Origin of the sequence: Dactylosporangium roseum (genome assembly GCF_025264685.1) — a bacterium.
Classification (GTDB): domain Bacteria; phylum Actinomycetota; class Actinomycetes; order Mycobacteriales; family Micromonosporaceae; genus Dactylosporangium; species Dactylosporangium roseum.
Window position 1 is genome coordinate 5907501 of record NZ_CP073721.1, and the last position, 115343, is coordinate 6022843.

A 115343-nucleotide genomic window follows, 5' to 3' on the forward strand; every position below is an offset into this window, starting at 1 on the left:
GCGACAGACACTCTGACGGGGAGGGTGGTTCTGGTGGATCCGCTTGCACTGCAACGGATTCCGGCGCGGATGACGACCGACGCCGGTTGGACGCCGCCGACGCTGACACTGCTGTGCGCATCGACGGCAGGCGTTGTCGCGCAGGGCGGTTTCTACCTGCCGGGTCGCATCCTGGTCGCCGTCCTTGCGCTGACCGCATCGGTTCTGGCGGTCCGGTCGGGTGCACCGGCCGCCCTCAAGGAGGACCGCTGGCTGATCGGCAGCGCTGCCGCGGTGGCGCTGTGGGCGGTGTTCCGCGCGGCGACGGCGGGCGGGGCGGCCGTCGCGGCCGGCATCTGCCTGAGCCTGGCGACGCTGCTGGCGGGGGTCGTGGCCGCCCGGCGCGCCCGCCCTGTGGATCTGGCCACCGGCCTGGTGGGGATCGGTGTCCTGGTGGCGGTGACAGGCTGGGCCGGGGTCGCGTGGCGGATCGAGCGCTGGAGCGTGCTGGTCGAGGCGACGCTGTGGCGGGCGTCGTCCACGCTGACCTATCCGAACGCCGCGGCGGCGATCCTCGCGGTGGCCGCGCTGCTGGCGTTCGCGCTCCTGCTGGCCGAGCCCGGCTCGGTGTGGCGGGCCTGCGCGTTCTACCTGCTCCTGACGGGCCTGGCCGCGACGCTGAGCCGCGCTGGGGCGCTGGCCTTCGCCGCAGGAGTGCTCGTGTTCGCGTTTTTCGCGGCAGTACGGGCTGTGCTCCGCCACCTCGCCCCGGCCCTGCTGGGCGCGGCCGTGGCCCTGGCCGGGCTCGTCCCGTCGTTCCCCGCCACGTCGGCGCCGCGGCCCCTGCTCGCGGGCGGCGGCCTGCTGCTCGGCGGCCTCATCGCGGTACTGCCGGCGAAACTGCGGGGCGGGAAGCTCGCGGTGGCGTGGGGCCTGCTCCTCGCGGCGGCGGCCGGGGCCCTCGCGCCGCTCGCGACACGCCCCCGGTCCGCGCAGCTCGACACGCTGCTGCACCGCCGGTTCACCGTCGCCTCGCAGGGCCGCACGGGGGCATTGCGCTCGGCGCTCGACCAGATCGCCGCACACCCGTTGCTCGGCAGCGGTCCCGGTCGGGCCCGGTACTTCTGGTTCGACTTCGAGGGCCAGCTCGTGGTCAGCCGGTGGGTGCACAACGAGTACCTGCAATGGCTGGTCGACCTGGGCGCGATCGGTCTCATCCCGCTGGCCGCCCTCGGCGCCGCCGTCGTGGTCGCGCTGCGGCGCGGCCGGGCGGCCGGGGCGCCCCAACCGCTGTGGGCCGGGGTCGTGGCGACCGTCGCCGCCCTGGCCGTGCACAGCGCCTTTGACTTCCTGTGGCAACTGTCGGTCGTCCCGCTGGTCTTCGGCGTGCTCGTGGGCATGGCCGGCCCGCACCACAGCGAAGGTCGCACACCATCACCCAATGGGGAGGAACGTCAGTGAAACTCAACAAATCGCACCTCGGCGCAGGTGCGCTGGCCCTCGGCGCGGTGCTCGCCTTCGCCGTTCCGGCGGGCGCGGCCGTCAACCTCCAATCGGAGTCCGGCGGCACTCCGACGATCAAGATTGCCAAGACGGCGCGGCTCAAGGCGAACGGCGCGGCGACCGTCGCCACGGTCAACGTCACCTGCCCGGCCAACAACTGGTATTCGGTGTACGTCGAGGTGGTCCAGACGGTCAGCCCGACCAGCACCACGCACGGCAACGGCTCCATCGCCAACCAGCCCTGCTCGGGCCTCACCGAGAAGGTGAAGGTTCCGGTGACCGCCTCGGGCGCGCCGTTCCAGGCCGGCGTCGCCTACGCGGTGGGCCGGCTCGAGGTGAACGGCCCGATCGGATACATCAACGTGAACACCGGACGCGAGATCGTAAACGTCGACCGCTGACGGGCGACGACGGGCATCCCGGGGCCTGGCGCCGGTCCCGGGGTGTTGTCGTACCGGCCCCGTTAGGGTTGAGGCATGGCGGTTGTGAAGATCAACGCGATCGAGGTCCCCGAGGGCGCGGGACCCGAGTTGGAGCGGCGTTTCGGCGCCCGGCACGGCGCGGTGGAGGAGGCGCCCGGCTTCCTGGGCTTCGAGCTGCTGCGCCCGACGGCCGGGGAGACCCGGTACTTCGTCTACACCAAGTGGGAATCCGAGGAGCATTTCCAGGCGTGGGCCACCGGTCCCGCCAAGGAGGCGCACTCGGGTCAGCGGGGCCAGCCGGTGGCGACCGGATCGAGCCTGCTGGAGTTCGAGGTCGTGCAGCAGACCGGACCGCGTCCCGCCGAGAGCTGACCGTGGAGCGCTTCGTCCTGTTCCCCGGGCGCCACCATCTGCTGACCCGGTTCCAGGCTGAATACCTGCGGGGCCTCGGCGGCACGGTCGTCTGGGCGGTGACGAGCGCGAACCATCAGAACACCAAGCGCAACCCGGTGCCGTACGACCGGCGCGAGGCGGCGATCGAGCGGTTCAGCGTGTCCGAAGGGCTGCGGTCGCTGGTCGTGCCGGTGTTCGACACCGCGCACACCGACCGGTTCGCCGGGGTCACGCTCAAGAGCGTCGAGTCGGGGCTGGGGCTGCGGCTGACGCCGGCGGACACGGTGGTCGCCTGTTCGACGCCGGAGGTCGCGGCGATGTACGAGGCCCTCGGCTTCGAGATCGCGGGCGTGGAGACCGGCCGTGACCCGGCCCCGGCCCGGCCGTGGGACGTGCTGCTGATGCTGGCGGCGGGCGACCCGGCGTGGCGCGAGCTCGCACACCCGGCGACGCTGGACGTCTTCGACCGGTACCGGCTGGACGAGCAGGTTCGCCTCGTCGTCAACGACCCGGTCGTGGGCGAGGAGGGCGGCCTCACCACCACCCGCGACTACCGCACCTATGCGGAGGCGTTCGAGGCGAGCGCCGAGCGGAAGTGGGACCTGGTCCGCCGGCACGTGCGCCCGGGCCGGATCGTCGACGTCGGGTGCGGCGCGGGCGCGGTGCTCGGCCTGGCCGACCGCGAGCCGGCGTTGCGGGAGAGCGACCTCATCGGCGTCGAGGTGGCCCGGCACCTCTACGAGGAGTGTGTGCACCGCAAGGCGCAGGGCTGGTTCACCAATCCCAACGTGTACTTCTACTGCCGCAACGTCCTCGGCGGTGCCGTCTTCCCGGCCCGGTCGATCGACACGACACTGACGTTCGCGCTGACGCACGAGATCTGGTCGTACGGGCAGCGCATGGCCTCCCTCAGGACGTTCGCGGCAGCCATCTACGAGCACACCGTCCCCGGCGGCGTGTGGATCAACTCCGACGTGTGCGGACCGGACGGCCGTGATCTGCCCGTACGACTCCTGCTGCAGGGTGCTCCGAAGGAGCCGGTGTCCCTGGACGGGCTCACCCGGGACGAGATCGCCGCGCACGTCGAGGGGCTGTCGCCGCGGGCACGGCTGGACCGGTTCGCCGCCGACTTCCACTTCCCGCTGCCGTTCGCGGAGCGCGGTGACTCGGTCGAGCTCGCGCTCGGCGACGCCATGGAGTTTCTCACCCACAAGGACTATCCCGACAACTGGCTGTCCGAGGCGCACGAGCAGTTCTGCGGCCTGGAGTTCGCGGACTGGAAGGCGCTGCTGACCGACGTCGGGTTCGAGGTCGACGGGGCCTCGCACGTGTGGCGCAACGACTGGATCGTCGACAACCGCATCGCGCCGGTCGCCACCCTGTCCACGGCGGACGGCGCCCCGATGGACTGGCCGGTGACGCACGTGCTGCTGGTCGCCCGCCGGCCGCTCAACACCTAGCGAGGATCGTCATGCGAGCGTTGCGGTACTCCGAATACGGCCCGTCCGGCGTCCTGCACGTCACCGAGCTGCCCGAGCCGCACGCCGGCCCGGGCCAGGTGCGCGTCGCGGTGCGCGCGGTCGGCGTCAACCCCTACGACTGGAAGGTCCGCAGCGGCGCCTTCGGCGACACGACGCCGAGCCGCCTGCCGGTGATTCCGCACTCCGACGTGGCGGGGGTGGTCGACGAGGTCGGCGAGGCCGTGACCGGCGTCCGAGGAGGCGACGAGGTGTTCGGCGTCGCGGTCGGCGGCGGCGCGGCCGAGTTCGCGGTGCTGAGGGTGTGGCGGGCCAAGCCGGCCGGCATGTCGTTCGAGGAGGCCGCCGGGCTGCCCAACGTGGTCGAGACCGCGGGCCGCGCGCTGGGCCTACTCGGCGTCGAGAAGGGCCACACGCTGGTCGTCAACGGCGCCGCCGGCGGCGTCGGCATCGCCGCGACCCAGTTGGCCGTCGCCCGGGGCGCGACGGTCGTCGGCACGGCGAGCGAGCGCAACCACGAGCTGCTGCGCACGTTCGGCGCGATTCCGGTGACGTACGGCCAGGGCCTGCCGGACCGCGTCCGCGCCGTCGCCCCGCAGGGTGTCGACCTGGCGCTGGACACGGCGGGCCACGGCGCGGTAGCCGACCTGATCGAGCTGACGGGCGCGCCGTCCGACGTGGTGAGCATCGCGGACTTCGACGCCCCGAGGCTCGGCGCCCGTGTGACGGACGGCTCCGAGGGCCGGTCGTGGGACACGCTGCGCGAGGCCGCCGCCCTCTCCGAGCAGGGCCGCTTCCGGATGCCGGTCGAGCGCGTGTTCACATTGTCCGAGGCGGCGCGGGCCCACGACCTGAGCGAGTCCAGCCACGCCCGAGGCAAGATCGTCCTCACCCCCTGAGGCGTGGAGTGTCGTGGCTGCCCAGGCGACCACAACACGCCACACTACGGCCGCCACCCGCCCGCGACGAGCGCCGCTCGCAACTGGGCGATCACATCGCCGGGGCGGTGGCGCACCTGCCACGCCGCGAACCGCAGCAGCCGGCCGCCGGCGATCGCGATCTCGTTGTGTTGCAGCATGTCGGCGTTCCACGCACGAGACTCCATGTGCTGACTGCCGTCGATCTCGACGTGCACCTGGTACTCCTCGAACAGCGCGTCCCGATAGCGTTTTCGACCCCGCGCGTCCAGCCGGACGACCTGCCGACTCGGCTCGGGCAGGCCGTTGCGGCGGCACAGCCGGAGAAACTCCACCTCGGAGATCGATGCCGACCCACCGGCGGCCGCAGCCGCGACCTCGGCGATGAGCGTCCCGCGCCGCATCGGCGCTGCCCGGCGCAGCGCCTGCCGGACGTCGTCGCCGCCGACAAGCCGCTGCTGGAAACCGGCGGCGACAACGGCGACCGCCTCGTCGTCGCTGTGTGCCCACTGCGCCGCGTCGATGATCGAGCGGGCCGCCGCGGTGGCCGGCGGCGCCCGGTTGGCCAGCACATCCACGTCGTGGAGCCGCCGGGTGCGGCGGACCTGGACGTTCGACGGCGCTCGGATCCGCCGTTCGGCGGTGATCAGGATCTGGGTGAAGGGCTTGCGGTATCCCTGTAGGCCGAGTGCCTCCAGCGCGCTGAATCCGGCCAGCACGCCACCGGTCGCGAGCACCGCGACCCAGCGTTGCTGCGGCAGGCTCAGATCTCCTGGCCGGGCCACGTACACCGACCGGAGCGGCCGCTGCCACCGCCCGGAGTCGACGCGGTGGCGGAGTGTGGCACGGCTGAGGTGACGGACCGCCTGCCGGTACGACACCACGTCGTGCTGCCGGAAGAGCAGGTGGTCCAGCGGGCTCGCGTCATCGGGCGGCGGGATCCGTTCGGCGTCGTTCCACGTCACGCGCCGATGATGGCCCGGTCAACCGTGGTCGGGCTGCCCCTCCGGCGGCTCTGTGGACAACACGGTTGATCGTGGAGTCTTGTGGTCGCCAGGGCCGCCGGAAAACTCCACGGCCAGGAGGGTCGGGCGTCGCCGGACGAGCGGCCCAGCATGTGGCGGGCCAGCCAGGGACGGCGGATCAGCCGTTGGCGAACTCCTCGAACTGCTGCGCGACGCCGGACAGGTCCTCCCGCAGCGACGCCCACCGCTGCTCGCCGACCGTGGTCTCGACCTGCCAGCGGCGCTGCGACGGCACGTACGACACCCGGATCGACGCCCCGTCCTCGCGCCAGAGGACGGCCGAGGTGTTGTCCTCGTCGAGCCGGCCGATGAAGTCACGGATGTCGTCGCCGGTCGGGTGGTGCGCCAGCGACCCGTCCTCGGTGGTCATGCGCGGCACCGGCACACGCAACAACCGGCGCGGCTGCCACAGCGCGGCCGGCTGGTGGCGGCCGGGCCGCTGGAAGCACAGCAGCTCGCACTCGTCGGCGAGCTTGCGCACGAAGGTCAGCGTCTCCGCGGGCGCGCTGCCGTGCAGGCTCAGCAGCACGAAACTCTCCGTGCCGACGACCGGGCCGGCCAGCAGCTTCGGATCGACACCCGCCAGCACCTCACGGTGAAACCGCCCGATGCCCGGGTCGATCACGGCCCACGCCGAATCACCGCGCCGCAGCGCCTCGAACCGGTCGACACCCTGGTCAACCGTGATCGGTCGGGCCTCGTACCAGACACCGACCTCGATCAACTCCGCCATGGAAGACCACCGTACGGAACCGTAGAAAACCGACGCAACTCAGCCACGCATCGTGCCCGGTCCATCACCCGGATCGGGCCTCTACCAATTCGACGAGTCCGGCCGCGTCGTGGGTTGTCATCACGAAGGCCGCACCGTGGACCAGGTGGACGGTGACGGTCGTCAACGGCAGCAGTGCCACGCGGCCCCACTCGGTGGCGCGGCCGGCCGGACCGGCCCGCACCCCGGCGATGTCGGACCACTGGACGGTCACGGGCGCATGCCGCGGGCCGCCGAACGGGCCGCGGATCGCCAGGGTGAGGCCGGTGGGCCGCGCCGTGAGCCGGACGGGGACCCCGCCGCCGAAGAGGAACGCGGCGCCGACGCCGAGGTCCCACAGGCCGACGGCGCGCTCCAGCGGGAGGTGCCCGATCCAGCGCCGCACACCCCTGGCGTGGGCGGCCCGCTGCCGCCGGCGGCTCCACCACTGGACCGCGAGGACCGGCCCGACGAGGACCACGACCAGCCCGGAGAACGCCGCGGCGGCCTGCCACTGGGCGAGCAGGGGCAGCCCCACCGGGAGTGCGACGGCGAGGACGAGCCACCCCCGACGTCCCCGCTCCCCCACCAGCCCATCGTGTCGCATCGCAGGTCAGGCCGGGGCGGCGTCCGCCGTTACGTCGGCCGGCACACCGGCGGGCGCCGCCGGTGAGGCGCCCGCGGACGCGGCGCGGCTCGTTCGCACACCTGTGCTGGCACAACGCACGTGGTGCAGGTGACCGGCCTCCGCGACGGGCACCGCCGCGCGCCTGAGCGGTGGCCGCGCTGGACCGCCGGTGACGCGCAGGTCAGGATGGGGCCATGCCCTCAGCGCGCCAAGCAGGTGCCGCCGCCGTGTCGCTGGCCGTCCTGGCCGTCCTGGCCGTCCTGGCCGGCTGTGGCAGGGACCCGGCGGCGTCCACACCGCAGGCCGCCGCGTCGCCGGCCGCCTCCTCCCCGGCGGCGCCGTCCCTGTCACCCGCACCCGCGGGCGGCTCCTCGGCACCGGCGACCTCCGCGGCGCCGATCACGGTGCCGGCCGGGGTGACCGCCGGCATCGTGATCTACGACCGGCATACCGCCACGTTCGTCGCGCAGCAGAACGCGAGCTGGCGGTTCCGGTCGGCGTCGCTGGTCAAGCTGCTGATCGCGCTCGACTACTTCTGGGACAAGGGCCCCGGCTACACGGTGCCCGCCGCCGACAGGCCGAAGCTCGACGTGATGCTGCGCAGCAGCGACGACGCGGCGGCGACCGCGCTGTGGAAGGCGCACGGGTCCCGCGACGTGGTGATCCGGATGGTGCGGCGCCTCGACCTGCGGGACACCGCGCCGCCGCCGGTGAGCCAGCCGGGCTACTGGGGCTACACCGCGGTCAGCGCCGGCGACCTGGTCCGCGTGTACCGCTACATCCTGGAGCAGGCGCCGGCCCCGGTCCGCGACTACATCATGGGCAACCTGCACGCCTCCACGAAGTGCGGCACCGACCGGTACGATCAGTCGTTCGGCATCCCCAGCGCCTTCCGCCGGCCGTGGTCGGCGAAGCAGGGCTGGTCCGGCTTCGGCGACGTCCCGGCGACCCCGTGCGTCGCCGATGCCGCGCTCGACGGCGGCGACGGGGCGGTGTTCGTGCCGGCCGCCGCGCCGAACGACCCGGACATGGACGGCGAGGTCCTGCACACGACCGGCACGGTCGGCGAGAGCGACCGGTATGTCGTGGCGGTGCTGACCGTCCATCCCGACCGCACGCCGTTCGCGAAGGCCGCCGCGGCCCTCACCGGCCTCACGAGGTCGCTGCCGCTGCCACCGGTGACGAAGTCATGACCCGGGCAGTACCGCCGGAAGCCCGAACCGACCGAAGAGTGTCGCGTCGAACGTGGTGAACTCGGCGACCTTGCCGCCCGTCAGCCGCAGGACGTCGAGCTTGAACGCCCGGCTCGAAGCCGTCCCGGTGCCGCCACGCCCGCAGGAACGTCTCCTGCACCGCGTCGTCGGCCTCCTCGAACGAGGCGAGCATCCGGTAGCAGTGCACGTGCAGCTCACGGCGGTGTCGTTCGAACAGTTCGCGGAAGTCCACGCCCTCGAAAATACGTGTAGATCCGCGGGCGGCGGCTCCGACCTGATGGTGAACTGACCGAAACGAGCATGAGGAGCGCACCGTGAAGTACCTGCTGTTGATCCACATGAACCCCGACGTCTGGAGCACCCTCACCCAGGCCGACATCGACGAGGTCATGGAAGGGCACGAACGGTTCATCAAGACCATCACCGAATCCGGCGAGATGCTCGCGACGCATGCTCTCGGCGACCCGAAGGAGAGCGCGGTCGTGCGGATCCGGGCCGGCGCCGAGACCGTGACCGACGGCCCGTACGTCGAGGCCAAGGAGTTCCTCGCCGGGTTCTACCTGGTGGAGTGCGAGTCCAAGGAGCGCGCCACACAGCTCGCCGCGATGATTCCGGACGCGAAGTGGAACGCGATCGAGGTCCGCCCGATCGTGTTCTCCAACCCGGCGTGACGCTGTGCAACGGATCCCGGCCGGTCCGTAGTGGCGCGGATCGGCCGGGGCGGTTCTTGTCGGTCCGGGTTCGTAGAATCGCCGCGTGGGAAGCGATGAGGCTCTTGAGGTTCTGCGGCGCGTGTTCGGCTATGACGCCTTCCGGGGCCCACAACAGGAGATCATCGAGCACGTCATCGGCGGCGGCGACGCCCTTGTGCTCATGCCGACCGGCGGCGGCAAGTCGCTGTGCTATCAGATCCCCGCGCTCGTCCGCGACGGCACCGCGGTCGTCGTCTCCCCGCTGATCGCCCTGATGCAGGACCAGGTCGACGCGCTGACCGCCCTCGGGGTGCGGGCCGGTTTCGTCAACTCGACGCTGGACTACGACAGCCGTCGCACGGTCGAGGCGCAGTTCGTCGGTGGCGACCTGGACCTGCTCTATCTGGCGCCGGAGGCCCTGGCGTCGCAGTCGACGCTGCGGCTGCTGGAGCGCGGCCGGATCGGGCTGTTCGCGATCGACGAGGCGCACTGTGTGTCGCAGTGGGGCCACGACTTCCGGCCCGACTACCTCAACCTGTCGATGCTGCACGAGCGCTGGCCCGGCGTGCCGCGGATCGCGCTCACCGCGACAGCCACGACGGCGACGCACAAGGAGATCGCCACGCGGCTCGGGCTCACCGACGCCCGCCACTTCGTGTCGAGCTTCGACCGGCCCAACATCCAGTATCGGATCGCGCCGAAGCAGGACCCGCGCCGGCAGTTGCTCGATCTGCTGCGCACCGAGCACCGCGACGACGCCGGCATCGTCTACTGCCTGTCCCGCGCCTCGGTGGAGAAGATCGCGGATTTCCTCAAGGACAACGGGGTCGCTGCGTTGCCGTACCACGCCGGGCTCGACGCGCGGACCCGCGCCGACAACCAGTCCCGGTTCCTGCGCGAGGACGGGCTCGTCATGGTCGCCACGATCGCGTTCGGCATGGGCATCGACAAGCCCGACGTGCGGTTCGTCGCGCACCTCGACCTGCCGAAGTCGGTCGAGGGCTATTACCAGGAGACCGGCCGGGCCGGGCGCGACGGGCTGCCGTCGACGGCCTGGCTGGCCTATGGGCTGCAGGACGTGGTCCAGCAGCGCAAGCTCATCGACGGCTCCGAGGGCGACGCGGCCCACCGGCGCGGGCTCGCCCAGCACCTCGACGCGATGCTCGCCCTCTGCGAGACGGTCGAGTGCCGGCGGGTGCGGCTCCTCGCGTATTTCGGCGAGCGGAGCGGCCCGTGCGGCAACTGCGACACCTGCCTCAACCCGCCCGAGTCATGGGACGGCACGGTCGCGGCGCAGAAGCTGCTGTCGACGGTGTACCGGCTGCACAAGGAGCGCAACCAGAAGTTCGGCGCCGGCCAGTGCATCGACATCCTGCTGGGCAAGAAGACCGACAAGGTCGTGCAGTGGCACCACGACGAGCTGACCGTCTTCGGTGTCGGCGCCGACCTGCGCGAGGCCGACTGGCGGGCGGTGATCCGGCAACTGCTCGCGCAGGGCCTGCTCGCCGTCGAGGGCGACTACGGCACGCTCGTGCTGACGGAGGCCAGCGGCGAGGTCCTGGGCCGGCGCCACCAGGTCATGCTGCGCCGCGAGCCGGAGCGTCCGGCCGCCACGGCCAAGGCGGCCAAGGTCGCCAAGCAACGCAGTGCCGCGGCCGCATCGGCCGAGCTCTCCCCCGAGGCCACCGAGCTGTTCGAGCGCCTGCGGGCCTGGCGGGCCGCGACGGCCAAGGAGCTGAGCGTCCCCGCCTACGTCATCTTCCACGACGCCACCCTGCGCCAGATCGCGTCGGAAAACCCGGCGACGCTGTCCCAGTTGTCCACGGTCAACGGCGTCGGCGAAAACAAACTGGCCAAGTTCGGCCAGCAGGTCCTCGACACCCTGTCCACCCCGGCCTGAGCGACGCGTCGAAGGTGCTCGCCGGTGGCTGACCGGGCACCCCGACGGTTCCCACGATCTGCGAACGATCTCGTCAAGCGGCGCCGGCCGCACACCCCAGCCACGCCCTCGCGATGCCGGACCACGGTGGCTGTGGCCGCGTCGCGCGGTGGACCGTGCTCCGCGCTCGGCCCGACGCCGGTTCCTTGATCGTGGGAAACCCCGGGTTGCCCGGGCACAAGGCGGCGACGTTGAGCCGGGCGGTCGTCTGTCAACCCCGGTGCTGCGCTACGGGATGGTGTCCGTCGCTCATGATCGCCGCTGGACCCGGGACGGCGCGTTCCGGGCCGGGTGACTCCAGATCATGGGAAAGATCTGGCTATCGGGGCAGCCACATCTTTCCCATGATCATAAACCCGTCCGGGCCGGACGACCGCGCAGCTCACGCCGCGGCCTTGGTCGATCGGCGGCGGTCGGTGGCTGACGGATCCGGCGATCTTGCGTCGGCCCTCTACGTTGGACCCATGGCGCAGCAGGTGAAGTACGACCGGCGGGAACAGTACGAGCAGATCGCCTCCGGCCTGTTGCCGGGCGAGAACGTCATCGCCGTCTACGACGCCGTCGGCGTGGGCACCGGGTTCATCGGGCTCACCGACCGGCGGGTCATCCTCCAGGACCGATCGTTCGTGGGCAAACGGGTCGCGATCACCTCGATCCCGTACGGGAAGGTCACCGCCGTCTCGGTGGTCAGCAACAAGTCGTGGGCGGGCAGCTTCTTCAGCAGCGGCTCGATCGCCGTCCACGTCGGCACCCACACCTACGAGATCGAGCTGCGCGGCGTCGAGAAGACGCAGCACGTGCACAACGTGATCCTGCACTACGCCGGCCGCTGACGGCCGGGCTCACGCCGGACCGGCGGCTGGTGGCGGTGCACCGCGCCGGTGCCGCGAAAGCTACGGTTGGCGTATGAGCGCGATGGAGAAACTGCGGGCCGCCGCGCCGGTGATGCTCGAGGACCTGGCGGAACTGGTCGGCACCGAGTCGCCCTCGGCCGACGTCGACGCCATCGCCAGATGCGCCGACGTCGTCGCCGAGCTGGGGCGCCGCTGCACCGGGCAGGCACCGGAGCGGATCGTCGTCGCCGACCGGCCACATCTTCGATGGCGGTTCGGCTCGGCGCCGCCCCGGGTCGTGCTGATCGGCCACTTCGACACAGTCTGGCCGCTGGGCACCCTGACGCGCTGGCCGTTCGCCGTCGACGGCGACCGGGCGACCGGCCCGGGCGTGGTCGACATGAAGGCCGGCCTCGTCATGCTGTTCCACGCCCTCGCCCAGCTCGACGACCTCGACGGCGTGGCCGTGGTGGCCAACTCCGACGAGGAGATCGGCTCGCCGACCTCGACGAAACTCATCGAGGACACCGCACGCGGCGCCGCCGGTGCGCTGGTCCTGGAGGGCAGCGCCGAGGGGCGGCTCAAGGTGGCCCGCAAGGGCATCGCCCACTACTCGGTGCGGGTCGTCGGCCGCGCCGCGCACGCCGGCGTTGCGCCCCACCTCGGCATCAACGCCGGCGTGGAGCTCGCCCACCAGATCCTGCGGATCACGGAGCTCGGCGACGCGGAGCGGACGACGACCGTCACGCCCACCGACGCGGTCGTCGGCACCACGAGCAACACCGTGCCGGCCGAGGCCCGGCTGAGCATCGACGCGCGCTCGTTCGACCCCGCCGAACTGGCCCGGGTCGACGCCGCGCTGCGCGACCTGCGGCCGGTGCTGCCCGGCGCGCAGGTCCGCGTCGAGCCCGGCCCGTCCCGCCCCGCGATGCCGGAGGCGGCGGCGACCGAGTTGTTCGCGCTCGCGCAGCGGCTCGGCGCCGAGCTCGGGCTGCCGCCCTTCACCGCGGAGGCCGTCGGGGGCGGCTCCGACGGCAACCTCACCGCCGGTGTCGGTGTGCGGACCCTCGACGGGCTCGGCGCGGTCGGCGGCAAGGCGCACGCCGAGGGGGAGTGGATCGACCTGACCAGCCTGCCCGACCGGGCCGCGCTGGTGTGCGCCCTGGCCGGCGCCATCGGCCGGGACGCCTGATGGACCTGGTCCAGGACGCGTGGGCCTGCGCGGACGAGGCGGCCGGCCGGGTCGACGTCTGCGTGGCCGAGCTCTCCCGGCCCGCGGACCTGGAGGACGCGTCCGTCCTGCTGCAGCGGGTCTGGCGCGCCGGCCACCCGGCGGAGGTCGCCGCGGCGTCGCTGCTGCGCACCTACGCGCACTCCGGCAACTACGTCGCCGGTGCTTACCGCGACGGGCACCTGATCGGCGTGGCCGCCGGGTTTTTCGGGCTCCCGCACGGCCATCCGCATCTGCACTCGTACGTCGCGGGCGTGTCGCCGGGACGGCTGGGCAAGGGTGTCGGGTTCGCCCTCAAGCAGCACCAGCGCGCGTGGACGCTGGCGCGGGGCGTGCCGGAGGTGCATTGGACGTACGACCCCCTGATCCTGCGTAACGCGTACTTCAACCTGCAGAAGCTCGGCGCCGCGGTCACCGGCTACCTGCCGGAGTTCTACGGCGCGATGGCCGACGGCATCAACAGCGGCGACCTCAGCGACCGGCTCTACGTGGTGTGGCGGCTCGACGCGCCCCGCGTGGCCGCCGCCGCGCACGGCTCGCCCGCCGAGGTCAGCACCGAGGGTGCGGTGCCGCTCGTCGCGGCCGGCCCGGACGGCGCCCCGGTGGAGTCCACTGTGGACGCCGACCGGGTCTGCGTCGCGGTGCCGGAGGACGCCGAGGCGGTGCGGCAGCGGGATCCGGCGACGGCGCTGCGGTGGCGGCACGCGGTGCGCACCGCGCTGTCCGGGCGGCTCGCGGCCGGATGGCGGATCGACGGCATCACGCGCGACGGGCGTTACGTGCTGGAACGGAGCGGCGGATGAAGCTGACCGGGTTGGAACTGCGGCGCGTCGCGATGCCGCTGGTGGCGCCGTTCCGCACGTCGTTCGGCACCGAACTGCGGCGCGACGTGCTGCTCGTGCGGGCCGTCGCCGGCGACGTCGAGGGCTGGGGCGAGTGTGTGGCCATGTCCGCGCCGCTGTACTCCGCCGAATACGTCGACGACGCCGCGACCACCATTCAGCGGCATCTCGCGCCCGTGCTGGCCGACGCCGACGTCGAGGCCCACACGCTCGAGCCGCTGTTCGCGCGGTTCAAGGGGCACCCGATGGCGAAGGCCGCGGTCCAGACGGCGGTGCTCGACGCGCAGTTGCGCGCCGCCGGCACGCCGCTCGGCTCGTACCTCGGCGCGGTCAAGGACCGGGTGCCGGCCGGGGTGTCGGTCGGCATCATGGACTCGATCCCGGCCCTGCTCGACGCCGTCGCCGGTTACCTCGACGCCGGCTACCTGCGGATCAAACTCAAGATCGAGCCCGGCTGGGACGTCGAGCCGGTGCGTGCCGTCCGGGAGCGGTTCGGCGACGGCGTGCTGCTGCAGGTCGACGCCAACACCGCGTACAGCCTCGCCGACGCCCGGCACCTGGCCCGGCTCGACCCGTTCGACCTGCTGCTCATCGAGCAGCCGCTGCCGGAGGACGACCTGCGCGGCCATGCGGCGCTGGCCCGGCTGATCCGCACGCCGATCTGCCTCGACGAGTCGATCGTCAGCGCCCGTGCCGCGGCGGACGCGATCGCGCTCGGCGCCTGCGAGATCGTCAACATCAAGCCCGGCCGGGTCGGCGGCTATCTGGAGGCGCGGCGCATCCACGACGTGTGCGTCGCCAACGGGGTGCCGGTCTGGGCGGGCGGGATGCTCGAGACCGGCCTCGGCCGGGCCGCCAACGTCATCCTGGCCGCGCTGCCCGGCTTCACGCTGCCCGGTGACACGTCCGCCTCCGACCGGTACTACGCCCGCGACATCACCGCGCCCTTCGTGCTGGAGGACGGGCACGTCGCGGTGCCGGGCGGTCCGGGCATCGGGGTCTCGCCGGTGCCGGAGCTGCTGGACGAGGTGACGACGGACACGCTCCGGATCGACTTCACGGCCCGCGGTCCCCGCCCCGGTGGGTAGGACGGCGGTCCTCGCCGCGGTCCCGGCATGATGAAGCGATGACAGCGGACTCGTCAGGTGCGACCACCACCGGTGGCCGCACCCGCAACCGGCGTGGTGCGGGCGGCCTCCTGCGCGACAGAACGATCGGCTCGACCGTGCCGCGCCTGGCGCGGATCAGCGAGTGAACGCGTTGCTGCCGCTGCTGGAGGGGCCCGTCGAGGAGGCGGCCCGCGCACTGCTGGGCTGCCACCTGACCGCCAACGGCGTCACCGTGCGGCTCACCGAGGTGGAGGCGTACTCGGGCACCGGCGAGGACCCGGCCTCCCACGCCCACCGGGGCCGCACCCCACGCAACGCCGTGATGTTCGGGCCGGCCGGCTACGCGTACGTCTACTTCACCTACGGCATGCACTACTGCCTCAACGTCGTCACCGGCGTCGACGGGGTGGCGTCCGCGGCGCTGCTGCGTGCCGGGGCGGTGGTCGACGGCCTGGACGTCGCCCGGTCCCGGCGGCCGGCCGCCCGCGGCGACGAGGAACTGGCACGCGGACCGGCCCGGCTGTGCAGCGCGCTCGCGATCGACAAGTCGCTCTACGGCGCGTATCTGCTCGACCCGGCCGGGCCGGCGGTCCTGACGCCTTCCGCCGAGCCGGTGGGCAAGGTGTCGGCGGGGCCGCGGGTCGGAGTGACGGGTGCCCACGACGTGCCGTGGCGGTTCTGGCTGACCGGGGATCCGACGGTGAGCACGTACCGCCGCCATGTTCCGAGGACGTGAACCCATGCGGTTTCTGGTCCGCTCGACGGCCTGCCGCCGCCGCACGGCCACAGCCACGCGGTGACCTTCACCGTCGGGCGCGGGGCTCGGAGGTGTCGGCCCCCAGGCTCGCGTTCGGGCTCGATCCCGCCGGAAGCCGCGGCCCCTCGGGTCATCGAGTGGCGGGCATGCGTCATCCTGGTGCGTGGACACCACCCGAGGAGGGAACGCCTTGCCGATCCTGTTCCGAAAAGCGATGCGCATCGGCCCGCTGGTGCTCAACTTCACCCCGAAGGGGTTCTCCTCCTGGGGGCTGAAGATCGGCCGCTGGTCGTGGAACTCGCGCACCCGTGCCCACCGCTACGACCTGCCCGGGCCGTTCTCCTGGCGCAGCAAGGGCAAGCGGAGCTGAGGGCAATGGGGTGGCCGGCCGGGCCACCCCATTGCGGCTCGTCAGAGCCGGTAGAAGTCGGTGTAGTGGTTCGGGGAGTACCACGTCACTCCGGTGTCGCGGTTCACGACGATGCGCTCGGCGTCACGGGGGGCGCCCTCTTCGCGCGGGATGACGTCGTACTCGTAGTAGGTCGCGCCGGACGGGAGTTGCCCCTCCCGGTTGTAGAACCGGCCGCCCGCGAAGTTGTACTCGCCGGCCGGCCACACGTACCAGTCCCGCGAGGTCGGGAAGCCCAGGCTGCTCCAGCCGGAACGGGCGGCGCGGGCGTCGGCGCAGCCGGAGATGTCGCACGAGGAGTAGACCGACGCGTGTGCGGCGTCGACGGTTGCGGGGGCCACCACGGCCGGGCCGGCGATCAGGCCGGCGATCAGCACGACGGCGAGGCTGAGCCGGGACAGCAGACGGGTCACGAATGCCTCCAAGAGGATCGGGAACCCCCATCCTCCTGGAAGTACATCGACGCATGGAAGATTACGCGTTACCAGGTACCGCAGCGATATGTAACGTCCCGACCGGCAACCGCCGCGGGTCGACGCTCCACTGCGCCGCCGTCCGGAAGACGTCCCGCTCGTCGACGAGATCGTCGTCCTCCTCGTCGCCGCTGCGGAACACGTCGAACAGGTCCCCCTCGACCGCCCGTTCCCAGCGGTGTGTCAGCAGTCCGCGGTGCGTCGCGAAGTACTGCACCTCGGTGCCGAGCGTGACGGAGGGCCCCGCGGCCGACGGCAGCCCGAACAGCCACTTGCCGGCGACGAGCACCCACCCGCCGATCGGCGGCGTCACGACCACCCGGTCGTCGGTGAAGTACGCCATGTCCAGGCCCGAGCGGACGTCGGTCAGGCCCAGGTCACGCAGGTCGAGCGCGGTGAGGACCGCGACCGGGTCGTCGTGCCGCACCGCCAGCCAGGCCATCTTCGGGCCGAAGCCCACCGCTCCCATCAGTCGACCATAGCGCTTGACACCGGGGTTCACTGGTTGCATGGTTAGTTACATGGGTAATGGACTGATGAACCAGGGCGAATGATGGACGAGGGGCGGCCGATCTTCCTCCAGATCGCGGAGCAGATCGAAAACTCGGTCATCGACGGCAGCCTGCCCGAAGAGGCCCAGGTGCCGTCGACGAACGAGCTCGCCGCCTTCCACCGGATCAACCCGGCCACCGCCGCGAAAGGCGTCAACCAGCTCGTCGACGACGGCGTGCTCTACAAGAAGCGAGGCATCGGCATGTTCGTCTCCCCCGGCGCCCGGGCCAAGCTCCGGCAACGGCGCCGGGATCAGTTCTCCGAGCAGTACCTGCTGCCCCTGCTGGCCGAGGCGGCGAAGCTCGGCATCCACCCGGCGGAGCTGAAGTCGATGATCGACCGTTACGAGGAGAAGCGATGAACAGCCCCATCGTCACCGTGCGCGACGTCTCGAAGCGGTTCCGCACCATGACAGCGCTCGACGGTGTCAGCTTCGAGCTGCGGCGCAACGGCATCTACGGACTGCTCGGCCGCAACGGCGCCGGCAAGACCACCCTCATGCGGATCCTGACCGGACAGCAGTTCGCGAGCGCCGGCACGGTCACGGTGTTCGGCGCCGCCCCGCACGAGAACGAGCGCGTCCTGCGGCAGGTCACCTTCATCAAGGAGAGCCAGCGGTACCCCGACACGTTCCGGGTGCGCGACGTGCTCTTCGCCGGGCGGCTGCTGTTCCCCCAGTGGGACGAGCGGTTCGCGCGGGACCTCGTCCACGACTTCCAGCTTCCGGTCAAGCGGCAGGTGAAGAAGCTGTCCCGCGGCATGCTCTCCGCGCTCGGCGTCGTCGTCGGGCTCGCCTCCCGCGCGCCGCTGACGCTGTTCGACGAGCCGTACCTCGGGCTCGACGCGGTCTCCCGGCAGCTCTTCTACGACCGGCTGCTCGCCGACTACGCCGAGTTCCCGCGCACGGTCGTGCTCTCCACCCATCTCATCGACGAGGTCAGCGACCTGATCGAGCACGTGCTGCTCATCGAGCGCGGCCGGCTCGTCCTCGACGAGGACGCCGAGGCGTTGCGGGGCCAGGTCGTCACGCTCACCGGGCCGGCAAGCGCGGTCGACGCGCTGGCCGCCAACGCCGACGAACTGCACCGCGAGCATCTCGGCTCGCTCACCCGCGCGACGGTGCGCGGCCGCGTCGAGGCAGGGCAGGCCCGGGCCGCCGGGGTCGAACTGGCGCCGGTGTCGTTGCAGCAGTTGGTCGTACGCATCACGACAGCCGACCTGAAGGAGCACGTGTCATGACCCGGATCCTCGCCATCGCCCGCCTCCAGGCGCTCGGCCGTCGTGACGGGCTCATGTGGCCGCTCGTGATCATCGGGATCGCGTTCACCGTCAACCTGGCCGTCTTCGCCGCCGCGGGCAACGCGATCGAGGAGCAGCCGGTGACGGGTGGCCTGGCCAGCATCTACATCGCGGCACTGGCCTTCGGCGCGATCGCGGTCACGCAGCAGTTCCCGTTCGCGCTGGGGATGAGCGTGACCCGGCGGGAGTTCGCGATCTCCCTCGGTCTGTTCGTCCTCGCGCAGAGCCTGGTGTTCTCGGTGCTGCTCGTGATCTGCCAGGCCGTCGAGGACGCGACGGACGGCTGGGGCATGCGGCTGCGGTTCTTCGGGATGGGCTTCGTGAACCACCACGGCGTGTTCGCGCAGTTGCTCATCTACGCGGCGCCGATGCTGCTGATGAGCCTGATCGGCATCTCGTTCGGCGCGGTGTACATCCGGTGGAACGTCAACGGCGTGTTCGCCACGGTTGCCGCGCTGATCCTGGTGCCGGGTGGCGTGGCGGCGCTGGTCACGTACCTGGAGCAATGGTCGGCGATCGGGTCCTGGCTGATCGACCGGAGCGCACTGACGCTGTACGCGGCGCTCCCGGCAGCGGTGGTGGCCCTCCTGGCCCTGGCGGCGTGGACCACGCTGCGCCGCGCGACGACCTGACCCTGTTCCGCGCCGTTCAGGCCCGGGCCGTGTGTCGGCGGCCCGGGCCGTTCGGTCCGGCTGATCAGGGCGTGCGGATGAGCTTCCCGGTCGTGCGACCGGTCTCACCGGCCAGGTGGGCCTCGGCGGCCTGCGAGAGCGGGAATACGAGGAAGACACCCGACCGGCTACGACGGGATCACGGACTCCGCGGACCAGTCGCGCCAGCGGTCGAGCTTGTCGGAGGCCACCGCGAGCTGGTCGGACACCGGGCCCGGGCCGGTCGAACCGGGGGTGGTTCGGGCCGCCAGCGCGCCGCGCACCGAGAACACCTCGCGGACCGCCGGGGTCAGGTGCGGGCTGACGGCCGCCAGATCGTCGTCCGAGACCTCGTCCAGGCCGGCGTCGCGGGCCGCGCAGATCACCACCAGTTTGCCGGTGATCTCGTGCGCGTCGCGGAACGCGACGCCCTGGCGGACCAGCCACTCGGCCACCTCGGTCGCCAGCGTGTAGCCGACCGGGGCCTGAGCGGCCAGGCGGTCGACACGGACCGTCATCGTGGAGATCATGCCGGCCAGCGCGGGCAGCACGAGCTCCAGCGTGTCGACCGCGTCGAAGACGGGCTCCTTGTCCTCCTGGAGGTCCCGGTCGTACGCGAGCGCGAGACCCTTCAACATCGTCAGCACGCCGGTGAGGTGGCCCACCAGCCGGCCCGACTTGCCGCGGGCGAGCTCGGCGATGTCCGGGTTCTTCTTCTGCGGCATGATCGACGAGCCGGTCGCGAACGCGTCGTCGAGCTGGACCCAGCCGAACGCCGGGGTCGTCCACAACACGACCTCCTCGCCCAACCGGGACAGGTGCACGCCGGTGAGGGCCGCCACGAACAGGAACTCGGCGACGAAGTCGCGGTCGGCGACGGCGTCGATCGAGTTCGGCGCGGCGGAGGCGAACCCGAGCTCCCGCGCCACCTGTGCCGGGTCGAGCGGCAGCGACGAGCCGGCGAGCGCGCCGGCGCCGAGCGGGCTCACCGCGGCCCGGGCGTCCCAGTCGCGCAGCCGCTCCAGGTCGCGCAGCAGCGCCTGCACGTGGGCGAGCAACTGGTGACCGAACGCGATCGGCTGCGCCGGCTGGAGGTGGGTGAAGCCGGGCGCGGGCGTGTCGAGGTGCCGCGCGGCCTGCTCCACGAGGGCGTCGGCGAGCTCGACGATGCGGGCGGCGACGCCGCGGGCGTGGTCGCGCAGGTACAGCCGCAGGTCCGTGGCCACCTGGTCGTTGCGGGACCGGCCGGCGCGCAGCTTGCCGCCGAGGGCGCCGAGGCGCTCCAGCAGCCCGCGCTCCAGGGCGGTGTGCACGTCCTCGTCGTCGACCGTGGGCCGGAACTCGCCGGTCGCGCACGCCGTCTCGAGGTCGTCGAGGGCGGCCAGCATCCGGCCCAGCTCCTCGGCGTCGAGCAGCCCGGCGCGGGCCAGCACACGGGCGTGGGCGCGGGATCCGGCGATGTCGTACGGCGCGAGCCGCCAGTCGAACTGCACGCTGACGGACAGGCGGGCGAGGGCCTCGGCGGGCCCGCCGGCGAACCGTCCGCCCCACAGCCGCGTCGGCGTTTCGGACGAAGATGCGTTAACCACGAAGGTCATCCTTCCACACACACGAGATGCGTCGATCTTGCAGTTGTGGTGCCCGTGAACCCGGACAAGGAGGGGTGATCGAGGCACCACAACTGCAAGATCAACGCGGGGGTCGACTCTCCGCGGGGTCCTCGCCGGACTGGCCCCAGGCGGTGAGCTTCGCGGCCAGCAACTCACCGGCCGCGGGAGGGCGGTCCTCGTCGGGACGCTCGCGGGCGACGACGAGGATCGTGTCGTCACCGGCGATGGTCCCGACGATGTCCGGCAGGCCGGTGCGGTCGATCGCGCTCGCCAGGAACTGCGCCGCCCCCGGCGGGGTCCGCAGCACGACGAGGTTGCCGGAGCAGTCGACGGAGGTGAGCAGCTCGCGCAGCAGCCGGATCAGCCGCGTCGGCGGCTCCTCCGCGGGACGCAGGACACGCTCGCCGTCCTCCGGGATGAGATACGCCCCGCGTACCTTCACCGCACGCAGCTCCTCCAGGTCCCGCGACAGCGTCGCCTGCGTGACCTGGATGCCGTCCGCGGCCAGCAGCTCCGCCAGCTCGGTCTGCGAGCGCACCGCCGAGCCGCGGATCAGCGCCGAGATCCGGTCGTGCCGCGCGGCCTTGGTCGACGGGGCGTTCATGAGTGCTCCAGCAGCCACGCCAGCAGCGCCTTCTGGGCGTGCAGCCGGTTCTCGGCCTCGTCCCAGACCGCGCTCTGCGGGCCGTCCATGATCTCGTCGGTGATCTCGTCGCCGCGGTGCGCCGGCAGGCAGTGCAGCACGACGGCATCCGGCTTCGCGTTCACGAGCAAGGAGCGGTTGATCTGGTACGGCCGGAAGGGCGTGACCCGATCCAGACCGTCCCCTTCCTGCCCCATCGACGTCCACGTGTCGGTCGCCACCACGTCGGCGTCCTTCACCGCCTCCGCCGGGTCGCCGACGACCTCGACGACTCCCAGCCTCCGCGCCTCCGCGAGGACCGCGGCGTCGGGCTCGAACCCGGCCGGGCCGCTCAACCGGACCCGCATCCCGGCGATGACGCCCGCCAGCGCGTACGAGTTGGCCATGTTGTTGGCGGTGTCACCGAGGTACACCAGCGTCCGCCCCTCGGTGCCGCCGAGCCGCTCCCGGACCGTCTGCAGGTCGGCGAGCAACTGGCAGGGGTGGAAGCCGTCGGTGAGCGCGTTGACGACCGGGACCGTCGCGTGCGCGGCGAGCTCGCGCAGCCGCTCGTCCTCGTGGGACCGCACGACGATCGCGTCGACGTACCGCGACAGCACCCGGGCCGCGTCGGCGAGCGTCTCGCCGCGGCCGAAGTGGGTCGTGAGCGCGTCGATGATGACCGGGGTCCCGCCGAGCTCGGCGATGCCGACCTCGAACGAGACCCGGGTCCGCAGGGACTGCTTCTCGAAGATGACCGCCACCGACCTGGGCCCGGCGAGCGGCTTGAAGCCGTGCCGGTCGGCCTTCATCGCCGCCGCCAGATCGAGCACCTCACGCTGTTCGGCCGGGGTCAGGTCGTCGTCGCGTAAGAGGTGACGGGTCATGTTCGTTCGGTTTCCTTCCTGGTGGTCATTGTGCCCGCACCGCCGTCAGGGCCGGGCCGAGGGCGGCCACGAAGGCGTCGGCCTGCTCGTCGGACAGGATCAGCGGCGGGGCGATCCGCAGCACGTCGGGCTGGGCCGCCTGGGCGAGGAAGCCCTTGTCCCGCAGGACCGCGGCCAGCGCGCCGGCGGCCGGACCGGCCAGCGTGACGCCGAGCAGCAGACCCGCGCCGCGCACGCCGGTGACGAGTGGGTGGCCGAGCGCCTCGACACCGCGCCGGATCCGCTCGCTGAGCTGCTTCACGTGGCCGAGCAGGTCCTCCGACTCGATGGTGTCGAGCACGGCGAGCCCGGCGGCGCAGCACACCGGGTTGCCGCCGAACGTCGAGGCGTGCATGCCCGGGCCGAGCAGCGTCGCCGCGCCGTCGAACGCGATCATCGCGCCGAGCGGCAGGCCGCCGCCGAGCCCCTTCGCCAGGGTCACGACGTCGGGGCGCACGCCTTCGGCCTGGTGCGCGAACCAGTACCCGGTGCGGCCGACGCCCGTCTGCACCTCGTCGAGGGCGAGCAGCGCGCCGTGCCGCGCCGTGATCGCACGCGCGGCCGTCAGGTACCCCGCCGGCGGTACGACCACACCCGACTCGCCCTGGATCGGCTCCAGCAGCACCATCGCGGTCGTGCCGTCGACGGCGCCCTCGAGGGCCGCCACGTCGCCGTAGGGCACGTGCACGACCTCACCCGGCAGCGGGCGGAACGGGTCGGCCTTCGCCGGCTGCCCCGTCAGCGCCAGGGCGCCCATCGTACGGCCGTGGAACCCGGCCAGCGCCGCCACGACCTTCGTCCGGCCGGTGCGGCGGGACAGCTTGAACGCGGCCTCGTTCGCCTCCGCGCCGGAGTTGCAGAAGAACACCGCGCCCTCGCGCCCCGCCAGCGACAGCAGCCGTTCGGCGAGCGCGACCGGCGGCGCCGACGCGTACAGGTTCGACACGTGGCCGAGTGTCGAGATCTGCGCGGTCACGGCCGCGACGACCGCCGGATGGGCGTGGCCGAGCAGGTTGACCGCGATGCCGCCGAGCAGGTCCACGTACGACCGCCCGGCCTCGTCGACGACCACCGCGCCGCTGCCGCTCACCAGACCCAGCGACGGCGACCCGTACGTGTTCATCACCGCCGCCTCGAACCGCTCCACGAGGCTCATTCGCCCACCACCATCGTCCCGAATCCTTCCGAGGTAAAGACTTCCAGCAGCAACGAGTGCGGCACCCGGCCGTCGACCACGTGCGCCGCGGGCACACCACCCTTGACCGCCCGCAGGCAGGCCTCCATCTTCGGCACCATGCCGGCCTCCAGGGTCGGCAGCAGCTCCGCCAACTGGTCGGTGGTGAGCTGCGAGACGAGCGAGTCCGGATCCGGGTATCGGGCGTAGAGCCCCTCCACATCCGTGAGCACCACCAGCTTGCGGGCCTTCAGCGCGATGGCGAGCGCCCCGGCCGCGGTGTCCGCGTTGAGGTTGTGCAGCACGCCGTCGGCGTCCGGCGCCACCGTCGACACGACCGGGATCCGGCCCGCCGCGATGAGGTCGGCCACCGCGCCGACGTTGACGTGCTCGACGTCGCCGACCTGCCCGATGTCCACCGGCGAGCCGTCCACGATCGCCGGCCGGCGCACCGCCGTGAACAGCCCGGCGTCCTCACCGGACATGCCCACGGCGTGCGGCCCGTGCTCGTTGATCAACCCGACCAGCTCGCGGCCCACCTGGCCGACGAGCACCATCCGCACCACGTCGGCCGTCTCCGGGGTGGTGACCCGCAGGCCGCCCTTGAACTCGCTGGCGATGCCGAGCCGTTTGAGCATGGCCGAGATCTGCGGCCCGCCGCCGTGCACGACGACAGGCTTGATGCCGACGTGCCGCAGGAACACCATGTCGGCCGCGAACGCGCGCTTCAGCTCGTTGTCGACCATGGCGTTGCCGCCGTACTTCACGACGATCGTCGCGCCGGAGAACCGCTCCAGCCACGGCAGCGCCTCGATGAGCGTGTTCGCCTTGCCCAGCGCGATCCCGAGGTTCCGCACGCTCGTGCTCACGACGAGTACGCCGAGTTCTCGTGCACATACCCCATCGACAGGTCATTGGTCCACACGGTCGCCTGCTCGTCACCGGCGTGCAGGTCGACCGTGACGGTCACCTCCCGCGCGCTGAGGTCCACCTTGGCCCGGTCCTCCCCCGCCGCCCCGTTCTTGCAGATCCACACGCCGTTGATGGCGACGTCGACGTGGTCGGGCTCGAAGGCGGCACGGGTCGTACCGATGGCGGCGAGGATCCTGCCCCAGTTGGGATCGTTGCCGAAGAACGCCGTCTTCACCAGGTTGTTGCGGGCGATCGACCGGCCGACCTCCACCGCGTCGTCCTCGCTCGCCGCACCGGCGACCTCGATCGCGATCTCCTTCGTCGCCCCCTCCGCGTCCGAGACGAGCTGCCTCGCCAGGTCCTCGCACACGGCGGTGACCGCCGCGGCCAGCTCCGCCGGCGTCGGCGCGATCCCCGCCGCGCCGCTGGCCATGAGCAGGACGGTGTCGTTCGTCGACATGCAGCCGTCGGAGTCGACCCGGTCGAACGTCCGCCGCGTCGCGCCGCGCAGCGCCGTGTCCAACGTGGACGCGTCGGCGACCGCGTCGGTCGTCAGGACCACGAGCATCGTCGCGAGGCCCGGCGCCAGCATTCCCGCGCCCTTGGCCATCCCGCCGACGGTGAACCCTTGTCCACTGTGGACCGCGGTCTTCGGCCTCGTGTCGGTCGTCATGATGGCGGTCGCCGCGTCCGCGCCGCCGTCGCGGGACAGCCCCCGCGCCGCCGCGTCGACGCCCGCGAGCAGCTTCCGCACCGGCAGCCGCTCGCCGATGAGGCCGGTCGAGCAGACCACCACGTCACCGGCCCCGACCGGGAACCGGGACGCCCGGCCGGACAGCGCCGCCGCGGTGTGCTCCGCGGTCGCGTGCGTGTCCTGGAACCCGGCCGGCCCGGTGCAGGCGTTGGCGCCGCCCGAGTTCAGCACGACGGCCCGCGCGATCCCGGCGCGCAGCACCTGCTGGCTCCACAGCACCGGCGCGGCCTTGATCCGGTTGCTGGTGAACACGGCGGCGGCCGTCGTGTCCGGTCCGTCGTTGACGACGAGCGCCACGTCGAGCGCGCCCTGCTTGATGCCGGCCGCGACGCCCGCGGCCCGGAAACCCTTCGGTGCGGTCACACTCATGGCGCGATCCCGTCTACGGCGAGCCCCGCGGTCTCCGGGAGCCCGAGCATGAGGTTGGCGTTCTGTACGGCCTGTGCCGCCGCACCCTTGCCGAGATTGTCGATGGCGGACACGACGACGATCCGCCCGCTGTCCACGTCCGTGGTCGCCTGGAGGTGGGCCGCGTTGGACCCGAACGTCGAGGCGGTGTGCGGCCACTGCCCCTCCGGCAGCACCTGCACGAAGGGCTCGCCCGAGTACGCCTCCTGGAGCACCGCCCTCGGGTCGGCGTCCGCCAGCGGCTTCGCGGTGACGGTCGCCAGGATGCCCCGCGGCATCGGCGCCAGCACCGGCGTCATCGACAGCGTCCGGGCCCCGCTCGCCTGCTTGATCTCCGGCACGTGCTGGTGCGCGCCCACCTTGTACGGCGACAGCGAGCCCATCACCTCCGACGCGAGCAGATGCTGCTTCGCCGACCGCCCCGCGCCGGAGGTCCCCGACGCGGCCACGACCACCACGTCATCGGGGTCGGCGACCCCGGCGGCGATGAGCGGCGCGAGCGCGAGCACGACCGTGACGGCGTAGCAGCCGGTGCTGGCGACCCGGGTGGCGCTCGCGATACGGTCGCGCTGGCCGGGCAGCTCGGGCAGCCCGTAGGTCCAGGTGCCGGCGTGTGCTCCCGGGTAGTATTTCGACCAGGCGGCCGGATCCCGGAGCCGGAAGTCGGCACCGAGGTCGACGACCTTCATAGTTTCCGGGAGCTGCGCGGCGATGGCCGCCGACTCGCCGTGCGGCAGCGCGAGGAAGACCAGGTCGGCGTCGCCGACGGCGGCGGCTTCGGTCTTGGCGAGCACCACGTCACGAAACGAGCGCACGTGCGGGTGGACGCTGCCGATCGTGGCCCCGGCCTGCGCGAATCCGGTGGCGACGGCAAGCTCGAGATGCGGATGTCCAGCGATCAGCCGGAGCAGCTCACCTCCGGCATACCCGGAGGCGCCAACCACGGCGACTCGTATTCCCATGCGCTCGACTGTATCTCTATGCAAATCCTTGTTTCAAGGAGATTGCGGCGAGGCTCACCACGGCGACCGCCACTTCCACCCCGCCCCACCTGACGGGGCCTGCCATTTCGTCTGTCGCTCCCGACCCGTGTCACCCCCACCTCTCCCCCTTCAGCATCCTAGGAACCTAGCCTGAAGATGGAGGGCGGCCGCATGCGGCATCCTTCGCCCCTTTCCGGTCCGGCGCCGGTTCATGCGCGGGACCGGAAAGGGCGCATGCGTGGGGCAGCCCGCGCAGGTCAGCCCAACAGCCCTGGACCAACCCGAACAAGGCCGACAATCCGGGCGCGGGGCGTCGCCGAGGTGCGCCGACCGGCGCGCGTTCCGCCGCCAGGCCGCTCGATCCCATGATCATGGGAGAGATCTGGAGATATGGCTGCCCCGATAGCCACATCTGTGACTGTTCAGGTGTGTGTCAGGTAGTGGGAAACTTGGCCTGGGACCCAAGTCTTCCTACCACCTGGCGCAGCGCCGGACCGCGGTCGACGTGCGCACTGCGCCTCGATCGTGCCGGAAGGCGGTATGCCGTTCGGGCGGTTCCTCGTGATCCTGGAGACTTTTTGCTGCTCTGAGTGCCAAAAGTCTCCAAGATCACGCAGATGCCAACGCATTCACAACCGCCGATGCATCAACATGTCCGGAATGTCGGCAACTCCGGTGAGCCGTCGAGAACGCACGGCGGCCACTCGACACCGGGCAGACCGGGTGGATCGGCCACCCCGGACCCCCGCCGCCGCGCCACCGCCGCCCGCCGACCTGGCCGCCGGCAGGGACGGGCGTCCCACCACAACACTCCCCCAGCAGACACATGTTCCTGGGCGGAATGTGGTGCGCCCAGGATGCCCCGTCCACAGATCCACCACGACGGAGGCGGCCACGCCAACCCGCAACGCCGACCGTCCCGGACCGCGCACCGTGACCGAGCCCCGCCACCACCGGGGCCGACGGCCCCGGTCAACCAGATCACGACACCGCTCCAACCCGAACAGTCACCCACATCTTTCCCATGATCATGGAGTCGCCCGGCCGGAACGCGCCGTCCCGGGTCCAGCGGCGATCATGAGCGACCAGACACCCCCGCACGACTGTGCGTCACTGTCACGGAGCGCGACACCGGAATCGGCGGACGCATGGCCCCCCGGCGCCACCGACACCGCGGCCCGGCGCCGCTTGACGGAGTCCCGCACGGATCACGGAGCTGTTCACGGCCCGGAGCACCGCCAACGCTCCACGATCATGAAACGGTGGGCGAACCGCGCACCGCACACGCCGGTCGAAGGTGATCGGTGACCGGCAGGGCAACCAGCGGTTACTCGGGATCCAGGAAGCGGGCCAACTGGGAGCGGTTGCGCACGTTCAGCCGGCGGTACAGGCGCGTGAGGTTGGCCTCCACGGCCTTGATCGACAGGAACAGGGCGCGGGCTATCTCGCGGTTCGTCGCGCCCGCGCGGACCAGCTCGACGATCCTGCGCTCCGTCTCCGACAGGCCCGCGCCGCGGCCGCCGTCCAGCCTGGCCAGGTCGGCCGAGGCCACCTCGCGCCACGGGTGGGCCTCCGCCAGCGCGTAACGGCGCACCGCCTCCGACAGCGCTGCCCGCGCGGCGCCGCGGCGGTGGGCCCGGCGCTCCAGGCCGCCCAGCGTGTAGTAGGCCCGGGCGACCTCGAGCGGATACGGGTGATCCTGCCACTCCTCGATCGCCCGGTGCAGGGCCTCGGCGCCCTCGCGGGCCTCGCCGGTCGCGGCGGTGAGCACCGCGCGGGCGCGGGCCAGGCCCAGGAAGACGACCCTGCGGTCGAGGTGGCGGGCGTGCTTCTCGACCTCGTCGAGGACCTCGGCCGCCTCGGCGCGGGCACCGGCACCCACGAGCGCCTCGATGAAGTCGGCGTGCCACGGCAGGATGCCCGGATCGAGCCGTCCGAGGCGCTGGTCCAGGGCATACGCCTCCCGCATGGCGTCGGCCGCGGCAACCGGGTCGCCGCGCAGGACGTGCACCAGGCCGCTGGTGGCGTAGGCCAGCTTGATCCAGTCCTCGTCGCCCGCGGCGAGGCACGCGGCCAGGCCGCGCTCGGCGTAGCCGGCCGCCGCCGTCGCGGTGCCGCCGCCGTACTCAGCCAGGGCCCCCACCAGGTAACCGGGGCCGGGAGTGGTCTCGACGTCGACGTACAGGCGCACGCAGGCGCGGCCGGCGGCGAGCGCGTCGGCGCAGCGGCCGGCCCGCCAGTAGATGCCGGCCACCGAGACGAGCACGGTGGCGAGGTCGCGAACGGTGCCGGCACGCTCGACGGCGATCCGCAGCGCCTCGATGCGGCGCACCGCCTCGGCGGTCTCACCCTTGAACAGCCGGCTCATCGCGGCGACCTGCCGTGCGGCGACCGTCGCCGGGGTGAGGGACAGGCCGCGGGCGAGCTTGCCGGCACGCTCGAGGTATTCGTCGCCCTCGGTGCCCAGCAGGATGTTGCCCCGCCAGCTCAGCACCTCGACCAGCCGCTCCATGTCACCGCACAGCTCGGCCGCCTCCTCGGCGCGCTTGAGCTCGGCGAGGGCGGCCTCGCTGTCGCCGTCGTAGTACGCCTTGACGGCCTTGTAGAGCCGGACATGGGCGAGCAGGTCGGGGGTGCCGATGGCCTCGACGAACGCGGCGTCGAGCAACGGGCCGGAGTTGGAGTGGTCCTCCCCCGACATCTCGACCAGCAGCAGTCGCGCGCCGACGCGCGTGCGGCGGTCGGCCGCGTCGCGCAGGGCCGCGGCGGCGTGGCGGCGGGCGTCGACGGGCGAGCCGGCCGAGTACGCGTGCTGGGCGGCGCTCAGCCGCCGTACCGCCGCCACCCCCGGCGTGTCCCGGGGCGTGCGTTCGGCGGCGAGCGCGGCCAGGTCGGCGGCCATCGCGGGGGCGCCGCGCAGCCGGGCGGCGGAGGCGGCGTCGGCGAGGCACTCGGCGAGCGCCTCGTCGGGGTCGGGCCGGGCAGCGGCGAGGTGCCGGGCCCGGTCGACGGGGTCGGAGACCGTGTCGGCGAGCCGCTCGTGGGTCTCGCGGCGGGCGGCGGCGGTCGCGTCGGCGTAGACCATCTCGCGCAGCAGCGGATGGCTGAACCGGAGCGCGCCGTCCGGCTCCACCCGCAGTACACCCGAGGCGGCAGCGGCCTCGAGATTGGCCTCGGCCAGCCCGCAACGGACCAGGAGGTCGAGGCTGGGCCGGGCGGCGGCGGCGACGGTAAGCAGCACCGGCCAGTCCTCGGCGGGCAGCGTGGCGAGCCGCGCCGCGAGCAGCTCCCGCAGCCGGTCGGGCACGGGCAGGGGGTCGATGGCCGGGTGCGGCGTGTTGCCCAGCGCGCGGCCGAGCTCCACCGCGTAGAGGGGGTTGCCGGCGCTGGCCTCGTAGATCCGCTGGACGTGGGCGCGGCCGGCCTCGGCGCCGAAGCGGGCGCGCAGCAGGTCGGCGACGTCGCTCTGCGGCAGCGGCGGTACGGGCAGCGTCACGCTCGGCGGCGGGCACAGGTCGAGCCGGGTCGGCGCACCGCCGTCGGGCAGCCGCTCGGCGGCGAGGACCCGCACCGGGACGTCGCCGAGCCGCCGGGCGACGAATCGCAGCACGCCGGCGCTGGGCTCGTCGATCCACTGCACGTCGTCGAGGACGAGCAGGACGGGCCGCTCGGCGGCCAGGCCGCGGAACAGCTCGAGCACCGCCAGCCGGACGGCGAGCTGGTCGTGCGGGGTGGCGGGCAGGGCGCTGCGCAGGAGAGCGCCGTCGAGCGCGGCACGCAGGTGGGGCGGCAGGTGCTCGGAGGCGTCGGGCACGCCGTCGAAGAGGTCGACCAGGGCGAGATACGGCAGGTCGGCCTCGGCCTCGGCGGCGGCCGCGCGCAGGACGAGCGCCTCGGTCTCGGACGCCGCGAGGGCGCTGAGGATCGTCGACTTGCCGATGCCGGCCGGTCCGCAGACCACGACGCCGCCGCCGGCCGCGAGCCGTTCCCGGGCGTGGGCCAGCAGATCAGCTCGGCCGATGGGCGCGGCCGATCCTGTGCTCACCACGACCGTCTCACCACGACGCCGAGTCTCTTACGAACGCCTCCTCATCGCAACGGCTGAGGACCGGCACGGGGCGGCCCGGTGACGGCCGGGCGACCGCTGTTCAGCGCAGCCGGTCGCAGGGCAGGACGGCCTGCCAGCCGATCGCGGGCCATTGGGCGATATGAACAGTTACCTGCGTCAAACGGTGCTGTGCATGGCATTCCGCCCGCGCCTGGGCCACCAGCCCGTCCCAGGCGGGGATGCCGTCGCGGGGGCTCGCGACCCGCAGGTTCGCCGCGCACACCACGCACAGCAGTGTCGTCAACACGACAAGTGGCGTTCTGCCGGAATTCACGGTCCGCGGTGAGACGAGACTCACCGCGGCCGCCATGTTCGGCAGCGTGACGAGGACGAGGTACCGGTCCTCGGGCGCCCCGTGGGCGGCGAGTTGGACGGCACCGGCGACGGCGGCGAACCCGGCGAGCGTGGCGGCGAGTTCCCAGTCCGGAGCGGTTCGCCGCAGTACGGCCAGGGCCAGCAGCCCGGCCGGGATGAGCAGCCCGGCGAGGACGAGGGCGCGGTGTGTCTGCGTGTCGAGGTGCGGCGGGGCGAGCCACGCCTGCCCGAGGAACGAACGCGGGACGCCCCACCGCAGGTACATGGCGGCGACCGAGACCGGGTTGTGGTCGGGCTGTTCGCCGAGGCCGCGCTCGGTGGTGCCGAGGAGCATCGGTACGACCTGCAGCACCGACCCGGGGACCAGCGCGAGCACCTTCGTGAGGCTGTCCCGGTCGCGCCGCCGGGCGAGCCGCAGCAGCGCGAACGGCACCAGCAGCACACCGAGCATCGAGTTGAGCACCGCGAGCGCCGGCACGACCGTGGCGACGATCCGCTGCCAGCGCACCGACGGCGCCCACAACAGCATCCAGAGGCCGGCGTGGACGAGCGGGAACTGCAACTGGGCGAGGGTGTTGGGGGTGAAGCCCATCGGTACCGCGGCGGCGACCCCGACGACGGCCGCCGACGTGCCCGGCAGGCGGGAGCGGGCTGCGGCGTGAACGGCGAGCGCGAGGGCCGCGGTCAGCACGGCGGCGAGGACAGCGCTGAGGGCGGCGGCCCACTCGAGCGGAAACAGCGCGACGACGGCCCAGCACACGCGGGCGACGATGTGGAAGTACCCGTTGAACGGGGTGGCGATCGCCTCGTACCACGGCCGGGTGAGGGCGTCGGTGAGGAAGTTCTGCCCGTCCTCGGCCCAGATCGAGTTGAGCGCGTCGGGGTCGCGGGTCCGCCACAGGCCGACGGCGGCGCCGCACAGGACGAGGAGGACGGCCCGGACCGGACCGGTCCACCGCCGCGGCGCCCGGGCGGGGGCCGCCGGTTCGAGCAGCCCGACATGCTCCGAAACGCCGGGGTGATGCTGCGCTACGGTCATACCGTACGAAACGACCGAGCGCCCCACCTTGAGGCGGGGCGCTCGGCAACGGTTCGTCCTAGAGCCGGCCTTCCTTGACCGCCTCGGTCACCCATGGGATGACCTCGTCGAGCATCTCGTCGAGGGAGGTGGTGGCCTCGTAGCCGAGGACCGCCTTGGCCTTCGACACATCCGGGACGCGCTTCTGCACGTCGTACTCGTACGGGTCGTCGGAGACCACGCTGAACGGCACGTCCGGACCCTTGATCTTGCGCCAGATCACCTCGGCCAGTTCGAGCACCGTGGTCGACTCGGCGGTGGAGATGTTGAAGTCCTCGTTGAAGGCCCGCTCGTGCTCCATCGCGGCGATGATGCCCTTGGCGAGATCACCACCATACGTGTAGTGGCGCACCTGCTCGCCCGTGCCCAGGATGTGCAGCGGGTCCTGCCCCTTCACAATCTTCTGCACCAGGTCGGGCACCACGTGCGACATCGCCAGCTTGACATTGCCGGAAAGCACCTCGACCTCGCCCAACGCGCGGCCCTCACCGACACCGACACAGTTGAACGGCCGCACGATCGTGTACGGCAGCTTGTACTGGTCCCAGGCAGCCTTCGCGTAATACTCGACCGCGAGCTTCTGAAACCCGTACGACGACAACGGCGGCGGCACCAGACGCTCGTCGCCCTCCCGCGACGGCCAGTGCGTGGTCGACTCGAACACCATCGACGACGACAGGTACGTCATCTTCTTGAGCGTGCCGGCCTGGTGCGCCTTGATCGCCGCGTCGCAGGACGAAGCCATGATCCGCTCGTTGGTGGCCAGCAGGTCGTAGGCATAGGCGTGGAAGTACGAGATACCACCGATCATCGCCGCGCCGGCGATGAAATGGTCACAGCCGTCCAGCAACTCGCCGACAAGATCGACATCACGCGCGTCGCCCTCGACGAAGCGGTAGTCCGGGTGAGCGTCGTAGCTACGGGTGACCGGACCGTACTTCGAGTAGTTGTCCAGGCCGACCACCTGGTAGCCGCGGGACAGCAACTCCTCGACGACGTATCCCCCGATGAAACCGGCCGAGCCGGTGACCAGGACCTTTGCCACAAACACTCCTTCTAGCTCTGACTAGCTCTGACTGGCTCGGACTAGCTCTGCACTGCTTCGTGATTGCCGGACAGGGACTCCACAACAGACTGCCGCGCGGGCGGGGGCTGCTGCGGGGGCTGCTGTGTGGCCGCACGAGCCGCCGCCGCGTCGTCGCGGGCCGCCGACGACGCCGGCCGCTTCGCCACCTGCTCCACCGTGAGCCGCCGACCGAACGAGAACCGCCACCACCGCAGATAACTGGGCATGAACCGGCCGACGTCGAACCGGGACTCACCGAGCTGCCGGTCGAGCCAGATCGTCGGGATCTCCGCCACCGGCAACCGCAACCGCGTCGCCTTCGCCGTCAACTCGATACCGATCTCAAAGCCGGTCTTCGACTCGATACCGACCTGCCGCACGAAACTCGTCGAATACGCCTTGAAACTGTTCGTCGCGTCCCGCGTACCGACCCGCGCCAGCAGATGCAGCGACCGACCCGCCGTCCGCGACAGGAACCGCTTGAACCGAGGCCCACCGACCTGCTGCCCACCAGGCATGTACCGCGAAGCGGCCGCGACCACCACACCACGCTCGACCAACCGGGCCAGATCCTCGATCTGACGCGGATCGTCCGAACCATCAGCCATCGTGACCACCGCGACCGGCGCCCGCGCCACGTCGATACCGAACCGGATCGCGTTGGCCGGACCCCGACCGTACGTGTTGAGCACGGGACGCACCCGCGGGTCACGCGCCTGAACCTCCAGCGCGTAGGGCACCGTCGTGTCCTCGGCCATGTCGTGCACGACGAGCACCTCGGCCGGCATCATGACCGCCCGCAGAATCCGCTCCAGGCACGGCACGATCGCCGCGCCCTCGTTGTACACCGGAATCACCACAGAGATCTGCGGCACCACGGTCATACGCCGCTCCAACTCAAACCCGCGGCAAGAACATCGCGCGGGCACGCCCGAAGCCTCCACCACGCTCCGGCTCCGGTCATACCCGCACACCCTTGCTCGTGACACCCCACATGTCCGCGACCGGGACATCGGTCTCCAGATCACGGTACTGCGGGTGGGGCGCGGCGACGATCAGCAGATCAGCACGCCGCAGCACCTCATCGAGCGGGACGAACCGGTCGTCCTTGACATACGGGTCGCTGCAGAGGGTCTCCTTCGCCCGCAGCATGACCACCTTGCGCAGCTTGTACGCCAGGGACTCACGGATGTCGTCGCTACCACCCTTGAACGCCATACCCAGGATGCCGACGGTCATCTCCGACAGATCGAAGCGCTCCTGCAACCTCGACACCACGTACAGCGGCAGGCCCTCGTTGATCAGCATCGCGCTGTGACCGAGGACGAAGTTGTTGTTGTTGAACGCCGCCAACTGCATCGTGTCCTTGAGCAGGCAGGGACCGGCCGCGAACCCGGCACCCGGCATGTCGGCCGCACGCGGATACTGGAACCGGATCGCATGCCGGATCCGCTCGAAGTCCAGGCCGAAGTCGTTGGACATCATCCAGAACTGGTTGGCCGCGGCGAACTTGATGTAGCGCCAGGTGTTCGTGAACAGCTTGGCGAGCTCCGCCTCCTCCGGCTCCAGCACGACGATCTGGCTCGCGAGGTTGCGGAACAGCTTCTCGGCACGCTCGGTGGCCTCGGGCGTGCGGGCCGCCACGATCTGCGGCAACTCGAAGAGCTCCGTCATCGCCTTGCCCTCAGCGATACGCTCCGGACAGAACGCGACATCGGCGTTCACCCCGAGCCGCTTGACGAGCTTTTCGGTCAACGCGGTCACACCCGGATGAACGGTGCTGCGCAACACGATGAGCTGACCATCACGCAGATAATCCGCACACCGCTCGATCGCCGCCGGCACCGCACCGATATTCGGGTTCAGATGCTCATCCACCGGAGTGCCCACGATAACGACAAGATGCTCCGCCGAGGCGACACTCGCCGGATCGGTGGTCGCCTTGAGCCGGCCCTCGCCGACACAGGTCGCGAGCGGCGCGGCGGCACCCTCCTCGTCGAAGGGCAGCCGCCCTTCGTTGACGACATCCACCGCCGCGGCGTTGATGTCGTAGAGCGTGACCTGCAGACCCCGGGACGCCAGGGCGATACCGAGCGGCAGCCCCACCCGGCCGCAACCACCGATCACCACAACATCAGTGGTGAATCCAGCCGATGCACTCACTTCTGACACGCGCAGCCCCTCCAGGAAGCCGAGATTCGATGCCGGCGCTTGGCGCGGGCCGAGCCCGCGAAGGCAGCACGCCGCAGGTACACGACGGAGAACGGCTCGGCGCCGTGACCGTACCATCTCCCGACCACGCCGATCGGACAGAGACGGCCGGCAACGGTCCGATATCTGACGCATAGCGACGATGGCCCCACCCGAGGGTGAGGCCATCGTCGATGAATATCACACCCCGCGCAGTACCGCACCGTGCCGTTCGGCGGCGACCGCCACGGCAGCGTCACGCGCCGCGATGGCCTCCTCACCGGTGAGCGTCCGGTCCGGGGCGCGGAACGTGAGCTTGTACGCAAGGGACTTGCGCCCCTCGCCGAGCTGCGCACCCGAGTACACGTCGAACAGCCGCACCGACTCCAGCAGCGGCCCGGCGCCCTCGGCGAGCGCCGCCTCGACGTCCGCGGCCGGGGTGGCCGCGGAGACGACGAGCGCCACGTCGATCAGCGCCGTCGGGAACGACGACAGCCGCGGCGCGACGGCCGCGCCCGGGATCGGCAGCGCGTCGAGATCGAGCTCCATCGCCACGGTCCGGCGGGGCAGGTCGAGATCCGCACAAACGGCCGGGTGGAGTTCACCCGCATGACCGACCACCGTGTCACCCACGAGGAGCGCGGCGCACCGGCCCGGGTGCCACGGCGCGACGGCCGCGGCGCGGACGGTGAGCTCGACCCCGGCGGCCGCGGCGACGATACGCGCCGCCTCCACCGCGTCGGCCCAGTCGGCCGGGCGGCCGCCGCCCCACCAGCCGCCGGGCCGCGCGTCACCGGCCACAACCGCGGCGGCGTGCCACGGCTGCCGCGGCAGCAGCGCGTCGGCGGCGGCGAGCTCCTCGGCCGGCGGCGGGCCGTCGACCCCGGCGGACGGTGCCACCTCGACCGGGCCGCCCGGCAGGAACACGAGGCCGATCTCGAACAGCGCCACGTCCCGCATGCCGCGACCGAGGTTGCGCCGCAGCGTGGCGAGCAGCGGCGGCAGCAGCGTGGTGCGCATGCCGGGCTCCTCGTCGGAGAGCGGGTTGCGCAGCAGGACGGCGTCGCGGCGCGGGTCGTCGGCCGGGACGCGCATCGCGTCGAGGGTCGCCGCCCCCACGAAGGGATAGTTCAGCGTCTCGACGTAGCCGGCGTCGGCCAGCGCCCGGCCGACCGTGCGCCGGCGTCGCTGCGGCGCGGTGAGCCCGTTGCCCGGCGGGGCGATCGGCAGCACGCTCGGGATCCGGTCGTAGCCGTCGAGCCGCAGCACCTCCTCGGCCAGGTCCGCCGGATCGTTGAGGTCGTGCCGCCAGCTCGGCGGGGTGACGATCACGGCCGGCGCCGAAGGCGTCGACGCGGTCGAGCCGGAGCTGATCGAGCCGCCGTCGACCTGCGTCTGCGCGCCGATCGTCGTCAGCACCTCGAGCACCCGCTCCGGGCCGTAGTCGATGCCGGCCAGCTCGGACGGGCGCGTCAGCGACATGCTGATCGGCGCCGGCGGCACCACCGCGTAGACGTCGGTGACCTGCGGGGAGATCGTGCCGCCGCCGTACTCGGCGAGCAGGGCGGCCGCACGGGCGCACGCCGCCGCCGTGATCTGCGGGTCGACGCCCCGCTCGTACCGCTTGCCGGCCTCGCTCGGCAGCTTGTGCCGGCGGATGGTCCGGGCCACCGACAACGGATCCCAGTGCGCCGCCTCGAACAGCACGTCGACGGTCGTCGGGGACACCTCCGTGGTGGTGCCGCCCATGACCGCGGCCAGCGACACCACGCCGGTGTCGTCGGCGATGACGATGTCCTCCGGGTGCAGCGTCCGCTTGACCCCGTCGAGCGTGGTCAGCGTCTCCCCCGCGGCGGCACGGCGGACGACCAGCGGGCCGGTGAGCTGGGCCAGGTCCCAGGCGTGCATCGGCTGGCCGAGCTCGATCATCACGTAGTTGGTGATGTCGACCGGCAGGGAGATCGACCGGATGCCGGCGACGGCGAGCCGCTGCCGCATCCACTCCGGCGTCGGTGCGAGCGGCGCGACGCCGCGGACGGCCACGGCGGTGAACCGGTCGCACGCCACGCTGTCGCGGACGTCGATCCGGTACGCCTCGGTGCCGTCGGCCTCCAGCGGGACGATCACGGCGACCGGGTCGCGGTAGGCGCCGCCGAGCGAGTGCGACAGCTCCCGCGCGATGCCACGGACCGAGAAGCAGTACCCGCGGTCGGGCGTGACGTTGATGTCGACCACGACGTCGTCGAGGCCGACGACCGGCCGGGCCTCTTGGCCGGGCTGCACAGGCGGATCGGTGTCCGGCGGCAGGACGATGATGCCGGCGTGCTCGTCGCTGATGCCGAGTTCCCTGGCCGAGCAGATCATGCCGTTGGACATGTGCCCGTAGGTCTTGCGGGCCGAGATCGCGAACCCGCCGGGCAGGACGGCGCCGGGCAGCGCGACCACGACGAGGTCGCCCTCGGCGAAGTTGCGGGCGCCGCAGATGATGCCCTGGGGCTGCTCCGCTCCGACGTCGACCAGGCAGTACCGGATCGGCTTCTTGAGCCCTTGCAGTTCCTCGATGTTCTCGACGCGGCCGACCACGAGCGGCCCCTCGACGGTGGCGCCGGTGTCGGTCATCTCCTCGACCTCGAGGCCGACCTTGACCAGCGCCTTCTCCAGCCCGTCGGCGTCGAGGTCCGCGGGCAGGTCGACGTGCTCGCGCAGCCAGGACAGCGTTACGCGCACCTCATGCCTCCCATCCGAACGCCCGCGCGTACCGCACGTCGCCCTCCACCATGTCGCGCATGTCGCTCGCCTCGTTGCGGAACATGAGCGTCCGCTCGATGCCCATGCCGAACGCGAACCCGGAATACTCGTCCGGGTCGATGCCGCAGGCACGCAGCACCCGCGGGTTGACCATGCCGCAGCCGCCCCACTCGACCCAGCGCGGGCCGTCGCGGTGCTGCGGGAACCACAGGTCCATCTCGGCGCCCGGCTCGACGAACGGGAAGTACGACGGGCGCAGGCGGGTCTTCGCCTCCGGGCCGAACATCATCCGGGCGAAGTGGTCCAGCGTCCCCTTGAGGTGCGCCATCGTGATGCCCTTGTCCACGACCAGGCCCTCGACCTGGTGGAACACCGGCGTGTGCGTGGCGTCGAGCTCGTCGGTGCGGTACACCCGGCCGGGGCAGACGATGTAGATCGGCGGCTTCCGGGTGGTCATCGTGCGCGCCTGCACCGGCGAGGTGTGGGTCCGCAGGACCAGCCGTGAGTCGTCCTCGACCCCGGTGGCGGCGACGAAGAACGTGTCCATCATCGACCGGGCCGGATGGTCCGGGTGCATGTTGAGGGCGTCGAAGTTGTACCACTCCCATTCGACCTCGGGTCCCTCGGCGACCTCGTAGCCCATGCCGACGAACAGGTCGGCGACCCGCTCCATGAGGCTGGTCAGGGGGTGCTGGGCACCCAACGGCCGGCGGTCGGCCGGCAGTGTGACGTCGACGGCCTCCTCGACCAGGACACGCTCCTCCCGCTCCGCGGTGAGGGTGGCGAGCCGGGCGTCGTAGGCGGCCTGGACGGCGACGCGGGCGAGGTTGACACGCTTGCCGGCGTCGGCCTTCGCAGCCGGCGGGAGGCTGCCGATCTCGCGGCGGGCCAAAGACACCGGGGCGCGGTCACCGAGGTGGTGGTGCTTCAGCGCGGCGAGCGCGTCGAGATCGGCCGCGCCGGCGAACGCCTTGTCGGCCGCGGCGACGGCGTCGTCGAGGGCGCTCTGGTCGAGCAGCGCGGCCTGTTTCGGATCATACGGATCATTGCGGTACGTCATCAGACTCTTCCCACAGCGAGATTGGCCTCGGACAGTGTAGTGAGGTGAGGTCCGCCCGCCGGCCGTGGGAGACGTCAGGAGCCGTGCCGTCCCGTCCGCCCACCGTCACCGGCGGGCCACCTAAACAGGACGCTCATTCCGACTCCCTCATCGCTTTCGCGGAACTGTACAAGCATACGGCGGCCGCCGCGGCGAGATTCAGGCTCTCGGCGCCGCCGAGGATCGGCACCCGCACACGCGCGTCGGCGAGCTCCTTGAGGGCGGCCGGGAGGCCGTGCGCCTCCGAACCGAACAGCCAGGCGGTCGGCCGGGCCGGCGCGGGCAGCTCGAACAGGTCGGTCTCGCCGTAGCCGTCGGCGGCCAGCACCCGCAGGCCGCTCTCCCGCAAGGCCGCCACGGCGGCCGCGGCGTCGCGGGCCCGGACCACGTCGACGTGGAACAGGCTGCCGGCCGAGGCACGGACGGCCTTGCCGTTGTACGGGTCGACGCTGTCACCGGCGAAGACGACGGCGGTCGCCCCGGCCGCGTCGGCGGTGCGCAGGACGGTCCCCGCGTTGCCGGGGTCGCGGATGTCGGCGCAGACGGCCACGAGTCGCGGCCGGCGGTCCAGCGCTTCGCGCAGCGGCACGTCCCGCTGCCGGCAGACCGCCACCAGGCCCTGCGGCTGGACGGTCTCGGTGAGCGCCTGGAGCGCGGCGTCGTCGACGAGGCTCGCGTCGTGCGTGAGCTCGGGGTGGCGGGCGTGCGCCTCGGCGGTGCAGAACACCTCCGCGACCACACCGGCCTTCAGCGCCTCGCGGACCGCCTGGGGCCCTTCGGCCAGGAAGCGGCCCGTCTCGTCCCGGTCCCGGCGGCGGCGCAGGCGCCGGGCAGCGACGACCCGGGGCGTCCGAACGGTGAACACCCCGGGTCGACGGGAACGGTCAGGCTGCGGCAACGGCCGTCTTCGCCACCTGGACCAGGCCGCTGAACGCCTTCGCGTCGCTGACGGCGAGCTCGGCGAGGATCTTGCGGTCCACCTCGACACCGGCCAGGCGCAGGCCCTGGATCAGCCGGTTGTAGGTGAGGCCGTTCTCGCGGGCCGCGGCGTTGATCCGGGTGATCCACAACTGGCGGAAGTCACCCTTCCGGTCACGCCGGTCGCGGTAGGCGTACTGCATCGAGTGCAGCATCTGCTCCTTGGCCTTGCGGTACAGCCGCGAGCGCTGCCCGCGGTAGCCGCTGGCGGTCTCCAGGACGGTGCGGCGCTTCTTCTGGGCGTTCACTGCCCGCTTCACGCGTGCCACGGTTCGTTACTCCTCATGCGAGACCGGCCCCAGGTACGGGCCGGTCGAAAAGTCGAAAGGGTCGGGGGGTTGTGGCGCCGCGTGTTACCGGCCGAGCAACTTGTTGACGCGCGCGGTCTCCGACTTGGCGAGCTCGACCGTGCCGCTGAGGCGGCGGGTCCGCTTGCTGGGCTTGACCTCCAGCAGGTGGCGCTTGCCGGCCGGCTCCGCGAGGATCTTGCCGCGTCCGGTGATCTTCACGCGCTTCTTCATCCCGGAGTGCGGTTTGAACTTCGGCATGCTTGTGCTGCCCTTCATCAGGTTGCGCCGGCACCCTGTCCTTACCTGAGCAGGGTGCCGTGGCGCTCCGGCGCGCAGCCGGGACTCCGCGCTGTGCGGGCCCGCCCGCACGTCGCGGTTGGTGGATATGACGGTGCGGTTATGCCTTGTCGGCGGTGACGACCTCGGGCAGCTCGGCGGGTGTTTCGCCCTCCGAGCTCGGGCCGCCGTCCGCCCTGGTCTCGCGGGACTGGGTCGCCGCGGCCTTCACGTTGCGATGCGGTGCCAAGACCATGATCATGTTGCGGCCGTCCTGCTTGGGCGCGGCCTCGACGAAGCCCAGCTCCGAGATCTCCTCCGAGAGCTTGCGCAGCAGCCGGAACCCCAGCTCCGGGCGGCTCTGCTCGCGGCCACGGAACATGATCGTTACCTTGACCTTGTCGCCCGCCTTCAGAAACCGCACCACGTGACCCTTCTTGGTCTCGTAGTCGTGCGGATCGATCTTCGGGCGGAGCTTCATCTCCTTGATGACGGTCTGCTGCTGGTTACGCCGGGCTTCCCGGGCCTTGAGCGCGCTCTCGTACTTGAACTTGCCGAAGTCCATGAGCTTGCAGACGGGCGGGCGTGCCATGGGCGCAACTTCGACCAGGTCCAGGTCCACGTCGGCGGCTAGCTGGAGGGCGCGCTCGAGCGGGACGATGCCCACCTGCTCACCCTCCGGGCCGACCAGCCGGACCTCACGTGCCCGGATCTGCTCGTTGACGCGTGGCTCGACGCTGATGTGGCCTCCTCGATCGGTGTTTCACTCTGGTGGTCGACGCGCATCCGCGGCTTCGGACGCCTGTCCATCCGGCGCCGGGGCACTCCACGCCTGGCGAACTGCCACGACGCTCAAAACGGAAAAGCCCCGCCGCGCTGCGCGCATGCGAGGGCCCACTCGACCAACCGCGGCCTGACGGCCTCGGCGGTCGGACCGGACCCGGCCGCCTGGAGCCACACGGGTGGGAGCTTCGCTCCGCTTCGAACACCCCGTCACGGACGGGATGCGGTCGACGACGACTACTCTACCACGCCTGCCGCGCGGCTCGCCGTGTGCAGGGCACGCAGCCGGCGAGCCGCCTGGACGGCGTGCTCCTTGTCGGTCATCTGCACCGCCATCACCGCGACCCGCTCGTCGTCGTTCAGGTCGAGCGTGAGCCACGGGGTGCCCCGGCCGAAGGTCACCGCCCGAACCACGTCCCACGGCAGGTCGTAGGAGCCGACGATGTTGCGCACCCGCACCCCGTGCTCGTCGGCGTCGACGCGCGGGCGGGTCATCAGCAGGATGCCCGCGGCGGCGCACAGGCCGAGGCCGATCATCGCCGCCTGGTCGCCGCGCTGGAAGTACCCCGGCCCGTCGCCGGTCGGGCCGTGCAGGCCGAGGGCGATCAGGGTGAAGACCACGACGACGATCGGTGCCAGGACATATGCCACGGCGCGCGCCTTGCGCGGCCGTGCGGTGACGGTGCCGGTGCTGCTCACAGCCTGCAGTCTGCCACTACAGCCGGCAGGCGTGGATGTCGGTCACCAGGATGGCCCGCGCGCCCACGTCGTAGAGCTCGTCCATGATCCGGTGCATCTCGGCGCGCTGGACCATCGCCTGCACCGCCACCCAGCCCTCGCGGTGCAGCGGGGAGATGGTCGGCGACTCCATGCCCGGGGTCAGCGCCACCGCGGCGTCGAGCGAGTCGGCGCGCACGTCGTAGGCGAGCATCACGTAGCGGCGCGCCACCAGGACACCCTGCAGGCGGCGCAGGAGCTGGTTGGCGGCGGCCGGCGGCGCACCCGAGCCGGCCCGGCGGATCAGCACCGCCGACGACTGGAGGATCGGCTCGCCGATCGTCTCCAGGCCGGCCTGGCGCAGCGTGGCACCGGTCTCCACCACGTCGGCGATGACGTCGGCGACGCCCAGGCGGATGGCGTTCTCGACCGCGCCGTCCAGCCGGATCACCTCGGCCCGGACGGCACGCTCGGCGAAGTACCGCCGCATGACCCCCGGATAGGCGGTGGCGACCCGCAGGCCGGCGAGATCCCCGGGCTCCGCCCCCTTCAGCGAGCCCGGCACGGCGGCGAACCGGAAGGTGGCCCGGGCGAAGCCCAGGTCGAGCAGTTCCTCGGCGTCGTTCTCGGCGTCGAGGAGCAGGTCACGACCGGTCACGCCGAGGTCGAGGTCGCCCGACCCGACGTACGTGGCGATGTCGCGGGGGCGCAGGTAGAAGAACTCGACGTCGTTGGCGACGTCGCGGCACAGCAGGTCCTTCGGGTCGGACCGCTGGCGATACCCGGCCTCCCGCAGCATCTCGGCGGCAGGTCCGGAGAGGGTTCCTTTGTTCGGGACGGCGATGCGCAGCACGGGACGGCTCCTCTGTCGATCGGCGGGGAACGGCGGGGTGTCCGACTACAGATGTCGGTACACGTCCTCCAGCTCCAGGCCGGTCGCCAGCATCAGGCACTGCACCTGGTAGAGCAGTTGCGACAGCTCCTCGGCGGTGCGCTCACGCCCCTCGTGCTCGGCCGCCATCCAGCTCTCGGCGGCCTCCTCGACGACCTTCTTGCCGATGAAGTGCACGCCCTTCTCCAGCGCCGCGACGGTGCCGGAGCCGGGGGTGCCCGCCGCGGCCTTGGCGGCCAGCTCGGCGAACAGCTCGTCGAAGGTCTTCACGGGCACGAATTGTCGCAGGAGCGGCCGCCGTGCCGGAAGCCGGATTACGACAGGCGTGTCCTGCCTCACCCGACCGTGACGTCGTGATCGTCGACACCCTGCACACTGCCGTCCTTCACCGACACGAAGAACGCCTCGACCGTGTACCTCCCCGGCGGCAGGTTCACCGGCACCCGCGCCTCCCCCAGGCTCGGCGCGCCCGCGCTCAGGTGGACGACCTGCTCGACGACGACCTTCCCGCCCGCCCCGCGGATCCGCAGGTTGACCGTACCCTCGAAGACGACCCCGGCGAGGTGCACCGTGAAGCGCTGACCGACCCGTTCGTCGTATCGCGGGTCGATCACCCACACGGGCCCCAGGACGTCGGCGTACGGCGCCTGGCGGGGGGTCTCGGCGGGCCCGCCGTCGACCACGATCCGGATCCGGGTGGCCTTCTTGACGGAGGTGTACGTCGAGGCCGCCGACACCGTGTACAGCAGTTGCTGGACGGCGAGCGGCCGGGTCTCCTCCCGTGGCCACGCACCGACGTCACCGAGTTCGACCGTGACCGTGCCGCCGTCGATCGACACCCCGCGCACCGTCACGCCGCCCGGCCAGAGCGTGTCGTAGTCCGGGTCGTAGGCGTCGCCGTGCAACGACTCGGCGACGGCGGCGGCGATCCGCCCCTCGTCGGTGTCCGCGGTCAGGCGCAGGGCGTGGAACTCGCGGTACAACTTCCCGTTGCGCGTGAAGTAGACCGGCAGCTCGACGGTGGCGGGGCCACCCCCCGCCGGCGGCGTGGCGGGCGGTGGCGGGCCGGGCTCCCGGGACAGGAGCGCCGGCGGATCCGCGCTCGACGACGCGGCCGGCGGCAGCGGCGGCGCCCCGCGGTCGGGGACGAACACGGCCACGCCCGCCGCCATCGCCGTGGCGGCGGCGGCCGCCGCGCCGATCGTCGCCCAGCCCCGGTGATGCCGCTCCGCGGTCCGCGTCCGGATCCGTGGCAGCGCGTCGGGCGACGGCTCCACCTCGAGCGCGCGGGCACGCAGCGCCTCGCTGAGTCGCTGTTCGGCTGTCTCGCCCGGCCTCATGGCGCGTGCTCCAGACTCTCCCGCAGGGCGGCCAGGCCCCGCGCGGCGTGGCTCTTCACCGCGCCCCGGCTGACCCTCATCGCGTCGGCGATCTCGGCCTCGGACAGCTCCGCGTAGTACCGCAGCACGATCGCCTCGCGCTGGCGCGCGGGCAGGCGCCGGACCGCATCCAGCACCTCCCGGTGCCGCAGCAGGCTCAGCGCGCCGGTCTCCGCGCTCGCGACGAGCTGCTCGCCGGCGAGGCCGCGGGCGACGTACCGGTCGGCGACGCCCCGGTGGCGCAGCGCCGAACGGGCCCCGTTGACGACGCTGGTGCGCAGGTAGGCCAGCGCCTTGTCCGTATCGCGCAGGCGCCACCAGCGCCGGTGCAGCGCCACGTACGCGTCCTGCACGACGTCCTCGGCGACCGATTCGTCGTGCAGCAGCAGGACCGCGAGCCGCACGAGGCCGCGGTAGTGCGCGGAGAACAGCATGGTGACGGCGCCGTCCGCGCTCCAGGCGCGCACGTGTTCCTCGGGGGCCTCTTCCCCGCGCTGGGACACCACCGCCCCACCGTCCCACGCCGTCGCGCCGGCATCCGCCATCACCACCCAACGACGCCCGACCGGGGCGTCCGGTTTACCCGCGCCCGTCGGTTTACCTGATTGGGGACGCGGATACCCTGTCGATCGTGGATACCGAGCCGAAGTACACCGACGAAGAGTGGGGCATCCTCGTAGGTTTACCGCAGTCCGTGCTGATCGCCGCCTCGCAGGCGGAGTCCGACGGCACCCGGCGGACCCGCGAGGAGTGGACGGCCGGCATGGCCACGATCGCGGACGCCCGCGGCTCGTCGAGCACGCTGGTGCGATCGGTGGCCTCGGACGTCGTCGAGCGCCAGGGCGACGTCGAGGAGGGCGAGGAACCGCCGGTCATCGAGTTCCCCGACCGCGACGCCGGGCTGACCGACGTGATCACCCGGGCCAAGACGGCGCACGAGATCCTGACCGCGAAGGCCGAGCCCGCCGACGCCGAGGCCTACCGCTTCTGGCTGGTGACGGTGGCCGACGCCGTGGTGGCCGCGGCGAAGACCGGCGGCGTCCTGGGCCTGGGCGGCGACCAGGTGACCCCGGCCGAGCGCTCCTTCCGCGACAACCTGGCGGCGGCGCTGGAGGTCTAGCGGCCGTCGACCAACGGGTGGATCCGGTCGCCGGCCCGCCGGACTCCGGCACGGTCGGTGTCCGGTGTCCGGCCGGGCGACTACAAGCGACAGACACCACCCGCACGACCGTGTGCCACCGTCCCGCGTCGCGATCACGGTGGCCCAGACGACCAGGACGCTCCACGATCACGAAGCACCGGCAAGGGCAGGACTCAGGACTTGGCCACCTGGCGCAGGGCGCAGGCCGCGTCCAGCGCCGCCAGGGTCGCGGCGTAGCCCTTGTCCTCCGACGAGTCGGGGAAGCCGGCACGGTCGCGGGCCTGCTCCACGGTGTCCACCATCAGCACGCCGTGGGCCACCGGCGTCGACTCGTCCAGCGCCACCCGCGTCAGGCCGTCCGTCACCGACTGGCAGACGTACTCGAAATGCGCGGTGTCGCCCCGGATCACCACACCCAGCGCCACGACCGCGTCGAAGCGGTGGGCCAGCGCCTGAGCGAGCACGGGCAGCTCGACCGCGCCGTCGACGCGGGCCACCGTGATGTGGTCGACGTTGGACGCCTCGCCGGCCTCGATGGCCCGGTCCAGCATGTGGTCGACCAGCTCGCCGTGCCACCGGGTGGCGACGATGCCCAGGGTCAGTCCTGTGCCGTCCACGCGCTGCAGGACGGGCGCCCCACTACCAGCCATCTTATGCAAGTCCCTCCGCGACCTCGTCCAGCTCGTCGAGCAGATGCCCCATGCGGTCCCGCTTGGTACGCAGGTAGCGCACGTTCTCCGGGTTCGGCCGGGTCGGCAGCGGAACGCGACCCAGCACGGACAGACCGTACCCCTCCAGGCCCGCTCGTTTGGCCGGGTTGTTCGTCAGCAACCGCATCGTCTTGATACCCAGGTCCACCAGAATCTGCGCGCCGGTGCCGTAGTCGCGGGCGTCGGCGGGCAGGCCGAGGTCGAGATTGGCGTCGACGGTGTCCCGGCCGAGGTCCTGGAGCTGGTACGCCTGCAGCTTGTGGATCAGGCCGATGCCCCGGCCCTCGTGCCCGCGCATGTAGAGCACGACGCCCCGGCCCTCGGCGGCGACCATCTTCATCGACGCCTCGAGCTGCGGGCCGCAGTCGCAGCGTACCGAGCTGAACACGTCGCCGGTGAGGCACTCGGAGTGGACCCGGACCAGCACGTCCTCGCCGTCGGCGAGGTCGCCGTAGACCAGCGCGATGTGCTCGCCGTCGTCGAAGTCGGTGGTGTAGCCGACCGCGCGGAACACGCCGTGCTCGGTGGGCAGGCGCGTCTCGGCGACCCGCTCGATCTGCTTCTCGGTGTGCCGGCGGTACGCGATGAGGTCGGCGATGCTGATCAGCGCCAGGTCGTGCTCGGCCGCGAACTTCCGCAGGTCGGGCAGGCGCATCATGGTGCCGTCGTCGTTGACCATCTCGCAGAGCACGCCGGCGGGGCGCAGCCCGGCCATCGTGGCCAGGTCGACCGCGGCCTCGGTGTGGCCGGGCCGGCGCAGCACGCCGCCGGTCTTCGCGCGCAGCGGCACGACGTGGCCCGGGCGGGACAGGTCGGTCGGCGCGGTCTCGGGCGAGGAGAGCAGGCGGATGGTGTGGGCCCGGTCGGCGGCCGAGATGCCGGTCGTCACGCCGAACCTGGCGTCGACGGTCACCGTGTAGGCGGTGCCGCGCCGGTCCTGGTTCGTGCGGTACATCGGCGGCAGGTCGAGCCGGTCGGCCTCGTCCTCGGTGAGCGGGACGCAGATGTAGCCGGACGTGTAGCGCACCATGAACGCCACCAGCTCGGGCGTGGCGTGCTCCGCCGCGAAGATGAGGTCGCCCTCGTTCTCGCGGTCCTCGTCGTCGACGACGATGACGGGCCGGCCGGCGGCGATCTCCTTGACCGCCCGCTCGATCGGGTCGAGATTCGTGACGGGGGCGCTCATGACTGCACCGCACCGAGGAGCTTCTCGACGTATTTGGCCATGATGTCGACCTCCAGGTTGACCTGCTCGCCGGCGCTCTTCGCGCCGAGCGTGGTGAGCTTGAGCGTGGTCGGGATCAGCCCGACCGAGAACGTGTCGTCGGTGACGGCCATGACGGTGAGCGAGATCCCGTCGACGGTGACGGAGCCCTTCTCGACCACGTATCGCGCCAGCGCCGCCGGCAGCGAGAACGTGACCGTCTCCCACTGGTCGCCGGGCTCCCGCGACAGCACCTCGCCGACCCCGTCGACGTGGCCCTGCACGATGTGGCCGCCGAGGCGGGTGGCGACGGTGGCGGCGCGTTCCAGGTTGACCGGGGAACCGGTGCGCAGCCGGCCGAGCGTCGAGCGCTTGAGCGTCTCGCCCATCACGTCGGCCGTGAACACGCCGTCGGCGTTGTCGACCACGGTGAGGCACACGCCGTCGACGGCGATGGAGTCGCCGTGCGCCGCGTCGGCGGTGACGGTGGCGCCGCGGATCGACAGCCGGGCCGAGTCGCGGCCGGGGCGGGGGTCGACCGCGACGACGGTGCCGAGCTCTTCGATGATGCCGGTGAACACTGGTCACACACCTTTCACAGCAGCCGTCAGGCGGATGTCGGGCCCGATCCTGGCGAGGTCGACAACGTCGAGCGTCAATGCTTCGGAGATCGTGGACAGTCCCGCGGCCCCGAGCGCGGCGGGGCCGGCGCCGAGGAGCTTCGGCGCGAGGTACCCGACGACCCGGTCGACCAGCCCGGCCTCGAGGAACGCGCCGGCGAGCGTCGGACCGCCCTCCAGCAGCGCGGTCCGCACCCCCCGCTCGTACAGTTCCTTGAGCATGGCCGGCAGGTCGACCCGTCCCCCGCCGCCGGAGACGGCCCACGTGGGGGCGCTGTCGTCAAAAACCTTTGATCCGGGAGGTGTACTTCGTGTGCCTCCCACGACGACCCGCAACGGCTGGCGGGCGGCCGGCGCGCCGTCCGCGGACCGCACGGTGAGCTGCGGGTCGTCGGCCAGGACCGTGCCGTTGCCGGCGATGATCGCGTCGACGCCGGCGCGCAGCCGGTGCACGTCGGCGCGGGCCTCGGGGGAGGTGATCCACTTGCTGGTGCCGTCGGCGGCGGCGGAGCGCCCGTCGAGCGTGGCCGCGAACTTCCAGATGACGTAGGGGGTGCCGCGGGACACCGCGGTCAGCCAGCCGGCCATCGCGTCCCGGGCGAGCTCGGGAAGTACGACACCCACGTCCACGGCGACCCCGGCGGACCGCAAGGTCTCGGCGCCGCCCGCGGCGACCGGGTTGGGGTCGCGGACGCCGACCACGACGCGCGCCACCCCCGCCCCGATCAGGGCGAGCGTGCAGGGGCCGGTGCGGCCCGTGTGGTCGCAGGGCTCCAGCGTGACATAAGCGGTGCCGCCCCGGGCCAGCGCGCCGGCCTGCGCGAGGGCGCTGACCTCGGCGTGCGGCCCGCCGGCCGGTGCGGTGCGGCCCTCGCCGACGATCGTGCCGCCGGGGGCGGCGATGACGCAGCCGACGTTGGGGTTGGGGCTGGTCTCGCCGAGGCTCAGCCACGCCAACTCGACGGCTCGACGCATGTAGTCCTGGTCGTCCATGGCCTCTCCGCGCGGTGGTCGTCACACGCGGGCGGCTGCGGGGGCACGACGGCGGCAGGGGCCGTGACCCGCGCGGACGCGCACGAACCGGCCCCCGGATCCGCGCGCTGAACTCCCATCCGGACTATGACCGTCGGCCCTGGACTCACACCAGGTCCACCGGTCGATGGCTTCGACCGGGTCGCGGGCTTCCGGCCTGTTCGGGCCGGTCACCGCCGGTTCGGAATTTCACCGAGCCCCGCCAGCGCGTGGTGGGTACGTTCCCGAGTGTGCCACACGAAAACGGTCCTTACCGGGGGACATACGTCACAGCCCGACGACACCCCGGCGGTCGACGGCGACGTAGTTGCCGTGGTGCTTCTTCGCCACGGATTTCATCTCTCCCGCGATCGAGATGACCTCGCGCGGGTCGGTGACGTGTCCGTTGCCCGACGGGGTGCCGATCGCGACGCCGATCGACAGGGTCACCAGGTTGGCCTGCTGGACCTCGCCGTTGCGCTGGACCACCTCGATGTAGCCGCGCTCCGAGTCGAGCGGGTCGTAGAGGGCGTCGGCGGCGTTCTGGAACTCCAGGATGGCCTTGGTGTGCAGCTCCTTGAGCTGATCGGGGGAGCACACGACGAGGAAGTCGTCGCCGCCGATGTGGCCCAGGAAGGCCGGGGGCAGCCCGACCTCGACGACGGCCCGGTGCAGGGCGCGGGCCAGCGCGGTGATGAACTCGTCACCACGCGCGAAGCCGTAGACGTCGTTGACCGGCTTGAACCGGTCGATGTCGACGTGGGAGACGGCGAAGTCGCTGCCGGCGCGGGTCCGGTCGGTGATCTCGCGCAGGATGCGGCTGTTGCCGGGCAGGCCGGTGAGCGGGGAAACCTCGCGGTTCTCCTGGTTGCGCCGCAGCGTGGAGCGCACCCGGGCGACGAGCTCGAGCGTGTCGAACGGCTTGACGAGATAGTCGTCGGCGCCGGCCTGCAGCCCGAGCACCTTGTCGGCGGTCTGGCCGCGTGCGGTCAGCAGGATCACCGGCATCGGCGCGGTCATCGGGTCGGCCCGCAGCCGCCGGGTCAGCTCGATCCCGTCGAGCTGCGGCATCATCCAGTCGACGACGGCCAGGGCGGGTTGGTGCTCGGCGATGAGCCGCAGCGCGGTCTCGCCGTCGTGGGCGAGCAGCACCCCGTAGCCCTCGAGTTTGAGGTTGACCTCGATGAAACGGGCGATGTCGACGTCGTCGTCGACCACGAGGATGACGTCCGGCTCGCCCACGCTGATCCCGCCTGTGTCGTCTCGGTGCCGGGTCGCCGCCGCTATCGCGTCGCCGCCGCCGCTGTGGCGCGGAGCTTGCGCACCGCGGCGGCCGGGTCGTCGGCGCCGTAGACCGCGGTGCCGGCCACGAAGGTGTCGGCACCCGCCTCGGCGCAGGCCGCGATGGTATCTTCGGCCACCCCGCCGTCGACTTCAATGCGCAGTTCCAGTTGGCCGGCGTCGATGTGACGGCGGGCCGTGCGGACCTTGTCCAGCAGCTCCGGCAGGAACGCCTGGCCGCCGAAGCCGGCCTTGATGGTCATGACGAGCAGCAGGTCGAAGTGCGGCAGCAGCTCCAGGTAGCCCTCGATCGGCGTGTCCCGGTCGATGGCGAGCCCCGCCCGGCTGCCGGCGGCGCGCAGGTCCTTGGCGATCGCGACCGGGTCGGTGGCGGCCTCGGCGTGGAACGTGACGTTGTACGCCCCGGCCTCCGCGTAGTGGGTCGCCCAGCGGGCCGGCTCGTCGATCATCAGATGGCAGTCGAACGGCAGCGTCGTCGCCTTGCGCAGGCTCTGCACCACCGGCAGGCCGAGCGTCAGGTTGGGCACGAAGTGGTAGTCCATGACGTCGACGTGCAGCCAGTCGGCTGCCCCCTCGACCGCGCGGGCCTCGTCGGCCAGCCGCGCGAAGTCGGCGGCGAGGATCGACGGCGCGATCAGCACATGTTCCGGCACCCGCCCACTCTACTGTGCGGGAAATCGGGACGGTCGTCGATCAGCTCCGATCCGAGCCCCATCCGCACCACCGCCCCCCTTCCGCCACCGCCCCCCTTCCGCCGTCGATCTTGCAGTTGGGGTGCCGCGACACTCCGAACTTGTCCGGGTTTGTCAGGCACCACAACTGCAAGATCGACGGCGGAAGGGGGGCGGGGAAGGGGCGGGCCAGGGTCAGGGGCGGCGGAGCAGGGCGACGAACATCGCGTCGGTGCCGTGGCGGTGCGGCCAGAGCTGCACCGTCGGCCCGGTCCCGGCCTCCGGCAGGGAGGACGGCAGGTAGGGCCGGACGTCGACCAGGTCGACGTCGACGTCGGAGCGGCGGGCCGCCTCGGTCACCGAGACCTCCGTCTCCGCCTGGTGCGGCGAACAGGTCACGTAGGCCACCAGCCCGCCCGGTCGGACCGCGTGGAACGCCGCCCGCAGCAGTTCCCGCTGCAGCCGGGTGAGCGGGGGCAGGTCGGACGGCTGGCGGCGCCAACGGGCCTCCGGGCGGCGGCGCAGCGCACCCAGGCCGGTGCACGGCGCGTCGACGAGCACCCGGTCGAAGCCCCCGGCCGGCAGGTCCGGGTCCTTGCCGACGTCGCGGCCGTCGGCGTTGATCGTGTAGACCGGCAGGCCCTCGGTCGCCCGCGCGACGAGCTCGGCGCGGTGGTGGGCGACCTCGACGGCGGTGACGTGGGCGCCGCGCTGGGCCGCGAGCGCGCCGAGCAGGCCGGCCTTGCCGCCGGGACCCGCGCACAGGTCGAGCCATGTGTCGTCGCGGCCGTCGAGCGGCGCGCCGGCGAGCGCGGCCGCGACGAGCTGGCTGCCTTCGTCCTGCACGTGGGCCCGGCCGTCGCGGACGGCGGCCACGGCACCCGGGTCGCCGCCGCCGGCGAGGACGACGGCGTACGGCGAGTACCGCCCGACGGAGGCACCGGGCAGCGCGGCGGCGAGCTCGGCGGGGGTGAGCAGGCCGGGCCGTGCGCACAGGTGCACCGGCGGCCGCAGGTTGTCGGCGTCGAGGGCGAGCTCCGCCTCGTCGAGCGAGCCGAGCGCGTCGACGAACGCCCGGACGATCCACTCCGGGTGGGCGTGGGTGAGAGCGGCACGGGCGACGGGATCGGCGGGCGCCAGCCGGGCGAGCCAGCCGGACCGGTCCGCCTCGGCGATCCGGCGCAGCACGGCGTTGGCGAAGCCGGCCGCGCCCGGCACCAGGGAGCGCACCAGGTCGACGGTCGTCGCCACGGCCGCGTGCGCGCCGACCCGCATGTGCAGCAACTGGTAGGCGCCGACACGCAACGCGTCCCGCACCGGCGGATCGATGCGGTCGACGGGCCGGTCGGCGGCGGCGGCCACGATCGCGTCGAGGGTGCCGATCTGGCGCAGCGTGCCGTAGGTCAGCTCGGTCGCGAACGCCGCGTCCCGGCCGGAGACGCCGCCCTCGCGCAGGATCCTGGGCAGGACCAGGTTGGCGTACGCGTCGTCGCGGTGCACGGCGGCCACGGCCTCATACGCCGCCTCGCGCGCCGGGTCGATCGCGGGCCGCCCGCCTCGGGGCGGCCGGGCCAGCCGGTCGTCACGCCCGCCCGCGGGCCGCGCGCCGGGCCCGCGCCGCGGTGACCTCAAGAGGCCCGCTCCCCCGACTCGGCGCGGGCGCCGCGGGCCCACGCGTCGGCGGGCATCGCCTTCTTGCCGGGCGCGGTCACGGTGCCGAGCACGACGGGAACGGTACCGGTGCCGACGAGCACCCGGTTGCGCTCCACGACCAGCTCACCCGGCCCGGGCGACGGAGCGCCGCCGATGACGGTCGCCGCCGTCAGCGGCACGACGGGGCCGAGCTTGAGCCGCTCGCCGCGGAACGCCGTCCACGCGCCCGGCGCCGGGGTGCACGCCCGGATCCGCCGGTCGACGGCGAACGCCGGATCGCCCCAGCGCACCTGGGCGTCCTCGACCGTCAGTTTCGGCGCGGTCGAGATGCCCTCGTGCGGCTGCGGTACCGCGGTGACGTTGCCGGTCGCGATCCCGTCCAGGACCCGGACCAGCAGCTCGGCGCCCGACCCGGCGAGCCGGTCGAGCAGGTCGCCGGAGGTGTCACGGGGCCCGACCGGCTCGGTGAGGGTGCCGAAGACCGGCCCGGTGTCCAGGCCCTCCTCCAGCAGGAACACGCTCGCGCCGGTCATGTCGTCGCCGTGCAGCACGGCGTGCTGGACCGGTGCCGCGCCACGCCACGCGGGCAGCAGCGAGAAGTGCAGGTTGATCCAGCCGTACCGCGGGATGTCGAGGGCGGTGCGCGGCACGAGCGCGCCGTAGGCCACGACGGGGACGCAGTCGGGCTCGAGCGCGCCGAGCCGCTCCAGGAACTCCGGCTCGCGGGGCTTCGCCGGGGTGAGCACCGGGATGCCGCGCCCGGTCGCCCAGGCGGACACCGGCGACGGCACCAACTGACGGCCCCGGCCGGACGGCGAGTCGGGCCGGGTGACGACCGCGACGAGCTCGTGGGCCGAGGCCGCGATGGCGTCGAGGGCGGGCAGGGCGACGGACGGCGTGCCCGCGAAGACCAGCCTCAACAGCTTCCTCTGCTTCCTGGCTCCCTGGCTTCCCAGCGGAGCGTTCTCGCGGAGCTTCCTGGCGGAGCTTCCTGGCGGAGCTTCCTGGCGGAGCTTCCTAGCGGATGCCGAACAGCCCGTGCGGGCTGGTCTTGACGACCGGCGGCACATCCGGGTCGTACCACTCCGCGGCCCGGATCTCCTTCATCGCCTGCTTGCGCCGGTTGGCGTCGAGCCGGTCGAGGAAGAGCACCCCGTCGAGGTGGTCGGTCTCGTGCTGCGCGCAGCGGGCCATCAACCCGGAGCCGACGATCTGCACCGGATCGCCGTGCCGGTTGAAGCCCTTGGCGATGACGTTCTGCCGGCGCTTCGTGTCGACGTAGACACCCGGGATCGACAGGCAACCCTCGGGACCGTCCTGCTCCTCCTCGTCCGGGAACTCCAGAACCGGGTTGACGAGGTGCCCGACCACGTCGTCGACGTCGAAGGTGAACACCCGCAGGCCCACCCCGATCTGCGGGGCGGCGAGGCCGGTGCCGTTCTGCTGGCGCATCGTGTCGAGCAGGTCGCCGACCAGCTTGCGCAGCTCCTTGTCGAAGTCTACGACCGCGTCGGCGGGCGTGCGCAGCACCGGGTCGCCGAACAGGCGGACGGACTGGACGGTCAAGCGGCACCTCTTATCTGATCCGGGTCAATCAAGTCTAGTGTGGCCGGGTGGAGACACTGCACCTGCGTGGCACCGTGCTGCCCGAGGGTGACGTCCGTGACATCTGGGTCCTGGGCGACCGGCTCACCTTCGCCCGCCCGACCGGCGGCGCGACCACCGTCCTGGACGGCGGCTATCTGCTGCCCGGCCTGGTGGACGCCCACGCGCATCCCGGGCACGAGCCGGCGACGATGGCGTTCGACGCCGACCGGTTCACCGGCGCCGGCCTGGCCTACGCCGAGGCGGGCACCACCCTGCTGCGCGTCCCCGGCCACCGCGCGCCGATCCCGCCCGAGCTGCGCGGCGACGCCCGCCTGCCCCGGCTGGTGACGGCCGGCGAGTGGCTGGCCTGGGCCGGCCTCGAGGGCCTCGACGGGCCGCAGACCGTGCCCGCCGACCTGACGGCCGCGGCCGTGGCGCAGGCGCGGGCGAACGACGGCTGGTGCAAGACCTACGGCGACTGGGAGCCGTTCACCGCGAAGACCCCGGTGGCGGCACTGACCGAGCTGTGCGACGCCGTACACGCGGCCGGCGGCAGGGTGGCGGCACACTGCCAGACGGCGGAGGGCACCCGCAACGCCGTCCTCGCCGGCGTCGACTCGATCGAGCACGCCTGGTACCTCACCGAGGACCTGCTGACGGCGCTGGCCGCCCGCGGCGGCGCCGTGACGCCGACCTGGTCCGGGTTCCTGCCGCTGGTCGCGGACGTCCGCACGAAGCCGGAGGGCGAGCGCAAGACGTGGTTCCTCGACGGCGTGGCCAGTCTGCGCACGGCGACGGTGACCGCCCACGAGCTGGGCGTGACGGTGCTCGCCGGCACCGACGCGCTGGACTTCGGCGACGTGGTGACCGAGATCGAGCACCTGATCGCGGCCGGCCTGCCCGCCGCGGTGGCGGTGGGCGCGGCGAGCTGGGACGCCCGCCGCTACCTCGGCTTCCCGGGCCTCACGGAGGGCGCACCGGCGGACCTGGTGGCGGTGCCCGACGACCCGCGCCGGTTCCCGGCCGTCCTTCGCCGCCCGACGCTGGTCCTGCTCCGCGGCCGGCCACTCGTCACCGCGGGCTCAGCGCACAGGTCCGGCGACCGGAGCGCAGCGGCGGACGCCTGAGCCGGTCAGGCGGCCGCGGCCACGGTTGACGCGTGGCGGATGAACGGCGGCCGTCGGGCTGCGGTCACTGTTGCCGTATCTGAAGCACCACCGGGGGACCCTCGCCGTCGTGGCGGTCCTCTCCCTCCTGGGCTCGGTCACGACGCTCACCCGGCCGCTGCCGATCCGGGAGGCGAGCGCCGAGGAGGCGTACCGCGCGGGCGTGCCGAGGCGTGCCGGCCGGCGCGCATTCCCCGCAATCCGCCGCCAGGCCGCCCGGGTCCATGATCATGGGAAAGATGTGGCTGCCCCGATAGCCACATCTTTCCCATGATCATGGAGTCGCCGACCCGGAACGCCGCCGACCCGGATCCAGCGGCGACCACAAGCGACAGACACCACCCGCGCTGCTGTGCGTCACCGTCTCGTAGCGCGACACCGGCGTTGACAGACGCCCGCACGACTTGACTACGTGGCCTTGCGCCGCTCGACCGCCCCCCTCCCACCCCTTGCGCACGCCGATCTTGCAGTTGTGGTGCCAGATTTCACCGGATTTATACGGATAAGGCAGGGACCACAACTGCAAGATCGCCGCGAAGCCGGGCCCAGCGGGGGCCGAGCCGGACCAAGCCGGACCAAGCCGAGCCCGAGCCGAGCCCGAGCCCGAGCCCGAGCCCGAGCGGACAGGGCTACAGCAGGTCGAGCGGGTCGATCTGGATCTGGACCGGGTCGGGGGCCTTGCGGGCCGAACGCACTCCGGCCGCCGCCTTGAGCGACAGGGCCAAGGCCCGGCCCGCGGACCGGGCGGTGCGGACCAGCATCCGCTCCTGGCCCTCGGCCGCGACCGGCACCGGGCCGAGCACCTCGGCGCCCGGCGGGAGCTGGGCCGCCGCGAGCAGTTCGGCGACCGCGGTCGGCGCACCGGTCAGCGCCGCGATCCGCACCGCCGGGGGGAAGCCGAGCTCGCGCCGGTCGGCGAGTTCGCGCGCGGCGAGCCAGCCCGGGTCGAAGCGCAGCAACGCCTGTACGACCGCGAGGCCACCCTCGGCCACGACGACCACCTGTCCGTCCCGGCGGGCCAGGGCGGCGGCGGCCATCCAGCGGCGCAGCGCCTCCTCGGTGCCGCGCAGGTCGGCCCGGGTCAGCAGGGCCCAGGTGTCGAGGAGGAGCACCGCCCCGTATCCGCCGTCGGCGACGGGCTCGGCGCCGGGCGTCGACACCACGAGCGAGGCGCCGCCGGGGACCGTGGCGAGCACCTCGTCCCGCCCGGACGTGCGCACGGGGGTGTCGGGGAACGCCCGGGCCAGCTCCTCGGCGGTCCGCCGGGCGCCGATGACGGCGGCCCGCAGGCGCCGGCTGCCGCACTCCGGGCAGGTGTGGTCGGCGGACGGCCGGCCGCACCACCGGCACTCCGGCGCCTGGCTCGCCGAGGGCAGGGAGAGCGGGCCGGAGCAGCGCGCGCAGCGCGACGGCGTGTAGCAGTCCGCGCAGGCGACGACCGGGATGTAACCCCGGCGCGGCACCTGGATCAGGACCGGGGTGCTGCGAGCCAGCGCCTCACGGGCGGCCCGCCACGCGATCGACGGCAGCCGGGCGGCGACGGCCTCGGGCTCCCGCGGGTGGTCGTGCTCGCCGGTCGTCACCACCCGGGGCATGGCCCGTCGCAACACGTCGCGGCCGGCGCTCACCTCGACGGCCCAGCCGGTCTCGATGAGCTGCTGTGCCTCGGCGGTACGGCCGAAGCCTCCGACGATCACCCCGCAGCCGGTCTGCTCGGCGCGGGAGAGCAGGACCTGCCGGGCGTGCGGGTAGGGGGCGCGCGGCTCGGCGTGCAGGTCGTCGCCGTCGTCCCAGATCGCGACCAGACCCAGGTCGGCGACCGGCGCGAACGCCGCGGCCCGGGTGCCGATGACGATCCGGGCACCGCCCCGGGACGCCGCGAGGAACCTGCGGTACCGCTCGGCGGGCCCGAGCGCGGCGGACAGGGTGACGTGGCGCCCGGGGCCGCCGAGCACCCAGGTCAGGGCCGTGTCGAGCCGGTCGAGGTCCCGCGCGTCGGGCACGACGACGAGCGCGCCGAGCCCGCCCGCGAGACCGGCCGCGGCGGCCTCGGCGAGCCGGGCCGGCCAGTCCTCGCCGGGCAGGGCGGTCCACACGGCGCGGGGTGCCCTGCCGTCGCCGAGGGCGCGGACGAGGGCGGCGCCGGCCGTGTACCGGCGCCAGACGCGCGCGTCGACCGGCCCGGTGAACGGCTCGGGCGGCGCCGGCGGCGCGGCAGCCTCGGTGCGGGCGTGCCGGGGCGGCACGGCGAGCCGGAGCACGTCGGAGAGTGTCCCGGCGTAGCGGTCGGCGATGTCACGGGCGAGGGCGACGGTCTCCGGACCGGCGACGACCTCGGGCGAGACGACGCGGTCGAGGAACGCGAGCCGGCCGGCGTGCTCGGAGGCGGCGGCGCGCTCGAGCAGGAAGCCGTCGACGAGCTGCCCCGCGAACCGCACCCGCACCCGCACGCCGGGCCGGGCCGCGACGTCGGCGGCCTCCGGGACGAGGTAGTCGAAGGGCCGGTCGAGGTGCGGCAGCGGGGTGTCGACGCAGACGCGCGCGACCGGCAGCTCGGCGGCGGACCGCTGCTCGGCGGACCGCGTCCGGCCGCCTTTGCCGGTGCGGCCCGCACCCGCCTTTCCGGCGATGCGCTCGGCGGCGGCGCGGGGGTTTTCGGCGATCCGGTCGGCCGGGGGTGTCACCTCGGATTCGGGAAACAGTCCGTCGGAATCCGGGCCGCCATTGTCCGAGAACGGCTCACCTTCCGCCGCCGCCGCCACTGCAATAGACGCATGCCGATTTGCGGCATCGCCGCACGCCTCGGAGGCGACCCCTCGAATAGACGCCGGGCGAACCGTTGCCGAGTGGAAAACATCGTCGTGCGTCGAAACATCAGCGGTGGAAGCCGGCGAATCCCGGGCCCCGAAGAACATTGGCCGACCCGTCCGGTGCTCGGACTGGTCGGCCAACGTCGCGGGACTGGTGCGGGCGCTCAGGCGCCGGCGGCGGACTTCAGCTCCGCCGTGCGGGTGACCTGCTCCCACGTGAAGCCGGGCAGCTCACGGCCGAAGTGGCCATAGGCCGCGGTCTGCTGGTAGACCGGCTTGAGCAGGTCGAGGTCGCGGATGATGGCCGCCGGGCGCAGGTCGAAGACCTCGTTGATGGCCTTCTCGATGCGCTCGACCGGCACGGTCTCGGTGCCGAAGGTCTCGACGAACAGCGAGACGGGGTGGGCCTTGCCGATCGCGTAGGCGACCTGGACCTCGCAGCGGTCGGCCAGGCCGGCCGCCACGACGTTCTTGGCCACCCAACGCGTCGCGTAGGCCGCGGAGCGGTCGACCTTGGACGGGTCCTTGCCGGAGAACGCGCCGCCGCCGTGGCGGGCGTAGCCACCGTAGGTGTCGACGATGATCTTGCGACCGGTCAGGCCGGCGTCGCCCATCGGGCCGCCGATCTCGAAGCGGCCGGTCGGGTTGACCAGCAGCCGGTAACCGTCGGTGTCCAGGCCCAGACCCTCGAGCTCGGGGGCGATGACGTGCTCGCGGACGTCCGGGGTCAGCAGCGACTCGAGCGAGATGTCGGGCGCGTGCTGGCTGGACACGACGACGGTGTGCAGGCGGATGGGGCGCAGGCCGTCGTATTCGATGGTGACCTGGGTCTTGCCGTCGGGCCGCAGGTAGGGGATGGTGCCGTCCTTGCGGACCGCGGACAGGCGGCGGGCGAGCCGGTGCGCGAGCGCGATGGGCAGCGGCATGAGCTCGGGGGTCTCGTTGCACGCGAAGCCGAACATCATGCCCTGGTCGCCGGCGCCCTGAAGGTCGAAGTCGTCCGCGCCGGCACCCTCGCGGACCTCGATCGCCGAGTCGACGCCCTGTGCGATGTCGGGCGACTGGGAGCCGATGGACACGCTGACACCGCAGGAGGCGCCGTCGAAGCCCTTCTTCGACGAGTCGTAGCCGATACCCAGGATGGTCTCGCGGACGATCTTGGCGATGTCGGCGTACGCGCTGGTCGTCACCTCACCGGCGACGTGGACCTGACCGGTGGTGATCAGCGTCTCGACAGCGACCCGGCTGTGTGCGTCCTGCGCGAGGAGCGCGTCGAGGACACCGTCACTGATCTGATCGGCGATCTTGTCGGGGTGACCTTCAGTGACCGACTCTGACGTGAACAGGCGGCGTGCCAATGGTGCTCCTCAGGGGTACGGCGATCGGTTATCAGGCTCCGCCAGAGTGTACGACCTGCTACTCGTACAACGGCAAAGCCCCGGGGCGAAACAACCCGGAACTCTCACCCGGGACGACCATGATCAGGGCAAACGGTCGGCGATCCGGTCCAAAATCCTATCGGCAAGGTCGTCTTTGGACAGTTCGGGCAGTGCGTCGCGACTGCCGTCGGCGCCGAGGATCACCGCCTGGTTGCGCTCGGCGCCGAAGGTCTTGTCGACGCCGACCTCGTTGACCACGATCAGATCGGCGCGCTTCTTCAGCAGCTTTTCGTGACCGTTGGCGACGGCCCGCTCCAGGTCGGCGGTCTCCGCGGCGAACGCGACGAGCACCTGCCCCACGGGCTTGGCCGCGCCCAGCTCGGCGGCGATGTCGGGGTTGGTGACCAGCTCAAGGGTCGGCGCGGTGCCGTCGACCTTCTTGATCTTGCTGGTGACGAACGTCGCCGGTCGGAAGTCGGCCGGGGCCGCGGCCATGACCACCGCGTCCGCCCGCTCCGCCGCCGCGAGCGTGGCCGTCCGCAACTGCTCGGTCGTCTCCACCCGGATCACGTCGGCGCCGGCCGGGTCGGGCAGCGCCACGTTGGCCGCGACCAGCGTGACGCGGGCGCCCCGGGCCACGGCGGCGCGGGCGATCGCATAGCCCTGCTTGCCGGACGAGCGGTTGCCGATGAACCGGACCGGGTCGATCGGCTCGCGGGTGCCGCCGGCGGTGACGACGACGTGCCGTCCGGCGAGGTCCTGGGGCAGGCCGCCCCGGCACAGCAGGCGCGTCGCGACGGCGAAGATCTCGGCGGGCTCGGGCAGCCGCCCCTTGCCGGTGTCGGCGCCGGTGAGCCGCCCGACGGCCGGCTCGAGGACCACGGCTCCGCGCTCGCGCAGGATGGCGACGTTGGCGCGGGTGGCCGGATGCTCCCACATCTCGGTGTGCATCGCGGGTGCGAACAGGACCGGGCAGCGGGCCGTGAGCAACGTGTTCGTGAGCAGGTCGTCGGCGAGGCCGTGGGCGGCCTTCGCGAGCAGGTCGGCCGTCGCCGGCGCGACGACCACCAGCTCGGCCTCGCGGCCGAGGCGGACGTGCGGCACCTCGTGGGCGCCGGTCCAGACGTCGGCGCTGACCGGCTGGCCGGAAAGGGCTGCCCAGGTCGCCTCACCGACGAATGTGAGCGCCGCCGCGGTGGGCACGACCCGCACCCGGTGGCCGGACTCGGCGAGCAGCCGCAGCAGCTCACACGCCTTGTAGGCGGCGATGCCGCCGGCGACGCCGAGCACGACCCGCGGCCGTGCCTCGGCGTGCTGGTCCATGAAGGCCTAGGCCTCGTCGACGCGCTCGGCGGTCAGCAGACCACTGTTGATCTCGCGGAGCGCGATGGAGAGCGGCTTCTCCTGCGGCGTGGTCTCGACCAGCGGGCCGACGTATTCGAGCAGGCCCTCGCCGAGCTGGCTGTAGTAGGCATTGACCTGACGGGCACGCTTCGCCGCGAAGATCACCAGGGCATACTTCGACGTCGTCTTCTCGAGCAGCTCGTCGATCGGCGGGTTGGTGATCCCCTGCGGGTCTGCCACGGTTCCGGCCACGGAAACAACCTCGATACTTTCGCAATTGACGGCTCACGAACCCGCCAACCTTACACCATGAGTGACGGAAGTGACGTGACGCGGGCCTCGGTGTCGCCGTCGACACCCGTTCGTGACCACCCTCCTCGGCAGCGGCTGCGCCCCGGCCGGGCGGTCGTGCCGCCGGCCCGCCGGCACCCGCCGGGCATTCACGCATCGTGATCGGAGTGACGTGATCGGAGTGGTGCTCGTCACGCGCCGGCGCCGGACCGGAACGTTCGACCGGTGGAGAACGTCGACGCGCCCGGGCAGCAGGCCCGGGCGCGTCGAGGTCTCACACTGGTCCGGGGGGACCATCAGGCGGCAGTCACTTGCCGCCCGCGAACTCCCCGAGCAGTGCCTTGCGCTGCTGGTCGCCCAGGCCGCGCAGGCGGCGGCTTTCGGCGATCTTCAGCTTCTCCATGATCTGCGTTGCCCGGATCTTGCCGATGCCGGGCATCGCCTGCAGCACGGCCGAGACCTTGAGCTTTCCGACGACGTCGTCGGACTCCGCACGGTCGATCACGGCGGCAAGCGTCGTCTTGCCCTGCTTGAGTTGCTCCTTCAGCTCAGCGCGAGCCTTTCGGATCTCAGCCGCCTTTTCCAACGCGGCCGCGCGCTGTTCCGGGCTCAGTGACGGGAGCGGCACCAGGTCTCCTCAGGTCCCTTGAAAAAAGTGTTGATGGTGTAGCGCGGGGAAAACTAGCGGTCAGGAGCCATTTCGGCAACGTCAGAGGACAAGATCGACGGCCTGTACCGATTCGATGATCAGGCCGTGACCGTAATTGCGGACACACAGGCGTCACGCGCCCGCTCCGCCGCGGCCCGCAAAGCGGCCACATCCGGTCCGGCGCCGAGGACCTCCCGGGACCACGACGGGAGCACGTTGCGGACGGCGTCGCCGAATACGAGCCGGAGGTCGTCGGGCCGTCCGCCCTGTGCGCCGAGACCGGGCGCGAGGATCGGTCCATTGAGGTTGATCAGATCGTGGCCGGTCGGCCCGACGGTCGCACCGATGACCACGCCGACGTCGCCGAGCGGCCGTGCACCCGCGTTGACCTGCGAAATCTCGTCGATCACGGTCTGCGCGACGGTCCGCCCGTCGGCTGCGACGGCCCGCTGGACCGCGGCGCCCTCGGGATTGGAGGTGAGGGCGAGCACCATCGCGCCGAGGCCGTTCTGCTGGGCTTTCTCGATGATCGGCCGCAGGGAGCCGAAGCCGAGATACGGGCTGACGGTGATGGCGTCGGCGCAGAGCGGCGAGGCCGGGTCGAGGTAGGCGTCGGCGTACGCGGCGGCCGTCGAGCCGATGTCACCCCGCTTCACGTCGAGAAGTACAAGAGCTCCGGCCGACCGCAACTGTCGGATAGTTGACTCCAGCACCGCTATGCCCTGGGAGCCGAAACGCTCATAAAAGGCAGACTGGGGCTTGATCACGGCGACCCGGTCGGCCAGGGCCTCCCCCACCGTCCGACTGAACACTTCCAGACCCTTGACATCGTCGGAGAGGCCCCAGGACGCCAGGAGGGAGGGGTGGGGGTCGATTCCCACGCACAACGGCCCCAGGGCGTCCATGGCGGCCCGCAGACGGGCCCCGAACGGCTCGGTCATCACACACTCCTCGTCGCCGCGACGGCCCGCCGCACGAGGCGCGGGCCGTGGTAGATGAAGCCGGTGTACAACTGGACCAGGCTGGCCCCCGCGTCGAGCATCCGCTGGGCGTGCTCGGGCCGGGTGATCCCGCCCACCCCGATCACCGGCAGCCCGCTCTCCTTGACCACGAACCGCACGACCTCCAGCGCGCGCGCCGCGAGCGGCCGCCCGCTCAGTCCGCCCGGCCCGTCGAACGGCACCGGGCGCTCGATCGTCGTGTTGGTGGCGATGAGCCCGGCGACGCCGAACCCCAGGCACACGTCGAGCAGCTCGCCCAGGGCCGTGTCGGTGAGGTCGGGGGCGACCTTCACCAGGATCGGCCGCCGGGCGTGGTTCTCCGACCGCAGCGCGCCGAGCAGCGCCGACATCTGCGCCTTGTCCTGCAACTGGCGCAGCCCGGGCGTGTTCGGCGAGCTCACGTTGACGGCGAAGTACGCGCCCAGGTCGTACAACAGCCGGAACGACGTGACGTAGTCCTCGACGGCGCCGGTCAGCGGCGTCACCTTCGACTTGCCGAGACTGATCCCCAGCGGGACCGGCAGCGGGCCCAGCGCCCGCAGCCGCGCGGCTAGGGCCTCCGCGCCGGCGTTGTTGAAGCCCATCCGGTTGACGATCGCCTCGTGCTCCGGCAGGCGGAACAGCCGCGGCCGCTCGTTGCCCGGCTGCGCGTGCCGGGTGACGGTGCCGACCTCGACGAAGCCGAAGCCGAGCCGGGGCCAGGCGCGCAGCGCGCGGCCGTCCTTGTCCATCCCGGCGGCGAGCCCGACCGGGTTGGGGAAGTCGACGCCGAACACGGTCCGGCGGGCGCCGGGCGGGCTGTGCGGCCGCCGCACGCCCGGCATCCTCGCCAGCACACCCAGCGTCCGCTCGTGCACCGACTCGGCGTCGCCGCCGGCCCAGCGGAACAGGACCGGACGGACGACGCTCTCGTACACGCTCACCGTGCCTCCGCCTCGGTCCGGCGCCATACGCTCCACACTGTGCCCATCGTGAGCGGCCCTCCGCTTCGCTCCGGACCGCTCACCGCGCCTCGCGCAGGGCGGCGTGCAGCTCCTGCAACGGCCGGACCGTCATCTCGCCGCGCAGGAGCGCCTCGATGCCCATCACGGCGGCCGCCGCGCCGGGCAGTGTGGTGATGCACGGGATGTCGGCGACGACGGCGGCGCTGCGGATCTCGTAGCCGTCCATGCGCCCGCTGGAGCCCTGCGGAGTGTTGATCACCAGGTCGACCTCACCCGAGGCGATGAGCGAGACCGCGTTGCGCGCTCCCTGCCCGGGATCCGCGTAGTGCTTGGGCACGATCTCGCAGGCGACGCCGTACCGGCGCAGGACCTCGCCGGTGCCGGCCGTGGCGACGATCGCGAAGCCCAGGTCGGCGAGGCGCTTGACCGGGAACACGATCCCCCGCTTGTCCCGGTTGGCGACGGTCACCAGCACGGTGCCGGCGGTCGGCAGCGAGCCGTAGGCGGCCGCCTGGGACTTGGCGAAGGCGTGCCCGAAGTACGTGTCGATGCCCATGACCTCGCCGGTGGACTTCATCTCCGGGCCGAGGAGGTTGTCGACGCCCTTGCCCTCGGCCGTGCGGAACCGCTTGAACGGCAGCACCGCCTCCTTCACCGCGATCGGCGCGCCGTCGGGCACCTCACCCCCGTCGCCCTCGGCCGGCAGCAGCCCCTCGGCCCGCAGCTCCGCGATCGTGGCGCCGAGCGCGATCCGCGCCGCGGCCTTCGCCAGCGGCACCGCCGTGGCCTTCGACACGAACGGCACGGTGCGCGACGCGCGCGGGTTGGCCTCCAGGACGTAGAGGACGTCGTCCTTCAGCGCGTACTGCACGTTGAGCAGACCGCGCACGCCGATCCCGCGGGCGATCGCCACCGTGTAGCGGCGGACCTCCGCGAGGTGTACCGCCGCGAGCGTGATCGGCGGCAGCGCGCACGAGGAGTCGCCGGAGTGGATGCCGGCCTCCTCGATGTGCTCCATGACACCGCCGAGGTACACCTCGCCGGTCTCGTCGCACAGCGCGTCGACGTCGATCTCGATGGCGTCGTCGAGGAACCGGTCGACGAGCACCGGGTGCGCCGGGGAGATCTCGGTCGCCCGGCCGATGTAGTCACGCAGCGTCGGCTCGTCGTAGACGATCTCCATGCCGCGGCCGCCCAGCACGTACGACGGCCGGACCAGCACCGGGTAGCCGATCTCGTCGGCGATCAGCTTCGCCTCGGCGAACGTGGTCGCGGTGCCGTGCGCCGGGGACCGCAGACCGGCCTCGGTGAGCAGCTTGCCGAACAGCCCCCGGTCCTCGGCGAGGTCGATGGCCCCGGGCGAGGTACCGACGATCGGCACGCCGGCGCTCTCGAGCCGGTCGGCGAGGCCGAGCGGGGTCTGCCCGCCGAGCTGGACGACGACGCCGACGACACCGGGTCCGCCGGCCGCGCGGCCGGACTCGTCCTCGGCGTGGAACACCTCGAGGACGTCCTCGAAGGTGAGCGGCTCGAAGTAGAGCCGGTCGGCGGTGTCGTAGTCGGTGGAGACCGTCTCCGGGTTGCAGTTGACCATGACCGTCTCGTAGCCCTTGGCGCGCAACGCCATGACCGCGTGGACGCACGAGTAGTCGAACTCGATGCCCTGGCCGATGCGGTTCGGCCCGGAGCCCAGGATGATCACCTTGGGCCGGTCGGACGGCGTGACCTCGGTCTCGTCCTCGTAGGTGCTGTAGTGGTACGGCGTGCCGGCCGCGAACTCTGCGGCGCAGGTGTCCACCGTCTTGTAGACCGGCCGCAGCCCGAGCCGGTGCCGCAGGGTGCGCACGCCGTCCTCGCCGGCGAACTCGGGCCGCAGCGCCGCGATCTGCCGGTCGGAGAGCCCGGCCCGCTTGGCCCGGCGCAGCAGCGGCTCGTCGAGCACGGCCGCGCTGATGATCTCCGCGCGCAGGTCGACGAGCGCGGCGAGCTGGTCGACGAACCACGGGTCGAATCCGGAGGCCGCGGCGACCTCGGCCACGCTGTGCCCCTGCCGCAACGCGCGCTCCGCGGTGTAGAGCCGCCCGTCGTGCGGCACCCGCAGGGCCTCCAGGGCCGGCGTGCCGGTCGTGTCGGGCGTGGTCCAGAAGCCCGCGGCCTTGGTCTCCAGCGAGCGCATCGCCTTGCCGAGCGCCTCGGTGAAGGTACGGCCGAGCGACATCGCCTCGCCCACCGACTTCATGGTGGTGGTGAGCTCGGCGTCGGCGACCGGGAACTTCTCGAAGGCGAACCGCGGGATCTTCACCACGACGTAGTCGAGCGTCGGCTCGAACGCGGCCGGCGTCTTGAGCGTGATGTCGTTGGGGATCTCGTCGAGCGTGTAGCCGATGGCGAGCTTCGCCGCGATCTTCGCGATCGGGAAGCCGGTGGCCTTGCTCGCCAGGGCGCTGGAGCGCGACACCCGCGGGTTCATCTCGATGACGACCAGGCGGCCGGTCCTCGGGTGCACCGCGAACTGGATGTTGCAGCCGCCGGTGTCGACGCCGACCTCGCGCAGCACGGCGATGCCGAGGTCCCGCAGGCGCTGGTACTCGACGTCGGTCAGCGTCATCGCGGGCGCGACGGTCACCGAGTCGCCGGTGTGCACGCCCATCGCGTCGACGTTTTCGATGGAGCAGACGACGACCACGTTGTCGTGCTTGTCGCGCATCAGCTCCAGCTCGTACTCCTTCCAGCCGAGCACGCTCTCCTCGATGAGCACCTCGTGCACCGGGGAGGCGGCCAGGCCGCCGCCCGCGAGCCGTTCGAGGTCCTCCCGCGTGTGGGCCATGCCGGAGCCGAGGCCGCCCATCGTGAACGACGGCCGGATGACCACGGGCAGCCCCAGCTCGGCGACGGTCTCGTGGACCTCCTCCATCGAGTGGCAGACCCGCGACCGCGGGGTCTCGCCACCGGCGCGCGCCACGATGTCCTTGAACAACTGGCGGTCCTCGCCGCGGCGGATGGCGTCGATGTCGGCGCCGATGAGCTCCACGCCGTACTTCTCGAGCACCCCCGCCTCGTGCAGCGCGACGGCGGTGTTCAGGGCGGTCTGCCCGCCGAGGGTGGCCAGCAGCGCGTCCGGGCGCTCCTTGGCGATCACCTGCTCGACGAACTCCGGGGTGATCGGCTCGACGTAGGTGGCGTCGGCGAACTCGGGGTCGGTCATGATGGTCGCCGGGTTGCTGTTGACCAGGCTGACCCGCAGGCCCTCGGCCCGCAGCACCCGGCACGCCTGGGTGCCGGAGTAGTCGAACTCGCACGCCTGGCCGATGACGATCGGGCCGGAGCCGATGACGAGGACATGCCGGAGGTCGGTCCGCTTAGGCATTGGTGTTCATCAACTCCGCGAATCGGTCGAACAGGTAATCCGCGTCGTGCGGCCCCGCTGCCGCCTCCGGGTGGTACTGCACGGTGAACGCCGGGACGTCCAGGCAGCGCAGTCCCTCCACGACGTTGTCGTTGAGGCAGACGTGGCTCACTTCGACGGCCCCGAACTCCGTCTCGACCCGCCCGTCGAGGGGCGCGTCGACGGCGAAGCCGTGGTTGTGGCTGGTGACCTCGACCTTGCCGGTCGTCCGGTCCAGCACCGGCTGGTTGATGCCGCGGTGGCCGTAGCCGAGCTTGTACGTGCCGAAGCCCAGCGCCCGGCCCAGGATCTGACTGCCGAAGCAGATGCCGAAGAGCGGGATGCGTTCCGTCATCACGTTTCTGGCGAGCTCGACCGGGCCGTCGGCGGTCGCCGGGTCACCCGGGCCGGGTGAGAAGAAGACCGCGTCGGCCCCGAGCGCCTTGATCTCCGCGAGCGTCGTCGAGGCCGGCAGCACGTGCGTGGTCACGCCGCGGGCGGCGAGCCGGCGCGGGACGTTGCGCTTGATGCCCAGGTCGATCGCGGCGACGGTGAACCGGTGCTCGCCCCGCGCCGCCACGGTGTACCGCTGCGGCGTGGTCACCTCGGCGGACAGGTCGGCGCCGAGCATCGTCGGCTGCTGGCGGACCCGCTCGAGGAGCCCGGCGCGGTCGTCGTCGACGCTGGACACCCCGACCCGCATGGCGCCGCGCTCGCGCAGGTGCCGGGTCAGGGCACGGGTGTCGATGCCGCTGATGCCGACGACACCCTCGACGGCGAGCCGGTCCTCCAGGCTGCCCGCGGCACGCCAGTTGGAGTAGGACCGCGAGGGGTCACGCACGACGTAACCGGCGACCCAGATCCGGTCGGACTCGTCGTCCTCGCCGTTGACGCCGGTGTTGCCGATCTGCGGCGCGGTCTGCACCACGACCTGACGGTGGTACGACGGGTCGGTCAGCGTCTCCTGGTAGCCGGTCATGCCGGTGTTGAAGACCGCCTCGCCGAACGTCTCACCGATGCTGCCGAAGGCCTCACCCCGGAAGGTGCGACCGTCCTCGAGGACGAGCAGTGCCTCTCTCCGCTTCACCGTATGGTTCACCGCGTGGCCTTTCCGTTCAGTACCGTCGGCTCGCCGCGCAGGTAGGTCGCCACGATGCGGCCGCGCAGTTCCATTCCGGCATAGGGGGTGTTGCGTGACCGGCTGGCGAGGGCCGTCGGGTCGACGGTCCACGTCACGCCGGGGTCGAGGAGCGCGATGTTGGCCGGCTGCCCCACCTCGACCGGGTTGCCGTGGCCGGCCAGCCCGGCGATGCGCGCCGGCGCCGCCGACATCCATTCGGCGATGCGGTCCCACCGCGGTCCCATGGTCTGGGCCACGATCGCCAGCGCCGTCTCGAGGCCGAGCATGCCGGGGCGCGCGTACGCCCACTCGCACTCCTTGTCCTCGACGCTGTGCGGCGCGTGGTCCGTGGCGACGCAGTCGATCGTGCCGTCGAGCAGGCCCGCGCGCAGCGCCTCGACGTCGGTCCGGGTGCGCAACGGCGGGTTGACCTTGAAGACGGGGTCGTAGCCGGTGGCGCGCTCCTCGGTCAGCAGCAGGTGGTGCGGGGTCACCTCGGCGGTGACCCGCCAGCCCTTCGACTTGGCCCAGCGGATCAGCTCGACGCTGCCCGCGGTGGAGACGTGGCAGATGTGCAGCCGCGCCCCGACGTGCCCGGCCATGAGCGCGTCGCGGGCGATGATCGCCTCCTCGGCGACGGCCGGCCAGCCGACGAGCCCGAGCCGTGCCGCGACGTCACCCTCGTTCATCTGCGCGCCGGTGGTGAGCCGCGGCTCCTCGGCGTGCTGGGCGATGACGCCGTCGAACGCCTTCACGTATTCCAGGGCGCGGCGCATAAGCCGCGGGTCGCTGACGCAGTGCCCGTCGTCGGAGAACACCCGGACGCGGGCGGCCGAGTCGGCCATGGCGCCGAGCTCGGCGAGCTGCTCGCCGGCGAGCCCGACGGTGACCGCGCCGATCGGCTGGACGTCGACCAGACCGGCCTCGCGGCCGAGGCGCCAGACCTGCTCGACGACGCCGGCGGTGTCGGCGACCGGGGACGTGTTCGCCATCGCGCAGACGGCCGTGTATCCGCCGAGGGCGGCGGCGCGGGAGCCGGACCGGACGGTCTCGGCGTCCTCGCGGCCGGGCTCGCGGAGGTGGGTGTGCAGGTCCACCAGGCCGGGCAGCGCGATCAGGTCGCCCCGCTTGTCCGGGTCGATCCGCACGATCACTCCGTCCTCGACGTGGATCTCGCCGAGGTGGGTGTCGGGGATGACGGTCATGACTTGCCTCCCAGCAGCAGGTAGAGGACGGCCATCCGCACGGAGACGCCGTTGGCGACCTGTTCGACGATCGTGGAGCGGGCGGAGTCGGCGACCTCGGGCGCGATCTCCATGCCGCGGTTCATCGGCCCGGGGTGCATGACGATCGCGTGCTCCGGCAGGCGGCGCATCCGCGGCACGTCGAAGCCGTACCGGCGGGCGTATTCGCGCTCCGACGGGAAGTACGCCTGGTTCATGCGCTCCCGCTGGACCCGCAGCATCATGACGACGTCAGACTCGGGCACCACGGCGTCGAGGTCGTAGCTCGTCCGCGCCGGCCACGCCGCCACGCCGACCGGCAGCAGGGTCGGCGGCGCGACGAGCGTCACCTTCGCGCCCAGGGTGTGCAGGAGCTGGACGTTGGAGCGGGCGACCCGCGAGTGCAGCACGTCGCCGACGATGGTGACGTTGAGGCCGGCGAGGCGCTTGAGGCGGCTGCGCATGGTGTAGGCGTCGAGCAGCGCCTGCGTCGGATGCTCGTGGGTGCCGTCGCCGGCGTTGACCACGCTGCCCGCCACCCAGTTCGCCAGCCGGTGCGGCGCGCCGCTGGCCGGGTGCCGGATGACCACCGCGTCGGCGCCCATGGCCTGCAGGGTCAGCGCGGTGTCCTTGAGGCTCTCGCCCTTGGACACGCTGGAGCCCTTGGCGGAGAAGTTGATGACGTCGGCGGAGAGGCGCTTCGCGGCCGCCTCGAACGAGATGCGGGTCCGGGTGGAGTCCTCGTAGAACAGGTTGACCACCGTGCGGCCGCGCAGGGTCGGCAGCTTCTTGACCTCACGCGCGGCGAGGCCGGCCATCTCCTCCGCGGTGTCCAGGACCTGGGTGGCGGTCGCCGCGTCCAGGTCGGCGGCGCTGAGCAGGTGCTTGATCATGCCTTCCGCTCCTTCGGCTGGATGAGCACGGCGTCGGTACCGTCGTGCTCGGCGGTCAGCACCCGCACGTTCTCGTCGATCGAGGTGGGGATGTTCTTGCCGACGTAGTCGGCCCGGATCGGCAGCTCGCGGTGGCCCCGGTCGACGAGCACCGCCAGTTGGACGGCGCGCGGGCGGCCAAGATCCTTGAGCGCGTCGAGCGCGGCGCGGACCGTGCGGCCGGAGAAGAGCACGTCGTCGACGAGGATCACCCGGCGGCCGTCGAGCCCTCCGGGCGGGATCTCGGTGTGACCAACCGCACGGGTGGCGTGAAGGCGAAGATCGTCCCGATAGAGCGTGATGTCCAACACACCGACGGGGATCTCGGTGCCTTCGAACGTGGCGATCCGGGTGGCCAGCCGCCTGGCGAGCGGAACACCCCGGGTAGGTATGCCCAGCAGGACAGTTTCGGCCGCACCGGACGTCTTTTCCAGAATCTGATGGGCAATCCGGTCGACCACCCGGGCGACATCTGCCGCCGTTAGGATGGTTTTTCCCAGCTCAGCGCCGGTTGTCGCGGACGACAAACCAGACCTCCTTCCCCGCCTCACCGGACGGGTCGTTAAAGGACGTCGAACGGCAACAACCCTAACAACCGTCCTGACCAGGGCAACGGAAGGGTCTCGACCACTTGACCACGCGTCAGATGCCAGTTACGGTCACGCTCCGTAGCGATTGCTGGGGAAACCCCTCAGGCCAGTGACTGGGAGTGTCCGTATGCCGTCTGAATACGCCAAGTCTCTTGGTGCTCGCCTGCGTTCCATCCGACAGCAGCAGGGGCTGTCTCTGCAGGGTGTCGAGGAGAAGTCGGCCGGGCGCTGGAAGGCCGTCGTCGTCGGTTCCTACGAGCGCGGCGACCGTGCCGTCACCGTCTCGCGCCTCGCCGAGCTGGCCGAGTTCTACCGCGTCCCCGTCGCCGAACTGCTCCCCGAGGGCAGTGGCGTGCGTCACGAGCCCACCAACAAAATCGTCCTCGACCTGGAGCGCCTCTACGACGCCGGCGCCGAGGACCTGGCCTACGTGGCACGATACGCGCGGGCCATCCAGCAGCAGCGGGGCGACTACAACGGCCGCGTGCTCTCCATCCGTGCCGACGACCTGCGCGCCCTGGCGATCGTCTACGACGCTTCGCCGTCGGGCCTGGTCGAGCGCCTGAACGAGCACGGTGTGCTGGTCACCGACCCGCGCAGCCTGTTCCAGAGCTGACGTCCTTCGAGAGGGGCCGCCGCCGGCGGCCCCTCTTTCGCCGCTCAAGTTGACCTTGGTGGATTTCGGGGTCCATGACCACAGAAACCCACCAAGGTCAACCACGCTTTCCACAGATCGCGCCCGCGGGCCGACAGCCGACCACTCGAACTGGCAGGGTCACGGCGTGACCTGGAACTCGGCGGAGCGCGAGCCGCCGCGGAGCGACGATCCGTTCGAGCACCTGCTGTTCCGTCAGCACCAGGTGGTCTCCCGGCGGCAGGCGCTGCGCCACCTGTCAGAGAACGCGCTGCGCCACCGCCTCGCCTCGGGTCGCTGGCAGCATCCGCACCGGGCGGTGTATGTGGCCCAGACCGGCGCCCTCGACGTCGGGCAACGGCGCTGGATCGCCGTGCTGGCGACGCGCGGCCTGCTCGCGGGCTTCAGCGCGCTGGAGGCGCTCGGCCTCAAGCACTACGCGAAGCACCGGACGCAGATCCTGGTGCGGTCCGGCCGCAAGCTCGTGCCGCCGCCCGACACCGTCGTGTACCGCACCCTCCACCTGCCGTTCGAAGACACGCTGCGGACCGCCGCGCCGCCCTCGACCTCGGCGGCCAGGTCGCTGGTCGACGCCGCCCAGTGGGCCCGGGACGACGCCGAGGCTGTCGCCGTGATCGCCGCGGGCTTCCAGCAGCGGCTCGTGGCCACCGACGACGTGCACGTGACGCTCGACCGGATGCGTGGTGTGCGGCGGGAGCGGCTCATCCGCGACGCGGCGGAGGACGCCCGCGGCGGTTCGGAGTCGATCTCCGAGGTCGACTTTCTCCGGCTCTGCCGCAGGCACGGGCTGCCGGAGCCGTCCCGGCAGGTGGTCCGGCTCGACAGCCGGGGCGGCAAGCGCTACCGCGACGTGCTCTTCGACGAATACGGCGTGCACGTCGAGGTCGACGGAGGGCAGCACATGGAGGTCCGGGCCTGGGTCGGCGACATGCGGCAGCACAACGACGTCGCCATCGCGGGCGGCAGGCTGCTGCGCTTCTCGGCGTGGCAGGTGCGCCGCGAACCGGCGGACGTGGCCCGCCAGGTCCGCGCGGCCCTGGTCGCGGCTGGCTGGCGGCCGTAGCCGCGTCGACCTTGGTGGAATTCCGTGGTCCTGGGCACGGAGAACGACCAAGGTCAACTTCAGGTGGCGTAGTCGGCGATCCGGCCCAGAATGCCGTTGAGGAACCTTGGGGAGTCGTCCGTCGACAGGGTCTCGGCGAGTTCCACCGCCTCGGTGATGGCCACCGGGTTGTCGATCTCGTCGTTGTACAGCAGCTCGTACACCGCGATGCGGGCCAGGTTGCGGTCCACCACCGGCATGCGGTCGAGCGTCCAGCCCTCGGCGTAGCTCGACAGCAGCTCGTCGATGCGGGCCGCGTGCGACTCGACCCCCTCGACCAGGCGAATCGTATACGGCAGGTAGGCCGGCTTCGGCTCCTCCAGGTTCGCGACGTAGGCCGTCAGGACCGACCCGCGCGGCTCACCGCGCAGGTCGGCCTGGTACAGCACGTCGAGGGCGCGCTTGCGGGCCTTCCGCCGCGCGGTCATCTGCGCGGTGACGTCGCCGCCGAGGAAGGAACCCCCAGAGAACGACACGATGATCAGGCCCGGCCCAGGTAGCGGCTGTCGCGCGTGTCGACCTTGATCTTCTCACCCGTCGAGATGAACAGCGGGACGTTGACGGTGGCGCCGGTCTCCACGGTCGCGGGCTTGGTGCCGCCGGTGGACCGGTCGCCCTGCAGGCCCGGCTCGGTGTAGGTGATCTCGAGGATCACGGAGGTCGGGAGCTCGACATACAGCGGGACGCCCTCGTGCGTGGCCACGATCACCTCGGCCTCGGGCAGCAGGAACTTGGTGCCCTCGCCGACCGTGCCGCCCGGGACGGAGATCTGCTCATACGTCTCCAGGTCCATGAAGACGTAGTCCTCGCCGTCGGCGTAGAGGTACTGCATCGTGCGCTTGTCGACGGTGGCCGTGTCGACCTTGGTCCCCGCGTTGAACGTGCGGTCGACCACCTTGCCGGAGAGCACGTTCTTCAGCGTGGTCCGCACGAACGCGCCGCCCTTGCCCGGCTTGACGTGCTGGAACTCCACGACGGTCCAGAGGTCGCCGTCGAGGTTGAGCACCAGGCCGTTCTTCAGGTCGTTCGTGGTTGCCATGTGGATAGACGTCACTTTCGTCGATTGGTCCGTGCGGCGTCCGCCGGCGGAAAAAGCCCGGTGCAGTGTACCGGCAATACGGAAATTGGCCCGAAGCAGTGTACCGACCGGGGTGACACGCTGCCGGCGTGCCCGGGTGAGACGCCCGACCGCACCACCAACCGTACCCTCGGCGTCGCCGGAGGTGTCGCGATCGCCGTCGGCGGTCCGGGGTCGTCCGGAGGCGGTCGTCGCCGCGGTGATCGGCACCGCGGCCGGCCCGCTCTACCTCAGGTTGCGCCCGCCGCCGCCCGCGCCGGCGACGTCCTGAAACGCCTCGGCCAGCAGCTCGTCGGACGGCCCTTCGAGGGTGCCCGGCTCGGCGAGCCCGTCGAGGACCACGAACCGCAGCAGCGCGCCGCGGGCCTTCTTGTCGACCCGCATCGCCGCGTGCAGCTCCGGCCACGCGTCGGCCGGGTAGGTCACCGGCAGGCCGAGCAGCTCGACCACCGCGCGGTGCCTGTCGGCGACCTCGGGCGCGAGCCGGCCGGTCAGGCGGCCCAGCGCGGCGGCATACACCAGGCCGACGCTGATCGCGTGGCCGTGCTTCCAGCGGTACTGCTCCCGCCGCTCGATCGCGTGCCCGAGCGTGTGCCCGTAGTTGAGGATCTCGCGCAGGCCCGACTCGCGCAGGTCCGCGGACACCACGCGCGCCTTCACCGCGACCGCCCGCTCGACCAGCTCCGGCAGCACCGTCCCGCGCGGGTCGAGCGCCGCGGCCGGGTCGGCCTCGACGAGGTCCAGGATCGCCGGGTCGGCGATGAACCCGCACTTGACGACCTCGGCCATCCCGGCGCGCAGGTCGCCCTCCGCCAGGGTGTCCAATGTGGACAGATCGCAGACGACCCCGGCCGGCGGGTAGAACGCGCCGACGAGGTTCTTGCCGGCGGCCGTGTTGACGCCGGTCTTGCCGCCGACGGCGGCGTCGACCATGCCGAGGAGGCTCGTCGGCACCTGCACGACGCGCACGCCCCGCAGCCAGCACGCGGCGACGAAGCCGGCCAGGTCGGTCACGGCACCGCCGCCCACGCCGACGACGGCGTCGGACCGGGTGAACGCGGCGGCGCCGAGCTCGTCCCAGCAGCGCGCCGCGACCGAGATGTCCTTGCCGGCCTCGGCGTCGGGGATCTCGATCGGCAGCACGGCGTGCCCGGCGCCGCGCAGGGCCTCCGCGACCGCGTCGGCGTGGCCGCGGACCGGCCCGGCGTAGAGCACGGCGACCTGGGCGGCGCCCTTCACCAGCGGGGGCACCCGGTCGGCGAGGGACCGGCCGATCTCGACCGAGTAGTCCTTGACGTCGATGAGGGTCACAGCTTCGCCACCAGCTCCGCCGTGATCTCCTCCGGGCCGCGCCCGTCGGTCACCACCGTCACGGTGGCCACCTCCTCGTAGAGCGGCCGGCGCTGGTCGAGCAGGTACTTCAGCGTCGCCCGCGGGTTGATCGCCAGCAGCGGGCGGCCCGCGCCGAGCCCGACCCGGGAGACGGCGTCGGAGAGCTCCACCGACAGGTACACCACCGTGTGCCCGGCCAGCAGTTCCCGGGTGGCGGGCGCCAGGACCGCGCCGCCGCCGAGCGCCAGCACGCCGTCGAACGACGCCAGCGCCGAGGCGACCGCCTCCCGTTCGAGGGCGCGGAAGTGATCCTCGCCGTCGTCGAAGAAGATCTCCGGGATCGGCTTGCCGGCGGCGGCCTCGATGTCGGCGTCGACGTCGCGGAACCCGACGCCCAGCGCCTCGGCGAGCAGCCCGCCGACGGTCGTCTTGCCCGCGCCGGGCGGGCCGACGAGCACGGCGCGCGGGCTCACCGGATCACCAGGTGCTCGAGGTAGCCGGCGACGTTGCGGCGGATCTCCGCGACCGAGTCACCGCCGAACTTCTCGAGCGCGGCCTCGGCCAGTACCAACGCCACCATGGCCTCCGCGACGACGGCGGCGGCGGGCACCGCGCAGACGTCGGAGCGCTGGTTGATCGCGGTCGCCGGCTCGCCCGTCGTGACGTCGACGGTCTGCAACGCCCGGTTGAGCGACGAGATCGGCTTCATCGCGGCCCGCACGCGCAGCGGCTCGCCGGTCGTGATCCCGCCCTCGAGGCCGCCGGCGCGGTCGGTGACCCGCCTGACCCCGTCGGCCGTGTTGATGATCTCGTCGTGCGCGACCGAGCCGCGGGAGCGTGCCTGGGTGAACGCGTCCCCGATCTCGACGCCCTTGATCGCCTGGATCGACATGAGGGCGGTCGCCAGGCGGGCGTCAAGCTTGCGGTCCCATTGCACGTGGCTGCCGAGGCCGGGCGGCACGCCGTACGCCAGCACCTCCACGATGCCGCCGAGCGTGTCGGCGTCCCTCTTCGCCGCGTCGACCTCCTCGACCATGCGCGCGCTCGCGTCGGGGTCGAGGCAGCGCAGCGGGTCGGCGTCGATCCGCTCGAAGTCCTCCGGGCGGGGCAGCAGGCCGGGCTTGGCGGCGACGGAGCCGAGCTCGATGACGTGCGAGACGATCTCGACGCCGAGCGCCTGGCGAAGCAGCGCCTTGGCGACGGTGCCGACCGCGACCCGCGCGGCGGTCTCCCGGGCGCTGGCCCGTTCGAGGATCGGGCGGGCGTCGGTGTGCCCGTACTTCTGCATGCCGGCGAGGTCGGCGTGGCCGGGCCGGGGCCGGGTCAGCGGCGCGTTGCGGGCCTGCGCGGCGAGCACCTCCGGGTCGACCGGGTCGGCCGCCATGACCGTCTCCCACTTGGGCCATTCGCTGTTGCCCACCCGGACGGCCACCGGGCTGCCGAGCGTCAGCCCGTGCCGGAGGCCGCCGACGAACTCGACGACGTCCTGCTCGAAGCTCATCCGCGCGCCGCGGCCGTAGCCGAGGCGCCGACGGGCCAACTCTGCCGCCACGGACGCGCTCGTCAGCTCGATCCCGGCGGGCACGCCCTCCAGGATGGCCACGAGCGCCGGGCCATGGGATTCTCCAGCGGTCAACCAGCGCAACACACGGGCAAGTCTGTCACGGCGCCGTCACACGGGGGCTGACAGGGCCGCGCGCATCTCACCCACTGGCGCCTTGACGCCGGTGAACAACTCGAACTGGTCGACCGCCTGCCACAGCAGCAGGTCGAGGCCGGACACGATCGCGCAGCCGGCCGCCTGGGCCGCCGCGGCGAGCGGGGTCGGCCACGGATCGTAGATCGCGTCGAACACGACCGGCCGGCCGGACCAGTCGGCGACGGCGAGGTGGTCGGCGGCACCCTTCGGCACGGTGGAGATCACGACCGGCGCCGTGGCGCACTCGTGCGCCTTCTCCCAGGGTGCGGCGTCGAGCGCGACGTCGAGGGCGTCCGCGACCGGCCGCAGCTCCTCGGCCGCCTCCGGGCGCCGGGTGTAGATCGTCACGTCGGCGGCCAGACTGGCGGCGGCCGCGATCGCCGCCCGCGCGGTGCCGCCGCCGCCGAGCAGCGCCAGGCGCGGCGTCCGGGACACTCCCGCCTCCAGCAGCGCCCGGACCATACCCGGGGCGTCGGTGTTGTAGGCGTGCCACCCGTACGGCCGGCGGACCAGCGTGTTCGCCGCGCCGATCGCCTGTGCGAAGGGGTCGGCGAGGGCCGCGACCCGCAGCGCCTCCTCCTTCAGCGGCATGGTCAGCGACAGGCCGGCCCACTCCTGGCCCAGCCCGTCGACCAGGCCCCGCAGCTCCGCTTCGCCGCAGTCGATCGAGGTGTACGTCCAGTGCCGCAGGCCGGCAGCCGCATAGCCGGCGTTGTGCAGCGCCGGGGACCTGGAGTGGCCGACCGGGCGGCCGAGAACAGCCGCCCGGCGGGTGGCGTCAGTAGGCACCGTTCTTCTTCGCCGTCTCGATGTTGCGCAGGTGCTGGTTGTAGTCGTCGGTGAACGCCGAGTTCTTGTCCTTGTCGATCAGCACGAAGTAGAGCCACTTCTCGTTGGGCGTCGGGTTGAGCGCCGCGCTGAGCGCTTCCTTGCCCGGGTTGCCGATCGGCCCCGGCGGGAGGCCCGCCTGCCCGTACGTCCGGTACTCGTTCTTCGGGTCGGTGAGCTCGGCGGTGGTCAGGTTGTGCTTGCGGGGCATGCCGTTGAGCTCGCGCCAGTAGTTGGTGGTGGAGTCGAACTCGAGGTTCATCGGCGGCTTCTTGTTGAGCCGGTTGTAGATGACCCGGGAGACCTTCGGCATGTCGGCGACGGTGCCCGCCTCGGCCTGCACCAGCGAGGCGTTGATGAGCGCCGCGAACGGCATCAGGTCCTTGCCCTGCGCCACGTTGACGATGTCGAGCTCCTGGGCGACGGCCATGAACCGGGCGATCATCTTCTTGAGGATCGCGGTGGCGTCGTCGGACGGCCCGAACTCGTAGGTGTCCGGGAAGAGGAAGCCCTCGACGGTCCGGTTGACCTTCTTGTTGTCGGTGCGGTTGAACCAGAAATCCGGCACGCCCAGCGCGATCGGGTCCTTGGCCGCGGCGGCGAAGTCCTCGACCTTGATGCCGGTCTGCTTGGACAGCGCCTCGAAGGTTCCCTTGATCGTCAGCCCTTCCGGGATCGTCACCCGGTCGACGACCTTGTTCTTCGCGTCGGCCAGCAGGGAGAGCGCGTCGGCGGCCCGCATCTGCTTGCGCAGCTTGTAGAAGCCCGGCTGAATCTTCTTGCTGCGCTCCTCGTTCTTCTTGGCCGCCTCGACGAACGCCTTGGTGCTCTTGACCACGCCGGCGTCCAGCAGGGTCTGGGCGATCTCCAGCGCGGTCTCGCCCTTCTTGACCTCGACCGTCACCGCACCGCTGCCTCCCCCGTTGTAGTCGGGGGCGGCGAACAGGTCCTTGACGCGGTCGACACCCGCATACACACCGACCGCGAGACCGCCGATGACCAGCAAGCTGATGAAGAAGGCGAGGAAGGTCTTTCCGCCGCGTCCCTTCTTCTTCCTCCTGGCGGGTCCGGAAGCGGCGCGGCGCCGGTGTCGCGGCCGCTCCTCTTCCTCCCACGCCAGATCCAGCTCGTTCATCTGCACACTGCCTCCTGGCGCTCAGCCGCGAACTGCTCCGGCCCGTCGGGCGTCGAGCCACCCTTGCAGGATCTCCACCGCGGCCACCTGGTCGACGACCGCGCGTTGACGCCGGCCTCGGACGCCACGCTCCGACAGCCTACGTGTTGCGGCCGCCGTGGACATCCTCTCGTCCGCCAGCAAGACGGGCACGGGAGCCGCCAACTCGGCGAGGCGATCCGCATATTGCCTGATCAAAACCGCTGCCGGCCCTTCCTTGCCGGCGAGGTTGATCGGCAGTCCAACGATGATCTCAACAGCCTCGTATTCAGCGACGTAAGCAAGAATGTCCGACATATCGGATGGAGTGTCGTCACTCTCCGTACGCTGATCACGCGCAACGGTGGCGACGGGACTGGCGAGAATCCCGTCCGGATCGCAGACGGCGACGCCGACCCGAACACTGCCGACGTCGATGCCGATCCGCCGGCCTCGCACCCATTCCCGCCTCACGCTAGGCACCCTAACCCCGCCGGGCACTCTGTCACCGCCCACGACCGTCGATCTTGCACCATGCGAGCCCCACTTCTCCCAGGATGCCGGTTTTGTACCGTCCGGCAAGCAGTCGCTTCACCCGGGTATCGTCACCCTGATCGATGCGCCTCACACCCACCGGCCTGTCCCCGGACCCGCCCATTCAGAAGACGTCGCATCGGACCGGCCGGTTGCGTGCCACATCCGGCGGCCGCCCAGTCGGGCAGCCGCCGCGCGGCGGCTCACCCGCGCGACTTGACCTTGGTGGGTTCCCGTGCCCAGGGCCACGGAAACCCACCAAGGTCAGTTGGTCCGACACTCCCGCCACGAGCGCGGTCCCAGCCGACACGATGTTTCCATCGATTCCGACTGTGCCCGGAACGCGAAAAGAACGCCCGGGTGCCGGCAAGCGTGCCCGGAACAGCCTGCTGCCCTGTCCGCGACCGAGCGCGAACAGGGCAGCAGGCAAGCCGCAAGGAGCGCTGCCGGGGCGGGGCCAGCGATCTCCGGTGAAGTCGGCGCCGACAGCGGCGCCGGCCAGGTGGCGCCTCCGGCGAACGGCCGTCCTACCGGGCGCACCCCGCGACGCTTACCGGACCACGCTGCGCGGCGCTTGTCCCAGGGCGTGCTCCGCGACGCCTACAGAGCACGCTCCACGGCGGTCAGCAGGGCCGGGGCCTCGGTCGCGGGGACGCCGCCGCCCTGGGCCAGGTCGGCGCTGCCGCCGCCGCGGCCGGACAGGGCACCCTTCACCAGGTCGCCGGCGCTCAGGCCGCGGGACTTGGCCGCGCCGTTGACGCCGACGACCAGGGACGCCTTGCCGCCGGACCGGGAGGTCACGGCGACGACCGCCGGCCGGTCCGCCGGGATGCGCCCGCGGATCTCCTGGACCAGCGTGCGGACCTCGTTGGCCGACGTGCCCTCCGGCGCCTCGGTGCCGACGAACGCGACCCCGCGGATGTCGCGCGCCGCGTCGGCCAGGCCGCCGGCGCCCGCCAGGACCACCTGCACGCGCAGCTTCTCCAGCTCCCGCTCGGCGTCGCGCAACTGCGCCACGGTCTGCTCGACCCGGTCGGCGACCTGGTCGCCGGGCACGCGGAACAGCTCCGCGAGCCGCGACACGAGCACGTGCTCACGCGCCAGGTGGCCGAACGCGTCGAGGCCGACGAGGGCCTCCACGCGCCGCACGCCCGCGCCCACGGACGCCTCGGACAGGATCTTCACCAGGCCGAGCTGGCTGGACCGCTCGACGTGGGTGCCGCCGCACAGCTCACGGGCGTAGTCCCCGACCTCGACGACCCGGACCTCGTCGCCGTACTTCTCGCCGAACAGCGCCATCGCGCCGAGCTTGCGCGCCTCCTCCTGCGAGGTGATGAACGCGTGCACCAGCAGGTCACGCAGGAGCACCTCGTTGACCTGCTGCTCCACGTCGGTCAGCACGCTCTGCGGCACGGCGCCGGGCGTGTTGAAGTCGAACCGCAGCCGGCCGGGCGCGTTGAGCGAACCCGCCTGGGTCGCCGACTCGCCGAGGAAGTTGCGCATCGTCTGGTGGATCAGGTGGGTCGCGGTGTGCGCCCGCGACACGGCCCGCCGCCGGTTGACGTCGATCTCGGCGAACGCGGCGTCACCGACCCGCACCTCGCCGTCGAGCACCTTCGCCCGGTGCACGATGAGGCCGGGCAGCGGCGACTGCACGTCGACGACCTCGACCCGGCCGCTGCCGAGCGTGATGATGCCCATGTCGGCCTGCTGGCCACCGCTCTCCGCGTAGAACGGGGTCGCGTCGAGGACCAGCGAGACCTCGTCGCCCTCCCCCGCCACCGCCGCGCCGAGCAGCGACCGGACCCGCGACTCGCGGGCGACCTCGCGGTATCCGGTGAACTCGACCGGACCGCCCTCCTCGAGCGCCGCCCGGTACACCGACAGGTCGGCGTGCCCGGTCTTGCGCGCCTGCGCGTCGGCCTTCGCCGCGGCCTTCTGGTCGGCCATGAGCCGGCGGAACCCGGCCTCGTCGACCTGGAGTCCCTGCTCGGCCGCGATCTCCAGCGTCAGGTCGATCGGGAAGCCGTAGGTGTCGTGGAGCTGGAACGCCTTGTCGCCGGCGAGGACCTTGCCGCCCTTCGTCTTCGTCTCGGTCACCGCCAGGTCGAGGATGGTCGTGCCCGCGGTCAGCGTCTGCAGGAACCGCTCCTCCTCGCCGTACGCATACGACGAGATCCGGTCGTACTCCGCCGCCACCTCGGGATACGACGGCGACATGCAGTCGCGCGCGATCGGCAGCAGCTCCGGCAGCGCCGGGCCCTCGCGCCAGCCGAGCAGCCGGACCGAGCGGATCGCACGGCGCAGGATGCGCCGCAGCACGTAACCACGGCCCTCGTTGGAGGGGATGACGCCGTCGCCGATGACCATCAGCGCGGTGCGCACGTGGTCGGCGACGACCCGCAGCCGGACGTCGTCGGGATGCGACTCGCTCGCGACGTGCGAGACGGCCTGCCCATACCGCTTGCCGGTCATCTCCGCGGCCCTGGTCAGGATCGGGTTGACCTCGTCGATCTCGTACAGGTTGTCGACGCCCTGCAGCATCGACGCGATGCGCTCGAGGCCCATGCCGGTGTCGATGTTCTTCGCCGGCAGCTCACCGAGAATCGGGTAATTCTCCTTGTCGGAGCCCGCTCCCCGCTCGTACTGCATGAAGACCAGGTTCCAGAACTCCAGGTAGCGGTCCTCGTCGACGTCCGGGCCGCCCTCCTTGCCGTAGGCGGGTCCGCGGTCGTAGTACAACTCGGAGCACGGTCCGCAGGGGCCGGGGATGCCCATCGACCAATAGTTGTCCTTCTTGCCCCGGCGCACGATCCGCTCCAAGGGAAGGCCGATCTTCTTGTGCCAGATGTCGATCGCCTCGTCGTCGTCGAGGTAGACCGTGGCCCAGATCCGGTCCGCGTCGAGACCCAGACCGCCGTCGGCGACGGACTTGGTCGACAGGTCCCAGGCGAGGCCGATCGCGCCTTCCTTGAAATAGTCGCCGAACGAGAAGTTGCCGTTCATCTGGAAGAACGTGCCGTGACGACTGGTCTTGCCGACCTCTTCGATGTCGGGCGTGCGGATGCACTTCTGCACCGAGGTCGCGCGCTGGTAAGGCGGGGTGCGCTGGCCGAGGAAGAACGGCACGAACTGCACCATGCCGGCGTTGACGAACAGCAGATTGGGGTCGTCCACCGCCGGCAACGGCGCCGAGGGCACCACGGCGTGCCCGTTCGCCTCGAAATGGGCCAGGAAACGGCGCTTGATCTCCGCGGTTCTCATCGGTGCTGCCGGCCTTCCGGGTTCAGATCTTCGTCCAAGGTCAGACCATCGGTGAACGCTGCGTGGATCTCGGCCTCGCGCTCAGCCATGCCATCGCGCACGTCGTCGACGAAGTCGCGCACCGATCCGGCGATGCCGACGGCCGAGTTCCGCGCCGACGCGGCGAGTCCCTGCGGGGTGAAGGTCTGAGCCTTCTTGGTGATCGCACGGACCACCAGCGCCCCGACGGCGAGTCCGATTCCGAGCCACAGCAACCGCCGCATGGCTCAACCTTCCTTTTCGCTCTGGATGTGGTACGGGCAGAGCCCGCTCTCCGCGCCGCTCAGCCGCGCTGGCGACGCTGTCTGATCTGCTCGCGAACCTCCGCCTCGTCGGCCTCCCGGCGACGGTTGGCGGCGGCCTTGCGAACGCCGTAGCCGAACGCGGCGACCTTCACCAGCGGGTTGGCCGCGGCGGCGCTGACCACTGTGGACAGGTTCGCAACGTTCGCGCTGACGTGCGACACGTTTTCGGTGATCGTGTCGATCCGCGCGAGCTGCATGTTGACCCCGTCGAGCGTGGTGTGCGTCTGCTGGAGGGCCACGTTGACGTTGTCGATGGTCATGTTGACCCGCTCCAGCATGGGCGTGGTCTGGTCCGCGGCGTCCCGCAGGGCCGCGGTCGCGGCGTCGATGGTGTGCCGGACGCGCAGGATCGGCACGGCGAGCAGACACACGAGCACAAGAAACGCCAGCGCCGCAATCAGCGCCGCCAAACCGCCAGCCGTCACGGTCACGCCGTTTCCTCCTTCACCCGCACGGATGCTCTGCTCTCTCGGACGTGCATTTCCAACGGAGGAACCCTACCCTCCGTGACGCATCGCCGCTCTTCGACCGGCCGTGTCGCCGGTCTACGAGAAACCGTAGGCGGTGGGTCTGACAAAAAACTTCGTGCCGGCCGCCGCCGCTGCGGGTCGGTCAGATTGTCCCGTCAGCCGCCGTCCTCCGTGCCACCGGGGTCGTAGCTGATCCGGTTGAACACCTTGATCGTGGTCACCGCGAGCGGACAGATCGCCGTCGGACCGAGCGCGGGCGACTCGATCTCACTCGGCTGCGGCTCCGCCGGCCGGCTGGCCGGCGCCTTGGCGGTGGGCTTCCCGCTCGGCGCCGGCTGGGGACTGACGGTAGGGCGTGCCTTCACATCGCAGACGGCCGCGCGCACCCACAGGTCCAGCACGTATTCGTCGCGCTGCCAGCAGGTCTGAATCCCGTCGACGCCCTCGGCTTGACAGTCCGGTATGTCCCACTCTGCCCAGCCGGCATCGCGCAGCTTGCCCACGAACGCGCGGTTGGTTTCCTCCGGCCCACGCGCCGACTCCCACGTCCGCTGCCGCGACCGGCACTCGTTGATGCACCACCGGCTGCCGATCGCGCCGTCGGTCGGGTTCCGGGCCGCCCACTCGGGCAGATTGAGGTCGTCGAGCTCGACGAACACCGGGTCACGGGTGAACTCACGGATGATGAAGAACGCCGCCGGCGCGCTCACGACCGCGAGCACCACGAAGATGATCGTGGCCATGCGTAGCTGCCGGACCCGCTTCGCCTGCGCACGCTGCAACAACCCGAACGGCGCGATCTGGGTCGTGGACTCCCAGTCGAACGCACCCGCCGACTTCGCCGTGCCGCGGTACGTGGTGGGATTGGGGTCGAACCGCGCCAGGTCGACGAACGGCTTCGGCGGCCCCTCCCCCGCACGCCCGCCGGGACCGCCCGGCGCCTGGCCGGGGTGCCGCGCACCGTACGCCGCCGGCCGCCCGCCGCGGTCGTCCCCGCCGCCCGGCTGGGCCGGCCCCGAGGCACGACCACCGGCACCGCCCGGACCACGACCACCAGGCCCGTCCGGACCACCGTCGCGACCGGCAACGCCGCCCAGGCCACGACCACCACGCCCGTCCGGACCACCGTCGCCGGACCGATCCGGGCCACCACCCGGACCGCCCGTGCCGCCGGCGGCCATGCCCATCCCCTGCCGCCCGCGACCACCGGGACCGCCCGGACCGTCACCACGACCGGCGGCACCGCCCGGCCCGTCCGGACCACTGCCACGACGACCACCGCCACGACCACGACCGCCGGGAACGTCCGGACCGCCGGTGTCCCGGTTGCCCGCGCCGTGAGCGCCAACGTCCCGAACCCCGCCCGGGGCACCGCCCTGAACGGCGCCACCGGGAACCGCGGCGCCCGGCGCGGCGGTGCCCGCGCGGCCGCTCGTGCCCTGCGGCCCGCGCCCTGCCACTGGCGGGCGGCCGCCGGCACCCGGTCCGTCCGCCGGTCCGCCGAAGCCCTGTTGCTCGCGGCCGGGCACCGCGGCACGGCCGCCGCCCGGCACGATCGATCGCCCGCCGGGCGTCTGCGGCTCGCGGCCGCCACCGGGGGTGCCGGCGCTCGGGACAGCCGCGCGGCCGGGCGGGGCGTCGAGGTCCGGCTCGCCGCTGCGAGGCTCCGGGAACGCCCGGCGGGCGCCGGACGGCGACTCACTGCCCACGGGACGAACGGGGTCGACGGGCCGGACGGACCGGCCCGGATCGGCCCGGCGGACAGGGTCGGCCGGGCGGACAGGGTCGGCCGGGCGGACAGGGTCGGCCGGGCGGACAGGGTCGACGGGCCCGGCCGGGCGGGCGCCGTGCCGGCCCTGGCTCTCGTGCGGCCGCACCGGCTCGCCGGCCGGGTGGGAAGCCGGGCCGCCGGTCGCCCGGCGGCCTCCGGCGTGCTGTGAGCCTGACGGCGACTCGCGATCGGCAGTGCCCTCGGTCCGCACGGCCCAGGGTGCGGCCGGGCCGGGGTCCGGCCGCCAACCCTCGGCCGCACGACGACGCCCGGAAGGCGACTCTTCCGCATCCGGCACGGCACGACGACGACCCGAAGGAGAGTCGGGCACGGCATGACGCTGGCCCGAAGGAGAGTCGGGCACGGCATGACGACGACCCGAAGGCGACTCCCGATCCGCCGGCCACAGCGGCCCCGCTGCGGGAGGCGGGGGTGTCTGCGGCTCCGGCCGCCACGTCTGCGTCGGCTCCGGGGCCGCGCCTCGGGACTGGGGCGGGACCGCGGACCGGTGCGGCGGATTCACCTGATCGAGGACGTCGTGCTGGACCGGCACCGCGGCGCCCGCGCCGAAGTCGTCCGACCGGCCCAGGTCGGCGTCGCCGCCGCGCGAGCTGCGCAGCTCGGCGAGCCAGCCCAGTTCCTCGTCGCTCGGGCCGTCTTCGGCCTTGCCGCGGCCGCGCCGCTTCTTGGCCTCGTCTCGACCCGATGTCACCGGCGCCGCTCCTCCACCATGCTGTCCGTCTCCGAAGCGCCGGCCCCGTCGCCGGCCGCTACGATCCCCCGCACGATACGCCGCAGTTTCGGCAATCGTTCCGCCACCGCGCGCTCCGCGCCATGGCCCTTCGGGCGGTAGTACTCCCGGTCATCCAGCCCTTCCGGTGCGTACCGTTGCGACGCAACGCCTCTCGGATCGTCGTGCGGGTATTTGTACCCTTGGCCGTGCCCGAGCCGGGACGCCCCCTTGTAGTGCGAATCGCGTAGATGCGCGGGAACCGCCCCGCCGCGCCCGGCCCGCACGTCGTCCATCGCCGCGCCGATCGCCACGACGACCGCGTTGGACTTCGGCGCGAGCGCGAGGTGGATCACCGCCTGCGCCAGGACGATCTGCGCCTCGGGCAGCCCGACGTACTCCACCGCGTGCGCCGCCGCCGTCGCGATCGGCAGGGCGGTCGGGTCGGCCATCCCGATGTCCTCGCTGGCCGAGACGATGATCCGCCGGGCGATGAACCGCGCGTCCTCACCGGCGACGATCATGCGCGCCAGGTAGTGCAGGGCGGCGTCGACGTCGGAGCCGCGGATGCTCTTGATGAACGCGCTGACCACGTCGTAGTGCTCGTCGCCGGCGCGGTCGTAGCGCAGGGCCGCCACGTCGACGGCCTTCTCCGCAGTGGACAGGTCGACCTCGGGCATGCCCTGCGCGGTCGCGGCGCCCGCGGCGGCCTCGAGCGCCGTCAACGCCTTTCTGACGTCGCCGCCGGCAAGTCGTACGAGATGATCCTCCGCCGCCGCGGCCAGCGTCACCACGCCGTCCAGCCCGCGCGGATCGGCGACCGCCCGGCGCAGGAGCGTGCGGACGGCGTCGTCGCTGAGCGGCTGCAGGGTCAGCAGCACGCAGCGGGACAGCAGGGGCGAGATGACGGAGAAGTACGGGTTCTCGGTCGTCGCGGCGAGCAGCGTCACCGTGCGGTCCTCGACGGCGGCGAGCAGCGAGTCCTGCTGGGTCTTGCTGAACCGGTGGACCTCGTCGATGAACAGGACGGTCGGCGGGCCGCCCCGGCGGCGCTCCTTGCGGGCGGTGTCGATGACCGAGCGCACGTCCTTGACGCCGGCGGACAGCGCCGACAGCGCGACGAACCGGCGGTCGGTGGCGCCGGCGACGAGGTGGGCGATGGTGGTCTTGCCCGAGCCGGGCGGGCCCCACAGGATGACCGACATCGGCGAGGCACCGCCGACGAGTTGCCGCAGCGGCGCGCCCGGCGCGAGGAGGTGCTCCTGGCCGACCAGCTCGTCGAGGCCGGCCGGGCGCATCCGGACCGCGAGCGGCGCGTCGGCGGCGACGTCGCCGAAGCCGCCGGTGATGCCACCGGCGGGCGCGGGATCGCCGCCACCCGACGGTTGAACCTCAAACAACCCGTCCACGGCCCCCGACCCTACAGTCGGGGGCCGACGGTGTCGTAACCGCTCAACGCGACCGTTCGACGGGCACCGTGACGTCGTGCGGGATCGGGGCCTTGGGCTTGGCGTCGACGCCGGCCTCGGCGCGCTGCTCGGGGGTGATCGGCGTCGGGGCGCCGGTCAGCGGGTCGTAGCCGCCGCCGGTCTTCGGGAACGCGATCACCTCGCGGATCGAGTCCGCGCCGGACAGGAGCATGCAGATGCGGTCCCAGCCGAAGGCGATGCCGGCGTGCGGGGGCGGCCCGTACTTGAACGCCTCGAGCAGGAAGCCGAACTTCTCGTCGGCGTCCTCGGGCGAGATGCCCAGCACCTCGAAGACGCGGCGCTGCACGTCGCCGCGGTGGATACGGACCGAGCCGCCGCCGATCTCGTTGCCGTTGCAGACGATGTCGTACGCGTAGGCGAGCGCCTCGCCCGGCGAGTCCTCGAACCGGTCGATCCACTCGCGGTTCGGCGAGGTGAACGGGTGGTGCACGGCCGTCCAGCCCTTGGCGCCGCCGCCGGTGCCGCCGGCCTCGGGGTCGGTCGGCTCGAACATCGGGGCGTCGACGATCCAGCAGAACGCCCAGGCGCTCTCGTCGACGAGCTTCGCGCGGCGGGCGATCTCGACGCGGGCCGCGCCGAGGAGCTCCTGCGCCTCCCGGCGCTCGTTGGCCGCCGCGAAGAAGACCGCGTCGCCCGGCTTGGCGCCGACCGCGTCGGCGAGGCCGGCCAGGTGGGCCTCGGAGAGGTTCTTCGCGACCGGGCCGCGGGGCTCTCCGGTCTCCGCGTCGAGGACGACGTAGGCCAGGCCACGCGCGCCGCGCGCCTTCGCCCAGTCCTGCCAACCGTCGAGCTCCTTGCGGGTCTGCGCGGCACCGCCGGGCATCACGACCGCGCCGACGTAGCCGCCGGCCTCGATGGCGCCGGCGAACACGCGGAACCCGGTCCCGCGGAGGTACTCGGTCAGCTCGGTGAGCTCCACGGAGTAGCGCAGGTCGGGCTTGTCGGAGCCGTAGCGGGCCATGGCGTCGTGCCAGGTCAGCTTCGGGATCTCGCCGGCGAGGTCGTGCCCGGCGAGGTCGGACCACAGCGCCCGGACGAGCGACTCGCCGAGCTCGATGACGTCCTCCTGCGTCACGAAGGACATCTCGATGTCCAACTGGGTGAACTCCGGCTGGCGGTCGGCGCGGAAGCCCTCGTCCCGGTAGCAGCGGGCGATCTGGTAGTACCGCTCCAGGCCACCCACCATCAGCAACTGCTTGAACAACTGGGGCGACTGTGGCAGCGCATACCACGTGCCGGGCTGCAGCCGCACGGGGACCAGGAAGTCGCGGGCGCCCTCGGGCGTCGAGCGGGTCAGCGTCGGGGTCTCCACCTCGACGAAGTCCCGGTCGGCGAGCAGGTTGCGGGCGATCTGGTTGGCCCTGGACCGCAGCTTCATCGCCTTGTGCGGGCCCGAGCGGCGCAGGTCGAGATAGCGGTACCGGTATCGCACGTCGTCGCTCGCCGCTTCGTTGTCGTCGACGGGCAGCGGCAGCGGCGCCGCCTCGGAGAGGACCTCCAGCGCGGAGGCGACCACCTCGACACCGCCGGTGGGCAGGTCGGGGTTTTCGTTGCCGGCCGGGCGGGCGGTGACCTCGCCGGTGACGAGCACGCAGTACTCGTTGCGCAGCGCGTGCGCGGCTTCCATCTCCTCGCGGAACACGACCTGCACCACGCCGGAGGCATCCCGGAGATCCACGAAGATGACGCCGCCGTGATCGCGACGGCGGGCCACCCACCCGGCCAGCGTCACGGTGGTGCCGGCGTCGGAAGCCCGCAGGGTGCCGGACTCATGGGATCGGATCACAGGGTTGTCTCCTTCGGCGATCTACGTGACGTGGGACATTCTCTCACCGCAAGGTGGGGGTCAGATCCTCGGCCGGTGGATTCCACCGGGTCGCGTCGGCCGGCACCTGCTCGCCGCTGCGGATGTCTTTGACCTGGTCACCGCCCTCGGCGACGGCGCTCAGGTCACGCGCCGCAGGCGTCGACCGGTCTGAGGTAGCACTGGCGGGGAACCAGACGAACGGGATTCCGCGGCGCTCGGCGTACCGGATCTGCTTGCCGAGCTTGGCGGGCACCGGAGCGACCTCGGTCGCGATGCCGCGGGCCCGCAGCGCGGCGGCGATCCGGTTGCTCGTCGCGCGCTCCTCCTCGCTCCACAGCGCGACCAGCACCACGGTGGGCACCGGCCGCGAGACGCCGATCGCGTCGGCGTTGAACAGCAGGCCGAGCAGGCGGGACACCCCGATGGAGATACCCACGCCGGGGAAGACGTCACGGCCGGCGCTGGCCAGGTTGTCGTACCGGCCGCCGGAGCAGATCGAGCCGAAGCGCTCGAAGCCGGCCAGCTCGGTCTCGTACACGGTGCCGGTGTAGTAGTCGAGGCCGCGGGCGATCTTGAGCGTGGCCTCGACCAGGCCCGGCGCGTGCTCGCGGGCGGTCTCGACCACCGCGGCGAGCTCGGCGATGCCCTCGTCGAGCAGTGGGTGCTCGACGCCGAGAGCGCGCACGGCGTCCTCGAAGGAGGCGTCCCGCGCCCGGATCTCGGCCAGCGCCAGGGTGGCCTTGGCCTGCGCGTCCGTCGCCCCGCCCTCGATCAGCAGCTCGGCGACCCCGGCGGGGCCGATCTTGTCGAGCTTGTCGACCGCGCGCAGCACCGCCTCGGGGTCCTCGAGCCCCAGGCCGCGGTAGAAGCCCTCGCAGAGCTTCCGGTTGTTCACCATGATCTTGACGGCCGGGATCGGCAGCGAGTGCAGCGCGTCGCCGATCACCAGCGGGATCTCGGCCTCGTAGTGGGCCGGGAGCGTGTCACGGTCGACGATGTCGATGTCGGCCTGCAAGAACTCGCGGTAGCGTCCCTCCTGCGGCCGTTCTCCCCGCCAAACCTTCTGGATCTGGTACCGCCGGAAGGGAAACTGGAGCTTTCCGGCGTTTTCAAGCACATAACGCGCGAACGGGACGGTCAGGTCGAAGTGCAGCCCCAGGTTCTGCTCCTCATCACCCTCGGCGGCCTGGAGCCGGCGCAGCACGTACACCTCCTTGGAGGTCTCACCCTTGCGCAGGAGCTGGTCGAGCGGCTCGACCGCGCGGGTCTCCAGGGACGAGAAGCCGTAGAGCTCGAAGGTGCGCCGGAGCCGGTCGAGCACCTGCTGCTCGGCGATGCGCTGCGCCGGGGACCACTCCGGGAAGCCGGACAGCGGTGTGGGTCGGGTCATCGGTCGTCACCAGCCTTTTCGGGGAGCCGCGGCCGCACCCAGGTAGGGGTTGTGGGCGCGCTCGCGGCCGATGGTCGTCTGGGGGCCGTGGCCGGGCAGGACGACGGTCTCGTCGGGCAGCGTGAGCACCTTGTCGCGAAGGCTCGCGAACATCTCGGTCATGCTGCCGCCCGGCAGGTCGGTGCGCCCGATCGAGTCGCGGAAGAGCACGTCGCCACTGAAGCAGACGTCCTGGCCGCCGTCGGAGGTGCGGAACAGCACCGACCCGCGCGTATGGCCGGGCGCGTGGTCGACGGCCAGCTCCAGACCGGCGATCTTGAGCACCGTGCCGTCCTCGAGCGGCGCCACGTCTTCCGGCTCGGTCCACTGCAGCCGCCCGCCGAACAGCGCCGTGAGATCCAGGCTGAGGCCCTTGGCCGGGTCGGCGAGCATCTCGGTGTCGTCCGGGTGGATGTACGCGGTGATGCCGCGCGCACCGCAGACCGGCGTCACGGAGAATGTGTGGTCGAGGTGACCGTGCGTGAGCAGGACCGCCGCGGGCTGGAGGCGGTGCTCGGCGAGCACCTCGTCGAGCCGGTCGACGACCCCGATGCCGGGGTCGATGACCACGCACTGTTCGCCCGGGGCCGGAGCGACCACATAGCAGTTGGTCCCGAACGCCTTGGAGGGGAAGCCGGCGACGAGCAACGCGGCTCTCCTGTCTGTCGATGTCCTTGCGGCAACGCCGTAAACCCTATCCGGAGGTCAGACACAGCGAACCGTGACCGGGCGGCGACCCGCATTCCGGCTTCTACCCGTACACTCTGGCGGGCGTGTGACGTGGCACCCAAATGTATTTTCCTGGAGGGGAGCACCGGTGGCTTCCAGTAAGGCCCGGCAGCGCGCTCTGGCGCGCGCGAAGACCGAGCGGCAGATCGCGCGACGCGCCGCCGCGGCGCGACGGCGTCGACAGTGGCAAGCCGGCATCGGCAGCGCTGTTGCGCTCGCCCTGCTCGTCCTGGTCGTGATCTGGAAGACCGGGGGGTTCGACCCCGAGCCGGTGCGCGCCTCCGACTGTGCCTGGACGCCGGTCGAGCAGGGTGCCGGCATCGTGGACGTGGGCAAACCGCGCACCACCGGCGTGCTCAAGAACGGCGTGAAGACGATGACGATCACGCTGGGGCAGGGCACCGTCACGGCCAGGCTCGACCCGAGCAAGGCGCCGTGCACGGTGGAGAGTTTCACGTACCTCGCGGGGAAGAAGTTCTTCGACAACACGACCTGCCACCGGTTGACCGACGCCATCCTGCAGTGCGGCGATCCGTCCAATTCTGGCAGCGGCGGCCCCGCGTACCGCTTCCCCAACGAGAACGTGCCGTCGCCGACGGTCGACCCGAGCGCGGCCGCCGACCCGAACGCCTCGGCTCCGGCGACCGGCAACGCCCTCTACCCGATCGGCACGCTCGCCATGGCCCACTCCTCGGCGCCGGACAGCAACGGCAGCCAGTTCTTCCTGGTCTTCAAGGACGTGCAGTACCCGGCCGACTACACAGTCTTCGGCACGATCGTCGGCGGCCTCGACGTCCTCCAGAAGATCGCCGCGGCCGGCAACGACGGCTCCAACCAGGCCGGCGGCGGCAAGCCGAACCAGGACACGAAGATCAGCACGCTGACGGTCACCGACACCGACCCGGGCGAGCCCTCCGCGGCGCCGTCCGCCTCGGCCAACCCGCCGGCCTCCGCCCCGGCCTCGCCGGCGGCCAGCGCCTCCAGCAAGTCGTAATTCCATCCCATCCCCGTTGAGCAAGGAGTACCGACCGTGACCACCAACCGGGACCGCCAGCGCGCCGCGGCGCGTGCGCGGCTGGAGCGGGAGATGGCCGATCGCGCCGAGCGTTCCCGCATCCGACGGCGCAGGAACACGATGATCGCCGCCGGAGCCGGCGGTCTGGTGGTCCTGCTCGGCGTGGCCTGGCTGGTGGTCGCGCTCACCAAGGGCGACGACACGAAGACCGAGGCGGGCGCCGACCCGTCCGCGTCGGCCACCCCGACCAACTGCACGTGGCTGCCGCTGGTCGACCCGTCGGCGTCGCCGAAGCCGGAGATCCCGAAAGAGGTCAAGGACGTCGGCACTCCGCCGGCGAGCGGCGAGCCGCGCACCGGCAAGCAGCTCATGACGCTCGACACGAGCGTCGGCGCGATCAAGATCGAGATGGACACGGCGCACGCGCCCTGCGCGGCGGCCAGCTTCACGTACCTCGCCGGCAAGAAGTTCTTCGACGGCAGCAAGTGCCACCGCCTGGTGACCTCGAACATCTTCGTTCTGCAGTGCGGCGACCCGAGCGCCACCGGCCTGGGCGGCCCGACGTACCGGTACGCGGAGGAGAACCTGCCGACGGGCCGCCGCCCGGCGTACACGGAGGGTATGGTCGCGATCGCCAAGACTCAGGACCCGAACAGCAGCGGCAGCCAGTTCTTCATCGTCTACAAGGACATCGAGTCGCTGCAGGCCGACTACACGGTCCTCGGCAAGGTGACCGAGGGCCTGGACCTGGTGAAGAAGGTCGCCGAGGCCGGTGTGATCCCCGACGCCAAGTCCCAGAGCGAAGGCGACGGCGCCCCGAAGACCGAGGTGAAGATCAACACCATGACGATCGCCCCGGTCCAGGGCTGACCAGCACCACCGGCTACGGGCCGCGTTCCCCCAGGATCGGGGAACGCGGCCCGTAGCGTCTTCCCGCCGCCCGGCCACCGACCGGGTCGCGGCCTCCCACGGCGGAGGCGGGCCGGCGCGCCCATAGCAGAAGGAAATACGCCGTCGCCGACAAGCCGCTCGGCGCCGGGAACGGTCAGGCGCCTGAGGTGACCCGGTAGGCGTCGTAGACGCCGTCGATGCGGCGCACGGCGGCCAGCAGGTGGTTGAGATGCTTCGGGTCGGCCATCTCGAAGCTGAAGCGGCTGATGGCGACGCGGTCGCGGGTGGTCGTCACCGTTGCGGAGAGGATGTTGACCTTCTCGTCGGAGAGCACGCGCGTCACGTCGGCGAGGAGCTTGTGCCGGTCGAGGGCCTCCACCTGGATGGCGACGAGGAAGGTCGACGCGCTGGTGGGCTTCCAGCTCACGTCGAGCACCCGCTCGGGCTGCTCCTTCAGGTCGGCCGCGTTGGCGCAGTCGTCGCGGTGGACGCTCACACCGCCGGAGCGGGTGACGAAGCCGAACACCGCGTCGCCCGGCACCGGCGTGCAGCAGCGTGCCAGCTTGATCCAGACGTCGTCGACACCCAGCACCTCGACGCCCGGGTCGGTGGCGGTGGAGCGGGTCCTCGGCGGGCGGGTCGGGATCGCGGTCTCCGCGATGTCCTCGACCGCGCCCTCCTCGCCGCCGTAGCCGGCGACGAGCCGCTGCACGACCGACTGCGCGGACGCCTGGCCGTCGCCGACCGCCGCGTAGAGGGCGGCGACGTCGGCGAGGTGCAGCTCGCGGGCGATCGTCATGAGCGACTCGGAGGTCAGGAGCCGCTGCAGCGGCAGGCCCTGCTTGCGCATGGCCTTGACGATCGCCTCCTTGCCGGCCTCGATCGCCTCCTCGCGGCGCTCCTTGTTGAAGTACTGCCGAATCTTCGTGCGCGCCCGCGGGCTCTTGACGAAGCCGAGCCAGTCCTGGGTCGGGCCGGCGGTCTCGGACTTCGACGTGAAGATCTCGATCACGTCGCCGTTGGAGAGGGTGCTCTCCAGGGGCACGAGCTTGCCGTTGACCCGCGCCCCGATGCACTTGTGCCCGACCTCGGTGTGCACGGCGTAGGCGAAGTCGACCGGGGTCGAACTGGTGGGCAGCGCGATCACGTCGCCCTTCGGCGTGAAGACGTAGACCTCCTGGCTGGACAGGTCGAAGCGCAGCGCGTCGAGGAACTCGCTCGGGTCGCTCGCCTCGCGCTGCCAGTCGAGCAACTGCCGCAGCCACGTCATCTCGTCGATGTGCGCCGGCGGGCCGGCGATCGTGGCGTTCTTCGTCTCCTTGTACCGCCAGTGGGCGGCGATGCCGTATTCCGCCGTGCGGTGCATCGCATAGGTGCGGATCTGCAACTCGACGGGCTTGCCGGTGGGGCCGATGACCGTCGTGTGCAACGACTGGTACATGTTGAACTTCGGCATCGCGATGTAGTCCTTGAACCGGCCCGGCACGGGCTGCCAGTTCGCGTGGATCACACCGAGCGCCGCGTATCAGTCGCGCACCGTGTCGACCAGGATGCGCACGCCGACGAGGTCGTAGATGTCGCCGAAGTCGCGGCCCCGGACGATCATCTTCTGGTAGACGGAGTAGAGGTGCTTCGGCCGGCCGGTCACCTCAGACTTGATCTTCGCCGCCTTGAGGTCGGTGGCGACCTTCTGGGTGACGGTGCGCAGCAGCGAGTCGCGCTGCGGCGTGTGCTCGGCGATGAGCCGGCTGATCTCGTCGAAACGCTTGGGGAACAGCGTGCGGAACGCCAGGTCCTCGAGCTCCCACTTGATCGTGTTCATGCCGAGGCGGTGCGCCAGCGGGGCGAGGATCTCCAGCGTCTCCCTGGCCTTCTGCTCCTGCTTGGGGCGGGGCAGGAAGGTCAGGGTGCGCATGTTGTGCAGCCGGTCGGCGAGCTTGATGACCAGCACCCGCGGGTCCTTGGCCATGGCGACGACCATCTTGCGGATCGTCTCGGCCTTCGCCGCGTCACCGAGCTTGACCTTGTCGAGCTTCGTCACGCCGTCGACGAGCAGCGTCACCTCACCGCCGAAGTCGACCTGCATGCGCTCGATCGTGTATTCCGTGTCCTCGATCGTGTCGTGCAGCAGCGCCGCGACCAGGGTCGTGGTGTCCATGCCCAGGTCGGCGAGGATCGTGGCGACGGCCAGCGGGTGCGTGATGTAGGGGTCGCCGGACTTGCGGTACTGCCCCTTGTGGAAGTGCTCGGCCATGTCGTAGGCCCGCTGGAGCAGCCGCACGTCGGCCTTGGGATGGCTCGCCTTGTGCTGGGCGATCAGCGGCTCCAGCACCTCGCTGACCTGCGGGCTCTGCCACGGCGCGTTGAACCGGGCCAGCCGGGCCCGCACCCGCCGGCCGGTCGGCGCGGCGCCGACCAGCCCGAGCGCGGCGCCGGTCATGGAGCTGGCCTCGGTCAGGTCCTCGGTGTCCTCACCCGGCCCGTCGGCCGCGGCCCTGCGGTCGGACGCGCGCCGCTGCGGCGTCTCGCCAGGGGCTCCCGGCGCGGCGGAAGGAGGCACGGGAAACTGCAGCACCACGCCGCCGGCCTCGGCCGTCTCAGGCTCGGGGGTCGGCGGGTCCTGCCGCGGTTCATCCTGCACGTGGTCGACCGTACCCCCAATGGGGGGTGCGATGTCGCCGGTCACCGGCCGCTCCTCATCGCCGACAGCGTAGGAAAGGCAAGCTTACCCGCCTCTACCGACATTTCCCGTAGACCGGATGGCCTCCCGACCGGAATCCGGCGGCCCTCACACGGTCAGCAGGGCATGAACCGGACGCGGCGCGAGCTTCTCCCGCCCCGCCAGAAACGCCAGCTCCAGCAGCACGCTGAAGCCGCTCACCCGGCCGCCGGCCCGCTCCACGAGATCGAGGGTGGCGGCAGCGGTACCTCCTGTGGCAAGCACGTCGTCGACCACCAGCACCCGCTCCCCCGCCATGAACGCGTCGGCGTGCACCTCGATGACGGCCTCGCCGTATTCCAGGGCGTAGCTCGCGGTCACGGTCTTGCGGGGCAGCTTGCCGGCCTTGCGGATCGGCACGACGCCCTTGCCGGTGGCGTAGGCGACGGCGGCGGCGACGACGAACCCGCGCGCCTCGATGCCCGCGACCACGTCGAACGAGCCGGCGCCCTGCTCGGCGATGATCGCGTCGACCGCGGCGGCGAACGCGGTGCCGTCGGCGAACAGCGGCATCAGGTCCTTGAACAGGACCCCCGGCTTGGGGAAGTCCGGCACGTCCAGCACCTTGCTCGCGACCAGCTCCGAGATCTCCACCGACGCTCCTTGGGGGACGAAAGGGGCACGGGCGCCGCGACCACGACGCCCGTGCCCAAGTACATCAAACCGGTCAGCGGCGACCGCTGCCGCCACCCGGCCGGCCGCCGGCCCGCGGCCGCTTGCCGGTGCCGGGCCGGCTCGACGGCCGGGCGCCCGGGCGGGGCGCCGCGCCGGCGAGTTCCGAGCGCTCGACCTTCTTGGCCGTGCCGCCGGAGCCGTCGGAACCACCCCCGCCGACCGGCACGCCGTCGCTGTCCAGGGCCGGGGACGCGGCCCGGCTCGCCTGCTCCTTCGCGAGCGACGCACGCTTCGCGGCGACCCGGGTGTTGTGGGCCTGTAGCCGCGGCTCGCGGTCCTTGAGCTCGGCCAGCACCGGCGTGGCGAAGAAGATCGACGAGTACACCGCGACGCCCATACCGATGAAGAGCACGAGGCCGAGGTCCTTCAGGGTGCCGGCGCCGAGGAGGCCCGCACCGATGAAGAGCAGGCCGCCGACCGGCAGCAGCGCGACCAGACCGGTGTTGATCGAGCGCATCAGCGTCTGGTTGACCGCCAGGTTGGCGGCCTCCGAGTACGTCTGCGTGCTCGACCCTGTGATGCCCTTGGTGTTCTCCTGCACCTTGTCGAAGACGACCACGACGTCATACAGGGCGAAACCGAGGATCGTCAGGAAGCCGATCACAGTCGAAGGGGTGACCTCGAAGCCGACGAGCGAGTACACACCGGCGGTCAGGACCAGGTCGAGCAGCAGCGACGCGATCGCCGCCGCCGCCATCCGCCACTCGAACCGCGCGACCAGGTAGACGAGCACCGCGGCCAGGAAGATCACCAGGCTCAGTGCGGCCTTGTCGGTGACCTGGCCGCCCCACGACGTGCTGACCGCGGAGTCGCTGATCTGCGTCGGGTTGATGTTGAACCGCTGGGCGACCGAGTCCTTGATCTCGGTCTGCCGCGCGGCGTCCTTGATCAACTCGGTCTTGATGATGTACTGGCTGTCGCCGATCGTCTGGCCGGTCTTGACCTCGACGCCCGCGTCGCCGAAGGCCTTCTCGACGTCGTCGAGCGTGCCGACGCTGACGGGCACGTTGTACTGGTTGCCGCCCTCGAACTCGATGCCGAGCGAGAAGCCGCGAACCACCATGCTGCCCACCGCGATCACGATCGCGATCATGGCGACGAGGAACCAGACCTTGCGCCGGCCGACGACGTTGACGCCGGCCTCACCGCGGTAGAGCCGGGCTGCGATGCCACCGCTCATCGTCAGGCCTCCTTCGGGCGGTTACGGCGGGTCGGCGCCGCGTCGGACGTGGATCGGTGCTCGAGCACGCGGCCGAGGCCGCTGACCCGTGGTGACAAGAATGCCTTACTCCGCGCGAACAACGTCATGATCGGATGGCGGAAGAGGAACACGACCACCAGGTCGAGGATCGTGGCGACACCGAGCGCGAAGGCGAAGCCCTTCACCGAGCCGATCGAGACGAAGTACAGGATCGCCGCGGCCAGCAGGGTGATGGTGTTGGCCGAGATGATCGTCCGGCGGGCACGGGCCCAGGCGCGCGGCACCGCGCTGCGCGGGCTACGGCCCTCGCGGATCTCGTCCTTGAGCCGTTCGAAGTAGATGACGAACGAGTCGGCGGCCACACCGAGTGACACGATGAAGCCCGCGAACCCGGCGAGGGTGAGCGTGAAGCCGATCTGCCGGCCGAGGATCACCAGCGCCATGTAGACCAGCGCGCCGGACAGCACGAGGCTGATCATGATGACGCCGCCGAGCAGCCGGTAGTAGAAGAACGAGTAGAGCACGACCAGCGCGAGGCCGATGCCGGCGGCGAGCACGCCCGCCTCCAGGTGCGAGCTGCCGAGCGTCGCGGAGATGCTCTGCGCGTCCTGCGACTCGAACGACAGCGGCAGTGCGCCGTACTGCAACTGGCTGGCCAGCAGTTCGGCCGAGGCCTTGTTGAAGGTGCCGCTGATCTCGGCGTCACCGGGGATGATGCTCTGGATCGTCGGGGCCGACACGACCTCGTTGTCGAGGACGACGGCGACCTGCTGCGGGTTGCTGCCGCCGTTGAACGCCTCGCGGGTCAGGTCGGTCCAGCGGTCCTGTCCGCCGCTGGTGAACGACAGGTTGACCGTCCACTTGCCGTTCTGCGGGTTGATCCCGGAGTCGGCCTTGGAGACGTGGGTGCCGAGGACCTTGGCCACGTCGAGCTGGTACTTGACGCCCTCGCCACAGGCGACGACCGACTGCCTGTCGTCGCGGATCGAGCCGACCGGCCGGTGGTCGAGCTTGTCGCAGGTGACGTAGGGGATGTTGAACTGCACGTTGGGCGGCAGGGCCGCGACCTCTTCGGGGGTCAGGTCCTTGAACGGCTTGTACAGCTCCGCCTTGGTCGGATCCTGCGCGAAGTTCAGCGGGGCCTGCTCCTGCAGGGCGGCGGCCCAGACGGCCTCGCCGAGCTTCTTCTGCACCGCGGCGCGCCGCTCGGCGATGCCGGGCAGCAGCGAGGCCGACGGGGTCGCGCTGGCGCCGGCGGCCGGGGCGCTCCCGGAGGCGCTCGTGCTCGCCGCGGGCTGCGCCGACGCCGAGGCGGGCGCGGAGGCCGGCGCCGATGCGGAGCCGGACGGGGCGGCGGAGCCGGACGTCGAGGCGGACGGCGACGCGGAGCTCGACGGGTCGGTCGCGCCGGTGTCGCCGGTCTGGTTCAGCACCTTGCGAAAGCGCAGCTCGGCGGTCTGACCGACCTGCTTGAGCCGGTCGTCGCTCTTGCCGGGCAGGGAGACGACGATGTTGTTGTTGCCCTCGATGACGACCTCTGCCTCGGCGACACCGAGGCCGTTGACCCGCTGGTCGATGATGCGGCGAGCGGTCTCCATCTGCTGGCGCGTCGGCGCCTGGCCGCTCTCCGTCCGAGCCTGCAGCGTGACGGTGGTGCCGCCGATGAGGTCAAGGCCGAGCTTCGGCTCGAGCCGGTCGCGCCATCCCCCGCTGCCGCCGAACCACGTCAAGAGGCCGAAGACGATGAAGATGAGAGCGAGCACGGCGAGTTGCCGGCTCGGGCGCATCGGTGCCTGAGGTTGTGCCACGGCTGTCGGGTCTCCCTGCGATAACGCCGGCGGGGTTCGCGCGGCGTGAACGTTTCACGATGTGGCTGCGCGCAAGCTTTCAGTCGGCGTCTTTGGCGGGGTCTGCCGATGCCTCGCCGTCGGTGGCCTCGGCGTCGCCGGCGTCGGCCTTCTTGCTCACCTTGCCGATGGCCGCCCGGGCATATCTGGCGGTGACGCCCGGGGAGATCTCCAGCAGGATGGTGTCGTCCTCGATGCCGCGCACGATGCCGTAGAGCCCGCCGACGGTGACCACCTCGTCGCCGATCCCCATCGCCGACTGCATGCTCTCGACCTCGCGGCGGCGGCGCTGCTGCGGCCGGATCATCAGGAAGTAGATGAGCACGAAGAACCCGGCGAAGATCAGGAGGGTGAAGAACCCATTGCCGCCCGAGCTTTCCGCGGCGTAATACACGATGGTTGGCCTTCCGGTCGAAGTACGGGGTCCGCGCAGCGGATCGCGGCGAGTCTAGTCGGTGTGTCGGACACCACGCAGACCGGCGTCCATCACGGTCCGATCACGACAGGCTGGGAGCTACGGCTCCAAACTGAACAGATCGGGCATCTGCGTCGAGCCGCCCGCGGGATTTCCGCCACCGACGGTACCAGCGGGAACTGGAAGGCCGAGATGACGCCACGCACCAGCCGTGGCGACCCGGCCACGGGGAGTGCGGGCGAGGAGTCCGGTCCGCAGCAGAAAAGGCTCGCACACCTCCTCCACCGTGTCGGGCTGCTCCCCCACCGCGACGGCGAGCGTGGACAGGCCGACCGGCCCGCCGCCGGCCCGGACGAGCGCGAGCAGCACGGCGCGGTCGAGCTTGTCGAGCCCGAGCTCGTCGACGTCGTACACAGCGAGCGCCGCCCGCGCCGCCGCGAGGTCGACGACACCGGTGCCACGCACCTCCGCGTAGTCGCGGACCCGGCGCAACAGCCGGTTGGCGATCCGGGGTGTACCGCGGGAGCGCCGGCCGATCTCCGCCGAGCCCTCCGCGGTGATCGGCACGTCGAGAATCCGGGCGGACCGCACGATCACCTGATCGAGTTCGTCGGCGTCGTAGAAGTCGAGCTGCCCGACGAACCCGAAGCGGTCCCGCATCGGTCCGGTCAGCAGGCCGCTGCGGGTCGTGGCACCGACCAGCGTGAACGGCTCGACGTCGAGCGGGATCGCGGTCGCGCCCGGCCCCTTGCCGACCACCACGTCGACCCGGAAGTCTTCCATCGCGCTGTAGAGCAGCTCCTCGGCCGGGCGCGCCATGCGGTGGATCTCGTCGATGAAGAGCACGTCGCCGCGGGACAGGCTGGTGAGGACGGCGGCGAGGTCGCCGGCGCGCTCGATCGCCGGGCCGCTGGTCAGCCGGAGGCCGGCGCCCAGCTCGGCGGCGACGATCATGGCCAGCGTCGTCTTGCCGAGGCCCGGCGAGCCGGACAGCAGGATGTGGTCGGGCGGGCTCCCCCGGCGCAGCGCGCTCTGCAACAGCAGATCGAGCTGCTCGCGCACCCGGTGCTGGCCGACGAACTCGGCGAGCCGGCGCGGCCGCACGCTCTGCTCGGCGACGGCGTCCTCGTCGGACGCGAACGAACTCAGCAGAGGATCGGTCACCGGATCGTCCCGAGCATGCGGATCGCCTGCTTGAGCAGGACCGGCACGGGCGGCGCGGCCTGGCCGTCGAGCTGCTCGGCGACCACGGCCACAGCCTGGTCGGCCTGGTTCTGGGTCCAGCCGAGCCCGATCAGCGCCTGGCGGACCTGCTCGGCCCAGGGCGCGCCGGCGCCCACGCCGACCAGGGCCGCGCCGTCGCCGGCGAACGCGCCGACCTTGTCCCGCAACTCCAGGACGAGCCGCTCGGCGCCCTTCTTGCCGATGCCCGGCACCCGGGTCAGGGTCGACGTGTCGCCGCCGGAGATCGCCCGGCGGACGACGTCCGGGGTATGGACGGCCAGCACCGCCTGTGCCAGCCGCGGCCCCACGCCGGTGGCGGTCTGGAGCAGCTCGAACAACTGGCGGGCGTCGTCGTCGGCGAAGCCGTAGAGCGTGAGCGAGTCCTCCCGCACGACCAGCGAGGTGGCCAGTCGCGCCTCGGCACCGACCCGCAGGTCGGCGATCGTGTGCGGCGAGCACTGCACGGCGATGCCGACACCGCCGACCTCGATCACCGCCCCGTCGGGCGACACCGCCACGACCTTGCCGCGAACGCTCGCGATCATCGGGCCCTCCTCACGGCGGCGGCGATGCGGTCCCGCGTGCCACCGCGCCAGACATGACAGATGGCCAAGGCTAAGGCGTCGGCGGCGTCGGCCGGGCGCGGCGCGACCTCCAGCCGCAGCAGACGGGTCACCATCGCGGTGACCTGGGCCTTGTCCGCCTGACCGTTGCCACTCACGGCGGCCTTGACCTCGCTCGGCGTGTACATCTGCACGGGCAGCCCGGCACGGGCCGCGGCGAGGATCGCGACGGCGCCGGCCTGCGCGGTGCCCATCACGGTGCGCACGTTGTGCTGGCTGAACACCCGCTCGACGGCGACCGACTCGGGCCGGTGCTCGGCGAGCAGGGCGGTCAGGCGCTCGTCGAGGTTGAGCAGCCGGTGCGCGAGGTCGGTGTCGGGGTCGCTGGTGACCACCTCGTAGTGCACGAGCCGGCAGGCCCGCCCCGGCAGGCCTTCCACCACGCCGACGCCGCACCGGGTCAACCCGGGATCGACCCCCAGCACCCGCACCGACACCCCCTCAAACGTGTGTTCGACAGACTAGTCGACCTTTCGACCGTACCGGTGCCGCGACACACACATCGAGTGGCCCGAAGGTATGTGGGCGCACCCCATGGGACGGACCCCCGAAGCCTCGTACGTTTCCGGCCATGACGACACCGCGCCCCGTTCCCCCGCACCAGGTGGTCGCCCTGGACCTGCGCGGCCGGACCGCCCTGGTGACCGGAGCCGGCAGCGGCATCGGCCGGAGCGTGGCCGGGCGCCTGGCCGCCGCGGGCGCGCGGGTGGTGGCGGTCGACCGGGACGCCGAGCCGCTGCGGTCCCTCGCCGACGACACCGGCGCCGTGCCCGTCGTCGCGGACCTGTCCGACCCCGACCGGGCGGAGGAGGCCCTGGAGGGGCACCGGGACGTCGACGTCCTGGTCAACAACGCCGGCCTCCAGCACGTCGCGCCGCTGGAGGAGTTTCCGCCCGAGCGGTTCGCCCACATCCAGACCGTCATGGTCGAGGCGCCCTTCCGGCTGATCCGGCTGGTGCTGCCGCACATGTACTCGGCCGGCTGGGGCCGGATCGTCAACATCTCCTCGGTACACGGCCTGCGGGCCTCGCCGTTCAAGGCCGCCTACGTCACTGCCAAGCATGCCTTGGAGGGCCTGTCGAAGACGGTGGCGCTGGAGGGTGCCGCGCACGGCGTGACCGCCAACTGCGTCAACCCGGCCTACGTGCGCACGCCCCTGGTCGAGGGCCAGATCAGCGCCCAGGCCGCGACGCACGGCATCCCCGAGGCCGAGGTCATCGAGAAGATCATGCTGACCAGCTCCGCGATCAAGCGGCTGATCGAGCCGGAGGAGGTCGCCGAACTGGTCGCCTACCTGTGCACCGACGCCGCGGGCTTCATCACCGGCACGTCGGTCGCCATAGACGGCGCCTGGACCGCCCACTAGCCCCCTTTTGCGCGTTGATCTTGCAGTTGTGGTGCCTGACAAACCCGGACATCGTGGGAGTGTCTCGGCACCACAACTGCAAGATCAACGCGAGGGGATGCCGGCGGACGATGCGTGGGGCCGAACAGCCAGAATGGTGGCGTGACGACGATGCTGGAGTACCTCGAACTGCTCGCGCGGGAGGCCGCCGCGGTCGAGTTCGAGGGCCCGCTCCTCGCCGCCCGCGACGCCGGCCTGCCGCCGGACCGGGTCGCCGAGCTGGAGCAGGCGAAGGTCGTCGCCCTGCGGGTGCGGGCGCTGCTGGAGCGGCGCCGGCGTCGCGAGGAGGAGCTGTCCGGGCTCTTCGACACCGCGAGCGACCTGGCCGGCCTGCGGGACCTCGACGCGGTGCTCGCCGCGATCGTGCACCGTGCGCGCACGCTGCTCGGCGCCGACGTGGCGTACATGACGCTCACCGACGAGACGCGCGGCGACACGTACATGCGGGTCACCGACGGCTCGATCTCGGCCCGGTTCCAGGCGCTGCGCCTGCCCATGGGCGCCGGGCTCGGCGGGCTCGTCGCGCAGACCGGCAGCCCGTACGTGACGGCCGACTACCCCGAGGACGTCCGCTTCCGGCACACCGGCGACATCGACGCCGGCGTCAACGAGGAGGGCCTGGTGGCGATCCTCGGGGTGCCGCTGCGGCTCGGCTCGCGCGTCATCGGCGTCCTCTACGCCGCGAACCGCTCCGCCCGCCCGTTCGCGCGGGAGGAGGTGTCGCTGCTGGTGTCGCTGGCCGCGCACGCCGCCGTCGCGATCGACACCGCCCGGCTGCTCGCCGAGACGCAGGCCGCCCTGGATGAGCTGTCCGCCGCGCACGGCATGGTCCGCGCGCACAGCGACTCGGTCGAGCGGGCCGCCGCCGCACACGACCGGATGACCGCCCTGGTGCTGCGCGGCGCCGGGGTCGAGGACGTGGCCGCCGTCGTCACCGAGGTGCTCGCCGGCTCGCTGCTCGTGCTCGACGCCGAAGGCCGGCAGCTCGCGCTCGTCGGCGAGCTGGCCCAGCCGGACCCGAGCGCGATCGCGGAGGCCCTCGCGGCATCGCGGACCGAGGGGCGCAGCGTGCGCCGCGGGCCGCTGTGGGTGGCCGCGGTCGTCGCCGGCGCCGAGAACCTGGGCGTGCTCGTGCTGCGCCCCGACCACCCGCTCGTCGACGCCGACCAGCGCATCCTGGAGCGGGCCGCGGTCGTCACCGCGCTGCTCCAGCTTTTTCGCCGCACCGTCGCCGACGCCGAGGGGCGGGTGCGCGGCGAGTTGCTCGACGACGTGATCACCCGGCCGGTACGCGACGCCGACGCCCTCCGGACCAGGGCGAAACGCCTCGGGGTCGACCTGGACGCGCCGAACGTCGTCGTCGCGATCGGCGAGGAGGCGCTGACCGGCGGCTCGGTCCGCCAGCGCGCGGTCTCCTGGGCCCAGACCTACGCGCAGTCCCGCGGCGGCCTCGCCGCTTCCCGCGACGGTCACGTCGTGCTGCTCCTGCCCGGCGACGCGGCCGGTCCGTCGGCCCGGGCCGTCGCCCGCGACCTCGGCAAGCTGCTGGGCCGTCCGGTGACCGCGGGTGCCGACGGACCGGCGACGAGCCCGGCCGGCATCGCGGCGGCCTACCGGGACGCGGACCGCTGCGTGACGGCCCTGGCCGCGCTGGGCCGGACCGGCACCGGCGCGAGCACGGCCGAGCTGGGCTTCGTGGGTCTGCTGCTCGGCTCCGCGCCGGACGGCCGCGACCGGGACGTGCACGCGTTCCTCGACGGCACGATCGGCCCGGTGGTCGACTACGACGCGCGGCGCGGGACAGCGCTGGTGAAGACGCTGGAGGCGTACTTCGGGGTCGGTGGTTCACTGACGCGCGCGGCGGAACTGCTGCACGTCCACGTCAACACGGTGACCCAGCGGCTGGAGCGGATCGGGCAGCTCCTCGGCGCCGACTGGCAGAAGCCGGACCGCGCGCTGGAGGTCCAGCTAGCACTCCGTCTCCACCGCCTACAAACGCGTTGATCTTGCAGTTGTGGTGCCTGACAAACCCGGACATCGTGGGAGTGTCGCGGCACCACAAGTGCAAGATCGACGCGCAACGGCAAGGGGGCGGTCAGGCGGCCAGGCCGCGGAGGACGGCGTCGACCAGCTTCTCCGCGAACCGCTCCTCGGGGACCATCGGGTTCCAGTTGAGCATGTTCTGCACGATGTTCGGACCGGAGAGCATGAGCAGCGCGAGCTCGACGTCGAGGTCGGCGCGCAGCTCGCCGGTCTCCACGCCGCGGCGCAGGACCTGCCGCATCACATCGCGCCGGGGCTCGATGACCCCCTGATAGACGCGATGCATCTCCTCGCTCTTGACGAGCTCGGGCAGCAGGCAGGCGGTGACCCTGCCGTATCGCTCCATGCGCTTGTTCCCCATCCCGCTGACCAGCATGACCAGGTCCTCGCGGACCGACTCGCCGCGCGGCTCCGGAAGCTGGCCCTTCATCATCGTCACCGCGTCGATGAGGAGCGCCTCCTTGTTCGGCCAGCGACGGTAGATCGTGGCCTTGCCCACGCCCGCCTTGGCCGCGACCGCCTCGATCGAGATGGCGTCGGCGCTCTGACCCGCGCTCAGCAGATCGAACACCGCCTCGACGATGGCCTCGTCGACCCTGGCGCTGCGCGGCCGGCCCGGGCCCTTGCGGTCCTGGTCGGCCGCGGGCTCGATGCGCCCATCCACGCTCGCCGTCGTCATGGTTTCCATTGTTACCGAGTTTCCACGGCAGATCTACCGGCAGGTCACGCGTCCACCAGCGCCACGCCCCGCTCCTCCGCGAGGCCTTCCGCGGTGGTCGGTGCGGGAGCGGTGGCCGGACGCTTGCCGGGCAGCCAGATCACCGCGACCACGGCGCCGAGGACCGCGAAGAGGGCCGAGCCGATCGAGGCGTAGTGCATCGCCGTGATGAAGGCGTCGTTCGCGTGCTGGATCAGCGCCGGCGCGGCGGGCCCGGCGTGTTCCGCCACCCCGTACGCACCGGAGATCGACTCGCCCGCCGCGTTCCGGGCTGCGGCGGGCAGGCCGGCCGTGGCGGACGCCATGTCGTCGCGGTAGAACGAGCTGACGATCGCGCCGAGAGCGGCCACGCCGAGAGCGCCGCCGACCTGGCGGATGGTGTTGCTGACGGCCGACCCGACGCCGGCCTTCTCCCGGGGCAGCGCGGCCATGATGGACTCGGTGGCGGGCGGCATCACGTTGGCCATGCCGACGCCCATGACGAAGAACAGCACGCCGACGACCACGATGGGCGTGTCCGCCTGGATGAGGATCCAGCCGGCCAGGCCGGCCGCGACGAGCAGCAGGCCGACGGTGCTGACCGCCTTGGGGCCGAAGCGCTTGACCATCGCGGCGCTGCGCGGGGCGAAGACCATCTGGGCGACCGCGAACGGGACGAACAGCGCGCCGGAGGCGAGCGGGCCGTAGCCGCGGACCAGTTGCAGGTAGAACGCGCTGAAGAACATCGCGCCCATGGCGGCGAAGAAGACCAGGCCGATCATGCCCGTCGAGGCCGAGAACTGGCGGTTGGCGAACAGCCGCACGTCCAGCGACGGAAACTCGACGCGCCGCTCGTAGACCACGAACGCGGCGAGCACCACGGCGGACGCGAGCAGCGTGCCCCAGGAGCGCGGGCCGCCGAAGCCGTTCTCGCCGCCCTCGATCACGCCGTACGTCAGCAGGGCCAGGCCGACGATCGACAGCAGCACGCCGACGATGTCGATGCGGCCCGGCTTCGGGTCGCGCGACTCGGGGACGAGCACGCCGACCAGGACGATGCCGACGACCACGATCGGGACGTTGATGAGGAAGACCGAGCCCCACCAGAAGTGCTCGAGCAACAGGCCGCCGACGATCGGGCCGATGGCCACGCCGAGGCCGACCGCGCCGGCCCAGACGCCGATGGCGCGGCCGCGCTCCCGCGGGTCGAAGACGTTCGCGATGATCGACAGTGTCGACGGCATGACCGCGGCGGCGCCGAGGCCCATCAGGGCACGGGCCGAGATGAGCTGGTCCGGCGAGCTCGCGTAGGCCGAGATCAGCGACGCGATGCCGAAGAGCGCGAGGCCCACGGTGAGCGTGATCCGCCGGCCGAGCCGGTCGGCGAGGATGCCGGCGGTGAACAGCAGGCCGGCGAAGACGAGCGTGTACGAGTTGATGGCCCACTCGAGCTGGCCTTGCGTGGCGCCGAGGCCGTGCCGCGGGTCCGCGATCGTGCGCATCGCGACGTTGAGGACGGTGTTGTCCAGGACCACCACGAGCAGGCTGATGACGAGCACGCCGAGGATGGCCCAGCGGCGGGGATGTCCGGTGTCGGGTGGTTCGGGTGGTGTGGTCTGGCTGGATGCGTCCACAGTTGGTGCTCCCCTGTGTCGGAACGCGATACGATACGGAACGGTTCCGTATCCACCCGGGAACATAATCCCCAGGGAAGCGATACGGAACCGTCTCGTATCATATTGTGCGCGCCGTCACACCCGTCGGGAGACGGCCGCGGCTCACTTCTGCGCCGAGGCCAACGGCGCCTGGTAGGACTTCAGCAGGGCCACCTTGTCCTCGTTCAGCGTGGTCCAGTCGTCGTTCAGGACGCCGCCCGTGTCACCGGAGTTCGGGTTCCACGACCAGTAGGTGTAGCTGAAGCCGTTCTCCTTCAGGTACGCCAGCAGGCTGCGCTGCCAGATGCCCTCCAGGTCCTTGTTGCCCTGGGCGTCCTTCTCGCCGACCGAACGGCCGCCGAACTCGCCCAGCAGCACCGGCGCGACGTTCTGCTTCACGAGGTACCCGAACTGCTTGTCCCACAGCGCCGGCATGTTGGCCGGGAACGACGGGTCGTTGAACCACTGCTGGGACCAGACCTTCGGGCTGTAGTCGTGGGCCGAGTACACGAGCTTCGACTGGTCCGACAGCTTCACCGGGTGCTCGGCGGCACCCTGGAGGTTGCCGCCCCACCAGTAGCCGTTGCCGTTGTAGGTCTCGATGCCCTCGACGATGATCAGCCAGTCGGGGTTCTCCTTGAGGATCGCGTTTCCGGCGCGCTCGGCGGCGGCCTTCCAGTCGGTCTTCTCGGAGCCGTCGCCCCAGGTGGCCTCGCCGTGGGGCTCGTTGTGCAGGTCGGCGCCGACCACGAGCGGGTTGTTCTTGTACTGCTTGGCCAGCTTGACCCAGTCGCCGATCCAGCGCTCCTCGCTGACCTTGTCGGTGTACCAGAGGTTGCTCTGGCCCTGCGAGGTGGGACGGTGCCGGTCGAGGATGACCATCATGCCGCGCTTGGTGGCGCCCTCGACGACCTTGTCCATGATCTGCGGTCCGGTCAGGCCTTCCAGGTCCGGGTTGAGCTTGAAGTCGACCCCGTTGACCTTCGCCGAGCCGTCGAACAACTCGTTGCTGAACGGCAGGCGCATCGTGTTGAAGCCGGCGCCGACCATCTGGTCGAGCATGTCGTCGAGCTTGCGTGACCAGAGCCCGTGCGGAGCGAACGTGTTCGTCTCCAGGCCGAACCAGTTCACGCCGGTGAAGGTGACCTCTTCGCCGCGCGCGTCCAGGATCTTGCTGCCGTCGGCGTGCAGCGGCATCTGGAGCCGCTGGCCCGCCTCGGCCTCTACCGGGTGGACCTTCTTATCGCCCTTCTCGCCGGACGACGGGATCAGGGCGATGCCGCCGACGACCAGAGCGACAGCCGCCGCGGCGGCGGATATCAGGATGAGACGCGTACGGGTGAGTTGACCCATCGAGTTGACCTTGTCCTCACGTTCGACGACGGCCGCCCGCGAGTGCGGGCGGCCGCCGGAGCGATCGGCTGAGGGAGTTTCTGACACCGGCGAGAGAGTCCGGCGTCACCGCTCAACCTGTCGGGCAGATCAACACGTTACGGATATCGGGAATGCGAAATCAGCGTACAAATGTCGGATTTGTTTATGCGCCAATCGTAGGAGCGTCCCACTCGGCGGCACGGACCACGGCCTCGAGCTTCGACCTGGCGCCCATCTTGTTCAGCAGGTGGCGCACATGGCTGCGGACCGTCGTGTAGCTGATGCTCAGCTCGCGCGCGATGTCGCGGTTGTCCATGCCTTCGGTCATCAGGCTGAGGATCTGCCGTTCGCGCGGCGTGAGGCTATCAAGCCGCCGGGCGTGCTCCTCGACGCGCCTGGACTCCTCGCGCCGGCGGGCCAGCAGCTTGGCGAGCTGGCGGGCCGGCACCAGGATCTCGCCGTCGACGGCACGGCGTACCGCCTCCGCGACATCGGCGCCCCCCGCGCTCTTCACCAGGTAGCCGGCCGCGCCGGCCTCGAGTGCGGCGAGGATGACCTGGTCGCTGTCGTCGGCGCTGAGGAAGACGATGGCGGCGTCGGGCTGGTGGGCGCGCAGGGCCGCGGCGGCCTCGGCGCCGGTGCCGTCGGGCAGCCAGTAGTCGGCGAGGACGACGTCGACCCGTTCGACGTCGGCGAGGTGCTCGACCTCGCCCACGGTGCTGGCCAGGGCCACGACGCGCAGCTCGGGGTGCTCGTTGAGCAGCACCGCCAGCCCCTCCGCGACCACCTGGTGGTCCTCGACGATCAGCACCCGGTACGGCGGACGGCCATTCACGGCGATGCTCCTTTTGATTGCAGGTCGGCGCCCCGCGGCACCCAGAACGTGACGGTGGTCCCGCTGCCGGGCACGCTGCTGATCCGGAACCAGCCGCCGGCCAGGGCGGCACGCTCCCGCATCAGGACCATCCCCAGGTGCCCCGGCTCCGGCTCGCCGAACGCCTCGGCCCCGACCCCGTCGTCGACGACCCGGACCAGGTAGCCGCCGTCCTGTTCACCGAGAACAACCGTGCAACGGTCCGCGTCGGCGTGCTTGCCGACGTTGGCGACGGCCTCCTGCAGCATGCGGTAGATCAGCAGGCGGGTCGGCAGCGCCGGCTCGGCGGTGAGCCGGTTCTGGAGCTGTACGACGAGATCGTGGTCGGCCGCCAGGCCGTCGAGCAGGTCGTGGGTCGCCGCGGCGAGCCCGTCGCTGGACAGCTTCGGTGGCCGGAAGTCGAAGATGAGCCGGCGCAGCCGGTCGGCGGCCTGGGCGAGCGACTCCTCGAGCCGGCTCAGCATCTCCAGGTCCTTCGGATCCTGGAGCCGGCGCCGGAGGTGCTGCAGGCGCAGCGTCGCGGCGGTGATCACCTGGAGGCTGTCGTCGTGCACCCCGGCCGCGATCCGGGCGCGTTCCCGCTCCTGGCTGAGGATCAGGTCGTCGAGCAGCTCGCCCTGCTCCTTGCCGGCCCGCTTCAGCCGGACGATCCGCTGTTCGAGACTGGAGCGGGACCGGTTCGGGTCGCTCTGGTCGTCGACGGCGAGCACGACGAGCCCGCGCGGGTCGCCCTCCAGGGTCTTGGCCCGGACGTCGACCTCCAGGTGCCCGCCGTCGGGCAACTGGACCACCGCGGTCGCGGGCGTGGGGAACCCGCGCGGGTCCCCCACGAACAGTTCGTCGACCCGGCGGCCCACCAGCTCGCCGGCGGTGCGCCGGAAGAGCGTCTCGGCAGCACTACTGGCCAGGCGGACCACCCCGGACGCGTCGAGCACGATCAACGCCTCCGGGGCGGACCGGAACGCCTGCCAGTACATCCGTTGTCAGTTCTCCAGGTCCTTCGGCACCGTGTACGGCTTCTGCGGCGGGATGTCGACCGGGCCGCCGGACTTGTCGACCTTGAAATTGATCTTCGCGATGGCGTCGCTGCGCTGGCCGTGCAGCTCGAACACGACGGTGTCCTCGGTGTCGCCCGGGATCGTGTATTGGCCGACCGCGCGTGCCGAGCCCTTCTGGTCGACCCGGAACGCGGACACCAACTCCGGCTTGGCGCCCTTCGCCGTCCGGACGGTGACGTGGACGGCCTCGTTGGGGGCGAACTGCGTGGCGTAGAAGTTGACCACCGTGCCGGGCAGGCCGCCGTAGGCGTTGGTGCGGGCCTGTGGCGTGAAGGGCAGGATCGTGAACCCGGACGCGACCGCGGCACGGCTCTGCTCGCCCAGGAACACCAACTGCTGGGCGCCCTTCAACTGGTACGGCATGACGAGCCCGGCGCCCTTGAACGAACCGGCGTCGTTGGTCTGCACCGCCATCACCGGCTGCCCCCCGGCCGAGTTCAGCCGGATCAGCACCCGCTCACCCGGCGCGAAGCCGCTGCCGGAGAAGGTGAGCTTCTGGGTGGCCTTCAGGGCGTACGGCGCGAGCTTGATCGACGGGTAAAGCCGCAGCACCTGGAACGGTGCGCTGGCCGCCGCTCCACTCGTCTTGCCCACGACCACAAGACTGGTCTGTCCGACGGCGGTAACCCCAACTCTGATCGGCGTCTTACCCACTGAGCCACCCTCATCCGCCTTGAGGGTGAGGTTCGGCTCACCATTGATCCGGCCCCAGAAGACGTTGAGCTCCTCGCCGGGCGCGAAGCCCTTGGCGGTCAGGTTGACCGTGTCGCCGGGCTTGCCCACGATCGCCGACAGCGTCGCCTGGCCGGCGCCCTGGGCGACCGCCGCGTCGGCCTTGGCGACCTTGTCGCTGCCGCGGGCCTGTGCGGTGACCTCCAGCACGGGCGCGGTCATCCGGTTGGGGAAGCTGAAGTTGGTCGTGAAGACGCCGTACTTGCCGGCCTTCGCGGTGCCGACCTGCTTCACCTTGGGCGCGTTCGGGGTCGCCTTGCCCTTGCCCTTCTTCGGCTGCGGCGCGGCGTTGTCCGACGGCCCGAGGTACACGTCGATCATCGAACCCTGGTCGAAGCCGGATCCCTGGACGGTGACCGTGCCGCCGAGCCGCACCAGGCCCGGGTTCAGTGTGATCATCGGCGTGTCGCCACCGTGCACGAGGACGCCGTTGAGGTCGATCGTCGGCGGCGGCGGCTCCTTGGTCTGGGTCTCCGTCGTCGGCTGCTCGCCGCCGCCGCCGAACTTCGGCAGGCCCGGCGCATCGATGCCCAGCGCCGGAAGGACCGACCGGCCGAGGCTGATCAACAGGAACGCGGCGACCGCGGCCAGGACGATCCGGCGGGTCGAGAGCTTCTTGCGGGTACGGCGGACGGGTCGCTTACGACGGGCGGTGGCGCTGTTCGCGGTCGCCGGAGCCGCCCGGCGGCGCTTGACGGTCTGCATGCTTCACTCCCGGCAACTCACGAGGTGGCACCGATCTTGATGATGGACAGTGAGACGTCGCCCCGGGTCGCCTCCCACACGGTCTGGCCGTGCTGGTCGATCGCCTCGATGATCCAGGTCTCCCCGCCGCGCTCGAGTGCGTCGCGCATCTTGTTCGACATCACGACGTAGTCGATGTTCTCCCAGCTCATGTGGAAGACCTTGTCCCGCACGTCCGGGTCGGACGTGGCCTTGTAGTGCGAGTGCGCATAGCGGTACGGCGGGTTGTTGTCGTGCAGCGCGACCCAGATGTCGTCGTCGATGATGAGCCGCGCGTCGGTCGGCACGTTGGCCTTGATCCAGGCCACCTGCTGCTCCTGGAGGCGGGTGAGCGGCAGCCGGTACGCGTCGCTGAACTCCAGCTCGCCCTTGGTGTTGTACTTGACCATGAACCCGCCCGGCATGACCAGCACCGGCACGAGCAGGCAGGCGACCAGGACCGCCGCGCCGGCCTGCTTGGTGCGCCGGGTGAGCCAGCCGAAGAACATGCCGAGGTTCAAGGCGAACAGCGGGACCATCGGCGCGATGTAGAAGTCGAGCAGGGCGCTTCTGGTCAGGTAGAAGCCGTAGCCGAGGGCCATCAGCGCGCAGGCCAGCATCGGCCCGCGCAGGCGCTTGTTTCTCCGGCCGGCCAGCAGGCATAGCGCCGTGACGGCCACGCCGGCGACGAGGATGTACCGGTCCTTGAACAGCCAGCTCTCCCGCAGCAGGTAGGAGAAGGACAGGCCGGTGCCGGTGTTGGAGTTGCGGTGTAGCTGCCACCACACGGTGTAGAGCAGCGACACGTGGTCACCCGGCGTAGCGGACTCGAGGTTGAAGTTGAAGTTCTGCGGGAACAGCTCGTTCTTGATCTGGGCGAACAGCAGGTAGGCGGTCACCGGCGCGAGGACCGCGAACCACCAGAAGCTGACCCCGAAGCGCCGGTTGGACTGCTCCTTCAGCGTGCGGTGCAGCAGATAGGCGCAGCCCGGCAGGATGAACAGCGCGTTCTCCTTGGTCACCAGCGACAGCCCGAAGCACGTCCCGGCGCCCATCGCGGTGACGATCCGGCCGTCCTTGCGGGCCAGCAGGTAGAGGCCCAGCAGGATCCAGAACATCATCAGGTTGTCGAGCAGGACCTGGCGCTGGTAGTACACCCCCAGCGGAGACAGGTTGAACACGACCGTGGACAGGAACGCCGCGGGCTTGCTGCCGCTGAACCGGCGCACGATCTCGAACATCAGGAACACCGACGCCACGTGGACGATGAGCATCAGGACGCGGCCGGTGTTGATGGCGTTGCCGAAGGCCTGGAACTGGCCGGGCAGCACGCTGACCCAGCCGGCGATCGCCAGCCAGCCCATCGGGGCGTGGTCGTAGAAGTAGGTGTACGGCGAGAGCTTGGCCTCGCGGAGCACGGACCACGCCTGCTCCATGTAGATGCCCTCGTCGGTGAGGTACAGCGGATAGCGGAACATGTTCCACCCGTGGCTCACCAGGCCGATGAGCATGCACAGGGCGACGAGCCAGCGGCCGCCCGCGCCGAGGGGGTCCCGTTTCGGGGCCTTCGGCAGTGGCGTCGCCGGCCGTGCGGGGGTGAGGATGTCAGCCGACATTGCTCAGCTCCGGTGCTTCGGTGCGGTGTGCGCCGACGTGGGCGGTCTTCTCCCAGTTGGTGGCGCCGCGCATCTGCCGCCAGAGCGCGCGGGCCGCCGCGTAGGAGAGCAGCATCTGGTACGGGAACCAGCCGATCGCCATCTTCACGACGGTCCCCGGTGACGCCTTGAGCCCGTGCGCGCCGGTGAACTCGTAGAGCCCGACCACGGACATGACGAAGTGCGCGCCGAGCAGCAGCACCGGCAGCCAGGACAGCATCGCCACCGGTACGGGCACGCTGAGGACGAACGCCTGCAGCAGCGCGACCGGCAGGTAGACGCCGAGCATCGCCTGGACGTGCGGGAAGGCGAGCGTGTACCAGGCCAGGAACCGCTGCCGCCGGTTCGGCATCTGCTTCCAGGTGCCCTTGCCCAGGGTCTGCATGAAGCCCTGGCACCACCGGGTGCGCTGCTTGATGAAGCTCTGCAGCGTCGGCGGCGTCTCCTCCTTGGTGACGTAGCGGTCGTCGTAGACCACCCGCACCTTCTCGCCCATGCTGGAGACCCGCAGCCCGATGTCGGCGTCCTCGGTCAGGTTGGTCTCGTCCCAGCCGCCGAGCCGCTCGATGAGCTCGCGCTGGAAGAAGACGGTGTTGCCGCCGAGCGTGATGGCGCCGTTCTTGGCGTGGTAGTGCAGGCGGCTGCGGAACCAGAAGAAGTACTCCAGCACGTTGAACGTCGAGTACCAGTTGGAGTCGAAGTTCATGAGCTGGACGCCGGCCTGCACGACGGACACCTGCTCGGTGACCATGATGGTGTTGACGATGTCGAACAACTGCGGTTCGACCTCGTCCTCGGCGTCGAAGATGGCGACGATGTCGTGCTGGGCGTACCGCAGGGCGGTGTTGAGCCCGTGCGGCTTGTTGATCGGGCCGTCGTCGAAGACGACCACGTCCACGTTGCCGCGGCCGAGCTGGCGCAGCCGGGCGATCTGCGCCTGGGCCTGCTCGATGGTGCCGACGTCG

The 115343-nt window shown here is 71.8% G+C and carries 108 protein-coding genes, 2 pseudogenes and 1 riboswitch (1 of these 111 only partly in view); of the genes and pseudogenes, 28 read left to right on the forward strand and 82 right to left on the reverse strand.

Features of this window, described 5'->3' with window-relative positions:
* Positions 1–33: 33 nt before the first annotated feature.
* From Drose_RS27590 to Drose_RS27610, 5 genes are all read left to right on the forward strand, one after another.
* Positions 34–1440 (forward strand): O-antigen ligase family protein, encoded by a 1407-nt coding sequence (locus Drose_RS27590; RefSeq protein WP_260724225.1) that lies wholly within the window; start codon positions 34–36, stop codon positions 1438–1440.
* The gene (locus Drose_RS27595) at positions 1437–1883 is read left to right on the forward strand and encodes a hypothetical protein (protein WP_260724226.1); all 447 of its coding nucleotides are present in this window, start codon (positions 1437–1439) and stop codon (positions 1881–1883) included. Before Drose_RS27590 ends, Drose_RS27595 begins: the two co-directional genes overlap by 4 nt.
* A 75-nt stretch (positions 1884–1958) precedes the next feature.
* Entirely contained in the window at positions 1959–2276 is a 318-nt protein-coding gene (locus Drose_RS27600) for an antibiotic biosynthesis monooxygenase family protein (protein ID WP_260724227.1), read from the forward strand.
* A gap of 2 nt (positions 2277–2278) precedes the next feature.
* Positions 2279–3757 (forward strand): class I SAM-dependent methyltransferase, encoded by a 1479-nt coding sequence (locus Drose_RS27605; protein ID WP_260724228.1) that lies wholly within the window; start codon positions 2279–2281, stop codon positions 3755–3757.
* 11 nt (positions 3758–3768) lie between these two features.
* A complete protein-coding gene (locus tag Drose_RS27610; protein ID WP_260724229.1) occupies positions 3769–4674 on the forward strand; it encodes an NADP-dependent oxidoreductase in 906 nt (301 codons plus the stop codon).
* Positions 4675–4718: 44 nt separating this feature from the next.
* Here the strand turns inward: Drose_RS27610 and Drose_RS27615 are convergent, their stop codons facing one another.
* The 3 genes from Drose_RS27615 to Drose_RS27625 all read right to left on the reverse strand — a co-directional run bounded on the left by Drose_RS27615 (position 4719) and on the right by Drose_RS27625 (position 7057).
* Entirely contained in the window at positions 4719–5657 is a 939-nt protein-coding gene (locus Drose_RS27615; RefSeq protein WP_260724230.1) for a type IV toxin-antitoxin system AbiEi family antitoxin domain-containing protein, read from the reverse strand.
* A gap of 178 nt (positions 5658–5835) precedes the next feature.
* Positions 5836–6450 carry a hypothetical protein gene (locus tag Drose_RS27620; RefSeq protein ID WP_260724231.1) on the reverse strand — a complete coding sequence of 205 codons (615 nt, stop codon included), beginning with the start codon at positions 6448–6450 and terminating at the stop codon, positions 5836–5838.
* A 64-nt stretch (positions 6451–6514) separates the two neighbouring features.
* Positions 6515–7057: a PH domain-containing protein gene (locus tag Drose_RS27625; protein ID WP_260724232.1), complete on the reverse strand. Its 543-nt coding sequence runs from the start codon at positions 7055–7057 to the stop codon at positions 6515–6517.
* A 233-nt stretch (positions 7058–7290) separates the two neighbouring features.
* Here Drose_RS27625 and Drose_RS27630 point away from each other — a divergent pair, with 233 nt between their 5' ends.
* Positions 7291–8289 carry a hypothetical protein gene (locus tag Drose_RS27630; RefSeq protein ID WP_260724233.1) on the forward strand — a complete coding sequence of 333 codons (999 nt, stop codon included), beginning with the start codon at positions 7291–7293 and terminating at the stop codon, positions 8287–8289.
* A gap of 112 nt (positions 8290–8401) precedes the next feature.
* Here Drose_RS27630 and Drose_RS27635 read toward each other — a convergent pair.
* Positions 8402–8554 (reverse strand): annotated as a pseudogene (locus Drose_RS27635) (sigma factor); the annotation flags it as partial.
* A gap of 70 nt (positions 8555–8624) precedes the next feature.
* Between Drose_RS27635 and Drose_RS27640 the strand changes: the two are divergent.
* From Drose_RS27640 to Drose_RS27680, 9 genes are all read left to right on the forward strand, one after another.
* Positions 8625–8981 carry a YciI family protein gene (locus tag Drose_RS27640; protein WP_260724234.1) on the forward strand — a complete coding sequence of 119 codons (357 nt, stop codon included), beginning with the start codon at positions 8625–8627 and terminating at the stop codon, positions 8979–8981.
* 85 nt (positions 8982–9066) lie between these two features.
* Entirely contained in the window at positions 9067–10902 is a 1836-nt protein-coding gene (recQ, locus tag Drose_RS27645) for a DNA helicase RecQ (RefSeq protein WP_260724235.1), read from the forward strand.
* 503 nt (positions 10903–11405) lie between these two features.
* Positions 11406–11774 (forward strand): PH domain-containing protein, encoded by a 369-nt coding sequence (locus Drose_RS27650; RefSeq protein ID WP_260724236.1) that lies wholly within the window; start codon positions 11406–11408, stop codon positions 11772–11774.
* A 73-nt stretch (positions 11775–11847) separates the two neighbouring features.
* Complete coding sequence (locus tag Drose_RS27655) at positions 11848–12966, forward strand: M20 family metallopeptidase (RefSeq protein WP_260724237.1); 1119 nt, start codon at positions 11848–11850, stop codon at positions 12964–12966.
* Complete coding sequence (locus tag Drose_RS27660; protein ID WP_260724238.1) at positions 12966–13808, forward strand: GNAT family N-acetyltransferase; 843 nt, start codon at positions 12966–12968, stop codon at positions 13806–13808. The genes Drose_RS27655 and Drose_RS27660 overlap by 1 nt, the downstream gene beginning before the upstream one ends.
* Positions 13805–14935, forward strand: coding sequence for an o-succinylbenzoate synthase (menC, locus tag Drose_RS27665; protein WP_260724239.1), 1131 nt, complete (start codon positions 13805–13807; stop codon positions 14933–14935). Before Drose_RS27660 ends, menC begins: the two co-directional genes overlap by 4 nt.
* A 38-nt stretch (positions 14936–14973) precedes the next feature.
* On the forward strand, positions 14974–15102 hold the full coding sequence (locus tag Drose_RS27670) for a hypothetical protein (RefSeq protein ID WP_260724240.1): 129 nt from the start codon (positions 14974–14976) through the stop codon (positions 15100–15102).
* Positions 15099–15692 carry a DNA-3-methyladenine glycosylase gene (locus Drose_RS27675; protein WP_260724241.1) on the forward strand — a complete coding sequence of 198 codons (594 nt, stop codon included), beginning with the start codon at positions 15099–15101 and terminating at the stop codon, positions 15690–15692. Before Drose_RS27670 ends, Drose_RS27675 begins: the two co-directional genes overlap by 4 nt.
* Positions 15693–15903: 211 nt before the next feature.
* Positions 15904–16083 carry a DUF4236 domain-containing protein gene (locus Drose_RS27680; RefSeq protein WP_190253140.1) on the forward strand — a complete coding sequence of 60 codons (180 nt, stop codon included), beginning with the start codon at positions 15904–15906 and terminating at the stop codon, positions 16081–16083.
* Between the two features lie 41 nt (positions 16084–16124).
* Here Drose_RS27680 and Drose_RS27685 read toward each other — a convergent pair whose 3' ends face one another.
* Together Drose_RS27685 and Drose_RS27690 are read right to left on the reverse strand one after the other, a co-directional pair.
* The gene (locus Drose_RS27685) at positions 16125–16535 is read right to left on the reverse strand and encodes a ribonuclease domain-containing protein (RefSeq protein ID WP_313899936.1); all 411 of its coding nucleotides are present in this window, start codon (positions 16533–16535) and stop codon (positions 16125–16127) included.
* Positions 16536–16596: 61 nt separating this feature from the next.
* Positions 16597–17064 carry a hypothetical protein gene (locus tag Drose_RS27690; protein WP_260724242.1) on the reverse strand — a complete coding sequence of 156 codons (468 nt, stop codon included), beginning with the start codon at positions 17062–17064 and terminating at the stop codon, positions 16597–16599.
* A gap of 81 nt (positions 17065–17145) precedes the next feature.
* Here Drose_RS27690 and Drose_RS27695 point away from each other — a divergent pair, with 81 nt between their 5' ends.
* From Drose_RS27695 to Drose_RS27705, 3 genes are read left to right on the forward strand one after another with little or no spacing between them, the layout of a single operon-like run.
* On the forward strand, positions 17146–17508 hold the full coding sequence (locus Drose_RS27695) for a GntR family transcriptional regulator (RefSeq protein ID WP_260724243.1): 363 nt from the start codon (positions 17146–17148) through the stop codon (positions 17506–17508).
* Complete coding sequence (locus Drose_RS27700; RefSeq protein WP_260724244.1) at positions 17505–18386, forward strand: ABC transporter ATP-binding protein; 882 nt, start codon at positions 17505–17507, stop codon at positions 18384–18386. Before Drose_RS27695 ends, Drose_RS27700 begins: the two co-directional genes overlap by 4 nt.
* A complete protein-coding gene (locus Drose_RS27705; protein ID WP_260724245.1) occupies positions 18383–19078 on the forward strand; it encodes a hypothetical protein in 696 nt (231 codons plus the stop codon). Before Drose_RS27700 ends, Drose_RS27705 begins: the two co-directional genes overlap by 4 nt.
* Positions 19079–19245: 167 nt before the next feature.
* Here Drose_RS27705 and argH read toward each other — a convergent pair whose 3' ends face one another.
* The 23 genes from argH to Drose_RS27820 all read right to left on the reverse strand — a co-directional run bounded on the left by argH (position 19246) and on the right by Drose_RS27820 (position 44910).
* Positions 19246–20685 carry an argininosuccinate lyase gene (gene argH / locus Drose_RS27710; RefSeq protein WP_260724246.1) on the reverse strand — a complete coding sequence of 480 codons (1440 nt, stop codon included), beginning with the start codon at positions 20683–20685 and terminating at the stop codon, positions 19246–19248.
* Between the two features lie 100 nt (positions 20686–20785).
* Positions 20786–21310 (reverse strand): arginine repressor, encoded by a 525-nt coding sequence (locus Drose_RS27715; RefSeq protein ID WP_260724247.1) that lies wholly within the window; start codon positions 21308–21310, stop codon positions 20786–20788.
* A complete protein-coding gene (gene argF, locus Drose_RS27720; protein WP_260724248.1) occupies positions 21307–22215 on the reverse strand; it encodes an ornithine carbamoyltransferase in 909 nt (302 codons plus the stop codon). Before argF ends, Drose_RS27715 begins: the two co-directional genes overlap by 4 nt.
* A gap of 25 nt (positions 22216–22240) precedes the next feature.
* Complete coding sequence (locus Drose_RS27725; RefSeq protein ID WP_260724249.1) at positions 22241–23410, reverse strand: acetylornithine transaminase; 1170 nt, start codon at positions 23408–23410, stop codon at positions 22241–22243.
* Positions 23407–24297, reverse strand: a complete 891-nt coding sequence (gene argB / locus Drose_RS27730; protein ID WP_260724250.1) for an acetylglutamate kinase — start codon at positions 24295–24297, stop codon at positions 23407–23409. The genes Drose_RS27725 and argB overlap by 4 nt, the downstream gene beginning before the upstream one ends.
* Positions 24294–25463, reverse strand: coding sequence for a bifunctional glutamate N-acetyltransferase/amino-acid acetyltransferase ArgJ (argJ, locus tag Drose_RS27735; RefSeq protein WP_260724251.1), 1170 nt, complete (start codon positions 25461–25463; stop codon positions 24294–24296). Before argJ ends, argB begins: the two co-directional genes overlap by 4 nt.
* A complete protein-coding gene (gene argC / locus Drose_RS27740; RefSeq protein WP_260724252.1) occupies positions 25460–26464 on the reverse strand; it encodes an N-acetyl-gamma-glutamyl-phosphate reductase in 1005 nt (334 codons plus the stop codon). Before argC ends, argJ begins: the two co-directional genes overlap by 4 nt.
* A 1348-nt stretch (positions 26465–27812) precedes the next feature.
* On the reverse strand, positions 27813–30530 hold the full coding sequence (locus tag Drose_RS27745) for an AAA family ATPase (protein WP_260724253.1): 2718 nt from the start codon (positions 30528–30530) through the stop codon (positions 27813–27815).
* Between the two features lie 103 nt (positions 30531–30633).
* Positions 30634–31947 (reverse strand): hypothetical protein, encoded by a 1314-nt coding sequence (locus Drose_RS27750; RefSeq protein ID WP_260724254.1) that lies wholly within the window; start codon positions 31945–31947, stop codon positions 30634–30636.
* A 58-nt stretch (positions 31948–32005) separates the two neighbouring features.
* A complete protein-coding gene (locus tag Drose_RS27755) occupies positions 32006–33031 on the reverse strand; it encodes an NAD-dependent epimerase/dehydratase family protein (protein ID WP_260724255.1) in 1026 nt (341 codons plus the stop codon).
* Between the two features lie 41 nt (positions 33032–33072).
* Positions 33073–33936 (reverse strand): glycosyltransferase family 2 protein, encoded by an 864-nt coding sequence (locus tag Drose_RS27760; RefSeq protein ID WP_260724256.1) that lies wholly within the window; start codon positions 33934–33936, stop codon positions 33073–33075.
* A 76-nt stretch (positions 33937–34012) separates the two neighbouring features.
* The gene (locus Drose_RS27765; protein ID WP_260724257.1) at positions 34013–35158 is read right to left on the reverse strand and encodes a nucleotide sugar dehydrogenase; all 1146 of its coding nucleotides are present in this window, start codon (positions 35156–35158) and stop codon (positions 34013–34015) included.
* A 285-nt stretch (positions 35159–35443) separates the two neighbouring features.
* On the reverse strand, positions 35444–37969 hold the full coding sequence (gene pheT / locus Drose_RS27770; RefSeq protein WP_260724258.1) for a phenylalanine--tRNA ligase subunit beta: 2526 nt from the start codon (positions 37967–37969) through the stop codon (positions 35444–35446).
* Between the two features lies 1 nt (position 37970).
* On the reverse strand, positions 37971–39050 hold the full coding sequence (pheS, locus tag Drose_RS27775; RefSeq protein WP_260724259.1) for a phenylalanine--tRNA ligase subunit alpha: 1080 nt from the start codon (positions 39048–39050) through the stop codon (positions 37971–37973).
* Positions 39051–39183: 133 nt separating this feature from the next.
* Positions 39184–39954 carry a TrmH family RNA methyltransferase gene (locus Drose_RS27780; RefSeq protein ID WP_260724260.1) on the reverse strand — a complete coding sequence of 257 codons (771 nt, stop codon included), beginning with the start codon at positions 39952–39954 and terminating at the stop codon, positions 39184–39186.
* Positions 39955–39973: 19 nt separating this feature from the next.
* Complete coding sequence (gene rplT / locus Drose_RS27785; RefSeq protein WP_260724261.1) at positions 39974–40336, reverse strand: 50S ribosomal protein L20; 363 nt, start codon at positions 40334–40336, stop codon at positions 39974–39976.
* Between the two features lie 84 nt (positions 40337–40420).
* Positions 40421–40615, reverse strand: a complete 195-nt coding sequence (gene rpmI, locus Drose_RS27790; protein WP_259858433.1) for a 50S ribosomal protein L35 — start codon at positions 40613–40615, stop codon at positions 40421–40423.
* 139 nt (positions 40616–40754) lie between these two features.
* The gene (gene infC, locus Drose_RS27795) at positions 40755–41375 is read right to left on the reverse strand and encodes a translation initiation factor IF-3 (protein ID WP_260729823.1); all 621 of its coding nucleotides are present in this window, start codon (positions 41373–41375) and stop codon (positions 40755–40757) included.
* 278 nt (positions 41376–41653) lie between these two features.
* Positions 41654–42115, reverse strand: a complete 462-nt coding sequence (locus Drose_RS27800) for a PH domain-containing protein (RefSeq protein WP_260724262.1) — start codon at positions 42113–42115, stop codon at positions 41654–41656.
* 16 nt (positions 42116–42131) lie between these two features.
* A complete protein-coding gene (gene hisG, locus Drose_RS27805; protein WP_260724263.1) occupies positions 42132–42986 on the reverse strand; it encodes an ATP phosphoribosyltransferase in 855 nt (284 codons plus the stop codon).
* Positions 42987–43031: 45 nt separating this feature from the next.
* Complete coding sequence (locus Drose_RS27810; protein ID WP_259858436.1) at positions 43032–43295, reverse strand: phosphoribosyl-ATP diphosphatase; 264 nt, start codon at positions 43293–43295, stop codon at positions 43032–43034.
* Positions 43296–43360: 65 nt separating this feature from the next.
* Complete coding sequence (locus tag Drose_RS27815) at positions 43361–44365, reverse strand: Gmad2 immunoglobulin-like domain-containing protein (RefSeq protein ID WP_260724264.1); 1005 nt, start codon at positions 44363–44365, stop codon at positions 43361–43363.
* Complete coding sequence (locus tag Drose_RS27820; protein ID WP_260724265.1) at positions 44362–44910, reverse strand: SigE family RNA polymerase sigma factor; 549 nt, start codon at positions 44908–44910, stop codon at positions 44362–44364. Before Drose_RS27820 ends, Drose_RS27815 begins: the two co-directional genes overlap by 4 nt.
* A 125-nt stretch (positions 44911–45035) precedes the next feature.
* On the opposite strand from Drose_RS27820, the gene Drose_RS27825 reads away from it, so the two are divergent.
* The gene (locus tag Drose_RS27825; protein ID WP_260724266.1) at positions 45036–45524 is read left to right on the forward strand and encodes a hypothetical protein; all 489 of its coding nucleotides are present in this window, start codon (positions 45036–45038) and stop codon (positions 45522–45524) included.
* A gap of 194 nt (positions 45525–45718) precedes the next feature.
* Here Drose_RS27825 and ribH read toward each other — a convergent pair whose 3' ends face one another.
* The 9 genes from ribH to def form a co-directional block, all read right to left on the reverse strand.
* Positions 45719–46195 (reverse strand): 6,7-dimethyl-8-ribityllumazine synthase, encoded by a 477-nt coding sequence (gene ribH / locus Drose_RS27830; RefSeq protein ID WP_260724267.1) that lies wholly within the window; start codon positions 46193–46195, stop codon positions 45719–45721.
* Position 46196: 1 nt separating this feature from the next.
* A complete protein-coding gene (locus Drose_RS27835) occupies positions 46197–47441 on the reverse strand; it encodes a bifunctional 3,4-dihydroxy-2-butanone-4-phosphate synthase/GTP cyclohydrolase II (protein ID WP_260724268.1) in 1245 nt (414 codons plus the stop codon).
* Positions 47438–48040, reverse strand: a complete 603-nt coding sequence (locus Drose_RS27840) for a riboflavin synthase (RefSeq protein WP_260724269.1) — start codon at positions 48038–48040, stop codon at positions 47438–47440. The genes Drose_RS27835 and Drose_RS27840 overlap by 4 nt, the downstream gene beginning before the upstream one ends.
* Positions 48041–48043: 3 nt before the next feature.
* Complete coding sequence (gene ribD / locus Drose_RS27845; RefSeq protein WP_260724270.1) at positions 48044–49072, reverse strand: bifunctional diaminohydroxyphosphoribosylaminopyrimidine deaminase/5-amino-6-(5-phosphoribosylamino)uracil reductase RibD; 1029 nt, start codon at positions 49070–49072, stop codon at positions 48044–48046.
* Positions 49073–49174: 102 nt separating this feature from the next.
* Positions 49175–49322: riboswitch (FMN riboswitch) on the reverse strand.
* Between the two features lie 56 nt (positions 49323–49378).
* Positions 49379–50332 carry a GGDEF domain-containing response regulator gene (locus Drose_RS27850; RefSeq protein ID WP_390891245.1) on the reverse strand — a complete coding sequence of 318 codons (954 nt, stop codon included), beginning with the start codon at positions 50330–50332 and terminating at the stop codon, positions 49379–49381.
* Between the two features lie 41 nt (positions 50333–50373).
* Entirely contained in the window at positions 50374–51045 is a 672-nt protein-coding gene (gene rpe / locus Drose_RS27855; RefSeq protein ID WP_260724271.1) for a ribulose-phosphate 3-epimerase, read from the reverse strand.
* A 213-nt stretch (positions 51046–51258) separates the two neighbouring features.
* Complete coding sequence (locus Drose_RS27860; protein ID WP_260724272.1) at positions 51259–52695, reverse strand: RsmB/NOP family class I SAM-dependent RNA methyltransferase; 1437 nt, start codon at positions 52693–52695, stop codon at positions 51259–51261.
* The gene (fmt, locus tag Drose_RS27865) at positions 52692–53636 is read right to left on the reverse strand and encodes a methionyl-tRNA formyltransferase (RefSeq protein ID WP_260724273.1); all 945 of its coding nucleotides are present in this window, start codon (positions 53634–53636) and stop codon (positions 52692–52694) included. Before fmt ends, Drose_RS27860 begins: the two co-directional genes overlap by 4 nt.
* Positions 53637–53733: 97 nt before the next feature.
* Positions 53734–54282 (reverse strand): peptide deformylase, encoded by a 549-nt coding sequence (gene def, locus Drose_RS27870; RefSeq protein ID WP_260724274.1) that lies wholly within the window; start codon positions 54280–54282, stop codon positions 53734–53736.
* Between the two features lie 47 nt (positions 54283–54329).
* Here def and Drose_RS27875 point away from each other — a divergent pair, with 47 nt between their 5' ends.
* The gene (locus tag Drose_RS27875; protein ID WP_260724275.1) at positions 54330–55430 is read left to right on the forward strand and encodes an amidohydrolase family protein; all 1101 of its coding nucleotides are present in this window, start codon (positions 54330–54332) and stop codon (positions 55428–55430) included.
* 668 nt (positions 55431–56098) lie between these two features.
* Here Drose_RS27875 and Drose_RS27880 read toward each other — a convergent pair.
* The 4 genes from Drose_RS27880 to rpoZ all read right to left on the reverse strand — a co-directional run bounded on the left by Drose_RS27880 (position 56099) and on the right by rpoZ (position 61254).
* Complete coding sequence (locus tag Drose_RS27880) at positions 56099–58021, reverse strand: primosomal protein N' (protein WP_260729825.1); 1923 nt, start codon at positions 58019–58021, stop codon at positions 56099–56101.
* Between the two features lie 422 nt (positions 58022–58443).
* Positions 58444–59637, reverse strand: coding sequence for a methionine adenosyltransferase (gene metK / locus Drose_RS27885; RefSeq protein ID WP_260724276.1), 1194 nt, complete (start codon positions 59635–59637; stop codon positions 58444–58446).
* A gap of 123 nt (positions 59638–59760) precedes the next feature.
* Entirely contained in the window at positions 59761–60981 is a 1221-nt protein-coding gene (gene coaBC / locus Drose_RS27890) for a bifunctional phosphopantothenoylcysteine decarboxylase/phosphopantothenate--cysteine ligase CoaBC (protein ID WP_260724277.1), read from the reverse strand.
* Between the two features lie 6 nt (positions 60982–60987).
* Entirely contained in the window at positions 60988–61254 is a 267-nt protein-coding gene (rpoZ, locus tag Drose_RS27895) for a DNA-directed RNA polymerase subunit omega (protein WP_260724278.1), read from the reverse strand.
* 57 nt (positions 61255–61311) lie between these two features.
* On the opposite strand from rpoZ, the gene Drose_RS27900 reads away from it, so the two are divergent.
* Positions 61312–61455, forward strand: coding sequence for a hypothetical protein (locus tag Drose_RS27900; RefSeq protein WP_260724279.1), 144 nt, complete (start codon positions 61312–61314; stop codon positions 61453–61455).
* Positions 61456–61600: 145 nt separating this feature from the next.
* Here the strand turns inward: Drose_RS27900 and mihF are convergent, their stop codons facing one another.
* The 8 genes from mihF to pyrR all read right to left on the reverse strand — a co-directional run bounded on the left by mihF (position 61601) and on the right by pyrR (position 71074).
* Positions 61601–61921: an integration host factor, actinobacterial type gene (gene mihF / locus Drose_RS27905; RefSeq protein WP_190253177.1), complete on the reverse strand. Its 321-nt coding sequence runs from the start codon at positions 61919–61921 to the stop codon at positions 61601–61603.
* A gap of 119 nt (positions 61922–62040) precedes the next feature.
* The gene (pyrF, locus tag Drose_RS27910) at positions 62041–62883 is read right to left on the reverse strand and encodes an orotidine-5'-phosphate decarboxylase (protein ID WP_260724280.1); all 843 of its coding nucleotides are present in this window, start codon (positions 62881–62883) and stop codon (positions 62041–62043) included.
* Positions 62883–63893: a quinone-dependent dihydroorotate dehydrogenase gene (locus Drose_RS27915; RefSeq protein ID WP_390891246.1), complete on the reverse strand. Its 1011-nt coding sequence runs from the start codon at positions 63891–63893 to the stop codon at positions 62883–62885. Before Drose_RS27915 ends, pyrF begins: the two co-directional genes overlap by 1 nt.
* A gap of 52 nt (positions 63894–63945) precedes the next feature.
* Complete coding sequence (gene carB / locus Drose_RS27920; protein WP_260724282.1) at positions 63946–67254, reverse strand: carbamoyl-phosphate synthase large subunit; 3309 nt, start codon at positions 67252–67254, stop codon at positions 63946–63948.
* Entirely contained in the window at positions 67247–68359 is a 1113-nt protein-coding gene (gene carA / locus Drose_RS27925; RefSeq protein WP_260724283.1) for a glutamine-hydrolyzing carbamoyl-phosphate synthase small subunit, read from the reverse strand. Before carA ends, carB begins: the two co-directional genes overlap by 8 nt.
* A gap of 8 nt (positions 68360–68367) precedes the next feature.
* Positions 68368–69597 (reverse strand): dihydroorotase, encoded by a 1230-nt coding sequence (locus Drose_RS27930; RefSeq protein WP_343871477.1) that lies wholly within the window; start codon positions 69595–69597, stop codon positions 68368–68370.
* Positions 69594–70508 carry an aspartate carbamoyltransferase catalytic subunit gene (locus Drose_RS27935; RefSeq protein WP_260724284.1) on the reverse strand — a complete coding sequence of 305 codons (915 nt, stop codon included), beginning with the start codon at positions 70506–70508 and terminating at the stop codon, positions 69594–69596. The genes Drose_RS27930 and Drose_RS27935 overlap by 4 nt, the downstream gene beginning before the upstream one ends.
* Positions 70505–71074 (reverse strand): bifunctional pyr operon transcriptional regulator/uracil phosphoribosyltransferase PyrR, encoded by a 570-nt coding sequence (gene pyrR, locus Drose_RS27940; RefSeq protein WP_313899938.1) that lies wholly within the window; start codon positions 71072–71074, stop codon positions 70505–70507. Before pyrR ends, Drose_RS27935 begins: the two co-directional genes overlap by 4 nt.
* 190 nt (positions 71075–71264) lie before the next feature.
* Here pyrR and bldD point away from each other — a divergent pair, with 190 nt between their 5' ends.
* Complete coding sequence (bldD, locus tag Drose_RS27945; RefSeq protein ID WP_033356835.1) at positions 71265–71753, forward strand: transcriptional regulator BldD; 489 nt, start codon at positions 71265–71267, stop codon at positions 71751–71753.
* A gap of 166 nt (positions 71754–71919) precedes the next feature.
* Entirely contained in the window at positions 71920–72855 is a 936-nt protein-coding gene (locus Drose_RS27950) for an endonuclease domain-containing protein (RefSeq protein WP_260724285.1), read from the forward strand.
* A 59-nt stretch (positions 72856–72914) separates the two neighbouring features.
* Here the strand turns inward: Drose_RS27950 and nusB are convergent, their stop codons facing one another.
* The 12 genes from nusB to Drose_RS28010 form a co-directional block, all read right to left on the reverse strand.
* Positions 72915–73322 (reverse strand): transcription antitermination factor NusB, encoded by a 408-nt coding sequence (nusB, locus tag Drose_RS27955; protein ID WP_260729827.1) that lies wholly within the window; start codon positions 73320–73322, stop codon positions 72915–72917.
* Between the two features lie 53 nt (positions 73323–73375).
* Positions 73376–73933, reverse strand: a complete 558-nt coding sequence (efp, locus tag Drose_RS27960) for an elongation factor P (RefSeq protein ID WP_260724286.1) — start codon at positions 73931–73933, stop codon at positions 73376–73378.
* A gap of 264 nt (positions 73934–74197) precedes the next feature.
* Positions 74198–75283, reverse strand: coding sequence for a 3-dehydroquinate synthase (gene aroB / locus Drose_RS27965; protein WP_260724287.1), 1086 nt, complete (start codon positions 75281–75283; stop codon positions 74198–74200).
* Positions 75280–75777 carry a shikimate kinase gene (locus Drose_RS27970; protein WP_260724288.1) on the reverse strand — a complete coding sequence of 166 codons (498 nt, stop codon included), beginning with the start codon at positions 75775–75777 and terminating at the stop codon, positions 75280–75282. Before Drose_RS27970 ends, aroB begins: the two co-directional genes overlap by 4 nt.
* On the reverse strand, positions 75774–76952 hold the full coding sequence (gene aroC, locus Drose_RS27975; RefSeq protein ID WP_260724289.1) for a chorismate synthase: 1179 nt from the start codon (positions 76950–76952) through the stop codon (positions 75774–75776). Before aroC ends, Drose_RS27970 begins: the two co-directional genes overlap by 4 nt.
* Before the next feature lie 24 nt (positions 76953–76976).
* The gene (locus Drose_RS27980; protein WP_260724290.1) at positions 76977–77792 is read right to left on the reverse strand and encodes a shikimate dehydrogenase; all 816 of its coding nucleotides are present in this window, start codon (positions 77790–77792) and stop codon (positions 76977–76979) included.
* Positions 77782–78966: an endolytic transglycosylase MltG gene (gene mltG / locus Drose_RS27985; RefSeq protein WP_260724291.1), complete on the reverse strand. Its 1185-nt coding sequence runs from the start codon at positions 78964–78966 to the stop codon at positions 77782–77784. The genes Drose_RS27980 and mltG overlap by 11 nt, the downstream gene beginning before the upstream one ends.
* A 21-nt stretch (positions 78967–78987) precedes the next feature.
* Positions 78988–79458 (reverse strand): Holliday junction resolvase RuvX, encoded by a 471-nt coding sequence (gene ruvX, locus Drose_RS27990; protein ID WP_260724292.1) that lies wholly within the window; start codon positions 79456–79458, stop codon positions 78988–78990.
* 660 nt (positions 79459–80118) lie between these two features.
* Positions 80119–82782: an alanine--tRNA ligase gene (gene alaS / locus Drose_RS27995; RefSeq protein ID WP_260724293.1), complete on the reverse strand. Its 2664-nt coding sequence runs from the start codon at positions 82780–82782 to the stop codon at positions 80119–80121.
* Entirely contained in the window at positions 82779–83045 is a 267-nt protein-coding gene (locus tag Drose_RS28000) for a hypothetical protein (protein WP_260724294.1), read from the reverse strand. The genes alaS and Drose_RS28000 overlap by 4 nt, the downstream gene beginning before the upstream one ends.
* Before the next feature lie 59 nt (positions 83046–83104).
* Positions 83105–83551: a DUF948 domain-containing protein gene (locus tag Drose_RS28005; protein WP_260729828.1), complete on the reverse strand. Its 447-nt coding sequence runs from the start codon at positions 83549–83551 to the stop codon at positions 83105–83107.
* Between the two features lie 200 nt (positions 83552–83751).
* Positions 83752–84339 (reverse strand): hypothetical protein, encoded by a 588-nt coding sequence (locus Drose_RS28010; RefSeq protein WP_260729975.1) that lies wholly within the window; start codon positions 84337–84339, stop codon positions 83752–83754.
* 207 nt (positions 84340–84546) lie between these two features.
* On the opposite strand from Drose_RS28010, the gene Drose_RS38840 reads away from it, so the two are divergent.
* The gene (locus tag Drose_RS38840; protein WP_313899939.1) at positions 84547–85536 is read left to right on the forward strand and encodes a hypothetical protein; all 990 of its coding nucleotides are present in this window, start codon (positions 84547–84549) and stop codon (positions 85534–85536) included.
* Between the two features lie 539 nt (positions 85537–86075).
* Here Drose_RS38840 and Drose_RS28020 read toward each other — a convergent pair.
* Genes Drose_RS28020 through Drose_RS28035 form a run of 4 tightly spaced genes read right to left on the reverse strand, consistent with a single transcriptional unit; the run spans position 86076 to position 91471 of the window.
* Positions 86076–87506: a replication-associated recombination protein A gene (locus Drose_RS28020; RefSeq protein ID WP_313899940.1), complete on the reverse strand. Its 1431-nt coding sequence runs from the start codon at positions 87504–87506 to the stop codon at positions 86076–86078.
* Positions 87507–87549: 43 nt separating this feature from the next.
* Positions 87550–89373 (reverse strand): aspartate--tRNA ligase, encoded by a 1824-nt coding sequence (gene aspS / locus Drose_RS28025; RefSeq protein ID WP_260724295.1) that lies wholly within the window; start codon positions 89371–89373, stop codon positions 87550–87552.
* 43 nt (positions 89374–89416) lie between these two features.
* A complete protein-coding gene (gene hisS, locus Drose_RS28030) occupies positions 89417–90784 on the reverse strand; it encodes a histidine--tRNA ligase (RefSeq protein ID WP_260724296.1) in 1368 nt (455 codons plus the stop codon).
* Between the two features lie 6 nt (positions 90785–90790).
* On the reverse strand, positions 90791–91471 hold the full coding sequence (locus tag Drose_RS28035) for an MBL fold metallo-hydrolase (RefSeq protein WP_260724297.1): 681 nt from the start codon (positions 91469–91471) through the stop codon (positions 90791–90793).
* 169 nt (positions 91472–91640) lie between these two features.
* Here Drose_RS28035 and Drose_RS28040 point away from each other — a divergent pair, with 169 nt between their 5' ends.
* Together Drose_RS28040 and Drose_RS28045 are read left to right on the forward strand one after the other, a co-directional pair.
* Positions 91641–92546, forward strand: coding sequence for a peptidylprolyl isomerase (locus Drose_RS28040; RefSeq protein ID WP_260724298.1), 906 nt, complete (start codon positions 91641–91643; stop codon positions 92544–92546).
* A gap of 36 nt (positions 92547–92582) precedes the next feature.
* Complete coding sequence (locus Drose_RS28045) at positions 92583–93437, forward strand: peptidylprolyl isomerase (protein WP_260724299.1); 855 nt, start codon at positions 92583–92585, stop codon at positions 93435–93437.
* A gap of 175 nt (positions 93438–93612) precedes the next feature.
* Here the strand turns inward: Drose_RS28045 and Drose_RS28050 are convergent.
* The 8 genes and pseudogenes from Drose_RS28050 to ruvC form a co-directional block, all read right to left on the reverse strand.
* Positions 93613–96144 (reverse strand): annotated as a pseudogene (locus tag Drose_RS28050) (RelA/SpoT family protein).
* Positions 96145–96246: 102 nt separating this feature from the next.
* A complete protein-coding gene (locus Drose_RS28055) occupies positions 96247–96771 on the reverse strand; it encodes an adenine phosphoribosyltransferase (protein WP_260724300.1) in 525 nt (174 codons plus the stop codon).
* A 73-nt stretch (positions 96772–96844) separates the two neighbouring features.
* A complete protein-coding gene (gene secF / locus Drose_RS28060) occupies positions 96845–98032 on the reverse strand; it encodes a protein translocase subunit SecF (protein ID WP_260724301.1) in 1188 nt (395 codons plus the stop codon).
* Positions 98033–98034: 2 nt separating this feature from the next.
* The gene (gene secD / locus Drose_RS28065) at positions 98035–99861 is read right to left on the reverse strand and encodes a protein translocase subunit SecD (RefSeq protein ID WP_260724302.1); all 1827 of its coding nucleotides are present in this window, start codon (positions 99859–99861) and stop codon (positions 98035–98037) included.
* A gap of 79 nt (positions 99862–99940) precedes the next feature.
* Complete coding sequence (gene yajC, locus Drose_RS28070) at positions 99941–100294, reverse strand: preprotein translocase subunit YajC (protein ID WP_260724303.1); 354 nt, start codon at positions 100292–100294, stop codon at positions 99941–99943.
* Positions 100295–100414: 120 nt separating this feature from the next.
* Entirely contained in the window at positions 100415–101479 is a 1065-nt protein-coding gene (gene ruvB, locus Drose_RS28075; RefSeq protein ID WP_260724304.1) for a Holliday junction branch migration DNA helicase RuvB, read from the reverse strand.
* Positions 101476–102084: a Holliday junction branch migration protein RuvA gene (gene ruvA, locus Drose_RS28080; protein ID WP_260724305.1), complete on the reverse strand. Its 609-nt coding sequence runs from the start codon at positions 102082–102084 to the stop codon at positions 101476–101478. Before ruvA ends, ruvB begins: the two co-directional genes overlap by 4 nt.
* Positions 102081–102593 carry a crossover junction endodeoxyribonuclease RuvC gene (gene ruvC, locus Drose_RS28085; protein ID WP_260729829.1) on the reverse strand — a complete coding sequence of 171 codons (513 nt, stop codon included), beginning with the start codon at positions 102591–102593 and terminating at the stop codon, positions 102081–102083. The genes ruvA and ruvC overlap by 4 nt, the downstream gene beginning before the upstream one ends.
* A gap of 140 nt (positions 102594–102733) precedes the next feature.
* On the opposite strand from ruvC, the gene Drose_RS28090 reads away from it, so the two are divergent.
* Entirely contained in the window at positions 102734–103528 is a 795-nt protein-coding gene (locus Drose_RS28090) for a 3-hydroxybutyrate dehydrogenase (protein WP_260724306.1), read from the forward strand.
* 150 nt (positions 103529–103678) lie between these two features.
* Positions 103679–105571, forward strand: a complete 1893-nt coding sequence (locus Drose_RS28095; RefSeq protein ID WP_260729830.1) for a helix-turn-helix domain-containing protein — start codon at positions 103679–103681, stop codon at positions 105569–105571.
* 91 nt (positions 105572–105662) lie between these two features.
* On the opposite strand, the gene Drose_RS28100 is transcribed toward Drose_RS28095, so the two are convergent.
* From Drose_RS28100 to Drose_RS28135, 8 genes are all read right to left on the reverse strand, one after another.
* Positions 105663–106289, reverse strand: a complete 627-nt coding sequence (locus Drose_RS28100; protein ID WP_260724307.1) for a TetR/AcrR family transcriptional regulator — start codon at positions 106287–106289, stop codon at positions 105663–105665.
* 44 nt (positions 106290–106333) lie between these two features.
* A complete protein-coding gene (locus Drose_RS28105) occupies positions 106334–107866 on the reverse strand; it encodes an MFS transporter (protein ID WP_260729831.1) in 1533 nt (510 codons plus the stop codon).
* A gap of 219 nt (positions 107867–108085) precedes the next feature.
* Positions 108086–109402, reverse strand: a complete 1317-nt coding sequence (locus Drose_RS28110; RefSeq protein ID WP_260724308.1) for a glycoside hydrolase family 5 protein — start codon at positions 109400–109402, stop codon at positions 108086–108088.
* Positions 109403–109499: 97 nt separating this feature from the next.
* Complete coding sequence (locus tag Drose_RS28115) at positions 109500–110171, reverse strand: response regulator (protein WP_260724309.1); 672 nt, start codon at positions 110169–110171, stop codon at positions 109500–109502.
* Positions 110168–111187 carry a sensor histidine kinase gene (locus tag Drose_RS28120; RefSeq protein WP_260724310.1) on the reverse strand — a complete coding sequence of 340 codons (1020 nt, stop codon included), beginning with the start codon at positions 111185–111187 and terminating at the stop codon, positions 110168–110170. The genes Drose_RS28115 and Drose_RS28120 overlap by 4 nt, the downstream gene beginning before the upstream one ends.
* A gap of 6 nt (positions 111188–111193) precedes the next feature.
* Positions 111194–112705 (reverse strand): hypothetical protein, encoded by a 1512-nt coding sequence (locus Drose_RS28125; protein ID WP_260724311.1) that lies wholly within the window; start codon positions 112703–112705, stop codon positions 111194–111196.
* A gap of 17 nt (positions 112706–112722) precedes the next feature.
* On the reverse strand, positions 112723–114339 hold the full coding sequence (locus Drose_RS28130) for a glycosyltransferase family 39 protein (protein ID WP_260724312.1): 1617 nt from the start codon (positions 114337–114339) through the stop codon (positions 112723–112725).
* Positions 114329–115343 carry the 3' portion of a glycosyltransferase gene (locus tag Drose_RS28135; protein WP_260724313.1) on the reverse strand. It continues 152 nt past the right edge of the window, so 1015 of the gene's 1167 nt are visible here — the last part of the coding sequence; its start codon lies beyond the right edge, outside the window; the stop codon is at positions 114329–114331. Before Drose_RS28135 ends, Drose_RS28130 begins: the two co-directional genes overlap by 11 nt.

Bases quoted from the DNA above. Each gene is read 5' to 3' on its own strand.
- Drose_RS27600 (WP_260724227.1), top strand. From the start codon at position 1,959: ATGGCGGTTGTGAAGATCAACGCGATCGAGGTCCCCGAGGGCGCGGGA.
- Drose_RS27610 (WP_260724229.1), top strand. From the start codon at position 3,769: ATGCGAGCGTTGCGGTACTCCGAATACGGCCCGTCCGGCGTCCTGCAC.
- Drose_RS27620 (WP_260724231.1), bottom strand. From the start codon at position 6,450: ATGGCGGAGTTGATCGAGGTCGGTGTCTGGTACGAGGCCCGACCGATC.
- Drose_RS27630 (WP_260724233.1), top strand. From the start codon at position 7,291: ATGCCCTCAGCGCGCCAAGCAGGTGCCGCCGCCGTGTCGCTGGCCGTC.
- Drose_RS27650 (WP_260724236.1), top strand. From the start codon at position 11,406: ATGGCGCAGCAGGTGAAGTACGACCGGCGGGAACAGTACGAGCAGATC.
- Drose_RS27655 (WP_260724237.1), top strand. From the start codon at position 11,848: ATGAGCGCGATGGAGAAACTGCGGGCCGCCGCGCCGGTGATGCTCGAG.
- Drose_RS27660 (WP_260724238.1), top strand. From the start codon at position 12,966: ATGGACCTGGTCCAGGACGCGTGGGCCTGCGCGGACGAGGCGGCCGGC.
- menC (WP_260724239.1), top strand. From the start codon at position 13,805: ATGAAGCTGACCGGGTTGGAACTGCGGCGCGTCGCGATGCCGCTGGTG.
- Drose_RS27670 (WP_260724240.1), top strand. From the start codon at position 14,974: ATGACAGCGGACTCGTCAGGTGCGACCACCACCGGTGGCCGCACCCGC.
- Drose_RS27690 (WP_260724242.1), bottom strand. From the start codon at position 17,064: ATGGGAGCGGTGGGCTTCGGCCCGAAGATGGCCTGGCTGGCGGTGCGG.
- Drose_RS27695 (WP_260724243.1), top strand. From the start codon at position 17,146: ATGATGGACGAGGGGCGGCCGATCTTCCTCCAGATCGCGGAGCAGATC.
- Drose_RS27700 (WP_260724244.1), top strand. From the start codon at position 17,505: ATGAACAGCCCCATCGTCACCGTGCGCGACGTCTCGAAGCGGTTCCGC.
- Drose_RS27705 (WP_260724245.1), top strand. From the start codon at position 18,383: ATGACCCGGATCCTCGCCATCGCCCGCCTCCAGGCGCTCGGCCGTCGT.
- Drose_RS27715 (WP_260724247.1), bottom strand. From the start codon at position 21,310: ATGAACGCCCCGTCGACCAAGGCCGCGCGGCACGACCGGATCTCGGCG.
- argF (WP_260724248.1), bottom strand. From the start codon at position 22,215: ATGACCCGTCACCTCTTACGCGACGACGACCTGACCCCGGCCGAACAG.
- Drose_RS27725 (WP_260724249.1), bottom strand. From the start codon at position 23,410: ATGAGCCTCGTGGAGCGGTTCGAGGCGGCGGTGATGAACACGTACGGG.
- argJ (WP_260724251.1), bottom strand. From the start codon at position 25,463: ATGAGTGTGACCGCACCGAAGGGTTTCCGGGCCGCGGGCGTCGCGGCC.
- argC (WP_260724252.1), bottom strand. From the start codon at position 26,464: ATGGGAATACGAGTCGCCGTGGTTGGCGCCTCCGGGTATGCCGGAGGT.
- Drose_RS27750 (WP_260724254.1), bottom strand. From the start codon at position 31,947: ATGACCGTAGCGCAGCATCACCCCGGCGTTTCGGAGCATGTCGGGCTG.
- Drose_RS27760 (WP_260724256.1), bottom strand. From the start codon at position 33,936: ATGACCGTGGTGCCGCAGATCTCTGTGGTGATTCCGGTGTACAACGAG.
- pheS (WP_260724259.1), bottom strand. From the start codon at position 39,050: ATGACGTACCGCAATGATCCGTATGATCCGAAACAGGCCGCGCTGCTC.
- rpmI (WP_259858433.1), bottom strand. From the start codon at position 40,615: ATGCCGAAGTTCAAACCGCACTCCGGGATGAAGAAGCGCGTGAAGATC.
- Drose_RS27815 (WP_260724264.1), bottom strand. From the start codon at position 44,365: ATGAGGCCGGGCGAGACAGCCGAACAGCGACTCAGCGAGGCGCTGCGT.
- ribH (WP_260724267.1), bottom strand. From the start codon at position 46,195: ATGGCTGGTAGTGGGGCGCCCGTCCTGCAGCGCGTGGACGGCACAGGA.
- Drose_RS27835 (WP_260724268.1), bottom strand. From the start codon at position 47,441: ATGAGCGCCCCCGTCACGAATCTCGACCCGATCGAGCGGGCGGTCAAG.
- ribD (WP_260724270.1), bottom strand. From the start codon at position 49,072: ATGGACGACCAGGACTACATGCGTCGAGCCGTCGAGTTGGCGTGGCTG.
- coaBC (WP_260724277.1), bottom strand. From the start codon at position 60,981: ATGGACCAGCACGCCGAGGCACGGCCGCGGGTCGTGCTCGGCGTCGCC.
- Drose_RS27900 (WP_260724279.1), top strand. From the start codon at position 61,312: ATGAGTGACGGAAGTGACGTGACGCGGGCCTCGGTGTCGCCGTCGACA.
- pyrF (WP_260724280.1), bottom strand. From the start codon at position 62,883: ATGACCGAGCCGTTCGGGGCCCGTCTGCGGGCCGCCATGGACGCCCTG.
- Drose_RS27915 (WP_390891246.1), bottom strand. From the start codon at position 63,893: ATGGCGCCGGACCGAGGCGGAGGCACGGTGAGCGTGTACGAGAGCGTC.
- carB (WP_260724282.1), bottom strand. From the start codon at position 67,254: ATGCCTAAGCGGACCGACCTCCGGCATGTCCTCGTCATCGGCTCCGGC.
- Drose_RS27930 (WP_343871477.1), bottom strand. From the start codon at position 69,597: ATGACCGTCATCCCCGACACCCACCTCGGCGAGATCCACGTCGAGGAC.
- Drose_RS27935 (WP_260724284.1), bottom strand. From the start codon at position 70,508: ATGATCAAGCACCTGCTCAGCGCCGCCGACCTGGACGCGGCGACCGCC.
- bldD (WP_033356835.1), top strand. From the start codon at position 71,265: ATGCCGTCTGAATACGCCAAGTCTCTTGGTGCTCGCCTGCGTTCCATC.
- nusB (WP_260729827.1), bottom strand. From the start codon at position 73,322: ATGACCGCGCGGCGGAAGGCCCGCAAGCGCGCCCTCGACGTGCTGTAC.
- efp (WP_260724286.1), bottom strand. From the start codon at position 73,933: ATGGCAACCACGAACGACCTGAAGAACGGCCTGGTGCTCAACCTCGAC.
- mltG (WP_260724291.1), bottom strand. From the start codon at position 78,966: ATGAACGAGCTGGATCTGGCGTGGGAGGAAGAGGAGCGGCCGCGACAC.
- alaS (WP_260724293.1), bottom strand. From the start codon at position 82,782: ATGAGAACCGCGGAGATCAAGCGCCGTTTCCTGGCCCATTTCGAGGCG.
- Drose_RS28000 (WP_260724294.1), bottom strand. From the start codon at position 83,045: ATGCGGCGGTTGCTGTGGCTCGGAATCGGACTCGCCGTCGGGGCGCTG.
- Drose_RS28010 (WP_260729975.1), bottom strand. From the start codon at position 84,339: ATGGCCACGATCATCTTCGTGGTGCTCGCGGTCGTGAGCGCGCCGGCG.
- hisS (WP_260724296.1), bottom strand. From the start codon at position 90,784: ATGACCCGACCCACACCGCTGTCCGGCTTCCCGGAGTGGTCCCCGGCG.
- secF (WP_260724301.1), bottom strand. From the start codon at position 98,032: ATGAGCGGTGGCATCGCAGCCCGGCTCTACCGCGGTGAGGCCGGCGTC.
- ruvA (WP_260724305.1), bottom strand. From the start codon at position 102,084: ATGATCGCGAGCGTTCGCGGCAAGGTCGTGGCGGTGTCGCCCGACGGG.
- Drose_RS28090 (WP_260724306.1), top strand. From the start codon at position 102,734: ATGACGACACCGCGCCCCGTTCCCCCGCACCAGGTGGTCGCCCTGGAC.
- Drose_RS28095 (WP_260729830.1), top strand. From the start codon at position 103,679: ATGCTGGAGTACCTCGAACTGCTCGCGCGGGAGGCCGCCGCGGTCGAG.
- Drose_RS28100 (WP_260724307.1), bottom strand. From the start codon at position 106,289: ATGACGACGGCGAGCGTGGATGGGCGCATCGAGCCCGCGGCCGACCAG.
- Drose_RS28120 (WP_260724310.1), bottom strand. From the start codon at position 111,187: ATGTACTGGCAGGCGTTCCGGTCCGCCCCGGAGGCGTTGATCGTGCTC.
- Drose_RS28125 (WP_260724311.1), bottom strand. From the start codon at position 112,705: ATGCAGACCGTCAAGCGCCGCCGGGCGGCTCCGGCGACCGCGAACAGC.
- Drose_RS28130 (WP_260724312.1), bottom strand. From the start codon at position 114,339: ATGTCGGCTGACATCCTCACCCCCGCACGGCCGGCGACGCCACTGCCG.